108 protein-coding genes, 1 other RNA gene and 1 pseudogene (1 of these 110 running past the window's edge) are annotated in these 112,967 nt (G+C 62.9%); 42 read left to right on the forward strand and 68 right to left on the reverse strand.

Annotated elements, in window-relative coordinates:
- Nucleotides 1-92: 92 nt before the first annotated feature.
- Nucleotides 93-944, reverse strand: a complete 852-nt coding sequence (gene purU / locus M2S36_RS08150; protein WP_023662871.1) for a formyltetrahydrofolate deformylase — start codon at nt 942-944, stop codon at nt 93-95.
- A gap of 282 nt (nt 945-1,226) precedes the next feature.
- Between purU and mvaT the strand changes: the two genes are divergently transcribed.
- Nucleotides 1,227-1,604, forward strand: coding sequence for a histone-like nucleoid-structuring protein MvaT (gene mvaT / locus M2S36_RS08155; RefSeq protein ID WP_063913248.1), 378 nt, complete (start codon nt 1,227-1,229; stop codon nt 1,602-1,604).
- 84 nt (nt 1,605-1,688) lie between these two features.
- Here the strand turns inward: mvaT and sbcB are convergent, their stop codons facing one another.
- From sbcB to M2S36_RS08170, 3 genes are all read right to left on the reverse strand, one after another.
- Complete coding sequence (sbcB, locus tag M2S36_RS08160; RefSeq protein ID WP_233694145.1) at nt 1,689-3,122, reverse strand: exodeoxyribonuclease I; 1,434 nt, start codon at nt 3,120-3,122, stop codon at nt 1,689-1,691.
- A 75-nt stretch (nt 3,123-3,197) separates the two neighbouring features.
- Nucleotides 3,198-3,557: a PilZ domain-containing protein gene (locus tag M2S36_RS08165; RefSeq protein WP_207834632.1), complete on the reverse strand. Its 360-nt coding sequence runs from the start codon at nt 3,555-3,557 to the stop codon at nt 3,198-3,200.
- A 123-nt stretch (nt 3,558-3,680) separates the two neighbouring features.
- Complete coding sequence (locus M2S36_RS08170; protein WP_207834621.1) at nt 3,681-4,067, reverse strand: tetratricopeptide repeat protein; 387 nt, start codon at nt 4,065-4,067, stop codon at nt 3,681-3,683.
- A gap of 179 nt (nt 4,068-4,246) precedes the next feature.
- Between M2S36_RS08170 and pyk the strand changes: the two genes are divergently transcribed.
- Nucleotides 4,247-5,701, forward strand: a complete 1,455-nt coding sequence (gene pyk, locus M2S36_RS08175) for a pyruvate kinase (protein WP_063913252.1) — start codon at nt 4,247-4,249, stop codon at nt 5,699-5,701.
- Between the two features lie 138 nt (nt 5,702-5,839).
- On the opposite strand, the gene M2S36_RS08180 is transcribed toward pyk, so the two are convergent.
- Entirely contained in the window at nt 5,840-6,760 is a 921-nt protein-coding gene (locus M2S36_RS08180; protein WP_233694144.1) for an iron-sulfur-binding ferredoxin reductase, read from the reverse strand.
- Nucleotides 6,761-7,037: 277 nt separating this feature from the next.
- Here M2S36_RS08180 and M2S36_RS08185 point away from each other — a divergent pair, with 277 nt between their 5' ends.
- Nucleotides 7,038-8,561 (forward strand): fumarate hydratase, encoded by a 1,524-nt coding sequence (locus M2S36_RS08185; protein ID WP_025340505.1) that lies wholly within the window; start codon nt 7,038-7,040, stop codon nt 8,559-8,561.
- Nucleotides 8,562-8,680: 119 nt separating this feature from the next.
- Here M2S36_RS08185 and M2S36_RS08190 read toward each other — a convergent pair whose 3' ends face one another.
- On the reverse strand, nt 8,681-9,553 hold the full coding sequence (locus M2S36_RS08190) for a carbon-nitrogen hydrolase family protein (RefSeq protein ID WP_207834616.1): 873 nt from the start codon (nt 9,551-9,553) through the stop codon (nt 8,681-8,683).
- On the reverse strand, nt 9,550-10,140 hold the full coding sequence (locus tag M2S36_RS08195; RefSeq protein ID WP_063913256.1) for a GNAT family N-acetyltransferase: 591 nt from the start codon (nt 10,138-10,140) through the stop codon (nt 9,550-9,552). Before M2S36_RS08195 ends, M2S36_RS08190 begins: the two co-directional genes overlap by 4 nt.
- Nucleotides 10,141-10,255: 115 nt before the next feature.
- Between M2S36_RS08195 and M2S36_RS08200 the strand changes: the two genes are divergently transcribed.
- Nucleotides 10,256-10,654, forward strand: a complete 399-nt coding sequence (locus tag M2S36_RS08200) for a nuclear transport factor 2 family protein (RefSeq protein ID WP_025340507.1) — start codon at nt 10,256-10,258, stop codon at nt 10,652-10,654.
- 118 nt (nt 10,655-10,772) lie between these two features.
- On the opposite strand, the gene M2S36_RS08205 is transcribed toward M2S36_RS08200, so the two are convergent.
- The 6 genes from M2S36_RS08205 to M2S36_RS08230 form a co-directional block, all read right to left on the reverse strand.
- A complete protein-coding gene (locus M2S36_RS08205; protein WP_233687045.1) occupies nt 10,773-11,351 on the reverse strand; it encodes a DJ-1/PfpI family protein in 579 nt (192 codons plus the stop codon).
- 50 nt (nt 11,352-11,401) lie between these two features.
- Nucleotides 11,402-12,559: a phospholipase D-like domain-containing protein gene (locus M2S36_RS08210; RefSeq protein ID WP_207834614.1), complete on the reverse strand. Its 1,158-nt coding sequence runs from the start codon at nt 12,557-12,559 to the stop codon at nt 11,402-11,404.
- 1 nt (nt 12,560) lies between these two features.
- Nucleotides 12,561-13,142, reverse strand: a complete 582-nt coding sequence (locus M2S36_RS08215) for a YceI family protein (RefSeq protein WP_207834612.1) — start codon at nt 13,140-13,142, stop codon at nt 12,561-12,563.
- A 44-nt stretch (nt 13,143-13,186) separates the two neighbouring features.
- Nucleotides 13,187-13,483, reverse strand: a complete 297-nt coding sequence (locus M2S36_RS08220) for a hypothetical protein (RefSeq protein WP_063913260.1) — start codon at nt 13,481-13,483, stop codon at nt 13,187-13,189.
- Complete coding sequence (locus M2S36_RS08225; protein WP_207834610.1) at nt 13,480-14,562, reverse strand: serine hydrolase domain-containing protein; 1,083 nt, start codon at nt 14,560-14,562, stop codon at nt 13,480-13,482. Before M2S36_RS08225 ends, M2S36_RS08220 begins: the two co-directional genes overlap by 4 nt.
- Nucleotides 14,563-14,737: 175 nt before the next feature.
- The gene (locus tag M2S36_RS08230; RefSeq protein WP_241105971.1) at nt 14,738-15,625 is read right to left on the reverse strand and encodes an acyl-CoA dehydrogenase family protein; all 888 of its coding nucleotides are present in this window, start codon (nt 15,623-15,625) and stop codon (nt 14,738-14,740) included.
- A 160-nt stretch (nt 15,626-15,785) separates the two neighbouring features.
- Between M2S36_RS08230 and olsB the strand changes: the two genes are divergently transcribed.
- Nucleotides 15,786-16,541 (forward strand): L-ornithine N(alpha)-acyltransferase, encoded by a 756-nt coding sequence (gene olsB, locus M2S36_RS08235; RefSeq protein WP_207834606.1) that lies wholly within the window; start codon nt 15,786-15,788, stop codon nt 16,539-16,541.
- Complete coding sequence (locus tag M2S36_RS08240) at nt 16,541-17,329, forward strand: lysophospholipid acyltransferase family protein (protein WP_207834604.1); 789 nt, start codon at nt 16,541-16,543, stop codon at nt 17,327-17,329. The genes olsB and M2S36_RS08240 overlap by 1 nt, the downstream gene beginning before the upstream one ends.
- Before the next feature lie 122 nt (nt 17,330-17,451).
- Here the strand turns inward: M2S36_RS08240 and M2S36_RS08245 are convergent, their stop codons facing one another.
- A complete protein-coding gene (locus M2S36_RS08245) occupies nt 17,452-18,036 on the reverse strand; it encodes an acyl carrier protein phosphodiesterase (protein WP_207834602.1) in 585 nt (194 codons plus the stop codon).
- A gap of 150 nt (nt 18,037-18,186) precedes the next feature.
- Here M2S36_RS08245 and M2S36_RS08250 point away from each other — a divergent pair, with 150 nt between their 5' ends.
- Together M2S36_RS08250 and M2S36_RS08255 are read left to right on the forward strand one after the other, a co-directional pair.
- Nucleotides 18,187-18,489, forward strand: a complete 303-nt coding sequence (locus M2S36_RS08250) for an ArsR/SmtB family transcription factor (protein WP_063913266.1) — start codon at nt 18,187-18,189, stop codon at nt 18,487-18,489.
- 17 nt (nt 18,490-18,506) lie between these two features.
- The gene (locus tag M2S36_RS08255) at nt 18,507-19,556 is read left to right on the forward strand and encodes an alkene reductase (protein WP_207834600.1); all 1,050 of its coding nucleotides are present in this window, start codon (nt 18,507-18,509) and stop codon (nt 19,554-19,556) included.
- A gap of 108 nt (nt 19,557-19,664) precedes the next feature.
- Here M2S36_RS08255 and M2S36_RS08260 read toward each other — a convergent pair whose 3' ends face one another.
- From M2S36_RS08260 to M2S36_RS08270, 3 genes are all read right to left on the reverse strand, one after another.
- Nucleotides 19,665-20,534: an ATPase gene (locus tag M2S36_RS08260; protein WP_207834598.1), complete on the reverse strand. Its 870-nt coding sequence runs from the start codon at nt 20,532-20,534 to the stop codon at nt 19,665-19,667.
- A gap of 87 nt (nt 20,535-20,621) precedes the next feature.
- Complete coding sequence (locus M2S36_RS08265) at nt 20,622-21,617, reverse strand: NAD-dependent epimerase/dehydratase family protein (protein WP_207834596.1); 996 nt, start codon at nt 21,615-21,617, stop codon at nt 20,622-20,624.
- A gap of 49 nt (nt 21,618-21,666) precedes the next feature.
- Complete coding sequence (locus M2S36_RS08270) at nt 21,667-22,557, reverse strand: LysR family transcriptional regulator ArgP (protein ID WP_207834594.1); 891 nt, start codon at nt 22,555-22,557, stop codon at nt 21,667-21,669.
- 104 nt (nt 22,558-22,661) lie between these two features.
- Here M2S36_RS08270 and M2S36_RS08275 point away from each other — a divergent pair, with 104 nt between their 5' ends.
- A complete protein-coding gene (locus M2S36_RS08275; RefSeq protein ID WP_207834591.1) occupies nt 22,662-23,261 on the forward strand; it encodes a LysE/ArgO family amino acid transporter in 600 nt (199 codons plus the stop codon).
- A 274-nt stretch (nt 23,262-23,535) separates the two neighbouring features.
- Entirely contained in the window at nt 23,536-24,132 is a 597-nt protein-coding gene (locus M2S36_RS08280; protein ID WP_039612983.1) for a superoxide dismutase, read from the forward strand.
- A 118-nt stretch (nt 24,133-24,250) separates the two neighbouring features.
- On the opposite strand, the gene M2S36_RS08285 is transcribed toward M2S36_RS08280, so the two are convergent.
- Nucleotides 24,251-25,000 (reverse strand): hydroxypyruvate isomerase family protein, encoded by a 750-nt coding sequence (locus M2S36_RS08285; protein WP_054573318.1) that lies wholly within the window; start codon nt 24,998-25,000, stop codon nt 24,251-24,253.
- A 93-nt stretch (nt 25,001-25,093) separates the two neighbouring features.
- On the opposite strand from M2S36_RS08285, the gene M2S36_RS08290 reads away from it, so the two are divergent.
- From M2S36_RS08290 to M2S36_RS08340, 11 genes are all read left to right on the forward strand, one after another.
- Nucleotides 25,094-25,996 carry a GntR family transcriptional regulator gene (locus M2S36_RS08290; RefSeq protein ID WP_015271681.1) on the forward strand — a complete coding sequence of 301 codons (903 nt, stop codon included), beginning with the start codon at nt 25,094-25,096 and terminating at the stop codon, nt 25,994-25,996.
- A 212-nt stretch (nt 25,997-26,208) separates the two neighbouring features.
- Nucleotides 26,209-28,665, forward strand: coding sequence for a membrane-bound PQQ-dependent dehydrogenase, glucose/quinate/shikimate family (locus M2S36_RS08295; RefSeq protein WP_207834587.1), 2,457 nt, complete (start codon nt 26,209-26,211; stop codon nt 28,663-28,665).
- 190 nt (nt 28,666-28,855) lie between these two features.
- A complete protein-coding gene (locus M2S36_RS08300) occupies nt 28,856-29,593 on the forward strand; it encodes a TSUP family transporter (protein ID WP_043935892.1) in 738 nt (245 codons plus the stop codon).
- 29 nt (nt 29,594-29,622) lie between these two features.
- The gene (locus M2S36_RS08305; RefSeq protein WP_144171236.1) at nt 29,623-30,591 is read left to right on the forward strand and encodes a TauD/TfdA family dioxygenase; all 969 of its coding nucleotides are present in this window, start codon (nt 29,623-29,625) and stop codon (nt 30,589-30,591) included.
- 424 nt (nt 30,592-31,015) lie between these two features.
- On the forward strand, nt 31,016-33,070 hold the full coding sequence (locus M2S36_RS08310; protein WP_207834585.1) for a putative bifunctional diguanylate cyclase/phosphodiesterase: 2,055 nt from the start codon (nt 31,016-31,018) through the stop codon (nt 33,068-33,070).
- Nucleotides 33,071-33,227: 157 nt separating this feature from the next.
- Entirely contained in the window at nt 33,228-34,565 is a 1,338-nt protein-coding gene (locus M2S36_RS08315; protein ID WP_207834582.1) for an imelysin family protein, read from the forward strand.
- Between the two features lie 196 nt (nt 34,566-34,761).
- Nucleotides 34,762-36,189, forward strand: coding sequence for a di-heme oxidoreductase family protein (locus tag M2S36_RS08320; protein WP_333956978.1), 1,428 nt, complete (start codon nt 34,762-34,764; stop codon nt 36,187-36,189).
- Nucleotides 36,190-36,209: 20 nt separating this feature from the next.
- On the forward strand, nt 36,210-37,274 hold the full coding sequence (locus tag M2S36_RS08325) for an imelysin family protein (RefSeq protein WP_207834578.1): 1,065 nt from the start codon (nt 36,210-36,212) through the stop codon (nt 37,272-37,274).
- Nucleotides 37,275-37,276: 2 nt separating this feature from the next.
- On the forward strand, nt 37,277-38,374 hold the full coding sequence (locus M2S36_RS08330) for a DUF1513 domain-containing protein (RefSeq protein ID WP_207834575.1): 1,098 nt from the start codon (nt 37,277-37,279) through the stop codon (nt 38,372-38,374).
- Between the two features lie 233 nt (nt 38,375-38,607).
- Nucleotides 38,608-39,756, forward strand: coding sequence for an efflux RND transporter periplasmic adaptor subunit (locus M2S36_RS08335; RefSeq protein ID WP_207834573.1), 1,149 nt, complete (start codon nt 38,608-38,610; stop codon nt 39,754-39,756).
- A gap of 12 nt (nt 39,757-39,768) precedes the next feature.
- A complete protein-coding gene (locus tag M2S36_RS08340; RefSeq protein WP_207834571.1) occupies nt 39,769-42,813 on the forward strand; it encodes a multidrug efflux RND transporter permease subunit in 3,045 nt (1,014 codons plus the stop codon).
- A 167-nt stretch (nt 42,814-42,980) separates the two neighbouring features.
- Here M2S36_RS08340 and M2S36_RS08345 read toward each other — a convergent pair whose 3' ends face one another.
- The 5 genes from M2S36_RS08345 to colR all read right to left on the reverse strand — a co-directional run bounded on the left by M2S36_RS08345 (nt 42,981) and on the right by colR (nt 46,693).
- A complete protein-coding gene (locus tag M2S36_RS08345; protein WP_063913281.1) occupies nt 42,981-43,214 on the reverse strand; it encodes a hypothetical protein in 234 nt (77 codons plus the stop codon).
- The gene (locus M2S36_RS08350; RefSeq protein WP_063913282.1) at nt 43,211-43,912 is read right to left on the reverse strand and encodes a lipopolysaccharide kinase InaA family protein; all 702 of its coding nucleotides are present in this window, start codon (nt 43,910-43,912) and stop codon (nt 43,211-43,213) included. Before M2S36_RS08350 ends, M2S36_RS08345 begins: the two co-directional genes overlap by 4 nt.
- Nucleotides 43,913-43,918: 6 nt before the next feature.
- Nucleotides 43,919-44,602, reverse strand: a complete 684-nt coding sequence (locus M2S36_RS08355; protein WP_207834569.1) for a class I SAM-dependent methyltransferase — start codon at nt 44,600-44,602, stop codon at nt 43,919-43,921.
- 110 nt (nt 44,603-44,712) lie between these two features.
- Nucleotides 44,713-46,020, reverse strand: coding sequence for a sensor histidine kinase (locus M2S36_RS08360; RefSeq protein ID WP_241105973.1), 1,308 nt, complete (start codon nt 46,018-46,020; stop codon nt 44,713-44,715).
- A complete protein-coding gene (gene colR, locus M2S36_RS08365) occupies nt 46,010-46,693 on the reverse strand; it encodes a two-component system response regulator ColR (RefSeq protein ID WP_063913285.1) in 684 nt (227 codons plus the stop codon). Before colR ends, M2S36_RS08360 begins: the two co-directional genes overlap by 11 nt.
- Before the next feature lie 183 nt (nt 46,694-46,876).
- Here colR and M2S36_RS08370 point away from each other — a divergent pair, with 183 nt between their 5' ends.
- Both M2S36_RS08370 and M2S36_RS08375 read left to right on the forward strand, forming a co-directional pair.
- Nucleotides 46,877-47,605, forward strand: a complete 729-nt coding sequence (locus M2S36_RS08370; RefSeq protein ID WP_207834565.1) for a phosphatase PAP2 family protein — start codon at nt 46,877-46,879, stop codon at nt 47,603-47,605.
- 151 nt (nt 47,606-47,756) lie between these two features.
- Entirely contained in the window at nt 47,757-48,692 is a 936-nt protein-coding gene (locus M2S36_RS08375; RefSeq protein ID WP_233687051.1) for an RHS repeat-associated core domain-containing protein, read from the forward strand.
- Between the two features lie 80 nt (nt 48,693-48,772).
- Here M2S36_RS08375 and groL read toward each other — a convergent pair whose 3' ends face one another.
- The 5 genes from groL to M2S36_RS08400 form a co-directional block, all read right to left on the reverse strand.
- Nucleotides 48,773-50,413 carry a chaperonin GroEL gene (gene groL, locus M2S36_RS08380; protein ID WP_063913287.1) on the reverse strand — a complete coding sequence of 547 codons (1,641 nt, stop codon included), beginning with the start codon at nt 50,411-50,413 and terminating at the stop codon, nt 48,773-48,775.
- Between the two features lie 48 nt (nt 50,414-50,461).
- Nucleotides 50,462-50,755, reverse strand: coding sequence for a co-chaperone GroES (locus M2S36_RS08385; protein WP_003260750.1), 294 nt, complete (start codon nt 50,753-50,755; stop codon nt 50,462-50,464).
- 334 nt (nt 50,756-51,089) lie between these two features.
- A complete protein-coding gene (locus tag M2S36_RS08390; RefSeq protein WP_063913288.1) occupies nt 51,090-51,551 on the reverse strand; it encodes an FxsA family protein in 462 nt (153 codons plus the stop codon).
- A gap of 67 nt (nt 51,552-51,618) precedes the next feature.
- Complete coding sequence (locus tag M2S36_RS08395) at nt 51,619-52,350, reverse strand: HugZ family pyridoxamine 5'-phosphate oxidase (protein WP_063913289.1); 732 nt, start codon at nt 52,348-52,350, stop codon at nt 51,619-51,621.
- Between the two features lie 182 nt (nt 52,351-52,532).
- Complete coding sequence (locus M2S36_RS08400) at nt 52,533-53,543, reverse strand: DUF481 domain-containing protein (protein ID WP_207834555.1); 1,011 nt, start codon at nt 53,541-53,543, stop codon at nt 52,533-52,535.
- Between the two features lie 166 nt (nt 53,544-53,709).
- On the opposite strand from M2S36_RS08400, the gene M2S36_RS08405 reads away from it, so the two are divergent.
- On the forward strand, nt 53,710-54,063 hold the full coding sequence (locus M2S36_RS08405) for an MGMT family protein (RefSeq protein ID WP_085592113.1): 354 nt from the start codon (nt 53,710-53,712) through the stop codon (nt 54,061-54,063).
- A 43-nt stretch (nt 54,064-54,106) separates the two neighbouring features.
- Nucleotides 54,107-55,654, forward strand: a complete 1,548-nt coding sequence (locus M2S36_RS08410; protein WP_013974096.1) for an AmpG family muropeptide MFS transporter — start codon at nt 54,107-54,109, stop codon at nt 55,652-55,654.
- Nucleotides 55,655-55,787: 133 nt separating this feature from the next.
- On the opposite strand, the gene M2S36_RS08415 is transcribed toward M2S36_RS08410, so the two are convergent.
- The 3 genes from M2S36_RS08415 to M2S36_RS08425 all read right to left on the reverse strand — a co-directional run bounded on the left by M2S36_RS08415 (nt 55,788) and on the right by M2S36_RS08425 (nt 58,590).
- Nucleotides 55,788-57,032, reverse strand: coding sequence for an MFS transporter (locus tag M2S36_RS08415; RefSeq protein WP_207834553.1), 1,245 nt, complete (start codon nt 57,030-57,032; stop codon nt 55,788-55,790).
- Nucleotides 57,033-57,148: 116 nt separating this feature from the next.
- Entirely contained in the window at nt 57,149-57,991 is an 843-nt protein-coding gene (locus tag M2S36_RS08420; RefSeq protein WP_207834551.1) for a mechanosensitive ion channel family protein, read from the reverse strand.
- A gap of 113 nt (nt 57,992-58,104) precedes the next feature.
- On the reverse strand, nt 58,105-58,590 hold the full coding sequence (locus M2S36_RS08425; RefSeq protein ID WP_013974099.1) for a YajQ family cyclic di-GMP-binding protein: 486 nt from the start codon (nt 58,588-58,590) through the stop codon (nt 58,105-58,107).
- A gap of 100 nt (nt 58,591-58,690) precedes the next feature.
- On the opposite strand from M2S36_RS08425, the gene M2S36_RS08430 reads away from it, so the two are divergent.
- From M2S36_RS08430 to M2S36_RS08440, 3 genes are read left to right on the forward strand one after another with little or no spacing between them, the layout of a single operon-like run.
- On the forward strand, nt 58,691-59,608 hold the full coding sequence (locus tag M2S36_RS08430) for a putative 2-dehydropantoate 2-reductase (protein ID WP_207834549.1): 918 nt from the start codon (nt 58,691-58,693) through the stop codon (nt 59,606-59,608).
- Between the two features lie 37 nt (nt 59,609-59,645).
- Nucleotides 59,646-61,676: a sensor histidine kinase gene (locus M2S36_RS08435; protein WP_233687055.1), complete on the forward strand. Its 2,031-nt coding sequence runs from the start codon at nt 59,646-59,648 to the stop codon at nt 61,674-61,676.
- 1 nt (nt 61,677) lies between these two features.
- Complete coding sequence (locus M2S36_RS08440) at nt 61,678-62,244, forward strand: cob(I)yrinic acid a,c-diamide adenosyltransferase (protein ID WP_207834537.1); 567 nt, start codon at nt 61,678-61,680, stop codon at nt 62,242-62,244.
- Nucleotides 62,245-62,383: 139 nt separating this feature from the next.
- On the opposite strand, the gene M2S36_RS08445 is transcribed toward M2S36_RS08440, so the two are convergent.
- The 4 genes from M2S36_RS08445 to secA form a co-directional block, all read right to left on the reverse strand.
- Nucleotides 62,384-63,328 carry a Nudix family hydrolase gene (locus M2S36_RS08445; RefSeq protein WP_061303700.1) on the reverse strand — a complete coding sequence of 315 codons (945 nt, stop codon included), beginning with the start codon at nt 63,326-63,328 and terminating at the stop codon, nt 62,384-62,386.
- Nucleotides 63,325-63,957, reverse strand: coding sequence for a glutathione S-transferase family protein (locus tag M2S36_RS08450; RefSeq protein ID WP_207834526.1), 633 nt, complete (start codon nt 63,955-63,957; stop codon nt 63,325-63,327). The genes M2S36_RS08445 and M2S36_RS08450 overlap by 4 nt, the downstream gene beginning before the upstream one ends.
- Nucleotides 63,958-64,089: 132 nt before the next feature.
- Nucleotides 64,090-65,307 carry a bifunctional glutamate N-acetyltransferase/amino-acid acetyltransferase ArgJ gene (argJ, locus tag M2S36_RS08455; RefSeq protein WP_063913299.1) on the reverse strand — a complete coding sequence of 406 codons (1,218 nt, stop codon included), beginning with the start codon at nt 65,305-65,307 and terminating at the stop codon, nt 64,090-64,092.
- A gap of 172 nt (nt 65,308-65,479) precedes the next feature.
- Complete coding sequence (gene secA, locus M2S36_RS08460; RefSeq protein ID WP_063913300.1) at nt 65,480-68,215, reverse strand: preprotein translocase subunit SecA; 2,736 nt, start codon at nt 68,213-68,215, stop codon at nt 65,480-65,482.
- A gap of 322 nt (nt 68,216-68,537) precedes the next feature.
- Between secA and M2S36_RS08465 the strand changes: the two genes are divergently transcribed.
- On the forward strand, nt 68,538-68,993 hold the full coding sequence (locus tag M2S36_RS08465; RefSeq protein ID WP_063913301.1) for a DUF721 domain-containing protein: 456 nt from the start codon (nt 68,538-68,540) through the stop codon (nt 68,991-68,993).
- Nucleotides 68,994-69,185: 192 nt separating this feature from the next.
- On the opposite strand, the gene lpxC is transcribed toward M2S36_RS08465, so the two are convergent.
- The 18 genes from lpxC to rsmI all read right to left on the reverse strand — a co-directional run bounded on the left by lpxC (nt 69,186) and on the right by rsmI (nt 88,606).
- Nucleotides 69,186-70,097, reverse strand: coding sequence for a UDP-3-O-acyl-N-acetylglucosamine deacetylase (gene lpxC, locus M2S36_RS08470; protein WP_207834522.1), 912 nt, complete (start codon nt 70,095-70,097; stop codon nt 69,186-69,188).
- 112 nt (nt 70,098-70,209) lie between these two features.
- Nucleotides 70,210-71,406 carry a cell division protein FtsZ gene (ftsZ, locus tag M2S36_RS08475; protein ID WP_003260772.1) on the reverse strand — a complete coding sequence of 399 codons (1,197 nt, stop codon included), beginning with the start codon at nt 71,404-71,406 and terminating at the stop codon, nt 70,210-70,212.
- Between the two features lie 55 nt (nt 71,407-71,461).
- Complete coding sequence (gene ftsA, locus M2S36_RS08480) at nt 71,462-72,718, reverse strand: cell division protein FtsA (RefSeq protein WP_015271706.1); 1,257 nt, start codon at nt 72,716-72,718, stop codon at nt 71,462-71,464.
- Nucleotides 72,719-72,732: 14 nt separating this feature from the next.
- Nucleotides 72,733-73,602 carry a cell division protein FtsQ/DivIB gene (locus tag M2S36_RS08485; protein WP_012274056.1) on the reverse strand — a complete coding sequence of 290 codons (870 nt, stop codon included), beginning with the start codon at nt 73,600-73,602 and terminating at the stop codon, nt 72,733-72,735.
- A 5-nt stretch (nt 73,603-73,607) separates the two neighbouring features.
- Nucleotides 73,608-74,564, reverse strand: coding sequence for a D-alanine--D-alanine ligase (locus tag M2S36_RS08490; RefSeq protein WP_207834520.1), 957 nt, complete (start codon nt 74,562-74,564; stop codon nt 73,608-73,610).
- A complete protein-coding gene (murC, locus tag M2S36_RS08495; protein ID WP_063913305.1) occupies nt 74,561-76,009 on the reverse strand; it encodes a UDP-N-acetylmuramate--L-alanine ligase in 1,449 nt (482 codons plus the stop codon). The genes M2S36_RS08490 and murC overlap by 4 nt, the downstream gene beginning before the upstream one ends.
- Nucleotides 76,002-77,081, reverse strand: coding sequence for an undecaprenyldiphospho-muramoylpentapeptide beta-N-acetylglucosaminyltransferase (gene murG, locus M2S36_RS08500; protein ID WP_063913306.1), 1,080 nt, complete (start codon nt 77,079-77,081; stop codon nt 76,002-76,004). The genes murC and murG overlap by 8 nt, the downstream gene beginning before the upstream one ends.
- Complete coding sequence (gene ftsW, locus M2S36_RS08505) at nt 77,071-78,285, reverse strand: putative lipid II flippase FtsW (protein ID WP_063913307.1); 1,215 nt, start codon at nt 78,283-78,285, stop codon at nt 77,071-77,073. The genes murG and ftsW overlap by 11 nt, the downstream gene beginning before the upstream one ends.
- Nucleotides 78,282-79,628 (reverse strand): UDP-N-acetylmuramoyl-L-alanine--D-glutamate ligase, encoded by a 1,347-nt coding sequence (gene murD, locus M2S36_RS08510; RefSeq protein ID WP_063913445.1) that lies wholly within the window; start codon nt 79,626-79,628, stop codon nt 78,282-78,284. The genes ftsW and murD overlap by 4 nt, the downstream gene beginning before the upstream one ends.
- A gap of 6 nt (nt 79,629-79,634) precedes the next feature.
- Nucleotides 79,635-80,717 carry a phospho-N-acetylmuramoyl-pentapeptide-transferase gene (gene mraY / locus M2S36_RS08515; protein WP_063913308.1) on the reverse strand — a complete coding sequence of 361 codons (1,083 nt, stop codon included), beginning with the start codon at nt 80,715-80,717 and terminating at the stop codon, nt 79,635-79,637.
- Nucleotides 80,717-82,084, reverse strand: a complete 1,368-nt coding sequence (locus M2S36_RS08520) for a UDP-N-acetylmuramoyl-tripeptide--D-alanyl-D-alanine ligase (RefSeq protein WP_207834518.1) — start codon at nt 82,082-82,084, stop codon at nt 80,717-80,719. Before M2S36_RS08520 ends, mraY begins: the two co-directional genes overlap by 1 nt.
- Nucleotides 82,077-83,567 (reverse strand): UDP-N-acetylmuramoyl-L-alanyl-D-glutamate--2,6-diaminopimelate ligase, encoded by a 1,491-nt coding sequence (locus M2S36_RS08525; protein ID WP_333956984.1) that lies wholly within the window; start codon nt 83,565-83,567, stop codon nt 82,077-82,079. The genes M2S36_RS08520 and M2S36_RS08525 overlap by 8 nt, the downstream gene beginning before the upstream one ends.
- A complete protein-coding gene (locus M2S36_RS08530; RefSeq protein WP_172827529.1) occupies nt 83,564-85,306 on the reverse strand; it encodes a peptidoglycan D,D-transpeptidase FtsI family protein in 1,743 nt (580 codons plus the stop codon). Before M2S36_RS08530 ends, M2S36_RS08525 begins: the two co-directional genes overlap by 4 nt.
- Nucleotides 85,306-85,599 (reverse strand): cell division protein FtsL, encoded by a 294-nt coding sequence (gene ftsL / locus M2S36_RS08535; RefSeq protein WP_025340552.1) that lies wholly within the window; start codon nt 85,597-85,599, stop codon nt 85,306-85,308. The genes M2S36_RS08530 and ftsL overlap by 1 nt, the downstream gene beginning before the upstream one ends.
- The gene (rsmH, locus tag M2S36_RS08540) at nt 85,596-86,543 is read right to left on the reverse strand and encodes a 16S rRNA (cytosine(1402)-N(4))-methyltransferase RsmH (RefSeq protein WP_063913311.1); all 948 of its coding nucleotides are present in this window, start codon (nt 86,541-86,543) and stop codon (nt 85,596-85,598) included. The genes ftsL and rsmH overlap by 4 nt, the downstream gene beginning before the upstream one ends.
- On the reverse strand, nt 86,540-86,995 hold the full coding sequence (gene mraZ / locus M2S36_RS08545; protein ID WP_004575120.1) for a division/cell wall cluster transcriptional repressor MraZ: 456 nt from the start codon (nt 86,993-86,995) through the stop codon (nt 86,540-86,542). Before mraZ ends, rsmH begins: the two co-directional genes overlap by 4 nt.
- Before the next feature lie 308 nt (nt 86,996-87,303).
- Nucleotides 87,304-87,663, reverse strand: an RNA gene (rnpB, locus tag M2S36_RS08550) — RNase P RNA component class A.
- A 67-nt stretch (nt 87,664-87,730) separates the two neighbouring features.
- Nucleotides 87,731-88,606, reverse strand: coding sequence for a 16S rRNA (cytidine(1402)-2'-O)-methyltransferase (gene rsmI / locus M2S36_RS08555; protein ID WP_207834514.1), 876 nt, complete (start codon nt 88,604-88,606; stop codon nt 87,731-87,733).
- 186 nt (nt 88,607-88,792) lie between these two features.
- Here rsmI and M2S36_RS08560 point away from each other — a divergent pair, with 186 nt between their 5' ends.
- The 5 genes from M2S36_RS08560 to M2S36_RS08580 all read left to right on the forward strand — a co-directional run bounded on the left by M2S36_RS08560 (nt 88,793) and on the right by M2S36_RS08580 (nt 92,555).
- Complete coding sequence (locus M2S36_RS08560; protein ID WP_207834512.1) at nt 88,793-90,610, forward strand: penicillin-binding protein activator; 1,818 nt, start codon at nt 88,793-88,795, stop codon at nt 90,608-90,610.
- Nucleotides 90,610-90,981, forward strand: coding sequence for a YraN family protein (locus M2S36_RS08565; RefSeq protein ID WP_051098564.1), 372 nt, complete (start codon nt 90,610-90,612; stop codon nt 90,979-90,981). Before M2S36_RS08560 ends, M2S36_RS08565 begins: the two co-directional genes overlap by 1 nt.
- A gap of 86 nt (nt 90,982-91,067) precedes the next feature.
- On the forward strand, nt 91,068-91,661 hold the full coding sequence (locus tag M2S36_RS08570; protein WP_012274070.1) for a phosphoheptose isomerase: 594 nt from the start codon (nt 91,068-91,070) through the stop codon (nt 91,659-91,661).
- Nucleotides 91,658-92,236 (forward strand): BON domain-containing protein, encoded by a 579-nt coding sequence (locus tag M2S36_RS08575; protein ID WP_063913315.1) that lies wholly within the window; start codon nt 91,658-91,660, stop codon nt 92,234-92,236. Before M2S36_RS08570 ends, M2S36_RS08575 begins: the two co-directional genes overlap by 4 nt.
- Nucleotides 92,237-92,336: 100 nt before the next feature.
- Nucleotides 92,337-92,555, forward strand: coding sequence for a YgdI/YgdR family lipoprotein (locus M2S36_RS08580; RefSeq protein WP_046616516.1), 219 nt, complete (start codon nt 92,337-92,339; stop codon nt 92,553-92,555).
- A 51-nt stretch (nt 92,556-92,606) separates the two neighbouring features.
- Here M2S36_RS08580 and M2S36_RS08585 read toward each other — a convergent pair whose 3' ends face one another.
- The 7 genes from M2S36_RS08585 to rplM form a co-directional block, all read right to left on the reverse strand.
- Entirely contained in the window at nt 92,607-93,032 is a 426-nt protein-coding gene (locus tag M2S36_RS08585; RefSeq protein WP_207834508.1) for a ClpXP protease specificity-enhancing factor, read from the reverse strand.
- Nucleotides 93,033-93,042: 10 nt separating this feature from the next.
- On the reverse strand, nt 93,043-93,666 hold the full coding sequence (locus M2S36_RS08590) for a glutathione S-transferase N-terminal domain-containing protein (RefSeq protein ID WP_241105977.1): 624 nt from the start codon (nt 93,664-93,666) through the stop codon (nt 93,043-93,045).
- A gap of 117 nt (nt 93,667-93,783) precedes the next feature.
- The gene (locus tag M2S36_RS08595; protein WP_207834506.1) at nt 93,784-94,563 is read right to left on the reverse strand and encodes a cytochrome c1; all 780 of its coding nucleotides are present in this window, start codon (nt 94,561-94,563) and stop codon (nt 93,784-93,786) included.
- Nucleotides 94,563-95,774 (reverse strand): cytochrome b, encoded by a 1,212-nt coding sequence (locus M2S36_RS08600; protein WP_025340560.1) that lies wholly within the window; start codon nt 95,772-95,774, stop codon nt 94,563-94,565. Before M2S36_RS08600 ends, M2S36_RS08595 begins: the two co-directional genes overlap by 1 nt.
- Nucleotides 95,774-96,367, reverse strand: coding sequence for a ubiquinol-cytochrome c reductase iron-sulfur subunit (gene petA / locus M2S36_RS08605; protein WP_015271723.1), 594 nt, complete (start codon nt 96,365-96,367; stop codon nt 95,774-95,776). Before petA ends, M2S36_RS08600 begins: the two co-directional genes overlap by 1 nt.
- A gap of 264 nt (nt 96,368-96,631) precedes the next feature.
- Entirely contained in the window at nt 96,632-97,024 is a 393-nt protein-coding gene (rpsI, locus tag M2S36_RS08610) for a 30S ribosomal protein S9 (protein WP_003260797.1), read from the reverse strand.
- Between the two features lie 14 nt (nt 97,025-97,038).
- Nucleotides 97,039-97,467 carry a 50S ribosomal protein L13 gene (rplM, locus tag M2S36_RS08615; RefSeq protein ID WP_003260798.1) on the reverse strand — a complete coding sequence of 143 codons (429 nt, stop codon included), beginning with the start codon at nt 97,465-97,467 and terminating at the stop codon, nt 97,039-97,041.
- 256 nt (nt 97,468-97,723) lie between these two features.
- Here rplM and M2S36_RS08620 point away from each other — a divergent pair, with 256 nt between their 5' ends.
- The gene (locus M2S36_RS08620; RefSeq protein ID WP_233687058.1) at nt 97,724-98,764 is read left to right on the forward strand and encodes an NADP(H)-dependent aldo-keto reductase; all 1,041 of its coding nucleotides are present in this window, start codon (nt 97,724-97,726) and stop codon (nt 98,762-98,764) included.
- 212 nt (nt 98,765-98,976) lie between these two features.
- A complete protein-coding gene (locus M2S36_RS08625; protein ID WP_207834649.1) occupies nt 98,977-99,897 on the forward strand; it encodes a GlxA family transcriptional regulator in 921 nt (306 codons plus the stop codon).
- Nucleotides 99,898-99,930: 33 nt separating this feature from the next.
- Here M2S36_RS08625 and zapE read toward each other — a convergent pair whose 3' ends face one another.
- From zapE to M2S36_RS08640, 3 genes are all read right to left on the reverse strand, one after another.
- Nucleotides 99,931-101,025: a cell division protein ZapE gene (gene zapE / locus M2S36_RS08630; RefSeq protein WP_207834496.1), complete on the reverse strand. Its 1,095-nt coding sequence runs from the start codon at nt 101,023-101,025 to the stop codon at nt 99,931-99,933.
- A 164-nt stretch (nt 101,026-101,189) separates the two neighbouring features.
- Nucleotides 101,190-102,539 carry a tryptophan--tRNA ligase gene (locus tag M2S36_RS08635; RefSeq protein ID WP_233687059.1) on the reverse strand — a complete coding sequence of 450 codons (1,350 nt, stop codon included), beginning with the start codon at nt 102,537-102,539 and terminating at the stop codon, nt 101,190-101,192.
- A 25-nt stretch (nt 102,540-102,564) separates the two neighbouring features.
- Nucleotides 102,565-103,200 (reverse strand): alpha/beta hydrolase, encoded by a 636-nt coding sequence (locus M2S36_RS08640; protein WP_015271727.1) that lies wholly within the window; start codon nt 103,198-103,200, stop codon nt 102,565-102,567.
- Nucleotides 103,201-103,335: 135 nt separating this feature from the next.
- On the opposite strand from M2S36_RS08640, the gene M2S36_RS08645 reads away from it, so the two are divergent.
- Nucleotides 103,336-103,773: a YhcB family protein gene (locus M2S36_RS08645; protein WP_207834492.1), complete on the forward strand. Its 438-nt coding sequence runs from the start codon at nt 103,336-103,338 to the stop codon at nt 103,771-103,773.
- 264 nt (nt 103,774-104,037) lie between these two features.
- Here M2S36_RS08645 and M2S36_RS08650 read toward each other — a convergent pair.
- Nucleotides 104,038-104,175 (reverse strand): annotated as a pseudogene (locus M2S36_RS08650) (PLP-dependent transferase); the annotation flags it as partial.
- Nucleotides 104,176-104,421: 246 nt separating this feature from the next.
- Between M2S36_RS08650 and M2S36_RS08655 the strand changes: the two are divergent.
- From M2S36_RS08655 to M2S36_RS08660, 3 genes are all read left to right on the forward strand, one after another.
- Nucleotides 104,422-104,856 (forward strand): lipid II-degrading bacteriocin, encoded by a 435-nt coding sequence (locus M2S36_RS08655; protein ID WP_333956995.1) that lies wholly within the window; start codon nt 104,422-104,424, stop codon nt 104,854-104,856.
- The gene (locus tag M2S36_RS25080) at nt 104,777-105,244 is read left to right on the forward strand and encodes a lipid II-degrading bacteriocin (RefSeq protein WP_442969520.1); all 468 of its coding nucleotides are present in this window, start codon (nt 104,777-104,779) and stop codon (nt 105,242-105,244) included. Before M2S36_RS08655 ends, M2S36_RS25080 begins: the two co-directional genes overlap by 80 nt.
- Nucleotides 105,245-105,337: 93 nt before the next feature.
- Entirely contained in the window at nt 105,338-105,763 is a 426-nt protein-coding gene (locus M2S36_RS08660) for a hypothetical protein (RefSeq protein WP_207834486.1), read from the forward strand.
- Nucleotides 105,764-105,961: 198 nt separating this feature from the next.
- Here the strand turns inward: M2S36_RS08660 and M2S36_RS08665 are convergent, their stop codons facing one another.
- Entirely contained in the window at nt 105,962-107,158 is a 1,197-nt protein-coding gene (locus M2S36_RS08665; RefSeq protein ID WP_207834484.1) for a methionine gamma-lyase, read from the reverse strand.
- A gap of 127 nt (nt 107,159-107,285) precedes the next feature.
- On the opposite strand from M2S36_RS08665, the gene M2S36_RS08670 reads away from it, so the two are divergent.
- The gene (locus M2S36_RS08670; protein WP_063913325.1) at nt 107,286-107,765 is read left to right on the forward strand and encodes an Lrp/AsnC family transcriptional regulator; all 480 of its coding nucleotides are present in this window, start codon (nt 107,286-107,288) and stop codon (nt 107,763-107,765) included.
- Between the two features lie 244 nt (nt 107,766-108,009).
- Here the strand turns inward: M2S36_RS08670 and cysN are convergent, their stop codons facing one another.
- From cysN to M2S36_RS08685, 3 genes are all read right to left on the reverse strand, one after another.
- Nucleotides 108,010-109,911 (reverse strand): sulfate adenylyltransferase subunit CysN, encoded by a 1,902-nt coding sequence (cysN, locus tag M2S36_RS08675; protein ID WP_207834482.1) that lies wholly within the window; start codon nt 109,909-109,911, stop codon nt 108,010-108,012.
- A 15-nt stretch (nt 109,912-109,926) separates the two neighbouring features.
- Nucleotides 109,927-110,844: a sulfate adenylyltransferase subunit CysD gene (gene cysD / locus M2S36_RS08680; RefSeq protein WP_013974136.1), complete on the reverse strand. Its 918-nt coding sequence runs from the start codon at nt 110,842-110,844 to the stop codon at nt 109,927-109,929.
- Between the two features lie 237 nt (nt 110,845-111,081).
- Nucleotides 111,082-111,840, reverse strand: coding sequence for a Nif3-like dinuclear metal center hexameric protein (locus tag M2S36_RS08685; protein WP_063913327.1), 759 nt, complete (start codon nt 111,838-111,840; stop codon nt 111,082-111,084).
- Between the two features lie 167 nt (nt 111,841-112,007).
- On the opposite strand from M2S36_RS08685, the gene algW reads away from it, so the two are divergent.
- On the forward strand, nt 112,008-112,967 hold the 5' portion of the coding sequence (algW, locus tag M2S36_RS08690) for a Do family serine endopeptidase AlgW (RefSeq protein ID WP_207834471.1). Its footprint extends 204 nt past the window's final position; 960 of the gene's 1,164 nt are visible here — the first part of the coding sequence; it begins with the start codon at nt 112,008-112,010; the stop codon falls past the right edge of the window.

The raw sequence follows: 112,967 nt of genomic DNA on the forward strand, positions 1-112,967 counted from the left end.
ACAAATGGGGCGCACCTCACTTTGTGGGAGCGGCCTTGCGTCGCGAAAGGGCTGCGCAGCAGCCCCAGGATCTCACCGACAACCCGACTCTGTCAGTCAAACACCACAGTCTTGTTGCCATGCACCAGCACCCGGTCTTCCAGGTGGTAACGCAGGCCACGGGCCAGCACCATCTTCTCCACATCACGGCCAAAGCGGACCATGTCGTCGATGCTGTCGGCATGGCTGACACGCACCACGTCCTGCTCGATGATCGGGCCGGCGTCCAGCTCTTCGGTGACGTAGTGGCAAGTCGCGCCGATCAGCTTCACACCACGCAGGGCGGCCTGGTGATACGGCTTGGCGCCGACGAACGACGGCAGGAAGCTGTGGTGGATGTTGATCACCTTTTCAGCATAGTCCTGGCACAGTTGCGGCGGCAGGATCTGCATGTAGCGGGCCAGCACCACCACATCGGCAGCGTGCTCCTGCACCAGGCGCGACACTTCGGCAAAGGCCGGGGCCTTGTCCTTGGGGTCGACCGGTACATGGAAGAACGGAATACCGTGCCACTCGACCATGCTGCGCAGGTCGTTGTGGTTGGAAATCACGCAGGGGATCTCGCAGTCCAGCTCATCGGTGTGCCAGCGGTGCAGCAGGTCGGCCAGGCAGTGCGACTCGCGGCTGGCCATCAGCACCACGCGCTTTTTCTGCGCCGAGTCGGTAATGCGCCAGGTCATGGAGAACTCTTCGGCGATCGGCGCAAACGCCTCGCGGAAGGCTTCGATACCGAACGGCAGCGATTCGGCGCGGATTTCATGGCGCATGAAGAACCAACCGCTCTGCTCATCGGAGTGGTGGCTGGCTTCGTTGATCCAGCCATTGTACAAGGCCAGGAAATTACTGACTTTCGCCACGATGCCAACACGGTCGGGGCAGGCGATCACCAGACGATAGGTGCGCATGAATGAGACTCCAGAACTTCGCAAAGGCGATCATTCTAGCGGCCCGCCAGGAAAAACGCAGTATTGATCGCAGCGGCCGTAGCCTGTGTAGCTGTCGAGATGCACCGCCGTCACTCTCTGACAGACATGACGAAATGCCGGGTTAATTGTAAATTTTTGTTCACGCAGAGATATGTTGTCACAGCTTAATTAACAGTTAATTGCCCAACAATATGTTTACTTGCGAGTATCGCCTGTCTATTATTGCCCCACACATTTCTGAAACGCATTAAGGAACACTCCATGTCCCTGATCAACGAGTACCGCGCTACCGAAGAAGCCATCAAGGAACTTCAGGCCCGCCTGGCCAACCTGTCGCAGGATGACAAGCTGAAGAAAGAACTGGAGTTCGAAGGCAAACTGCGCACCCTGATGGGCGAGTACTCCAAGTCGCTGCGCGACGTGATTGCCCTGCTCGACCCAGATTCGAAACTGAGCAAAGCCCCTCGTGGTGCGGTCAAGACTACCGCCACCAAGCGTGCGCGCAAGGTCAAGCAATACAAGAACCCGCACAACAATGAAGTGATCGAAACCAAAGGCGGCAACCACAAGACCCTGAAAGAGTGGAAAGCCAAGTGGGGTGGCGATGTGGTTGAAAGCTGGGCAACCCTGCTGGACTGATAGTCCGCATACGCCTTTTGCTTATCGCAACGAAAACGCCGGCACATTGCCGGCGTTTTTGTTTGTCCGCGTTTTTTTCAGCGCTCAGCCAACTGCAAACTGTGCCTGCAATTGCCGGGCATGCACCTGCCAGGCCTCCAGCACACGCCGCCCCGCCTCGTCGGCGCCTTCCCAGGCCTGCTGCCGCGCCCGTTCGAAGTCGCCCAGCGTATTCGGCGCCCCCCACTGCGGGTCACTCAGGCGTTGCTGGCAGAAGCTGAACCAGCGTTGCCGCTCTTCGCCGGTCAAGGTCTCCGGGAAGTTGCGCGCCCGATAGCGGAACAACAGTTCAGGCAGGCGCGGATCATCGAACATCCAGTGCCCGCGGCCCAACTGCGCCGGTTCCAGTGCACGAACTTGCTCGCATAAGCGGCGGTCACGGTCCCCCAGAAAACCGTCATACAACTGTTGTTCCGGGTCTTCACTCGGGGTGAAGTCTTCCTTGCCGTAGATGTGTTCCAGCTTGTCTTGCCATTGCGCCTGTTGCTTGGCCAATGCTTCGCCGCGCAATTGTAACAACGTCAAGTCCAGGCCCAACCGTTGTTGATCGGCCGGGCGCAATACCGAGAGTGGCGCCAGTACCGGGCAGCGATTGATCTGCACCAGTTTGAGCGGCACGGGTAATTCACCCTCGGCCAGTTCTTCATGGCGGGTATACAAACGCTGGCGTAGAACTTCAGCACTTTCCCGTAGTAACGGTAGGGTTTCCTGATGCAGGTCGCACACAATCAGTGCATTGCGATTACGCGGGTGCCAGGCTAATGGCAATATGACACCAAGGTAATTACGTGCCGCCGAAAAGCGCCCGGATATATGCACCAGTGGCTGCAACAAACGGACCTGCTCCATCACTTTATGCTTACTGCGCAACTGGAACAGCCACTCATACAACTTGGGCTGTTTCTGCCGGATCAGGCGGGCCAGGGCGATGGTTGCCCGCACGTCGGAAAGCGCTTCGTGGGCATGCCCATGGTCGATGCCATTGGCCTTGCTCAGCAGTTCCAGACGCAGGCTGGTGCGCCCATCCTGTTGTGGCCACTCGATGCCGTCCGGGCGCAATGCATAGGCCGTGCGTACGATGTCGATCAGGTCCCAGCGGCTATTGCCGCCCTGCCATTCTCGGGCATAAGGGTCGAAAAAGTTGCGGTACAGGCTGTAGCGGGTCACTTCGTCGTCGAAGCGCAGGGTGTTGTAGCCGGCGCCGCAGGTACCTGGGAGCGCCAGTTGCGCGTGCACCCGGGTCATGAACTCGGCTTCGCACAAGCCCTGCTCGGCCAGCAGTTGCGGGGTGATGCCGGTCACCAGGCAGGCGGCCGGGTGCGGCAGGATATCGTCGGAGGGCCGGCAATAAAGGCTGATCGGCTCGTCGATTTCGTTGAGGTCGAAGTCGGTGCGCACGCCGGCCACCTGCAGCGGCCGGTCACAGCGCGGATTGATGCCGGTGGTTTCGTAGTCGTGCCAGAAAATGCTGGAGGTCACGGGGTCGTCCTGTATCGAGGTCGACCCGATTCTAGCGCGATTCCGGCACGACTCCAGCGAGCCAGAGCGCGGGGCTCAGACGGAAGCGTTGGCAGGGCGGAAACTGAAATAGTCACGCAACGAGCGGACGAATTCGTCGTACTCGCGGGGCGCCTGCAGCAGCATGAAGCCCGAATCGTAGTGGCCGGGCGTCTGGTCTTCGCGGCACCACAGGCAGCTGGCGGTGAGGTTGACGAACTGATGCCCGCCGCCGACCAGCGGCAGGCGCAATTGCAGCTCATAGTCGGGCCCTACCAGTACAGGTAGCTGGCTGATCAGCATCAGCCCGTCTTCGGAGGCGTTGCCCAGCTGGCCGATCGACTGACCGGTAAAGCGGTTGAACACCTTGAGAACACAAGGCAGCTGATGGCGTTCGATGTGGCGCTTGTTGAACATGATCGCAAGTGCAGTCCGTATCCGATGCCAGGAATACGAGGAACTGGCGGTTGTTGTAACAGCTGAGTTACAGATTAGCGCAGCGCGCGCGGCAAATCCCGTGAAATAAATCACACCTTGGTGTTAACGCCAAGGTGCGGCACTCACCGGGTGGGCCACGGCGGCTTCGGCGCCGCGCAAATGGCCGAGTTTCTCCAGGGTCTGCAGGCGTGCCTGGGCGCGATAGGCATACTCATTGCCCGGGTACTGCTGGATCAGGTACTGGTAGGTTTGCGCGGCATCCACGTACAACGCCTGGCGCTCCAGGCACTGGCCGCGCAGCAGTGACACTTCGGGGTGGATGAACGGGCGCGCACGGCTGGTGCGGTCGACCTGCGACAGCTCGAGCATGACCCGTGCGCAATCGCCACGGTCGTAGGCGCGGTAGGCGTTGTTCAGGTGGTGGTCCATGGACCAGCGGGTGCAGCCGACGGCGCTGGCCGCCAAGACTAAAACGATCAGGGCTCGCATGGGGGTCTCCTTTGATGCCAGTGTATCGGCCTTTGCCGGCAAATCTTCACACCCTTTTGCAAGGATACCCTGCCCGTTCAAATGCCACCCTGCCTTGGTCGCAGGTAGTGCAACGGAACAATGACTACAGCGCAATTGAGGAGTAGCCTTTCGCTGCGCTTCACTATAGGAGTCTGTGCATGAGCATCCGCCGTACCAAAATCGTCGCCACCCTTGGCCCCGCCAGCAACTCGCCGGAAGTGATCGAACAGCTGATCCTCGCCGGCCTGGACGTGGCACGCCTGAACTTCTCCCACGGCACTCCGGACGAGCACAAGGCCCGCGCGCGCCTGATCCGAGACATCGCCGCCAAGAACGGCCGCCATGTTGCACTGCTGGGCGACCTGCAGGGTCCGAAGATCCGCATCGCCAAGTTCGCCAACAAGCGCATCGAACTGAAGATCGGTGACAAGTTCACCTTCTCCACCGCCCACCCGCTGACCGAAGGCAACCAGGACATCGTCGGTATCGACTACCCGGACCTGGTCAAGGACTGCGGCGTTGGTGACGAATTGCTGCTCGACGATGGCCGCGTGGTCATGCGCGTCGAGACCGCCACCGCAGACGCCCTGCACTGCGTGGTGATCATCGGTGGCCCGCTGTCGGACCACAAAGGCATCAACCGTAAAGGTGGCGGCCTGACCGCGCCGGCCCTGACCGAAAAAGACAAGGCCGACATCAAGCTGGCCGCGGAAATGGACCTGGACTACCTGGCCGTGTCCTTCCCGCGTGACGCCAGCGACATGGAATACGCGCGCAAGCTGCGTGACGAAGCCGGCGGCAGCGCCTGGCTGGTGGCCAAGATCGAGCGCGCCGAAGCCGTTGCCGACGACGAGACCCTCGACAAGCTGATTGCCGCCTCCGACGCCGTGATGGTTGCCCGTGGCGACCTGGGCGTGGAAATCGGCGACGCCGAGCTGATCGCCATCCAGAAGAAGATCATCCAGCACGCCCGCCGCAACAACAAGGCGGTGATCGTGGCGACCCAGATGATGGAGTCGATGATCCAGAACCCGATGCCGACCCGCGCCGAAGTGTCCGACGTGGCCAACGCCGTGCTGGACAACACCGACGCGGTAATGCTGTCGGCTGAAAGTGCCGCCGGTGCCTACCCGATCGAAGCCGTCCAGGCCATGGCCCGCATCTGCCTGGGTGCCGAAAAGCACCCGACCAGCCAGAAGTCCAGCCACCGCCTGCACACCACCTTCGAGCGCTGCGACGAGAGCATCGCCCTGGCGGCCATGTACACCGCCAACCACTTCCCGGGCGTGAAGGCGATCATCGCGCTGACCGAGAGTGGCTACACCCCGCTGATCATGTCGCGCCTGCGTTCGCACGTGCCGATCTTCGCCCTGTCGCCGCACCGTGCTACCCAGGCGCGTGCCTCGATGTTCCGCGGCGTGTACCCGATCGCCTTCGACCCGGCCTCGCTGCCGGCCGACAAGGTGAGCCAGGCAGCGGTCGACGAACTGCTCAAGCGTGGCCTGGTGGAGCAAGGTGACTGGGTGATCCTGACCAAAGGTGACAGCTACCACACCATCGGTGGCACCAATGGCATGAAGATCCTGCATGTCGGTGATCCGCTGGTCGGTTGATCCCGCCAAGGGGCCGCGCCATGGCCCCGTTCGCGGGCACGCCCGCTCCCACAGGGTTAGCAACAAGCCTGAGGCTAGCGCTGTACCTGTGGGAGCGGGCGTGCCCGCGAATGGGCCGGCACGATCAACACAAATGCCTCAGGCATGCTCGACAAACACATCAGCAAACACCTGCCCCCGCGGCACCCCGGCAATGAACAGCCGTCGGGCAAACCGCTCGACACTCCCCGGTGCCCCGCACACCAGCGCCACCGTCTGCCGCGTTGAAGGCCGCAACCCGGCCAACGCTTCATCCAACTGCTCCACCAGTACCAACTCGACATTCACATTCGCCATTTCCCGCAACGGCTCTGCCAAGTAATGCCCGGTGCTGTCCCGCGCCACATGCAGTACCCGAATCTCGCCACGGTGCCCCTGCCGTACTGCCTCGCGCAAGATGCCCCACAGCGGAGCAAGCCCCGTTCCGGCAGCCAGCAGCCAGAGCGGCCGATCCTGCCAGTCCGGGTCGTAATGCAAAGCCCCGCCCCTGAATTCACCCAGGCGCAGCACATCACCCACCTGCAGGCCACGGACCTTGTCGCAAAAAGCACCTGGGCGCTGGCAATCGATGTGAAACTCCAGAAAGTCATCTTCCCCCGGCAGGCTGGCCAGGGAATACGGCCGCGCTACCGAACCCTTCCACAACACCACATGCTGCCCCGCCTGGTAACGCAGTGCCCGCTCGGGCCGCAGCCGCACGCGCAACACATCGCCGAACCAGTCCAGGGCACAGACCTGAGCCGGCACACCATCCTGTTGCGGGTCGAACAACGCTACATGCAGGTCCTCGACCACACGGCACTGGCAAGCCAGACGCCAGCCCAAGGCATGCTTGTCCAGCGCCATGGCCTCGGGCAGCGCATCCAGCGGTTGCCCGGCCAGGCAGTGCACCAGGCAGGCATGGCAGCTGCCGGCGCGGCAGCTGTAAGGCACATTCAGCCCGGCCTCGTTCAAGGCATCGAGCAGGTTGCTGCCGGCCGGCACCGCCCAGCGGCGCTCGCCCACGCAAAGTTCGGGCATGTTCAGCTATCTCTTCCAGCTCTTGGGTTTCCGGGGCCGCGTTGCGGCCCCCTCCCAGCATCCTATCTCTACAGCAAGGCAGCAAGAACAATGCCTGCCCCCTGCCGACCATGGTCCAGACCACTCGCAGGTGTTTCAGACGGAGAGGCACGCTATACTGCCGCGCCCTTTTGCGTCGGCCATGCTGCCGGCGCGCCTTTGCAAGGCGTTTCGACACGCTGGTCGGCACCGTCGAGCGTCTATATGAATGTTCCCGTCTTTAAGAGGAGCGCGCTGCATGACCGTGATCAAGCAAGACGACCTGATTCAGAGCGTCGCCGATGCCCTGCAATTCATCTCGTACTACCACCCCGTCGATTTCATCCAGGCCATGCACGAGGCCTATCTGCGTGAAGAGTCGCCTGCTGCGCGCGATTCCATCGCCCAGATCCTGATCAACTCGCGCATGTGCGCCACCGGCCACCGCCCGATCTGCCAGGACACCGGTATTGTCACCGTGTTCGTGCGCGTGGGCATGGACGTGCGTTGGGACGGCGCCACCCTGAGCGTCGACGACATGATCAACGAAGGTGTGCGTCGCGCCTACAACCTGCCTGAAAACGTCCTGCGCGCTTCGATCCTGGCCGACCCGGCCGGTGCCCGCAAGAACACCAAGGACAACACCCCGGCAGTGATCCACTACTCCATCGTCCCCGGCGACAAGGTCGAGGTCGATGTCGCGGCTAAGGGCGGCGGCTCGGAGAACAAGTCGAAGATGGCCATGCTCAACCCGTCCGACTCGATCGTCGACTGGGTACTGAAGACCGTCCCGACCATGGGCGCTGGCTGGTGCCCGCCTGGCATGCTCGGCATCGGCATCGGCGGTACCGCCGAGAAGGCCGCGGTGATGGCCAAGGAAGTGTTGATGGAGTCCATCGACATCCACGAACTGAAAGCCCGTGGCCCGCAGAACCGCCTGGAAGAAATCCGCCTGGAGCTGTTCGAGAAGGTCAACCAGCTGGGCATCGGCGCCCAGGGCCTGGGTGGCCTGACCACCGTGCTCGACGTCAAGATCATGGACTACCCGACCCACGCCGCTTCGCTGCCGGTGTGCATGATCCCCAACTGCGCCGCCACCCGCCACGCCCACTTCGTGCTCGATGGCTCCGGCCCGGCCGAGCTGGAAGCGCCGTCGCTGGACGCCTACCCGGAAATCGTCTGGGAAGCCGGCCCGAGCGCCCGTCGCGTCAACCTCGACGCCATCACCCCGGAAGAAGTCGCCAGCTGGAAGCCGGGCGAAACCATCCTGCTCAACGGCAAGATGCTGACCGGCCGCGATGCCGCGCACAAGCGCATGGTCGAAATGCTCAACCGCGGCGAAGAGCTGCCGGTGGACCTGAAAGGCCGCTTCATCTACTACGTCGGCCCGGTCGACCCGGTCGGTGACGAAGTGGTAGGCCCAGCCGGCCCGACCACCGCTACCCGCATGGACAAGTTCACCCGCCAGATCCTCGAACAGACCGGCCTGCTGGGCATGATCGGCAAGTCCGAGCGCGGCCCTGCCGCCATCGAAGCGATCAAGGACAACAAGGCCGTGTACCTGATGGCCGTCGGCGGCGCTGCCTACCTGGTGGCCCAGGCCATCCGCAAGTCGAAGGTCCTGGCCTTCGCCGAACTGGGCATGGAAGCGATCTACGAGTTCGAGGTCAAGGACATGCCGGTGACCGTCGCCGTGGACAGCAACGGTGAGTCGGTACACATCACTGGCCCTGCCCTGTGGCAGAGCAAGATTGCCCAGAGCCTGGCAGTCGAAGTGAAGTAAGCCTGATGTAACCGTGTCGCCTTCTTCGCGGGTAAACCCGCTCCCACAGGGACAGCGCAAGCCTGGGGCTACGCGCTACCTGTGGGAGCGGGTTCACCCGCGAAGAGGCCGCCCCTGTTCTACACAATTCGTTCGAACTGCTCCGGCCAGTCCCTGCGGGTAAAAACCTGCCCTTCCCGCCTCACCCGCCGTACTTCCTCCAGATCCACCTCACAGACCAGCCACTGACTAGTGACAGGGCTCAATTCTTCACTCAAGGCCACCACCCCATCCCCCGGCATCCCGTGATCCGGCGGTACGAACAACCCTGCCCGGCCGATATTCTCGTCCAGCGCCGGCGACCAGGGCGCCAGCCCGACCGTAGGGCTCTGCAACACCGCAAGCTGGTTCTCCAACGCCCGCGCCTGCGCGCCAATGCGCACCCGGTGGTAACCGGCCTCGGTGTCGGTACAGCTCGGCGCCAGGATCAGGTCGGCACCAGCCTCGGCCAGGCGCCGGGCCAGCATCGGGAATTCGTTGTCGTAGCAGATCAGGATCCCCATGCGCCCCAGTTCGGTTTCAAACACCTGCAGCCCCTGGCCCGCAGCTATGTCCCACTGCTCCCGCTCGAAGCGGGTCATCATCAGCTTGTCCTGGTAGCCCATTACACCCTTGGGGCCGAACAGCCAGGCACGGTTGCGGTAGCGCCCATCACTGTCCAGCACCGGTACGCTGCCCGGTTGCAGGTAGATCCCCCAGCGCCTGGCAAGGCTCTCGCACAGCGCCTTCCATGGCTCGATCAGCGGCTGGATGCCGGCGATGGAAGCCTTCAGGTCACCCCGCTGCTCGGCACTCAGCTGCCCGCTCAGCACCAGCCCGGCGTACTCCGGCAACAGCAGCAGGCGGGCCCCCGCCTCCACCGCCTCGGCGCACAGGCCTTGCAGGTGGTCGGCGTAGGCGTCCCAGGTTTCATGCAGCTCGATGGCGTACTGGCAGGCAGCCAGACGGATCATATCGGCAGTTCCTTGAGCCAGAACGACATCAGCTTGTCGGAGCTTTCCTGCTCGTCCAGGTCACGCCAGGCGTAGCTGGTGCGCAGCGACGGGTCGTGCAGGAAGCCGCGGTTCCGCCAGAAGCCGTGCAACGGCTTGTAGTCCACTGGCCGCCGCGGATGCACCCCTGGCCGCTCGACCGCGCAGAACGCGCAGTAATCGAACTCGGCCAGCTTGTGCGCGTAGGACTCGCGCTCGATGAAAAAGCGCACCCCCAGGCCCTGGCCACGGTATTCGGGCAGTACTACCGATTCACCGAAGTAGTACACGCTGGCCGGGTCACGCCCCTGGGCCAGGAACGGCTGCTGGAACTCGGGGGCGACATCCACCAGCGGCAGGCCGGTGGAGGCGCCGACCACCTTGCCGTCGTCCAGCGCCAGCACCACCAGGCTGCGCCCGGAGCGCGCATAGGTGGCCAGGTACTCGGCCTCGTACTCCGGGGTGCCGTCATAAAGGTAGGGAAACTCGCGGAACACGGTAAGGCGCAGGCGAGCGAGGTCATCGATGTAAGGCGCGATAGCGGCGCCGTGCAACAGGCGTATTTCCATGCTTGGCGGTCGTTTTGTCGATGTGGATGACGCGCTCGGCTAAGCCGGGCTTGAGGGGAAACCCTATCATCCGGAGCAACGACCCGCCTTTTCCCTCCACGACAGGTATTGTTCCATGACCGCTACCGAACTGGTAAATGCTTACTACGCCGCCTTCAACGCTGGAGACATGCCCGCCTTTCTCGCCCTGCTCAGCGAGGATGTGATCCACGACATCAACCAGGGCGAGCGGCAGATGGGCAAGGCCCGGTTTGCAGCGTTCATGGACAAGATGAACCGCTGCTACCGCGAGCGCCTGGCCGATATCGTGGTGATGCAGAACGCCGACGGCAGCCGCGCGGCGGCGGAGTTCACCGTGCATGGGGAATATCTGGCCGATGACGAAGGGTTGCCGGCGGCCAACGGGCAGACCTATGTGCTGCCGGCAGGGGCGTTCTTCTATATCCACTGTGGGAAGATTGCCCGGGTGACCAACTACTACAACCTCAATGACTGGGTCGAGCAGGTGGCCTGATCAGGGGGGATTGCCTGTACTGGCCTCTTCGCGGGCACGCCCGCTCCCACAAGGATCCCACACGACTTCAGAGCAGTGAGGTACATGTGGGAGCGGGCATGCCCGCGAAGAGGCCCTGTCAGGCTATACGGGTACCAAGCACCTTGAGGAAGGCAGCCAGCCACGCCGGATGCGCCGGCCATGCCGGTGCCGTCACCAGGTTGCCGTCCACATGCGCCTGGTCCACCGCGATATCGATGAATGTCCCACCCGCCAGGCGCACTTCCGGCGCACACGCCGGGTACGCACTGCATTCACGCCCTTCCAGCACACCGGCCGCTGCCAGCAACTGGGCACCATGGCATACCGCCGCGATCGGCTTGCCGGCCTGGTCGAACGCACGCACCAGCTCCAGCACCTTTTCATCCAGACGCAGGTACTCTGGCGCACGGCCACCCGGGATCAACAACGCGTCGTAACTCTCGGCCCGCACCCGCACAAAGTCATAATTCAAGGCAAAGTTGTGCCCCGGCTTTTCGCTGTAGGTCTGTTCGCCCTCAAAATCATGAATCGCGGTACGCACCGTCTGCCCCGCGACCTTTTCCGGGCATACCGCATGCACCGTGTGCCCGACCATGCTCAGCGCCTGGAACGGCACCATGACCTCGTAGTCTTCGACGTAGTCACCAACCAGCATGAGAATTTTCTTCGCCGTCATCGCACCCACTCCTTCGATTGCCTTGAGAAGTCACTGCACGATAGCCGGTCTCAGTCGCGACGGTCGAGCAAGTTGACCACCAACCGGTCCAGCCAACCCCACAACCGCTGCTTCACCCGGCGCCATAGCGGCCGGGCATGCCACTGCCCGAGGTCGACCACCTCGCTCAAGGCAAAATCACGCTCGAAGCTGGCCTGCACGGCCGCCGTCAGCGGCGGGTCGAGGGCCTCGATATTGGCCTCGAGGTTGAAGCGCAGGTTCCAGTGATCGAAATTGCATGAGCCGATACTGACCCAGTCGTCGATCAAAACCATCTTCAGGTGCAGGAAACACGGTTGATACTCGTAGATGCGCACCCCGGCGCGCAGCAAACGGGGGTAATAGCGGTGCCCGGCGTAACGTACCGAGGGGTGATCAGTGCGCGGACCGGTCAGCAGCAGCCGCACATCGACCCCCTTGCCGGCAGCCCGTCGCAGCGAGCGGCGCACGCTCCAGGTCGGCAGGAAGTAAGGTGTGGCCAGCCACACTCGCTGCTTGCCGCTGTTGATCGCCCGCACCAGCGAATGCAGGATGTCCTGGTGCTGGCGGGCGTCGGCATAGGCTACCCGGCCCATGCCCTGCCCCTGCGCAGGCACCTTGGGCAGGCGCGGCAGGCCAAAGCCCTCGGCGGGGCGCCAGGCGGTGCGACGGTTGTTGGCGTGCCACTGGCGGTCGAACAGCAACTGCCAGTCGTTCACCACAGGCCCCTGCATCTGCACCATCACCTCGTGCCACTCACTGGTCGCCTCGCCCGGCGTCCAGAACTCGTCGGTGACGCCCGTGCCGCCCACCACGGCCCAGCGCTCATCCACCAGCAGCAGCTTGCGGTGATCGCGGTACAGGTTGCGCAGGCCGCGCTTCCAGCGCAGGCGGTTGTACCAGCGCAGGTACACACCCGCGTCCAGCAGGCGCTGACGCAGCTTGCTGTTGAAAGCCAGCGAGCCATAGTCGTCGAACAGGCAGCGCACCCGCACGCCGCGTCGGGCGGCCTGCTCCAACGCTTCGACCACCGCATCCGCGCAGTCACCGGCCTCGACCAGGTACAGCTCCAGGTCGACCTGGATTTCGGCGCGCATGATCGCCAGGAGCATGCGCGGAAAGAACTCGGGGCCGTCGATCAGCAGTTCGAACTGGTTGCCATCCCGCCAGGGGAAGACCGGCCCCGGCATGTCAGCGGGCGGTGAAGATCAGCACCGCGCTAACCGGCACCGACGGGTTGATGGACGTGAGCCCGGCGAACTTGCGCAGGCGTTGCAGCCCGGGCAGCAGGCCGAAATCCTCGGCGCGCAGCACCAGGGGCTCAAGGGTCACCACCTGGAAGCGTCGCTCGTCCAGGCGGGTGGCCAGCAGCAAAGCGTTGTAGCTGTGCGACTGGCCATGCAGAGTCACCGTCAGCGGCAGGCGCAGCTCGATCTGGGCACCGTTGGCCAGGTCGTTGATCGGCCGCAGGTCCAGTTGCGCCTGCACCTTGGCTTCGGCAAAACGCTCGACCTCGAACAGGTCCTCGCGCATGCGTTCGTCACGCAGCGGAACGCCACTGCTCACCGAGTCCATCTCGATACTCAGCCCGGCAACGCCCTTGCGGTCGACCGTGCCATGCAGCACCAGAAAGCGGTGCACTTCGGCGGTGTTACCGTTCTTGCCGGTAATGAACGAAAGGCGCGAAGACTCGCCATCGAGGTGCCAGTTGGCGTGGGCGGGCAGGCAAAAAGCCAGCAACAAGGCGGGCAGCAGGCGGGGCAGCTTGAACATGACAGATCTCGTGAAACCAGACCGCCAACCTTACCCGCCCGCCTTCATGGCAGCAAGCGGCAGCCCTCGCGCGGGCCTTGCCAGGCGGCCTGATTGCGTCGGCCCAGGCCTTCGGCGGTGACCTGCCGCTGTTGGCTGTTTTCCTCCAGCAGGCTCAGCGGCAGCCATTGCTTCACGTAGCCTTGGCAATACGCCGGTTCGAAACCCATGACGAAGCGGCACGAGCAGTATTCCTTGGCCGAGTAGGCCGAAAGGATACCGGGGAAGTCCGCCAGGGCCTGGCGCTCGTGCCAGGCCCAGTACACCAGCCCCAGCAATACCAGCAGTACTACCCGCTTCATGCCCCCTTCCCGGCCAGCGCCACCAGTATTCGCCTGAGCATCTCGTCGTGCTGGTAGCTGCCGTCGCGGTCATCGGCGTATCGCACGATCACCAGCTTTTGCGCGGGCAGCACGTACAGCGCCTGGCCCCAGTGGCCAAGGGCTGCGTAGGTGTCGGCAGGCGCACTCGGCCAAGGCCGTGCAGCGCCGGCCAGCGGCTGGTTGAGCCACCAGTGTCCGCCGGGGTTGGCCTCGCCGGGCACTGCTTCGGCCGCGGCGAACGGCGTGCGGTTGAAGGCCACCCAGGGCCTGGGCAGCAATTGCCGATCCTGCCAGCGCCCCTCACGCTGCATCAGCAGGCCGATGCGTGCCAGGTCGCGAGCGCTGAGGTACAGGTAGGACGAGCCCACGTAGGTACCCGCCCTGTCACGCTCCCATACCGCGCTGTCGATCCCTAACGGGGTGAACAGCGCATGCCAGGGGTAGTCGGGGTACTGACTGGCATCGAGCATGCCGCGCAGCGCGGCGGCCAGCAGGTTGCTGTCGCCACTGGAGTAGAGAAACCGCTGGCCCGGGCTGGCCACCGTGTCCCGCGCTGCCGTATAGGCCGCCATGTCCTCGCGGCCACGGGTATACAGCATGGCAACCACTGATGACTTGAGCGGGGCGTACTCGTAGTCCTCCTGCCAGTCCAGGCCGCTGGCCCAATGCAGCAGGTCGGCCATGCGCACGCCAGGATGGGCCTGCATGGCCGGGTAGAAGCGGGTGACCGGGTCCTGCAGCTGGAAGCGGCCTTCGCCCTGGGCTACCCCCAGCAGCGTGGCAAGCACGCTCTTGCTGATCGACCAGGTGAGGTGGGCGGTGGCGGCGCTGGTCGGGGGGGCGTAGCGTTCGTGGAGGATGCGCCCGTCGCGGATGATCAGCAGCGCGTCGGTGCGGATGCCGCTGCGTTCGGCAGTGGTGCGTGCGGGGAAGGCGTAGGCGTCGACGGCTTGCCAGTCGAGGGGGGCAGGGTCGTTGTGCCAGTCAGGGTCAGGCCAGACCTCAGCCTTGGCAGGGGCCATGGCCATACAAAAAAACAGCAGCAGACCTTTCAGCATCCCAGTACAGGCTCGCGTTATTTGGGGCTGCCTTGCAGCCCTTCGCGGGCCCGCCCGCTCCCACAGGGATCGCACCATTCATGGAGTCAGCGACATACCTGTGGGAGCGGGCAAGCCCGCGAAGGGCCGCACAGCGGCCCCAGGAATCATCGGATCACACCAACCTACCAGGCATTCATGACAATCCCGCAGCAGCCCACGCCTTGTTCAGCCGCTTCTCCCGCGCCGCCGCCGCCAGCGCCATCACCCCTTGGTCACGCTGCCAGATCTGCGCCCAATGCGCCGCCCCCGCCGCCAACGCGGCATCGATTTCCCCCCGCAGCGCCTGGAACTGCGCAAACAACCCGCCCAGCAACAAATGGCAGCCAACGCTATCGGCACACTGCCGGCTACCCTCGGCACACCCGGCCAGCAGCCCAAGCAACTGCAGGCGCAGGGCCTGCGGCCAGGCGCACTCCTGCCCAACGCCATACAGCCAGGCCGTCAACGCCGTAAGCACATACAAGTCCTCCAGCGAACGGAACGGCTTCACATAGGCATCCCAACCATCACCGGCCAGCAACTCGCACGCAGCCTGCTCCAGCACCAGCCGCCCATGGCCCACCTCTGGCATCAGCGGCAGGGTGGGCAGCGCTTCCAGCGTCACCCCTGGCTCCCCGGGGTAGACCACCGCCAGGTTCAACTGCGGCGCCGCCCCCGTCGCCTCGCTGCGCGCCGCCACCAGCAGCCATTCCGCCTCCAGGCCCGCAGTGACGAAATCCTTGCTGCCGGTCAGCCGCAAGCCGTCCAGGCGCGTGCGCATGTCCGCCGGCCGCACGCTGCGCCGTTCGGTGGCACACAGGGCACCGAGGCTGGGTGGGGCACTGGGCCACAGCACGCGCAAGGCGGCCTGGTAGCCGACCAGGAAAGCCAGGCCCGGGGTGGCCATTGCGCGCCCACCGAGCACCGCCAGTTCGAACGGGGCAACCGGGCCAAGGCGCTCGAGCAGCACTGCGTAGGTTTCGCCCAGGGTGCCCGCCAACCCTTGGCGAAGCGGGTCGTTGAGTCGTTGCAACCAGGCCATCGGTCGGCTCCTTGCTGAGGGGCTTTCTGTTAAGACTCAGGGGGTGTCACGCAAGCATCACCAAAGATTCACAGGGGTGACACCCCGTCTACCTAGGCTGACTTTGCACAACAAAGCCGACCGGCCGCAACCCTTCATGGCTGGCTTATGGAGACTCGTAATGACTCGGATCGCTCACGCTGGCGACAACAGCACCGAACGCCGTCTGCAAGCCGAACGCCTGGTTGGCGCCGCGGCCCTGCAAGAAGCCCAGGCCCTGCGCTACAAAGTGTTCAGCGCCGAATTCAAGGCCAGGCTCAAAGGTGCCGAGCAAGGCCTGGACATGGACGACTACGACGTGCACTGCCGCCACATTGGCGTACGCGACCTGAGTACCGGCGAGCTGGTTGCCACCACCCGCCTGCTCGACCATCAGGCCGCCAGCAGCCTGGGCCGCTTCTATAGCGAAGAAGAATTCAGCCTGCACGGCCTGTTGCAGCTGCAGGGCCCGATCCTGGAGCTGGGCCGCACCTGCGTAGCCCCCGACTACCGCAACGGTGGCACCATCGCCGTGCTCTGGGGCGAACTGGCCGAAGTGCTCAACGAAGGCCGCTACAGCTACCTGATGGGCTGCGCCAGCATCCCCATGCAAGATGGCGGGGTACAGGCCCACGCGGTGATGCAGCGCCTGCGTGACCGCTACCTGTGCACCGAGCACCTGCGTGCCGAGCCAAAGAACCCGTTGCCCAACCTGGCCCTGCCACACAACGTCATCGCCGAAATGCCACCGCTGCTCAAGGCGTACATGCGCCTGGGCGCGAAGATTTGCGGCGAGCCATGCTGGGACGAAGACTTCCAGGTGGCCGACGTGTTCATCCTGCTCAAGCGCGACGAGCTGTGCCCGCGCTACGCCCGCCACTTCAAGGCAGCGGTCTGATGCCGAAGCTGCGGGTACTGGCCCGCCTGACTCGACTGCTGCTGGTACTGCTGCAGGGCATGCTGATGGCCAGCGTGATCGCCCTGGGCGAACGCCTGGGGTTCAAGGCGCCCATCGAGCGCCGCCAGCGCTGGACCTGCCTGTTCATGAAGCGCCTGGTCGCGGCCCTGCCCTTCGATGTGCGGGTGGTTGGCGAGCTGCCGCAGCGGCCGATGCTGTGGGTCAGCAACCATGTGTCCTGGACCGATATCCCCCTGCTCGGCATGCTGCTGCCGCTGTCGTTCCTGTCCAAGGCCGAGGTGCGCCACTGGCCGGTGGCCGGCTGGCTGGCGGAGAAGGCCGGCACCCTGTTCATCCGCCGTGGCGGGGGCGACAGCCAGCGCCTGCGTGAACAGATCGCCGGGCAACTGGGCCTGGCCCGGCCGCTGCTGATCTTCCCGGAAGGCACCACCACCAACGGCCGTAACCTGCGCACCTTCCATGGCCGCCTGCTGGCAGGCGCCATCGACCGCGGCGTGGCGGTGCAGCCGGTCGCCATCCAGTACCTGCGCGCTGGCCAGATCGACCCGATTGCGCCGTTCATTGGTGATGATGACCTGGTGTCGCACCTGATGCGCCTGTTCGCCCAGCCGCGTGGGGAGGTTTGCATTCAGCTGCTGCAGCCGATCGGCAGCGTGGGCAAGGAGCGAGCGGTGCTGGCGTTGCAGGCGCAGCAGGCGATTCACCTGGCGTTGTTCGGGGTTGAAGACGTTGAGCTGGCGCCACGGCGGCAGGCGCGGGCAGCCTGAATTCTTGCACTGCCAGTACCGGCCTCTTCGCGGGTAAACCCGCTCCCACAGGGATAGTGTGATCCCGAAGATAGCGCTGTACCTGTGGGAGCGGGTTCACCCGCGAAGAAGCTGGCACAGGACTAACAGCCAGACAACCGGCCAGCCGCTGCAAACACCTGCAACTGCGGATAAAACGCCCTGAAGTCCGCCAGCAATGGCTCATACAGCCGCTCCAGCTCCCCCATCACCCCAACCATCCCCTCCGGCCGCGACAAGCGCCGGGCAATGCCGTTGAACACCTGCTCCAGCGTGGCAAAATCCCCATACGCCCCCAGCCAGTCATCCGCCGCCATGAACGGCGCAATCCGCGCCAGCCGCCCCGGCAACTCGGGCTCCGCCAGCAACACCCGATAAAAGTCCCCGGTGAACTGCTCCAACGGTTGCTCGGCATAATCCCGCCAATGCCGCGCCAGGCAATGGTCGAAAAACACATCCAGAACAATGCCGGCAAAACGCCGCCGTTCCCGTGGGAAGCGCGCCAGTGCCGCCTGCACCAACGGGTGCTGGTCGGTATAGCTGTCGATATGCCGATGCAGCCGGATGGCCGCCTCCAGCGCAGGTGGGAAGCGCCCTTCCAGCGAGCCCTTGACGAAGTCGCCATACAGGCTGCCAAGCAGTTGTTGCGGCGCCGGGCCGCCGAGGTGCAGGTGTGCGAGGTAGTTCATGAGCGCAGTCTAACACCGCCGGCCAGTATATCGTTATAACGCGATATAGCGATTCGCACTCAGCTCAGAACCTCTTGGTATTTGTATATCGGGAAACCACGATTTACATTTCGCCCTATCGCGATATACCGCTACAACGAGCCTCAACCCATGCCTCTCGATCTCGACGAAATCATAAAAGCGCTGGCCCACCCGGTCAGGCGAGAAATCCTCAGCTGGCTGAAGGACCCGGCAACGCAGTTTCCCGACCAGTACCACAGCACCGAGAACGGTGTGTGTGCCGGGCAGATCGACCAACGCTGCGGCCTGTCGCAGTCGACCGTTTCCGCCCACCTGGCCACCCTGCAGCGCGCCGGGCTGATCAGCAGCCAGAAGATCGGCCAATGGCACTTCTTCAAACGTAACGAAACCACCATCCAGGCGTTTCTCGAACAACTGCGCCAAGCACTCTGAACAGGCAGGTAACCGTCATGACCACGCTTTTCGATCCGATCACCCTGGGCGACCTGCAACTGCCCAACCGCATCATCATGGCCCCGCTCACCCGCTGCCGGGCCGACGAAGGCCGCGTGCCCAATGCGCTGATGGCCGAGTACTACGTGCAGCGCGCCAGTGCCGGGCTGATTCTCAGCGAGGCGACTTCGGTCAGCGCCATGGGCGTCGGCTACCCGGATACCCCCGGTATCTGGAACGACGAGCAGGTGCGTGGCTGGAACAACGTGACCAAGGCCGTGCATGCCGCTGGCGGGCGCATCTTCCTGCAGCTGTGGCACGTTGGCCGCATCTCCCACCCCAGCTACCTGAACGGTGAACTGCCGGTGGCCCCCAGCGCGATCCAGCCCAAGGGCCATGTAAGCCTGGTGCGCCCGCTCAGCGACTACCCCACCCCGCGCGCGCTGGAAACCGAAGAAATCATCGACATCGTCGAGGCCTACCGCAGCGGCGCCGAGAATGCCAAGGCTGCCGGTTTCGATGGCGTGGAGATCCACGGTGCCAACGGTTATTTGCTCGACCAGTTCCTGCAGAGCAGCACCAACCAGCGCACCGACCACTACGGCGGCTCGCTGGAAAACCGTGCGCGCCTGCTGCTGGAAGTGACCGATGCGGCCATCGAGGTGTGGGGCGCGAACCGCGTGGGCGTGCACCTGGCGCCGCGTGCCGATGCCCATGACATGGGCGATGCCGACCGTGCCGAAACCTTTACCTACGTGGCCCGTGAGCTGGGCAAGCGGGGCATCGCCTTCATCTGCTCGCGGGAACGGGAAGCCGATGACAGCATCGGCCCGCTGATCAAAGAGGCGTTCGGTGGCCCGTACATCGTCAATGAGCGGTTTGACAAGGCCAGCGCCAATGCGGCCCTGGCCAGTGGCAAGGCCGATGCAGTGGCGTTTGGCGTGCCGTTCATCGCCAACCCTGACCTGCCGGCGCGGCTGGCGGCGGATGCGCCGCTGAACGAGGCGCGGCCGGAGACCTTCTATGGCAAGGGGGCGGTGGGGTATATCGACTATCCGCGGTTGTGATTGAGGGCCATTCGCGGGCACGCCCGCTCCCACAGGTACAGCGACAAGCTTGAAGATTGTGCTGCCCCTGTGGGAGCGGGCGTGCCCGCGAAGAAGGCTCAGGTAATCTCAGGGCCGGGCGTTGATCTGCTGCTGCAGGTTCTGGATCTGGCTCTGCAAGGTATTCAGGTTGCGGGTCGTCTGCGCCCGGAACGCATCGAACTCCTGCACCGAAGCACCACCCGCCGACGACGCAGCCGGGCGGTTGTCGATCTGGCTCTTGAGCACCAGGATGTCCTGCTCCAGGTCCTGGATGGCCGCGCTCGGGTTACCCTGCTTCTTCAGCGCCGCCACTTCGCTGCCCAGGCTCTTGAGCTGCCCGTCCAGCTTGGCGCCATCCACCTGCGCGGCCTTCAGCGCAGCAACCTGTTCGTTCAGGCCCTTGAACTGGGTATCCAGCTTGCCACCATCGACCTGACCCGAGCGCAACGCGGCCAGTTCGCCATTCACCAGCTTCAACTGCGCCTGCAACTGGCTTTGCAGCTCGGTCACGGCCTTCTGCTGTTCACGGGTATCGGCCAGCACTTGCTCCAGGCGCTTGCCCAGGTCGCCGGTCTGCCCGGCCACCCCCTTCTGCAACTGGCGCAGCTGCAGCTTCAGCGCCTCGCTGCTGGTAGTGGCGCCGGACTCGCTGGCCGCCACCTTGCCGCTGATCGCCTGCAGGCGCCCGGCCGCCTCTTCGCTGATGCGGGCAAAGCTTTCCTGGGTCGCCACCAGCTGCTGCTCCATCAGCGAGATCTGCTGGAAGCTCCACCAGCCGAGGCCCGCCAAGGCGATGAACGAGGCCCCGAGCAATGCCCACAGCGGTGCCGTGCTGGCACCGCGAGCGGCTTTCTGGCGGCTGCGCACCACGTGCGCCGGCATCAGTTCGTCATCGTCATGGGTGCCGGCCCGCAGGGTAGGCACGTCATCGTAGTCATCGTGAGCATGGTTACGCATGGATACATTCAACCGCGGTAGTCGCAAAGAGGCACGAGTATAAACCGCCAGCGCGGCGTGTTGATGTCCATTGTCGGCCCGGCGGTTTCACTGCCCCGGCGGCTGGTGCTTCCACCAGGCACAGAACTCATCCAGCGCCGTCCACAGGCTGACCTTGGGCTGGTAGTCCAGGTACTGCCGGGCGCGGCTGATATCCAGGGTGAAATCGCGGCTCATCACCTGCATCCCCAGGCGCGACAGGGTCGGTTGCGGGCGCCCAGGCCACAACATGCAGGCCGCCTCGTTCAGCGCGGCCAGGCTGTAGGCCAGGCCGTAGGAGCGGTAGCGGGTAACTTGCGGCAGCTGCATCTGGCGCATCACGTAGTTGACCACGTCCCATAGCGGCAACGGCTGGCCGTTGCTGATGTTGTAGGCCTGGCCCAGCGCCCGGTCGTCGGCGAGCAGGGCGCTGAGCAGCGCTTCGTTGAGGTTGTGCACGCTGGTGAAATCGACTTTGTTCAGGCCGTTGCCGATGATCGCCACACGCCCCTTGCGCTGCATCTGCATCAGCCGCGGGAAGATACTGGCATCGCCGGCGCCGGTGACGAAGCGCGGACGCAGCGCCAGCACCTCAAGGCCGAACTCCTGGGCACCGAACACTTTCTGCTCGGCCATGTACTTGGTCTGCCCATAGTGGTCGTGGAAGCGGCGCGGCACCTGGTCTTCACGGATATCCAGGCGCGAGCGGCCATTGAAGTAGATCGATGGCGATGACAGGTGCACCAGGCGTCGTACGTGCTCCTTCAAACAGCCCTCGACCACGTTTTCGGTGACCACCACATTGCCTTGGTAGAAGTCCTGGTAGCGCCCCCAGTTGCCCACCGCGCCAGCGCAGTGCACCACGGCCTCGACGCCCTGGCACAGGCGACGGGCCAGCTCGGCATCACCCAGGTCGCCGGGGATGAACTGGGCGCCGCGCTTGACCAGGTGCTCGACCCCTTCGGCCCGACGGCCGCTGACCCGCACGTCCAGGCCCTGCTCCAGGGCAAAGCGCGCAAAGCGCCCGCCAATGAAGCCACTCGCGCCGGTGACCAGAATTCGCATGTAAGACTCCGTCTTGCCAGATTTCAGATGCAACTGACGCCAGCCGTGGCTACAAGGGCACCAGCCATTGCCGTGCGGTGTGCCGCAGGTGGTCGGTCAGTTGCGCGAGCAGTTGCCCGCCATTGCGCCAATGATGCCAGTACAGCGGCACATCGATGGGGGTATCGCTGCAGATTTCCACCAACTGGCCGCTGGCCAGTTGCTCGCGGGCCTGCAATTCGGGCACCAGGCCCCAGCCCAGGCCGGCTTCGGTCATGCGCAGGAAGCCTTCGGACGACGGGCACAAGTGGTGCAGGAAGCCATCCGCGATGCCCAGCGATGCCAGGTAGCGGTGTTGCAGGAAGTCGTCCGGGCCGTACACGATCGCCGGGGTACGGGCCAGGCGGCTGGCAGCGAAGCCCTGCGGAAAATGCCGCGCCATGAACCCGGGGCTGGCCAGCGCCCGGTAGCGCATGGCGCCCAGTGGCAGGCTGCGCGCCCCGGCCACCGGCCGCTCGCTGCCACACAGGCAGGCCGCCACTTCGCCCGCACGCATGCGTTTCAGGCCCACTTCCTGGTCCTCCACCACCAGGTCGGTCAGCACGTTCTGCTGTGCGCAGAAATTGCCCACTGCGCCGGCCCACCAGGTGGCCAGGCTGTCGGCGTTGAGGGCGATGCGCAGGCGCTCCGGCATGCCCTCCTCGTCCAGCGCCGGCACCTGGCGCTGCAGGTCGCGTTCAAGCAGGCGCACCTGCTGCACATGGTTGAGCAACTGGCGGCCGACTTCGGTCGGGCTTGGCGGTGTGGCTCGCACCAGCACCGGCTGGCCGACCCGCGCCTCAAGCAGCTTGATGCGCTGGGAGATGGCCGACTGCGACAACCCGAGCACCTGCGCCGCGCGTTCGAAACCACCCTGTTCGATCACCGCGGCGAGGGCGGCCAGCAGCTTGTAGTCGAACATCGATTTCCCTAATGACTGATCAGCTCTATTTGTTTTTCTTATACAGCGCAGTTCATCACAATGGCCAGCATCTTTTACGGCAATTCATTTCTGGAGAGCACGCCATGTGGCAAAGCTATCTCAACGGCATGCTCGTGGCCTTCGGCCTGATCATGGCCATCGGTGCACAGAACGCCTTCGTCCTCGCCCAGAGCTTGCGCCGCGAGCATCACCTGCCGGTGGCGGCCCTGTGCATCATTTGTGACGCCATTTTGGTGGCCGCCGGGGTGTTCGGCCTGGCGACGGTGCTGGCGCACAACCCGACCTTGCTGGCGATCGCCCGCTGGGGCGGCGCGGTGTTCCTGATCTGGTACGGCGCCAAGGCTTTGCGCAGCGCCTGCTCCAGGCAGAGCCTGCAGCATCAGCAAGGCCAGGGAGCACGCTCACGCCGCGCGGTATTGCTCAGTGCCCTGGCGGTGACCCTGCTGAACCCGCACGTGTACCTCGACACGGTGTTGCTGATCGGCTCGCTGGGTGCCCAGCAGACCGCACCTGGTGCCTACGTGGCCGGTGCCGCCAGTGCCTCGCTGCTGTGGTTCTCGACCCTGGCAATCGGCGCGGCCTGGCTGGCACCGTGGCTGGCCCGGCCAGCGACCTGGCGCATGCTCGACCTGATGGTGGCGGTGATGATGTTCGCGGTGGCGGCGCAGTTGATCTTCAACTGACTCTGGGCTTGTCACAACATTTTTAGCGCCTGTGAGATCGAGCGCNNCGCTCGATCTCACAGGCGCCACAAGGGGTAAGCCGAGCACCACCGGTCGGCACGCCCCACCCGCTCTGGAACCTCTATTCCCTATCTTTGTTGCGTGGTTATGCGCCGGGCCCGGTGCTATGATCCAGCCCTTGCGTCGCAAAGAGTACAAACTCGCCGACGCTCATCGGGCCGCCCGTGATCGGCCTTGCGCAAACCGCAAACAGACCTGAATCAGGAGATCCACCATGGCTTTTGAATTGCCGCCGCTGCCGTACGCCCACGATGCCCTGCAGCCGCACATCTCCAAGGAAACCCTGGAGTATCACCACGACAAGCACCACAACACCTATGTCGTGAACCTGAACAACCTGGTCCCAGGCACCGAATTCGAAGGCAAGACCCTGGAAGAGATCGTCAAGACCTCTTCGGGCGGCATCTTCAACAACGCCGCTCAAGTCTGGAACCACACCTTCTACTGGAACTGCCTGGCACCAAACGCCGGTGGCCAGCCGACCGGTGCCCTGGCTGACGCCATCAACGCCGCTTTCGGTTCCTTCGACAAGTTCAAGGAAGAGTTCACCAAGACCTCGGTTGGCACCTTCGGTTCCGGCTGGGGCTGGCTGGTGAAGAAGGCTGACGGTTCCCTGGCCCTGGCCAGCACCATCGGCGCCGGCTGCCCGCTGACCAGCGGCGACACCCCGCTGCTGACCTGCGACGTCTGGGAACACGCCTACTACATCGACTACCGCAACCTGCGTCCCAAGTACGTCGAGGCATTCTGGAACCTGGTCAACTGGGCCTTCGTTGCCGAACAGTTCGAAGGCAAGACCTTCAAGGCCTGAATCATCCGGCCTTGAGACAGAACCCCGGCGCCACGCCGGGGCTCTTCGAAAATCCGATGCCAGTCCTCTGGTATCGGATTTTTTTTCGGGGCATGCGAGGGGCCAGAACGCCGTATTTTCAGGAAACGTACCGATCAAGCCAGCCAAGGCTATCTACAGTGGCACCCGTAGGCCGATACTCACATCCAACCCACCCTGCATACCCGCGCTGCTCCAGCGCCGCCAGCAACCCTGCAACATCCATCTGCCCCGTCCCCGGCTGATGCCGCCCCGGGCAGTCGGCCACCTGCACATGCACTGTCCGCTCAAAGAACTGCGCCAGCACATCGGCAGCATTTCCGGTCAGCAACTGTGCATGATAAAGATCAAGGATCAGCCCCATACCGGGATGCGCCTCCAGCACCCGCTGCGCCTTGCCGAAGTCGGACATGTAATACCCCGGCATTGCCTGCGTGCAGATCACCTCGATCAATGGCCGCAGCCCCTGGTCTTCAAAATACTTCACGGCATAGTCCAGGTTGCTCGCATACACCTTGTCGGCGCCATCCTCGTGGGTTACCCCGGACATCAGGTGCACATCCGCACACGCCAGTGCGCGGGCATAGCTGACGGCCTGGCGTAACCCGTCACGGAACTCGGGCTCCTTGCCCGCCACCGCGGCAATACCCTTGGAAACGCCAGCCGGCGCAGCGAACTGGACCAATGGCAACCCATATTGCGCCAGCTGATCAGCCAACAAACTCGCATCGAATTCATAGGGCGACGGGAATTCCACCGCACGAAATCCGGCGGCGGCAGCGGCTTCGATACGCTGCAGAAAAGGCAGTTCATTGAACTGGAAGCCGAGATGAGCATTGAATTTGAGCATGCGTATAGATCCATCCGTGTGTGGTATTTTCCTGCCCCCAGTCCGACCCGAATCTGCTGGATCGACTGAAGATAACCATTCGGAATACAGCCTGTGATAAAGAAAGATCTCGCCCTGCAGTTGGCCCCTCGCGTCATCGAGATGATCCGCGCCCGGTCGATGAAGGCCGGCGAGCCATTGCGCGAGCAGACCTTCGCCCAAGCCTTCGATGTCTCCCGCTCCCCCATTCGCAGGGTATTTGCCCTGCTCGCCGAGTGGAACATCGCGGTGCAGGAGCCCAATCGCGGCTACTTTCTGAAACAGGACGCCGGGCAGATCCAGGAAACCACTGTACCGCCCACCTGCGACCCATTCGAAGACTTCTACCTGCGCGTGGTGGACGACATCCTCAGCGGGGAAGTCCCTGCCGAATTCTTTGAGGCCCAATTACTGCGACGCTACTCCGTGCCCCGCGGGCAACTGCTCAAGGTCCTCAACCGGCTGGCCAGCGAAGCCATGGTCGAGCGCAAGCCCGGGCAAGGCTGGAGCCTTAACGAATTCGTACACAACGCCCAGACCCACATCCAGAGCTACCGCTTCCGCATGGCCATCGAGCCGGCCGCACTGCGCGAGCCAGGCTACAAGGTCAACCAGGCCGCATTTGCCAAAGCCCGGGAGCAACAGCAGGCCATGCTCGACGGCGAAATTCACCAGCTGTCACGTGCCCAACTGTTCGAAATTGGCGCCCAGTTTCACGAAATGATCGTGCAGTGCTCGGGCAATCTCTTCTTCATAGATGCCATACGCCGGCAAAACCAGCTCAGACGCTTCATGAGCTACAAAGCCAACGTCGACCGCAGTCGCCTGATGACGCAATGCCTGGAGCACCTGCACCTGCTCGACTTGATCGAGTCCGGTCGGCGTGAAGAAGCCGCTCAGTTTCTCTGGAAACATCTGGACGAAGTCGGCCGGCTCAAGACCCGTCAGGATGCCTTGCTGGAAAGCCAGCAGGCGTAACCCCTTCCCCCGCCTACCTTTCATTACCCGCGCGTTCAGATCAGGGAAGGCAGCTTAGACATTGCCTTCTTTTCACGCAAGATACAAAACCACCCTGAGATTCAGCGCCAGGAGTAAATTTCGCGCCACTTATTGTATTTCATTGCAAGAATAAGCAATTATGCGCGCCGCTCGGACGCACTGTGGCACCGAATCACACAGGGATGATTGCAATGAAACAAGGAACGTTGGCTAACGGGACGGGGGTCTCCAGCCTGCTGTTCGGGGTGTACACGATTCTGCTGGCCCTGCTTGGCCTGACGCTGGCCTGTCAGGGAAGCACGCTGGTCAGTGCCGGCGGCTCGCCTTACTACGCAATGATGGGTACCGCATTGCTGCTGTCAGCCGCACTCATGGGCCTGAAGAAGTCGCTCGGCATCTATCTCTACGGTGCAGCATCCCTGGCCACCTACGGCTGGGCAATCTGGGAATCCGGCTACAACGGCTGGGCCTATATCCCACGTCTGGCATGGCTGGTACTTCTCAGTGTGATCTTTCTGGCCTTCTGGCCTCTTGTCCGGCGCGACTTTGCCAAAGTCAACAAGGCACTGTATTTCAGCATCATGGGGGGGCTGCCGCTGCTGATGGCGGCCACCATCCTGACACCGCTGTTCTTCCCCAACACCGTTCACCTGGCCGACTCGCCCGCTATCACCGCGCATACACAGCAACCCTTCAGCCGCAGTACGGTGACCTCACCGGACGCCAATGTCGCCGCGTCCCACGACAAGACCAACTGGACCGCCTATGCCGGCTCCAACCTCGGCAACCACTATTCCGCTGCGGCGCAGATTACCCCAAGCAACGTTTCCGGCCTGGTCAAGGCCTGGGAGTATCATCATGGCGATGTGAAACAGCCTGGCGAAAAAACCAAGTATCTGAACGAGGCCACGCCAATCAAGGTTGGCGACTCGCTGTATACCTGCACGCCCAAGCAAATCATCATTTCGTTGAACGCCACTACCGGCAAGGAGAACTGGCGCTACGACTCGAAAGTCGACCCGGACTATTTCGCCAACGGTGGTGCCTATTGCCGTGGTGTCTCGTACTACGAAGTACCCAATGCCAGTGGCCTGTGCGCCAAACGCATCATCTGGGGCACCAACGACATCCGCCTGGGTGCAGTTGATGCGCTCACCGGGCAGGCCTGCCCAGATTTCGGCACGGCAGGCTTTGCCGACCTCAAGGACGGCCTGGGCACGTTCCGCAAAGGCTCCACCGGCATCACTTCTGCACCATTGGTAATCCGCGGTGTGGTCATTACCGGTGGCCGGGTGCTTGACTCGGATGTGCGCCCGGCGCCGTCAGGTGTGGTTCGCGCCTACGACGCAGTCAGCGGCAAACAGAAGTGGGCCTGGGACCTCGGTCGCCCCGACAGCACTGCGCCTGCCGACGCCGATGAAACCTACACGCTCAGCACGCCCAACTCATGGGCGCCGATTTCCGCCGACGACGAACTGGGGCTGGTCTACATCACCACCGGCAATGCTGCAGGCGACTTCTATGGCGGTACCCGTACCGAACAGGAAGACAAGTTCAGCTCTTCACTGGTGGCCCTGGATGCGCTCACCGGCAAGGTCAAATGGCATTTCCAGACCGTCCATCACGACCTCTGGGACTACGACCTGAGCCCACAACCGGCGCTGATCGATTTCCCCACGAGCAGCGGCCCACGCCCGGCAGTCATTCAAGCCACCAAATCAGGCCAGTTGTTCGTCCTCGACCGCGCCACCGGCGAACCGCTGGTCGATGTCGTGCAGGCTGCCGTCCCGCAAGGCACGGCCCCTGGGGACTACACCGCGGCCACGCAGCCGCTGTCACCGGGCATGCCGAGCACCATGGGCCGCCCATCGAAAACCCCGGAAGTGCTGAACGAAACCAATGCCTGGGGCCTGACGCCGTTCGATCAGTTGCAATGCCGCATCGAGTTTCGCCAGGCGCGTTACGAAGGGATCTTTACGCCACCGGTGGTCGGCCAGCAAAGCCTGATCTTCCCCGGCCATCACGGCGGCCTGAACTGGGGCGGGGTGATGGTGGACCTGCAACGAGGCCTGCTGATCATCAACAACCAGCGGCTGCCGTACATGCAGGGGCTGGTTCCACGGGAGCAGCTCGATGCGATCAATGCCAAGTCGTTCCAGGAGTCGCCGGGCAATAACCAGGGGTTCCGCGTCCAGGCCGGTCTGCCGTTCGGGGCAATCAAGGACCCATGGATGTCAGCGCTGGAACAGCCGTGCATCGCACCACCCTGGGGGTTCATCTCCGCTATCGACCTGCGCACACGTGAAGTGCGCTGGAGCCGCCCGTTCGGCACCGGCTATGACAGTGGGCCCTTGGGCATCGCCTCGAAACTGCGCTTCGAAATCGGCACTCCGAGCGACGCCACTGGCGTGGCTACAGCAGGAGGCGTGACCTTCATTGGCGCTGCCATCGACCGTTTCATGCGCGCCTACAACAGCGAAAGTGGTGAATTGCTGTGGGAGGAGCGCCTACCGGCCGGCAACCAGGCTTCGCCCCTGACCTACATGAGCGAAGGGCGGCAGTACGTTGTTGCCGTGGTCGGCGGGCATGACCGGATTCCGACCAAGCTGGGTGACAGCATCATTGCCTGGGCGCTGCCGGAGAAATAGCGCGCCCGCTGCGTAAAGGCGCTGCTCGGCACTGAAAGCCAGGCGCTGACATACCCGCTATCAACCAATCATCGACAGCCGATGGCGCGCCGTGCGCCGTCGGGTGGCTGCGTGCGCGCCACAAACAGCAACGAGCAACTGCGGTACAGAAGTGCCCGCTTGAATTCATGTCAATCAGACAGGAGTGACAATGTTTGAACTATCCGCTGGCCTATATGTTTTGGTGGGCGTCAGCTTTCTAACTTCTTTGATGACTGCCGCTATCGGCGTAGGCGGCGGGATTGGCCTATTGGCAGTCATGCCGCAGTTCCTGCCCATTTCTGCCGTTGTGCCGGTGCATGGCCTGATTCAGATGGTCAGCAACGGCAGCCGCTTCGCCTTCGATTACAAGCACGCAAAAATCGAGATTCTCCCGCGTTATGTCATCGGCTGCCTTTCAGGGGCAGCCATCGGTTACTTCTTCATTGGGCATTTCCCGGAAAAGTACCTGTCGTTGATTCTCGGCATCTTCATCCTGGCGATTACCTGGACCAAGCTGGTCGCCTCGCTCGGCTTTGTCCTGAAAAACTTTGCCATCGTTGGCTTCCTGCAAACGTTTCTATCACTGTTCGTTGCCGTCACCGGGCTTATTTCCCAGCCGATCCTGATGAGGATGAACATCAACAAGGATCAGGTCATCGTCACCCACGCCATGCAGATGAGTGTATTGCACGGCCTGAAAGTAGCTGCCTTTGTCTTTGCCGGCTTTGCCTTCATGGACTATGCCCAGTTGATCATCATCATGATCACCGCCTCCACCGCCGGTTCCTACCTGGGCGGCTTTCTTCGAAATCGAATATCGCAACGTGTTGGCGCCATCCTGCTTAAAGCCGGGGTGACGTTCTTCGGTTTGAAAATGATTGTGGACCACTTTATTCAAAACGTCTGAGCTTCATCCATTCAAACAAGGAGTTTGAAATGATCGCGCGTAAAAAGTTTGATTCCAAGGACACCCAGGGGATCTCGACTTTTCTTCATGAACATGGATATTGCGTAATCAACCCCGAGGACGATTCGCTCGAGGCCTTTCGCGCGGTGGCAGGCCGGTTCGGCCTGATCCAGTTCCATACCAAATCCGACAAGACTGGCGTGGTCGGCGGCGGCGATCCGATCAACAAGGACTGGCAAGCGTTCAGGGACGACTACCACGGCGAACTGTCGAGCGACTTCTATCCCCATACGGATGGCTCGTTCCTCAATGGCATGGCGTATATCGATGGGGTTGCCAGGAAGATTACCCCGCCCAAATACGTCATTCTGCAGTGCGTTTCCAAACCGCAGTTTGGCGGTGACAACTTCCTGGTGGATGGGCAACGCATTTATAATGACCTGCTGGTGAATCATCCCGACATCCTGAAGATCCTGATGACCAGTGGCAGTGTCACGTACTGCCGTGATGACCTGCTGTCGATCGATTGTTCTGTCTTCGAAAAGGTCAACGAGAACAAACTGCGTATTCGCTACCGCTATGACAGCACTGCGTTCAGTCCGGAATGGGCCAGTTCCGCCTTCCAATATATCCAGGATAAATATTCAACCAACCCGGACTACATCACCAACATTAGCCTGGAACCCGGCGAAATCCTGGTCATGGACAACTTGCGAGTATTGCATGCACGCCACCAGTTCACTGACGGCAACATGAAAAGAAAAGTCCGTCGGCTGTGGATTGCCGATGACACCAGCATGGTATTCAAGAATATTCTCAACCAGTCGCCGGTGCGCAGGGCCATGTTGCCGTTCCAGAAATACAATATTGCCGCCGCCGAGAACGCGCCTGCCTTCATCGATTACAGTTGCGGGATTCGGTTTCAGTCGGACATGTTCCTGACCCCGCCCTGTGCCGAACTTGAACAATGGCCGGCCAGCAGTGCCAATCGCCAATAACCCTTTCCCCGCACTACTGTAACTGCCCGATAACGCGTGCCTTCACAGTGCCTGCCTGATGGCGGATGCTGTGCTCGTCTGCATGCGTACACAGGTGGTTGCCTTTCATCGCAGGGATCCGTCCGCTTCTCCAGCGGCGAGCAAATCCCGGTCCGCTCCCACAGGCTTTACACTGTTCGAAGAATGTGCAATGCCTGGGGGACGGGCTTGCCCGCGAAGTGGCCTGCACAGTTTTCACCTGCGCCCCACCCGCAAAATGCTTGCTCAACCCGCATACCACGCTAACATCAAACCTCTGGAAGATTGATACAGCGCATTCAAGTTGCGGGGTCAGGCAACCGATACACTACTAATGGTCGGCCGATAGTGTATCGTCATCGTTGATGGCAAAATGATGCCATGCGTATGGATTAAGGAAACCCCATTGAAGCTGGAATTGCGGAACAGCTTGTCGGTCAAGTTGCTCAGGGTCGTGCTGCTGTCGGCGCTGGCGGTCGGTGTCGTGCTCAGCTGTGCGCAAATCGTCTACGACACCTACAAGACCCGCCAGGCCGTGAACAACGATGCCCAGCGCATCCTCGACATGTTCCGCGACCCCTCGACCCAGGCGGTATATAGCCTGGACCGCGAAATGGGCATGCAGGTGATGGAAGGCCTGTTCCAGGACGAATCGGTACGCATGGCGTCCATCGGTCACCCCAACGAAACCATGCTGGCAGAAAAGTCCCGCCCGCTGCAGGACACGCCCATGCGCTGGCTGACCGACCTTATCCTCGGCCAGGAACGTACCTACACCACGCAACTGGTCGGCCGCGGCCCCTACAGCGAATACTATGGCGACCTGAGCATCACCCTCGACACCTCGTCCTACGGCGAAGACTTTCTGATCAACGCCGTGATCATCTTCATTTCCGGTGTGCTGCGGGCCCTGGCCATGGGCCTGGTGCTGTACCTGGTCTACCACTGGCTGCTGACCAAACCGTTGTCGAAGATCATCGAGCACCTTACCCAGATCAACCCCGACCGCCCCAGCCAGCACCAACTGCCGCTGCTAAAGGGCCACGAGAAGAACGAACTGGGCTTGTGGGTAAACACCGCCAACCAGTTGCTGGCCTCGATCGAGCGCAATACCCACCTGCGCCATGAAGCGGAAAACAGCCTGCAACGCATGGCGCAGTACGACTTCCTCACAGGCCTGCCCAACCGCCAGCAGTTGCAGCAGCAACTGGACAAGATCCTCGTCGACGGCGGCCGCCTGCAACACCGTGTGGCGGTGCTATGCGTAGGCCTGGACGACTTCAAGGGCATCAACGAGCAGTTCAGCTACCAGGTCGGCGACCAGCTGCTGCTGGCCTTGGCCGACCGCCTGCGCGCCCACAGCGGCCGCCTGGGCGCCCTGGCACGGTTGGGCGGTGACCAGTTCGCCCTGGTACAGGCCAATATCGAGCAGCCCTACGAGGCGGCCGAACTGGCGCAGAGTATCCTCGACGACCTGGAAGTGCCGTTCGACCTCGACCACCACCAGCAGATCCGCCTACGCGCCACCATCGGCATCACCCTGTTCCCGGAAGACGGCGACAGCACCGAGAAGCTGCTGCAGAAAGCCGAACAGACCATGACCCTGGCCAAGGCCCGTTCGCGCAACCGCTACCAGTTCTACATCGCCAGCGTCGACAGCGAGATGCGCCGCCGTCGCGAGCTGGAAAAGGACCTGCGCGAAGCCCAGGCGCGCAACCAGCTGTACCTGGTGTACCAGCCACAGATCAGCTACCGCGACCACAGCGTGGTCGGTGTCGAGGCACTGCTGCGCTGGCAGCACCCGGAGCTGGGCATGGTGCCGCCAGATCAGTTCATCCCCCTCGCCGAACAGAACGGCAGCATCATCAGCATCGGCGAGTGGGTGCTCGACCAGGCCTGCCGGCAGCTGCGCGAATGGCACGACATGGGCTTCAGCGACCTGCGCATGGCGGTCAATCTGTCCACCGTACAGCTGCACCACAACGAACTGCCGCGGGTGGTCAACAACCTGCTGCAGGCCTACCGCCTGCCGCCACGCAGCCTGGAGCTGGAAGTCACCGAGACCGGCCTGATGGAAGACATCAGCACCGCCGCCCAGCACCTGCTGAGCCTGCGCCGCTCCGGAGCACTGATTGCCATCGACGACTTCGGCACCGGCTACTCGTCGCTCAGCTACCTGAAATCGCTGCCGCTGGACAAGATCAAGATCGACAAGAGCTTCGTCCAGGACCTGCTGGACGACGATGATGACGCCACCATCGTTCGCGCCATCATCCAGCTGGGCAAGAGCCTGGGGATGCAGGTGATCGCTGAAGGCGTGGAAACCGCCGAACAGGAAACCTACATCGTCGCCCAGGGCTGCCACGAAGGCCAGGGCTACCACTACAGCAAGCCGCTGTCGGCCCGTGAGCTGACCAACTTCCTCAAGCAGGCGCAGCGCAACCAGGTTTCGATGTTCTGAGCCGCCTGCCCGGTTACAGGCCGTGACCGGCATTTACCCGAATTGCACGCCCGCCCCTTTACAGCAAATGCAAATCTTTCGCATGATGTTGTGGTTTCGCGTGCCACGGCGCACGGTCCACCCCTTGGTCCAACCACACGATGCAGGAAAACCAATAATGATTCGAATGCCTCTGGCCTCCGCCAGTCTGCTGGCCATTGCCATCGCTCTCGCCGGTTGCGGTGAAGGCAAGGACGACAAGGCCGCCGCGCCGCAAGCCCAGGCACCTGCTGCCGCCAGCACCACCGCTGCAGCGCCCGGGGCTGTCGACGAAGCTGCCGGCAAAGCCGTGGTCAAGCACTACGCCGAGCTGGTCTACACCGTCTACAGCGACTCGCTGAGCACCGCCAAGGCCCTGCAGACCGCGGTCGACGCGTTCCTGGCCAAGCCCAACGACGAAACCCTGAAGGCCGCCAAGGAAGCCTGGTTCGCCTCGCGCGTTCCGTACCTGCAGACCGAAGCCTTCCGCTTTGGCAACACCATCATCGACGACTGGGAAGGCCAGGTGAACGCCTGGCCGCTGGACGAAGGCCTGATCGACTACGTCGACAAGAGCTACGAGCACGCTCTGGGCAACCCGGCGGCCAGCGCCAACATCATCGCCAACACCGAGATCCAGGTGGGCGAAGAGAAGGTCGATGTCAAGGACATCACCCCCGAGAAGCTGGCCAGCCTGAACGAACTGGGCGGCTCCGAAGCCAACGTTGCCACCGGCTACCACGCCATCGAGTTCCTGCTCTGGGGCCAGGACCTGAACGGCACCGGCCCGGGCGCTGGCAACCGCCCTGCGTCGGACTACCTGGAAGGCAAGGGCGCCACCGGCGGCCACAACGACCGCCGCCGTGCCTACCTGAAAGCAGCCACCGACCTGCTGGTCAAGGACCTCGAAGAGATGGTCGGCAACTGGGCACCCAACGTGGCAGACAACTACCGAGCCAAGCTGGAAGCCGAGCCGGTCAACGACGGCCTGCGCAAGATGCTGTTCGGCATGGGCAGCCTGTCGCTGGGCGAACTGGCTGGCGAGCGCATGAAGGTTTCGCTGGAAGCCAACTCGCCGGAAGACGAGCAGGACTGCTTCAGCGACAACACCCACTACTCGCACTTCTACGACGCCAAGGGTATCCGCAACGTCTACCTGGGCGAGTACACCCGCCCGGATGGCACCAAGGTGACCGGCCCGAGCCTGTCGTCACTGGTGGCCAAGGTCGACCCGGCCGCCGACGCCACCCTCAAGGCCGACCTCGAAGCCACCGAAGCCAAGATCCAGGTGATCGTCGACCACGCCCTCAAGGGCGAGCACTACGATCAGCTGATCGCGGCCGACAACGCTGCCGGCAACCAGATCGTACGCGACGCCATTGCCGCCCTGGTCAAGCAGACCGGTGCGATCGAGCAGGCCGCGGGCAAGCTGGGTATTGCTAACCTGAACCCGGATACCGCGGATCACGAGTTCTGATCCTGCTGTAGCGGTTCTGAAAAAGGCGGCCTTCGGGTCGCCTTTTTTGCTTGCCGGCGATTGGGCCCGACCAGGCACCCACAAACCATGGCCAACTGACACCGATTTCATCCAGCAATTGCAAATTGCTCTTATTCAAACTCCCCCACCCTGCTAAGCTTGCACGCCGGTTTTTCGCTCACGCCCAGGATTCTCGATGTCCTTGTCGCTGTCCCGACTCTCCCCCCTGCTGCTGGCCTTTGCCCTCGCCGCCTGTGACGACGCCCCGCGTTTCACCCAGGCCGAGCCCGGCGAAGCGCTGTCGGGCGGCAACGCCACCGTGCAGCGCACTGACCGCAATGCCTATTCCCTGCCCTCGGCCAACCTCTCGCCCGAGCGGCGCCTGGACTTCGCCGTCGGCAACAGTTTCTTCCGCAACCCCTGGGTAATCGCCCCGTCCACCACCACCGCACGTGACGGCCTGGGCCCGCTGTTCAACACCAATGCCTGCCAGAACTGCCACGTACGTGACGGCCGCGGCCACCCGCCAGAACCGGACGACAGCAATGCCGTATCGATGCTGGTACGCCTGTCGATCCCCGACCAGCCCTACCTGGCCAAGGTGGTGGAGCGCCTCGGCGTGGTGCCGGAACCGGTCTATGGCACCCAGCTGCAGGACATGGCCATCCCGGGCGTGACGCCAGAAGGCAAGGTGCGGGTGAGCTATACCAGCGAAAAGGTGTCGTTCAAGGACGGCCACCAGGTCGAACTGCGCAAGCCGGCCCTGCAGATCACCCAGCTTGGCTATGGCGTGATGCACCCCGACACGCGCTTTTCGGCGCGGGTGGCGCCGCCAATGATCGGCCTGGGCCTGCTCGAAGCCATCCCCGAAGCCGACCTGCTGGCCAACGAAGACCCCGACGACCGTAACCGCGACGGCATCCGCGGCCGGGCCAACCGGGTGTGGGACGACGCCCAGGGCAAGACCGTGGTCGGCCGCTTCGGCTGGAAGGCCGGGCAGCCCAACGTCAACCAGCAGAACGTGCACGCCTTTGCCGGCGACATGGGCCTGACCACCACCCTGCTGCCCAACGACGACTGCACCGCGGCGCAGGCCGACTGCCTGGCCGCGCCCAACGGCAACGGTGCCGGTGACGAGAAGGAAGTCAGCGACAACATCCTGCGCCTGGTCACCTTCTACACCCGCAACCTGGCCGTGCCGGCCCGCCGCGATGTGGGCTCGCCGCAGGTGCTGGCGGGCAAGAACCTGTTCTACCAGGCCGGCTGCCAGGGCTGCCATACGCCGCAGTTCACCACCGCCGCCAATGCCGCCGAGCCGGAGCTGGCCAACCAGCTGATCCGCCCCTACAGCGACCTGCTGTTGCATGACATGGGCCCGGGCCTGGCCGACGAGCGCACCGAGTTCGCCGCCAACGGCCAGGACTGGCGCACCCCGCCACTGTGGGGCATCGGCCTGAGCGAAACGGTCAGTGGGCACAGCCAGTTCCTGCACGACGGCCGCGCCCGCAACCTGCTCGAAGCCGTGCTCTGGCACGGAGGAGAGGCCGAGGCGGCACGCAATTTCGTACTCACTTTCAATGCCGGGCAGCGTGCCGCGTTGCTGGCGTTCCTGAACTCACTTTAAAAAGCGCATAGGAGCCGGGCATGTTCCGACCCAAACTGTTGTTCACCAGCCTCGCCGCACTCGCCCTCGGCGCCTGCTCGCCGCAGGACCCGCAAGCCGTGACCTCCGCTGCCATCGCCAAGCAGGTGATCCTGCCTACCTACAGCCGCTGGGTCGAAGCCGACCGCACGTTGGCCGCCAGCGCCCTGGCCTACTGCGAAGGCAAGGAAACCCTGGACAAGGCCCGTACCGACTTCCTCAACGCGCAAAAGGCCTGGGCCGAGCTGCAACCGCTGCTGGTCGGCCCGCTGGCCGAAGGCAACCGTGCCTGGCAGGTACAGTTCTGGCCCGACAAGAAGAACCTGGTCGGCCGCCAGGTCGAGCAGCTGGTCAACGCCGACCAGCCGGTCGATGCCGCGGCCCTGGGCAAGGCCAGCGTGGTGGTACGTGGCCTGTCGGCCTACGAGTACATCCTCTTCGACAGCAAGCCGGATATCGCCACTGCCGAGCAGAAAGCCCGCTACTGCCCGTTGCTGGTGGCCATCGCTGAACACCAGAAAGCCCTGGCCGAAGAGATCCTCAAGGGCTGGAACAGCACCGACGGCATGCTCTCGCAGATGACCAAGTTCCCCAACCAGCGCTACGCCGATTCCCACGAGGCCATCGCCGACCTGCTGCGCGCCCAGGTCACCGCCCTGGACAGCCTGAAGAAAAAGCTCGGTGCACCGATGGGCCGCCAGAGCAAGGGTATCCCGCAGCCACTGCAGGCCGAAGCCTGGCGCAGCCACAGCTCGCTCAAGAGCCTGGAGGCCAGCCTCAAGGCCGCCGAAGCGGTCTGGGTCGGGGTCGACAACCGAGGCCTGCGAGGCTTGCTGTCCAGCGATCAGAAAGCCCTGGCGGACAAGATCGACGCCGCCTACGCTGCCTCGCTCAAACTGCTGGCCGACAACCAGAAGACCTTGGGCGAGCTGCTGGCCGACGACGCCGGCCAGCAAACCCTGAACCAGATCTACGACAGCCTCAACGCCGTCCACCGCCTGCACGAAGGCGACCTGGCCAAGGCGTTGAACATCCAGCTGGGCTTCAATGCCAACGACGGTGACTGATCATGCTGCGACGCCAGGCCCTCAAACTCGGTAGCGTATTGCTCAGCGCCCTCACCCTGGGCGGCTGGAGCCTGTTCCGCAACAAAGGCAGCGAGCCCCTGCTGCTGTCGGCGCGTGACGACGGCGACGGCAAGCACTATGCGGTCGGGTTCCGCCTGGACGGCACCCCGGTGTTCAGCACCCAGGTCGCCCAACGTTGCCATGCCATCATCCATCACCCGCAACTACCGATCGCCCTGTTCGTCGCCCGCCGGCCCGGTACCGAAAGCTACCTGGTCGACCTGCGCGACGGGCGCCTGCTGCAGACCGTCACCTCGCAGCCGAACCGGCACTTCTACGGCCACGCGGTCATCCACAAAGGTGGCGAATGGCTGTATGCCACCGAGAACGACACCACCGACCCGGGGCGTGGCGTACTCGGTGTATACCGCTTCGAGGGCGAGCGCCTGGTGCATAGCGGCGAGATTCCGACCCACGGCATCGGCCCGCACGAAGTGGCCTGGCTGCCGGACGGCGAGACGCTGATCGTGGCCAATGGTGGTATCCGCACCGAAGCCGAAAGCCGGGTGGAGATGAACCTCGACGCCATGGAACCGAGCCTGGTGCTGATGCAGCGCGACGGTACCCTGCTGAGCAAGGAAACCCTGGCCCAGCAGATGAACAGCGTGCGCCACCTGGCGGTGGGCAGCGATGGCACGATCGCCGCCTGCCAACAGTTCATGGGCGATGCCGATGAAACCGCCGAACTGCTGGCAATCAAGCGCCCGGGCGAGCCGTTCAAGGCCTTCCCGGTGCCGGAGCGGCAGTTGCAGGCCATGGCCCAGTACACCGCCAGCGTGGCTATCCACAGTGAGCTGCGGCTGGTAGCGCTGACCGCGCCACGGGCCAATCGCCTGTTCATCTGGGACCTGGACAGTGGCGCGGTACGGCTGGATGCGCCAATGCCCGATTGTGCGGGGGTGGGCGCGGTGCAGGACGGTTTTGTCGTCACCTCCGGGCAGGGCCGTTGCCGGTTCTATGATTGCCGCAAGGCCGAGCTGGTCGGGCAGCCGATGAACCTGCCGTCCGGTTTCTGGGACAACCACCTGCATCTCGTCTGATTTTCGGGTTGGCTGTACTGGCCCCTTCGCGGCTAAAGCCGCTCCCACAGGAACAGCGCAACCCACTGACTGCGCGGTCCCTGTGGGAGCGGCTTTAGCCGCGAAGGGGCCCTCACAGGCATTTATCCCTCCATCCAACAAAAAACAGTCAATACTTCCCCCATTCACACGTGGGCAGGATCGCCCGTTGTCGTGTCCAAGCGAATAACAACCGCATCCAAGGAACCGGACCTATGCTGCGCCGCCGCATGCTCATCATGTTGGCCGTGGTTCTGCTGATCGTGCTGGCCCTGGGGGGCTACAAAGCCTTTTCGATCTACCAGCAGATCCAGATCTTCACTGCCCCCAAGCCGCCCATCACCGTGGCGGCCGCCTTGGCCGAACAGCGCCCGTGGCAAGAGCGCCTGCCCGCCGTCGGCAGCCTCAAGGCGCTACAGGGCGTGGAGCTGAGCCTGGAGGTGGAAGGCATCGTCAAAGCCCTGCACTTCGACTCGGGCCAGCAGGTAAAGGCCGGGCAGCTGCTGCTGCAGCTCAATGACGACCAGGAAACCGCCCTGCTCGGCACCGCCCAGGCCGACCTGGGCCTGGCCAAGGTCGATTTCGGCCGTGGCAGCCAGCTGGTCGGCGACTCGGCCATCTCCCGCGGCGAGTTTGACCGCCTCACCGCCCAGTACCGACGGAACCAGGCGGTGGTCGACCAGCTCAAGGCATCGAAGACCAAGAAAAGCATCAGCGCCCCGTTCAGCGGCACCATCGGTATTCGCCAGGTGGACGTTGGCGACTACCTGGCCGCCGGCACGGTGATCGCCACCCTGCAGGACACATCCAGCCTCTACGTCGACTTCAACGTACCGGAACAGGCTCTACCACACCTCAGCCTGGGCCAGCAGGTACTGGTGCAGGTGGCCGCCTACCCGGGCCAGACCTTCCCCGCCAGCCTCAGCGCCATCAACCCCAAGGTCGAGGAAACCACGCGCAACCTGCTGGTGCGCGCAACCATGGCCAACCCGGACGGCAAGCTGCTGCCGGGCATGTTCGCCAGCCTGCTGATTCTGCTGCCCAACCCGCAGCCACAGGTGGTAGTGCCGGAAAGCGCCATCACCTACACCCTGTATGGCAACTCGGTGTACGTCGCCACGCCGAAGAAGGACAAGGACGGCAAGCCGGAAAACGACGACAAGGGCCAGCCGCAGCTCACCGCCGAGCAGCGCACGGTGCAGACCGGCGAGCGCCGTGACGGCGTGGTGGTGGTCAGCAAGGGCCTGCAGGCGGGGGAACAGGTGGTCACCGCCGGCCAACTGAAGCTCACCCCCGGCGCCGCAATCCGCATTGGCCAGGACAAAGCCCTCAAGCCCGCACAGGGCGCGCCGGGCAAGGACTGACAGGAGGCTGGCATGGCGTTCACCGACCCGTTCATCCGCCGCCCGGTGCTGGCCAGCGTGGTCAGCCTGCTGATCCTGCTGCTGGGCTTCCAGGCCTGGAACAAGCTGCAGATCCGCCAGTACCCGCAAATGGAAAACGCCCTGATCACGGTGACCACTGCCTACCCCGGTGCCAACGCCGAGACCATCCAGGGCTATATCACCCAGCCGCTGCAGCAAAGCCTGGCCAGCGCCGAAGGCATCGACTACATGACCTCGGTGAGCCGGCAGAACTTCTCGATCATTTCCATCTACGCACGTATCGGCGCTGACAGCGACCGGTTGTTCACCGAGCTGCTGGCCAAGGCCAACGAAGTGCGCAACAAGCTGCCCCAGGACTCGGAAGACCCGGTACTGAGCAAGGAAGCCGCCGATGCCTCGGCGCTGATGTACATCAGTTTCTACAGCAAGGAGATGAGCAACCCGCAAATCACCGACTACCTGTCGCGGGTGATCCAGCCCAAGCTGGCCACCCTGCCGGGCATGGCCGAAGCGGAGATCCTCGGCAACCAGGTGTTCGCCATGCGCATCTGGATCGACCCGGTGAAACTGGCAGGCTTCGGCCTGTCGGCCACCGACGTGACCAATGCCGTACGCCGCTACAACTTCCTCTCCGCGGCCGGTGAGGTAAAGGGCGAATACGTGGTCACCAGCATCAACGCCAGCACCGAACTGAAGTCGGCCGAGGCGTTCGCCGCGCTACCGGTCAAGACCAGTGGCGACAGCCGCGTGTTGCTGGGCGATGTGGCGCGGGTCGAGATGGGTGCGGAAAACTACGACACGGTCAGCTCGTTCGACGGCACCCCATCGGTGTACATCGGCATCAAGGCTACACCGGCCGCCAACCCGCTGGACGTCATCAAGGAAGTCCGGCGTATCATGCCCGAGCTGGAAAGCCAGCTGCCCTCGGCGCTGAAGGTATCGATCGCCTACGACGCCACGCTGTTCATCCAGGCCTCCATCGACGAAGTGATCAAGACCCTCGGCGAAGCGGTACTGATCGTCATCGTGGTGGTGTTCCTGTTCCTCGGTGCCCTGCGCTCGGTGCTGATCCCGGTGGTGACCATCCCGCTGTCGATGATCGGTGTGCTGTTCTTCATGCAGATGATGGGCTACTCGCTCAACCTGCTGACCCTGCTGGCCATGGTGCTGGCCATCGGCCTGGTGGTGGACGATGCGATTGTCGTGGTGGAGAACATCCACCGGCACATGGAAGAAGGCAAATCGCCGTTCGACGCCGCCCTTGAAGGCGCCCGGGAAATCGCCATGCCGGTGGTGTCCATGACCATTACCCTGGCGGCAGTGTATGCGCCGATCGGCTTCCTTACCGGGCTCACCGGCGCACTGTTCAAGGAGTTTGCCCTGACCTTGGCCGGTGCAGTGATCATCTCCGGCATCGTTGCCCTCACCCTGTCGCCGATGATGTGTGCCCTGCTGCTGCGCCAGGAGCAGAACCCCAGCGGCCTGGCCCATCGCCTGGACGTGCTGTTCGAACGCCTGAAGGTGCGCTACCAGCGCCTGCTGCACGCTACCCTCGACAGCCGGCCGGTGGTGCTGGTGTTCGCCGTGATCATCCTGTGCCTGATCCCGGTGCTGCTGAAGTTCACCCAGAACGAACTGGCGCCCAACGAGGACCAGGGGGTGATCTTCATGATGAGCAGCTCGCCGCAGCCGGCCAACCTTGATTACCTCAACGCCTACACCGACCAATTCACTCCGCTGTTCAAGGCTTTCCCGGAGTATTACTCGTCATTCCAGATCAACGGCTTCAATGGCGTGCAGACCGGCATCGGCGGCTTCCTGCTCAAGCCCTGGAACGAGCGCGAGCGCACGCAGATGGAACTGCTGCCGCTGGTGCAGAGCAAGCTTGAGGAAATCAGCGGCCTGCAGATCTTCGGCTTCAACCTGCCGTCGCTGCCCGGCACCGGCGAGGGCCTGCCATTCCAGTTCGTGATCAACAGCGCTGGCGACTACCCGGCACTGCTGGATGTGGCTCAGCGCATCAAGGCCCGCGCCCAGGAGTCCGGCAAGTTCGCCTTCCTCGACATCGACCTGGCCTTCGACAAACCCGAGGTGGTGGTGGACATCGACCGGGCCAAGGCGGCGCAGATGGGGGTGTCGATGGACACCTTGGGCGGCACCCTGGCGACCTTGCTGGGCGAAGCGGAAATCAACCGTTTCACCCTCGAAGGCCGCAGCTACAAGGTGATTGCCCAGGTCGAGCGGCCGTACCGCGATAACCCCGGCTGGCTGAACAACTACTACGTGAAGAACGACCAGGGCCAGTTGCTGCCGCTATCGACCCTGATCACCCTCACCGACCGCGCCCGCCCGCGCCAGCTCAACCAGTTCCAGCAGCTGAATTCGGCGATCATCCAGGGCGTGCCCATGGTCAGCCTGGGCGAGGCACTGCAGACCGTGCAGGGCATCGCCCGCGAAGAGGCTCCGGAAGGCTTCGCCTTCGACTATGCCGGCGTGGCCCGCCAGTACGTGCAGGAAGGCAGTGCGCTGTGGGTGACCTTCGGCCTGGCGTTGGCAATCATCTTCCTGGTGCTGGCGGCGCAATTCGAAAGCTTCCGCGACCCGCTGGTGATTCTGGTGACCGTGCCGTTGTCGATCTGTGGCGCGCTGCTGCCGCTGTTCCTCGGCGTATCGAGCATGAACATCTACACCCAGGTCGGGCTGGTGACGCTGATCGGGCTGATCAGCAAGCACGGCATCCTGATTGTCGAGTTTGCCAACCAGTTGCGTGAGGAACGCGGCCTGAGCGTGCGCGAAGCGATCGAGGAAGCCGCGGCGATTCGCCTGCGACCAGTGCTGATGACCACGGCGGCGATGGTGTTCGGCATGGTGCCGCTGATCCTGGCGACCGGGGCGGGGGCGGTCAGCCGTTTTGACATCGGCACGGTGATTGCCACCGGGATGTCGATTGGCACGCTGTTCACCCTGTTTGTGTTGCCTTGTATCTACACGTTGCTGGCGCACAAAGAGGTGGCCAGACAGACATCGGTTGCCTGAACCGGCCTCTTCGCGGGTAAACCCGCTCCCACAGGTACGGCACCGGTATCCGAAATTGGTGCAGTACCTGTGGGAGCGGGTTTACCCGCGAAGAGGCCGGCAATGCAGAAGCAAAAATGCCAGAGGCCCCGCAATCGCGAGGCCTCTGGCATCCATCTACACCGGGTTCAACCGAACGGCCGCAACCCCTGGCGCATGCCGAACAGGAATAGCAGCAGGTCCTGATCCGGCGCGACCTCGGCCTGTTGCTGCGGTTTCACTTCCCGCGGCAACGCGCACTGGTCAGCCGTCTCGGCCTTGCTGAACACTGTCGGCCTCGGCTCTTCCCAGGCGGCCACCGCCACGGTGGTCACCGCCAGGCCAGCTACCAGGAATAAAGCTCGAGCTATTTCTAGTTTCATTGCCCTAACCCTTTGACAGCGCTGCCAAACGCCATCTGGTAAAAGTAGAGCAGGGTTTGCCATTCTGCGTCATTGATCGACGAATGGCGGCGCAGCTGGCGCAGGTCATTGCCCGCCGCGCGCTGGCAGCTGATACGTCGCCGACACTTTTCCAGGTCCAGCAGCGCGACTTCGACCCGAGCCTGCTCACCCTCGCCAATTACCTTGATGAACACGTGCTTGCCATACAGGCAGCCGTGCTGCCAGTGCCCCAGGTGCATCCGCGCCAGGTTGTCCGCCAGGTCCTTGAGCATGCGCTCATGCACCACCTGCGGGTAACGCTCGCGGGCACCTTCGGCATGCCAGGTGTCGAGCTCGACGAAACCGTCGAGTGCTTCGCTCACCAGCAGCGCACGCCACTGGTGGTCGGCATCACGCTCGGCGCCACAGAAGACGATGCGCGGTACGCGCACGCCCAGTTGCTCGAAGCTGTTCAGCGCATCGAGTTCACGCAATACGGTTGGCCGACCGAAAGGGTGCAGCAGGCTCCGGTAGATATGCCCGACCTGGCGCTTGGCATACAGCAGCTTGCCATTGCCATCGTTGAGGCGTTGCACACCACTCTCGCCACCACGGCGCTGGTTAGGCTCCTCGACCCACTCGCCCTGCTGGCGCCAGTAAAAATCGAACCGCGACTCCCCTTTCTGGGCTACAGCCATCAAACACTACCCCTTACGCAATACATAGACCCGCCACATGGCATAGAACGGCAGGAAGTCGAGGCGTTCCTGGATTCTGAAGCCGGCGGCTCGGAATTCTTCTTCGACCGTTTCGGCCGGTAACACAAATCGGTTCTGGTAATTGTCCTGGTCGCCCTTCCTGGCGCTGCGACGCTGTTCCAGCTTCTTCCGGCGCCAGGCTTTGAAATTACCGTCCACCCACAATGACAGGATCACACTATCACGGCTAACCCGTTGAAATTCCGAAAGAATGGTTTTTCTGTGGGCCGCTTCGCCAATGTGGTGGAACAGGCGCATGCAGAAAATGCTGTCCACCGAGTTGTCTGGCAAGTCGATGGCAAACGCCGATGTCTGCAAAGGACGTACCCGCGCCACCACCTCTGGCGGTTGCGCGGTACAGGCTGTCTCGATCATCGCTTCGGAGTTGTCGGCGCCGATGATCACCCGGTTGGGCTTTTCTGCCAGCAACGGCCAGAAGCGGCCGGCACCGCATGGCAGGTCGAGGACCAGGCCAGGCTCACCCGCCAATGCCAGGGCGCGACGCGCCAGCTGCTCATCTCGCTTGTGGGAAAGGCGACGCGCCAGGCCATCCTGGTGCTTGAGAAAGTACTCGCGCGCATGTTCTTTGTCGTACTTCTCGGAAAATTCAAGCTTGATGGGGCTACGCATTGGGCATCTCCTGACTCCATTCCGCCCACATTAGGTAAGCAAGCGTAGGAATCAGGTCATGCCGATGTGAAAAAAATGTTGAGCCCCGCATGACCTGTTACAACAGATTACTAGACCAAAGCCTCCGGGTCGCCCTTGGCCGCAGTATTGCTCAGGTCCACCCTGAAACGGCAGCCGTGCGGCAAGGTCGATGTCAGGGTGACACGCCAGCCCTGGTCGTCACAGATCCGCTGCACCAGCGACAGGCCCAGGCCCAGGCCCTCGCCGCGCCGCTCATCGCCGCGCACGAACGGCCGGAACATCGCCTCGCGCTGTTCTTCCGGGATACCCACGCCACTGTCCTCTACGCTGAAACCGTTGGCTTCCAGGCTCAGGCGGATGTAGCCGCTGTCGGTGTAATGCGCAGCATTGCGCAGCAAGTTGCCCATCACCGACTGCAGGAAGGTGGCGTTGTACAGCACCGGGCTGGCACTGACGCGGCCATCGAAATACAGGGCCAGGCCTTTCTGCTCGATGGTGTCGCGCCAGACCCCGACGAGTTCGTCGGCCACTTCCCGCAGGGTGGCCCGTGAAGCCACCGCGCCCTCGTCGCGCTGTGCCCGGGCCAGCATCAGAAAGGTCTTGACCAGTTCACGCATTTCTTCCGTGGCACGCGCCACACGTTCCACCTGGCTGCGCGAGCGGGCGTCCAGCGTCGGGTTCTCCATCAGCAGTTCGCACGAAGTGGCCAGCACCATCAAGGGCGTGCGCAGTTCGTGGCTGACGTCGCTGGTGAACAACCGTTCGCGGGTCAGCGCATCGCGCAGGCGGCCCAGGGTATCGTCGAAGGCTACCGCCAGCTGGCCGACTTCGTCCGCGGCATAGTCCGGCGCCAGCGGCGGGGCCAGGCCCAGCAACTGGTCGCGGTGACGAACCTGGCGCGCCAGGCGGATCACCGGCGCCATCACCCGACGCGCCACCAGCCAGCCGAGGATGACCGCCAGCACCAGGCTGAGCACGAAGCCCACCACCACTACCGCGAACAGCACGCGCTCGCGCTCTTCGAAGTCGCTCTGGTCCTGCAGCAGCACATAACGGCGGCCATCGACGATCTCGACCATGGCGTGGTACGACAGCTGGTCGCGGAATACCTCGTGGAAGCCGCGGTCGAGATGACGCAGGTCCTTGGGCAGCTCGAAGTCGTCACGCCCGCCACTGAAGTAGAACAACTGGTCGGGGCGTGGCCGGTGGCTCCAGTCGCTGACGCTGTCCATGCGCAGCAGGCGCTGCAGGTCACCGCCCAGCACCGAGGAAATCAGCCGCTCTTCGACCAGGTGCACGGTGCCGACGATGCCGAAGGCGAAGGCCCCGGCCACTAACGCGCTCATCAGGGCAAAGGCGATGATGATGCGCTGGGCAAGGCTTTGCTTAAACTCCATCACGGCCCTCGGCGAGGCGATAGCCGACGCCATGGACGGTATGCAGCAGCGGTTTTTCGAACGGCTTGTCGATCACCTGGCGCAGTTGGTGCACGTGGCTGCGCAGGCTGTCGCTGTCGGGGCAATCATCGCCCCACAGGGCTTCCTCCAGCACTTCGCGGCGCAATACGTGCGGGCTTTTCTGCATCAGCACCGCCAGCAGCTTGAGGCCGACCGGGTTGAGCTTGAGCAGGCGGCCCTGGCGGCTGACTTCAAGGGTGTCGAGGTCATAGCTGAGGTCGGCCACCTGCAGGGTGCGGCGCCCGCCACCCTGGGCTCGGCGCAGCACAGCTTCGATGCGGGCTGCCAGCTCCGACAGGGCGAAGGGCTTGAGCAGGTAGTCGTCGGCACCGGAGCGGAAGCCTTGCAGGCGGTCGTCCAGTTGGTCGCGGGCGGTGAGCATGATCACCGGCGTGTCACGGCGGGCGTCTTCGCGCAGGCGCTTGCACAGGGTATAGCCGTCGATGCCGGGCAGCATGATGTCGAGCACGATCAGGTCGTAGTGCTCGGTGGCAGCCAGGTGCAGGCCGGACAGGCCATCCTGGGCGCAGTCGACGGTGTAGCCTTTCATGCCCAGGTAATCGGCCAGGTTGGCCAGGATATCGCGGTTGTCTTCAACCAAAAGAATGCGCATCGGTTTCTCCTGTGCGGCGCTTCTCGCTGTGGTGCGCGGCAGGCGCAGCTTAAGGCCTATGCCTGCAGGGTGCCAGCCCCAGGGATAATTCACCGCACTTGACGGTTTTTTCACTGATCCTTCACGGACACAGGATAGCGGGCGGTCGACAATGCCCGATCTTTTTCGCGCCCTGGAGCCGTCATGCAGCAACCAACCCGCCCTCGCCCGATCAATTTCTGGCTGTACCTTGGGCTCCCCCTGGCGACCGCGCTGGGCTTGATCCTGCTGGAACTGACCTCGATCGACATGGACATTGCCAACCTGTTCTTCGACCCTGCTGCCGGGCAGTTCATCGGCCGCCACAGTTATTTGCTGGAGAACATCCTGCATGACCGGGTCAAGCAAGTGGTGATCCTGCTGGGCGTGCTGTCGCTACTGACCTTTGCCGCCAGCTTCTTCGTGAAGCGCCTGTTCGGCTGGCGCCGTGAACTGGGCTGCCTGGTGCTGGCACTGGGCCTGTCCACGGCGTTTGTCACGCCGCTGAAAAAGGTCACCCAGGTGCAGTGCCCGTGGAGCCTGACCCAGTTTGGCGGCACCGAGACCTACAGCAAGCTGCTGGAACCGCGACCGGCAACCGAAAAGCCCGGGCTGTGCTGGCCGGGCGGGCATGCGGCGACCGGGTTCTGCCTGTTTGGCTTGTTCTTCATGCTGCGTGACCGCAAGCCGCGGCTGGCGCGGGTGGCATTTGCAGTGGCGCTGATAGCCGGCTCAGTGCTGTCGGTTGGCAGGATGATGCAAGGGGCGCACTTCCTTTCGCATAACGTGTGGACGGCGGTGTTCTGCTGGTTGATCGGGTTGGGGTCGTATTACCTGGTTCTGTATCGTCGGGGAATGGCTGAGGTACCTGCCGCTGAGCGTAGCGTCGCCTGACCCAGGGGCCGCTTTGCGGCCTACTCACAGTTGCAGGTGCAAAACGGCGCAGCGCTCCTGGCATTAAGCCTTACCTGACATTTTTACCAGTGTCTTCGACTCAAGTTATCGGCCACACTTTCCAGGCCAGATGAGAAGAGCTTGAAATTCGATGACTACTCGATGCAATTTCTTTTACCTCAGCAGCCAATTAAGTGTAGAGCTGTCCGAAACGCAGTCGCGCTACGCATTTCAAGCAAGTCATCACTTGCTGGCCCAGCTTCATTCAACGGCAAGCAATGCGGCACTGCTCACCACTGACACTCAAAATACAGTGCAGCACTGGCATCTCACAGGCAGTACGCTGCAATTCGTCCATAGCGTCTATGGACATTGCAGCGATGCCTCAGCAGCATTGCTTTTTCTCAGCTTCAGCGGGCAGCATCTCGACATCCCCACCAATGCCTACCTCTTGGGATCAGGCTATAGGGCTTATAGTCCGACGAAAATGCGGTTTCACTCACCGGATACCTTGAGCCCGTTCGGCGCAGGTGGGCTCAATGCTTACGCTTACTGTGCAGGGGACCCAATCAATGCCTCTGACCCCAGCGGACATTCACGGCTACGAAGGTCCAACTCAGTACCAACCCTGCACGCCCAACCTAAATTGCGAAGACTCTCCATGCCAGAACTACAGGGTGTACCTGCAGGGCTAGAAAAAATTTCGCACCTGCCGCCCATGGACAAGATTCTTTCACATCTGGGTAATAAGGATCTCATAAACCTTTCCCAAACATCCAAAGCGCTCGCGAACACCATCGGCGCCCGCTCTTTGCATAGGGCTAAACAGCTTTCCGATTCAATGGAGATTCTCGCTGCAGCTGAAGGTAATCGGGAGGGTATTCTGCCAAAACATGCTTTAGAAATGGCCGCTGAGCGCTACCCTGATTACAAACCTGGAGCCAAGGATCTCATGAAGGTATGGCAGACCTCTAGAGAGGCAGACAGTTATCAGGGAACTTCAACCACGACCTCCGTGTTTGTTGGTCCCCGCGGAATCCTCGGCATCCGGCAAGGACATCAAAAGCATTACCTATCGCCCATCTGACTTTGACATTAACCTTGAAAGCAAAAAGCCCCGGCTCTCACGAGCCGGGGCTTTCTGATGGTGCAGGGGGTAAGGCTGGCTTACATCATGCCGCCCATGCCACCCATGCCGCCCATGTCAGGCATGCCAGCAGCTGGCTTGTCTTCCGGCAGGTCGGCAACCATGGCTTCGGTGGTGATCATCAGACCGCCGATCGAAGCAGCAGCTTGCAGCGCCGAACGGGTGACCTTGGCTGGGTCCAGGATGCCCATCTCGATCATGTCGCCGTATTCGCCGGTGGCAGCGTTGTAACCGAAGTTACCCGAACCTTGCTTGACCTTGTCAGCGACAACGCTTGGCTCGTCGCCGGCGTTGGCAGTGATCTGGCGCAGCGGCGCTTCAACGGCGCGACGCAGCAGGGCGATACCGACGTTCTGGTCTTCGTTGTCGCCTTTGAGGTTGGCAATGGCAGCCAGGGAGCGAACCAGGGCCACACCACCGCCAGGCACCACGCCTTCTTCAACGGCTGCACGGGTAGCGTGCAGGGCGTCTTCAACGCGGGCTTTCTTCTCTTTCATTTCAACTTCGGTGCCGGCACCCACCTTGATCACGGCAACACCGCCAGCCAGCTTGGCCAGACGCTCTTGCAGCTTCTCACGGTCGTAGTCCGAGGAAGTCTCTTCGATCTGGGCACGGATCTGCTTGACGCGTGCTTCGATCTCGCCGTCGGCGCCAGCGCCGTCGATGATGGTGGTGTTTTCCTTGGACAGGATGACGCGCTTGGCGTTACCCAGGTGCTCCAGGGTAGCGGTTTCCAGGGACAGGCCGATTTCTTCGGAGATGACCTGGCCGCCAGTCAGGACGGCGATGTCCTGCAGCATGGCCTTGCGACGGTCGCCGAAGCCTGGGGCCTTGACCGCTGCAACCTTGACGATGCCGCGCATGTTGTTGACTACCAGGGTAGCCAGGGCTTCGCCTTCAACGTCTTCGGCAACGATCAGCAGTGGGCGGCCGGCCTTGGCAACGGCTTCCAGAACTGGCAGCAGCTCGCGGATGTTGGAGATCTTCTTGTCGACCAGCAGCAGCAGCGGGCCTTCCAGCTCGGCAACCATGGTGTCCGGCTTGTTGACGAAGTACGGCGACAGGTAGCCACGGTCGAACTGCATGCCCTCTACAACGGACAGTTCGTTTTCCAGGCCCGAGCCTTCTTCAACGGTGATCACGCCTTCTTTACCGACTTTTTCCATGGCTTCGGCGATGATCTCACCGATGGAGTTGTCGGAGTTGGCGGAGATGGTACCTACCTGGGCGATGGCCTTGGAGTCGGCGCATGGCTTGGACAGGTTCTTCAGCTCGGCGACAACGGCAGCGGTGGCCTTGTCGATGCCGCGCTTCAGGTCCATCGGGTTCATGCCGGCAGCGACGGCTTTCAGGCCTTCGTTGACGATGGCCTGAGCCAGAACGGTAGCGGTGGTGGTGCCGTCACCGGCAGCGTCGTTGGCCTTGGAAGCAACTTCCTTGACCAGCTGGGCGCCCATGTTTTCGAAAGCGTCTTTCAGCTCGATTTCTTTGGCGACGGATACGCCGTCCTTGGTGATGGTCGGCGCGCCGAAGCTCTTGGCCAACACTACGTTGCGGCCTTTCGGGCCCAGGGTAGCTTTTACCGCGTCAGCCAGAACGTTGACACCAACCAGCATTTTTTTACGAGCGGAATCGCCGAATTTTACGTCTTTAGCAGCCATGATCGTTTAATCCTTGGAATTCTTTGGAGTAACGGGAAGTCGGGGAAATCAGCCTTCGATAACGGCGAGAATTTCGTTCTCGGCCATGACCAGCAGGTCTTCGCCATCGACTTTCACGGTGTTGCTGCCCGAGTAAGGGCCGAAAACCACTTTGTCACCCACTTTCACGGCCAGCGCACGCACTTCGCCGTTGTCCAGGATGCGACCGGTGCCGACGGCGACAACTTCGCCGCGGTTTGGTTTTTCAGCGGCCGAACCTGGCAGGACGATACCGCCAGCGGTTTTCGATTCTTCTTCGCTGCGACGGATGACTACGCGGTCATGCAGAGGACGAAGCTTCATTGTCGATCTCTCCCAAATAGTGGTTTTCATCGGCCGGTGTCGACACCGGCGGGTTGATGCTGTCCGGCGTTGCCGGGGGTGGCCCGCAATGGGCGAACCACCTGAGTTATGCCTGGTGTTGCCACCAGAAACCTTGCGGTGACCACTACATGAGGCCGCCATATTCAATTACAAGGCTTGTTTCAGAAAATTTTTCACTAGCGTCTTTGGCCCCGTAAAAAGCTGGGGCCGCTTCGCGCCCCTTTCGCGACACAAGGCCGCTCCCACAGGAGGTATGCGTCCCCTGCCGGAGCGGCCTTGCGTCGGGAAAGGGGCGCGAAGCGGCCCCCGGTTGTTACTTGTCGCGGCGCTCGTACTCGCCTTCGATCACGTTCGGACGGTGCCCGCCATCACGCGGCTGTGCCTGGAACGGGTCGTCCTGGAAGGCGCGCTGGCGCATGGCCTGGGCCTCGGCACGCTCGCGCATCTTGCGCGCAGCCAGGTGACGGGTGAATGGCAGCAGGCACAGCAGGCCCAGCACGTCGCTGATGAAACCTGGCAGCAACAGCAGGCCACCACCAACAGCCAGCATCATGCCCTGGAACATGTCCTCGGCGGGCAGTTCGCCGCGCTGCAGGCTTTCACGGGCGCGCAATGCGGTGGCCAGCCCGGCCACCCGCATCACCAGCACACCCAGGGCGGAGCCGGCGATGATCAGCAGCAGCGCCGGGAAAAAACCGATGGCGGCACTGACCTTCACGAAGACGAACAGCTCCAGCACGGGAAACAGGAGAAACAACAATAGAAAAGCACGCATCAAAGCATTCCTCGTTGGAAGAGAACCTTCCTGTAAGACCAACAGATGGATGCGTGCGCTCGGCTTTTCAACCCTCGACTTCCGTCGCAACCGGCCACTGGTCGGCGCGGGCCAGTAAAACCAGGGCTTCGCGGACTTGTGTCGGTGTGTTGCAAGTACTGGGGAAAGGTAACCAGTGCACCGCCTGACCAATACGCAGGTGCATGCCTTCGCTGTCCACCCCGACCATTTGCGCCGGCGCATGGCGTGGCAAATCGGTCAGCTCCACATAATGGGCGATGGCGTTGGCGTGGTCATTGTTCATGTGCTCGACCATGCTTGCCTCGGCCTTGCCGGCGAACGGGTTGGCCAGGGTCACCTGGTCGAGCCAGTGGATCGCGCCGAAGCCGCCGATGTAGCGGTGGCGCACCGGCTGTAGCACCCAGAAGTCGAAGTCGTGGGCCTTGTGGTAGTTGGCTGCGTCCGGGAAATAGCGGTAGTAACGCTCGGCGGCGGCCTCGATGGCGGCCTCCTCCACCAGCTTGTGTGCCTCGGCCATCACCGTCAGGCGCCCCACGGCCTGTACGTCCTCGGCTTCGCGCTCACCTACCAGCAGCGAGCACTTGGGGTCTTTCTGCAGGTTGTGGGTGTGCTGGGCGATGCGGCTGATCAGGATCAGCGGGTTGCCCTGGGCGTCCAGGCAGTACGGCACGACCGAGCCGAAGGGGTAGCCGGGCATCGACTTGGAATGGGTCGAGAGCACGCCGCGGTATTCCTTGAGCAGCAGCTCCCGGGCGGGACGGATGGCGTTGGTACTCACTTGGGGGCGGCTCCTGGCGGCAGACTGGATGGGGACAAGATAAGCATTATCAGATCCAGTGCCAATGGGGCTGCTTTGCAGCCCATCGCGACACAAGGCCGCTCCCACATGGACCGATGTACATCTTGCCTTTGTGGGAGCGGCCTTGTGTGGCGAAAGGGGCGCAACGCGCCCCCGGCGGTTTACCAGGTAACGCCGAAGCCTGCGGTATAGCGGGTCTTGTCCAGGTCACTGTCCCGCGTACCGGTGATGATGTCCTTCTCCGCCTTGAGGTTGAGCGAGGCCCACTCGGTGACCTTGTAGCGCAGGCCAACCTCGGCATCCAGTGCATAATCGGCCACGCCACCCAGCGGTTTGGCGAACTCGCCGTTGGTGAACAGCTGCACGTTCTTGCCGATCAGGTAGCGGGTGTAGTCCCACTTCACCGCCGCAGAATAGAAGTTGTCCTTGGCGCCATCCTGGTATTCGAAGTCGGTGCGGTTGATCAGCGAACCCAGCGAGAACGCGCCCAGTTCGTCGTCCCAGAACTGGTAACCCGGGCCGGTACCCACGGTGCGCTGGCGGGCCAGGTCTTCGATGCGGTCGCGCTTGTACTCCATGCGCCCCTGCCAGAACCACTTCTCGGTGAGGAAGCGGTCCAGGGCATACTCGGCACTCCAGTTGTCGGTGGTGGTGACGTCGTCCTTGGTCTCGCGGTTGTATTCGCCTTCGGCGTTGTGCCGCCAGCGGCCATGGCGGGCGCTGGTCTTGAAACCGACGTCGTAGTCGTCGGTGTCGTTCTCGGCGCGCTTGTAGTCCAGCGCCACGTCAACGTTGCCCTTCCACACGAAGTCCTCGACCAGCGGCTTGGGCTTCATGATCTGCTCGATGCTGGCCAGCTCCACGGTCTTCGGCGCATCGCCATTGGCCAGGGTCACCTTGCCGGGCTCGGCGGCCTTCAGCGACTTGGCCCGCTCACCGCTGTAGGCGTCCTGCTTGACCAGCATTTCCTGGTCGCTCTGCAGGGTCTGGACCTCTTTCCAGTCCAGGGCGATGGAACCGCCATAGGGGGTTTCCAGCAGCAGCTTGCCGCCGTCGAAGACTTTGATCTTGCCGCTGAGCCGATCACCGTTCTTCATCCACACGGTGTCGGCGAACACCGGGGAGGCGCACAGGGAAACAGCAAGCAGGCACAACAAGGATCTAGAATACATAAGCGGGCTATTGTTTGCAGACTACGGGTTCGATTTGACGAAAAAAGCCGGGCATTATCCAGATAACGACGACCAGAGCAAGGACAGACCGGGAGCATGCCGTTGAGTTCAACTCTCATTTGCCAGACCGCCGGTCCGGTTTCATCTGCAGCCCAGGGAGGGCCTGATGTCTGATGGATATGAACACGCCCTCGACTCCGCCGAGGGCCGACGGACGGCGCTGTATTCGGTACTCGGCCAAGTGCCGGCCGGCAAGGTGGTCAGCTATGGCCAGCTGGCCGAGCTGGCGGGGCTTGGGCGGGCGGCACGCTGGGTCGGGCGCACCCTTGGGCAACTGCCCGCGGACACCCGTCTGCCCTGGCACCGGGTGCTCGGCGCAGGCGGCCGGCTGAGCCTGGCACTGGGTACCCCGTCGGGGGATGAACAACGGGCGCGGCTGCGCGCGGAGGGTGTAAATGTAACCAACAATCGTGTGGATATGACGCGCCATGGCTGGCGCCCGATGGAGCACAGCGGTTAGAGTGCGCGCTTTGTTTTCGCAAACTTGAGGCAGATGTTGGCCCATGCCCCGTAAAACCTGGCGCGCTGCGCTTGCTGCCTATGCCAGCCCGTCAACCTTGGTACTTTTGCTGCTCGGCTTCGCCGCCGGTCTGCCCTACATGCTGGTGTTCTCCACCCTTTCGGTGTGGTTGCGCGAAGCGGGCGTGGCCCGCGAGACCATTGGTTACGCCAGCCTGATCGGCCTGGCCTACGCCTTCAAGTGGGTGTGGTCACCGCTGCTCGACCAATGGCGCCTGCCGCTGCTCGGCAGCCTGGGGCGCCGGCGTTCGTGGCTGCTGCTGTCGCAGGCGCTGGTGGTGATCGGGCTGGTCGGCATGAGCCTGTGCGACCCGCAGCAGCACCTGTCATGGCTGATCGCCCTGGCGGTACTGGTGGCCTTCGCTTCGGCCACCCAGGACATCGCCGTCGATGCCTACCGCCTGGAAATCGCCGACGACCAGCGCCAGGCCGCGCTCGCCGCCAGCTACATGGCCGGCTACCGGGTGGCGGCCCTGCTGGCCACGGCTGGTGCACTGTTCTTCGCCGAGTGGTTCGGCTCCACCGGTTTCAGCTACCTGCACAAGGCCTGGGCCGGCACCTACGTCATGTTCGCGGTGATGATGCTGCCCGCCGTATTCACCACCCTGATCATGCGCGAGCCACCCGTGCCCATGCGTACCCAGCTGTCGGCAGCGCGCTATGGGCTGGTGCACCAACTGGCCTCGGTGTTCGTGCTGATCATCCTGCTGGTGTCAGTACCGGCCAGCTTCACCCAGATGTTCAATACCGGCTGGTCCAGCGTCATCTCCGGTGATGCCACGCCACTGGACCTGCTGCTGGAAGACCGCGCCTTCCTGCGCCTGATCCTCTATGTGCTGCTGACCTGGGCGTGCCTGTCGAGCCTGGGCCGTCGCGGCCTGGCCCCGGTGCTGACCCCGGTCAACGACTTCATCGCCCGCTACCGCTGGCAGGCCTTGCTGTTGCTCGGCCTGATCGCCACCTATCGCATGTCGGACACGGTCATGGGCGTGATGGCCAACGTGTTCTACATCGACATGGGCTTCACCAAGGACCAGATCGCCAGCGTCAGCAAGATCTTCGGCCTGATCATGACTTTGGTCGGCGCCGGGGTTGGCGGCCTGCTGATCGTGCGCTTCGGCATCATGCCCATCCTGTTCATCGGCGGTGCGGCCTCGGCGGGCACCAACATCCTGTTCCTGATGCTGGCCGACATGGGCCCGAACCTGCAAATGCTGGTGGTAACCATCTCGCTGGACAACTTCAGCTCCGGCCTGGCCACTTCGGCTTTCGTCGCTTACCTGTCGAGCCTGACCAACCTGAAGTTCTCGGCTACCCAGTATGCGTTGCTCAGCTCGATCATGCTGCTGTTGCCGAGGCTGATCGGGGGGTATTCAGGGGTCATGGTGGAGAAGTTCGGTTACCACGACTTCTTCCTGATCACTGCCCTGCTGGGCGTGCCGACGTTGATCCTGATTGCCCTGCAATGGCGCCAGGAAGCCGGGCCGGGCAAGCCGGTGGCTGAGGAAGGTTCGGCGGCCGAGCGGCCCTGACAGATTTGTATTGCCTGTACCGGCCTCTTCGCGGGCTTGCCCGCTCCCACAGGTAAAGCACTGCCCTTGAGAGCTGTGCAGTCCCTGTGGGAGCGGGCAAGCCCGCGAAGAGGCCGGTACAGGTAATCAAAGATTATTGAGTGACAGCCCCTTCCCCAGGCCGCCCACCCACCACGAACCACAGCGGCCACAGCGCCAAGGCCCCCGCCACACCCGCCGCCAGGGCAAAGTGCAGCAAGCTGGCCCCGGCACCAATCATCGCCAGCACCGCCCCACCCAGCCCCAGCAAGGCAATGGTGATCATCCCCAGCATGGCCGAGACCAGGCCTTTGCTCTGCTCGCTGGCGAACAGCGTCATGCGATACAGCACCGCGTTGGCCACGCCCAACCCCAGCGCGTACAGCGACATGCCCGCCACCACGCTGGTCACGCTTGGCCAGTACCAGGTCGCCAGCAGCATCAGGCACAGGCCGGCCAGGTAAGGCCACAACGCACCGCGCACCAGCGCCGGCAGCGGATAGCGGTCGGCGATGCGGTTGATGATCAGGTTGCCAAGGATCAGTCCGCCAAACACCGGCAACTGCCACAAGGCGTACGCCATGGTGCTCAACCCCTCGTCGTGGATCAGCAGCACCGGTGACAGGCCAATCCAGCCAATCAGCGGCAAACCGACCAGGCCCAGGGCTGCGCTGCCAGCGACAAAGCGACGGTTGGCCAGCAACTGGCCGTAACCGGCCAGCAGCGGCAGCAGGTGGATCGGCGTGAACGCCAGGCGCGAGCCGTCACGGCGCTCCACGCCCAGGGTTTCCGGCATCAGCCGGTACAGCAACAGCCAGGCCACGACCGCGCCGATGGCAAAGGCCACGAACAGCCAGCGCCAGTCCAGCCACTGCAGCAGCAAGGTGCCCACCAGCGGCCCGAGCAGTGGCGAGAGCAAGGCGATATTGGCCAGCAGGGCCATCATGCGCACGGCGTCCGCCTCACTGAAGGCTTCGTTCAGGGCCGGGTAGCTGACCGTGACCACAAAGCCCAGGCCGATACCCTGCAGCAGGCGCAGCACGTTGAACAGGCCGATGTCGTGGACCCAGAAGGAGGCCAGGCAGGCCGCGCCGAAGAACGCGCAACCGGTCAGCAGCAACGGGCGCCGGCCATAGCGGTCGGCCAGCGGGCCGATCAGCCATTGCAGCACCACGCCGCCCAGCAGGTACAGGTTGAGGGCGTGGGGAATGTATTCGGGGCTGGCGTTCAGGTCGCCGACCACCACCGGCATGGCCGGCATGACGGCATCGCTGGCCAGGTAGGTGAGCAGCTCGAACAGGGCCAGGGTCAGGCCGAACAGCAAGGCGCGCAGGGGGGTGATGTACAGCAGTGGTTTCATGATGGCGTATCGGGTGTGGCAGGTGGGGTCAGGCTATATGCCAGAAATCCCGGGGTATTGCTGTGAACAAGTGTAAAAAAGCCGGGGCCGCTTTGTGCCCCGGCTTCAGCGCGGTATTACTGCGCTGCAGTCTCCTGCACCACGCGAATCACCCGCTGCGGGAACGGAATGTCGATCCCTTCGGCCTTCAACCGGTCACGCGCATGCTCGTTGAGCATGAACATCACATCCCAGTAATCGGCGGTCTTGGTCCACAAGCGCAACGACACGGTGATCGAGCTGTCGCCCAGGGTCGCGACCACCGCCTGCGGCGCCGGGTCGGACAGCACACGCGGGTCCTGCGCCAGCTCCAGCAACACGTTGCGGGCCTTCTGCAGGTCGGCCTCATAGTCCACGCCCACGTCGAACACCACCTTGCGCGTCGGCTGGCGGTTGGTGTTGGTGATGATGCCGTTGGACAGGCTGCCGTTGGGCATGATCACGGTCTTGTTGTCACCGGTACGCACCACGGTGTGGAAGATCTGGATGCTGTCGACGGTACCGGCCACGCCTTGCGCCTCGATCCAGTCACCGATGCGGAACGGGCGGAATAGCAGGATCAGCACACCACCGGCGAAGTTTGCCAGGCTGCCCTGCAACGCCAGACCGATGGCCAGCGTGGCACCACCAATCGCGGCCACGAACGAAGTGGTCTCAATGCCGATCATCGAGGCAACGCTGATCGCCAGCATGACCTTGAGGATGATGTTAGCCAGGGTGCGGATGAAGCCCTGCAGTGCCGGGTCTTGTACGCGCAAACCCACCAGCCTGGCGAGTCGATCACTGACCACGTTGGTAAGCCACCAGCCGATCGCCAAGGTCAGCAGTGCCAGCAGCAGGCGGCTGCCGTATTCCATGATCAAGGGGACCCAGGTCTGCGATTGGCGGACCAGCTGATCGACTTCAGCGCTCAAATCCATATTCATCTCCTGATGCCGAGCGGCATGTACACGTATAGCAGGCCGCCGTCGGTTCGGCGGCCATGGCCCCCATGGACATCATTACGCCATCGGGGTTCCGGACAACCCTGCGATCAGTCGCGGAAGTTGTTGAACTGCAGCGGCATGTCGAATTCCTTGGTACGCAGCAGGGCAATGGCTTCCTGCAGGTCGTCACGCTTTTTACCGGTAACGCGCACCTGCTCGCCCTGGATCGCGGCCTGCACTTTCAGCTTGGCATCCTTGATGGTGGCGACGATCTTCTTCGCCAGGTCCTTGTCGATGCCTTCGCGGAACTTGGCTTCCTGCTTCTTTTCCTTGCCCGAGGCGTACGGGTCCTTGGTTTCCAGGCACTTCACGTCGATCTTGCGCTTGACCAGCGCCAGGCGCAGGATTTCCAGCATCGCTTCGAGCTGGAACTCTTCCTCGGCGGTGAGCATCACGGTCTGCTCTTTGTCCTTGAACTCGAAGGTACCCTTGCCCTTGAGGTCGTAGCGGCGGTCCAGATCCTTGATGGCGTTGTCGACCGCGTTCTGCACTTCGTGCTTGTCCAGTTCCGATACCACGTCGAACGAAGGCATGGTTGTTCTCCCAAAATAAAAGCGCGCTCAGGCTGAAGATGGAGCGCGCTGGGTTTGACGGTTAAAATGCGGGCTCATTATAACGGGTTGCGAAACGCATATGAGCAGCACCTGGCATATTCTCGGCGCCGGCAGCCTGGGCAGCCTATGGGCTTGCCGCCTGGCGCGCGCGGGCAAGGCAGTGCGCCTGATCCTGCGTGACGGGCAACGGCTGCAGGCCTACCAGCAGGCCGGCGGCCTGACCCTGGTCGAACAGGACCAGCCCCGCCACTTCGCCATCCCCGCCGAAACCGCGCAGGCACCCGGCCCGATCCATCGCCTGCTGGTGGCCTGCAAGGCCTACGACGCCGCCCCGGCTATCGCCGGCGTGGCACCGCGTCTGGCCGAGGGCGCCGAAGTGCTACTGCTGCAGAACGGCCTGGGCAGCCAGGACGAAGTCGCCGACCTGGTGCCGCGCACGCGCTGCATCTTCGCCTCCAGTACCGAAGGGGCGTTTCGCGAGGGTGACTGGCAGGTACGCTTTGCCGGCCACGGCTTCAACTGGCTGGGTGACCCACGCAACCCGACGATCCCGGCCTGGTTCGACGACCTGCACCAGGCGGGTATCCCCGCCGAGTGGACGCTGGACATCCTCACCCGCCTGTGGCGCAAGCTGGCGCTCAACTGTGCCATCAACCCGCTGACCGTACTGCACGACTGCCAGAACGGCGGGCTGCTGGGGCACCTGGGTGAAGTGGATGCCCTGTGCGGCGAGCTGGCCCAACTGCTGCGCCGCTGTGGCCAGCCAGAAGCGGCAGACGGGCTGGACGAAGAAGTACAGCGGGTGATCCTCGCCACCGCGGCCAACTACTCTTCCATGTACCAGGATGTACGCGCAGGCCGACGCACCGAGGTGCACTACCTGCTTGGCCACGCCTGTCGCGCCGCCGGCCGCCATGGCCTGCAGCTGCCAGAGCTGGAACGCCTGCTGCAGCGCCTGGTCGATAACCTGCGCGTGCGTGGTTTGCCCTGCGACTGACGCGGCCCTTTAAACGGATACGGATATTGCCTAGCCCATGACCTTGCGCCAACGCCTGGAAAACCTCCCGGTCGGGCAGAAACTGCTGGCGGCCCTGCTGGTGTTGCTGGTGACCATCTTGCTGGTGGCCAACCTCACTTTCATCAGCGCCGCCTACTGGATTACCCAGGAAAGCATGGCACCGCAGGCACTGCACACCATCGGCCGGCTGGTGGCCAACCCGCAGCTGGCGGCACGCGCCGGCGATGCGCCGGACACCGCCAGCGCCCTGCTCAAGGAACTGGACAGCTATACGCCGCTGCGCGCCGCCGCTGTCTATGGAGGCGATGGCCGCATACTGGCGCAGTTGCAGCACGGCGAGCCGCTGGCCCTGCCCAGGCGTTTTCGCGACATTGACGGCTGGCGCCTGATGGAGTTTCGCAGCACCCAGCTGATCCGCATGCCACGTGACGCCAACCCGCCAGCGCACCTGCTGCTGGTGGCCAGCAGCGAATTGCCCACAGCCTTCTACACCGGCACTCTCAGCGCCAGCCTGGGCATCCTGGTGTTCAGCATCCTGCTGTGGATCGTCATTGCCCGGCAAATCAAACGCCTGATCACCCAGCCGATCAACCAGCTCGAAGAGCTCAGCCGCCAGGTCACCCGCGAAGAGAGCTATGCCCTGCGTGCGCAGCGCGGCAACGACGACGAAATCGGCAGCCTGGCCGAAGCGTTCAACACCATGCTCTCGCGCATCGAGGCCCGCGAACAGCAACTCAAGCGCACCCGCGACGAGTTCCAGGAGGCCTATGACCAGGCCCAGGGCCTGGCCGAGGAAACCCGCCACACCAACCGCAAACTGGAGCTGGAAGTCCAGGTGCGCAGCAAGATCGAGAAAAAACTCACCGGTTTCCAGAACTACCTCAACAGCATCATCGACTCGATGCCCTCGGCGCTGATCGCCCTCGACGAACAGCTCTACGTGACCCAGTGGAACCACGAAGCCACGGTGCTTTCCGGCACGCCACTGGACGAAGCGCTGAACCAGCCGATCTTCATCGCCTTCGAACCGCTCAAGCCGTTCCTGCCGCAGTTGAAGGAAACCGTGGAGAAACACCGCGTTGCGAAGATCGAGCGGGTCACCTGGCCCAAAGGCGACGACCTGCGCCACTACGCCCTGACCTTCTACCCGCTGACCGGTGGCGGCGGCCGTGGCGTGGTCATCCGCATCGACGACATCACCCAGCGCCTGTCGCTGGAAGAAATGATGGTGCAATCGGAGAAGATGCTTTCGGTCGGTGGCCTGGCCGCCGGCATGGCCCACGAGATCAACAACCCGCTAGGCGCGATCCTGCACAACGTGCAGAACATCCGCCGGCGCCTGTCACCAGAGCTGCCGCGCAACCAGGAGCAGGCCGAGGAACTGGGCATCGACCTGCCCACGGTCAACCGCTACCTGGAGAGCCGCGAAGTGCCGCAATTGCTCGACGGCATCCAGCAGGCCGGTGCCCGGGCGGCAAAGATCGTCACCCACATGCTCAGTTTCAGCCGACGCAGCAATCGCCAGCTGGCACCGTGCGACCTGCCGGCGCTGATCGACCAGGCGGTGGAGATTGCCAGCAACGACTTCGACCTGGCCATCGGCTTCGACTTCAAGGGCCAGGCCATCGTGCGCCAGTTCGACCCCGAACTGGGGCCGGTGCCATGCACCGCCAACGAACTGGAGCAGGTGCTGCTCAACCTGCTGAAAAACGCCGCCCAGGCCATCCACCAGCGGCCGCAGCCGAGCGAGCCCGGGCGCATCATCCTGCGTACCCGCTTGAACCCGCCATGGGCGGAAATCCAGGTCGAGGACAACGGCGTCGGCATGCCCGAGGGGGTGCGCAAGCGCACTTTCGAACCGTTCTTCACCACCAAGGAAATCGGCCAGGGCACCGGCCTGGGCCTGTCGGTCTCGTACTTCATCATCACCAACAACCACAAGGGGCAGATGGAAGTACAGTCCACGCCCGGCCAGGGCACCTGCTTCACCCTGCGCCTGCCCCTCGGCCAGCCGGCAACGGCGGCGCCGGCCAAAACGGAGAAGTGACATGGGCTACCGCCTGTCGAAGATCTACACCCGCACCGGCGACAAAGGCGAAACAGGCCTGGGCGACGGACGCCGGGTGCCCAAGGACCACCCACGGATCGAGGCCATTGGCGAGGTGGACAGCCTGAACAGCCAGTTGGGTTTGCTACTGGCGGGGCTGGCCGAACAAGGGCTGGATGAAGTGAGCGCGGTGTTGGCGCCGTGTCAGCACCGCTTGTTCGACCTGGGTGGTGAGTTGGCGATGCCCAGTTACCAGGCGTTGAACCAGGCGGAGGTGGAACGGCTGGAGGCGGCGATCGATGTGTGGAACGAAGAGCTGGGGCCGTTGAAGAACTTCATTTTGCCCAGTGGTTCGGCGCTGGTGGCACAGGCACATGTGTGCCGCAGCCTGGCGCGCAGTGCGGAGCGGCGGTGTCAACAGTTGAATGCGCTGGAGCCGTTGGCGGGGGTTGGGTTGGCGTATATCAACCGGCTTTCGGACCTGCTGTTTGTGGCGGCGCGGATCATTGGGCGGCGGCAAGGGGTAGCAGAGGTTTTGTGGCAGCCTGCACCAAAGCCGGAGGTTTGAGATTGCCGGGGCTGCTGTGCAGCCCTTCGCGGGCTTGCCCGCTCCCACAGGTACGGCACAGGTTTCAGGGCTTGTGAGTTTCCTGTGGGAGCGGGCAAGCCCGCGAATGGGCCGCAAAGCGGCCCGAATTACAGGCGACTCAGATCTCAGGCCAGAACGCCCGGATCCCGGCAACACCCTGCGCCCCCGCTTCCCAAGCCTGCTCGCGCTCACCCGGCCCTACCCCACCCAGCAGGTAGACCGGCTTGTTGAAGCCGGCGATCAACCGCTGCGCCTCATCCCACCCCAACGGCACCGCCTCGGGGTGAGTCCGGGTCGCCTGGACAGGCGACAGGGTGACAAAGTCCACGCCCATCTGCTCCGCCAGCGCCAACTCTTCAGCACTGTGACAGGACGCCGCCAGCCAGCGCTCCTTGGGGAACGGCCGGCCGTTGGCGGCATACTTGCGCAGTTGTGCAGCCGTCAGGTGCCAACCCGCGGCAGGAAAATCGCCCAACCACTCCAGCGGCCCCTTGAGCATCAGCTGCGCCTTGCCCGCGCACAGGCCGACCGCATCCACCGCCACATCGCGGTACTTGGGGTCGTACATGTCCGGGGCACGCAACTGGATCAGGCGAATGCCGCTGGCCACCGCCTTCTGGATGCCCTTGAGCATCTGCGGCACTTCCAGGCCATCAGGGGTGATCAGGTACTGGTCCGGCAGGCGCGCGGCCGCAACGATCGGTTTATTGGCCTCGGGGAATTCGTACTGGGGCAAATCGCGCGGGGCAACCCACTCCAGCGGTTGGCCCTCGGCACCATGCGGCTCGCCAGTGAACGCCTCGACTTCACGCACGTCCAGCAGCACCTGCTTGTCCGGGTAGTCGTGGCTGACCTTGATCAGCGCGCGCGAACGGCTCACCTCGATGCCCAGCTCCTCGCGCAGCTCGCGGGCCAGCGCTGCCTCGACACCTTCACCCTCTTCCACCTTGCCGCCCGGGAATTCCCACAGGCCGCCCTGGTGCTGGGTATCGGCACGGCGTGCGATCAGAATGCGGCCGTCAGTACCACGAATGACGGCGGCTACAACATGAATCCGTTTCACCCTTCACGCTCCGCCAGGCCAGCCTGCTGCCAGGCCTGGAAGGCCGGCCACTGGTAAATGGTTTCGATATAGGCAGCCGCCTGCGCAGGCACTTCCACGCGGTAGGTGCGCAGGCGCACGGCCACCGGGGCGAAGAAGGCATCGGCCAGGCTCGGCTTGCCGAACAGGAACGGGCCGCTGTCCTTGGCCGCCAGGCGGCATTCCGACCACAGTGCAACGATACGGTCGATATCGATTTGAACCTCCAGCGGCACGCTGTCCAGCGCCTGGTCGCGCGACAGGTCGAACGGCATCGCGCCGCGCAGGGCGAAGAAGCCACTGTGCATCTGCGCGCAGGCCGAACGGGCCTGGGCCCGGGCCGCCACGTCGGCAGGCCACAGCTGGGCGTCGGGGTGGCGTTCGTTGAGGTATTCGGCAATGGCCAGCGAGTCGGCGATCACACCGTGCCCGGTCTTGAGCAGCGGTACCTTGCCGGTGGCAGAGAAGGCGAGGATGCGCTGACGGGTGTCAGGCTGGTTGAGTTTGATCAGGGTTTCTTCGTAGGGCACGCCAGCCAGCTCGAGAGCCAGGGCGCCACGCAGCGACCAGGAGGAATACAGCTTGTCGCCGATGATCAGGTGATAGCTCATGGTTCGGCTCCATCGTTTGGGAATTTTGGGGCTGCTCTGCAGCCCCTCTCGCGACACAAGGCCGCTCCCACATGAAGCGGTGTACGCAGGAGCCTTGTGTCGCGAAAGGGCCGCAAAGCGGCCCCAATTACATCAGGTACGGTACTCGGCGTTGATCTTCACGTACTCGTGGGACAGGTCGGTGGTCCAGATGGTTTCGCTGCACTGGCCACGGCCCAGCTCGATACGGATGGTGATCTCTTCCTGGGCCATTACCTTGGCACCCTGGTCTTCGGTGTAGCTCGGGCTGCGGCCGCCTTTGCTGGCAATGCACACGCTGTCCAGGTACACATCGATCAGGCTCACATCCAGCTCTGGTACGCCGGCACGGCCAACGGCAGCGAGGATGCGGCCCCAGTTCGGGTCGGAAGCGAACAGCGCGGTCTTGATCAGTGGCGAGTGGGCCACGGCATAGCCGACGTCCAGGCACTCCTGGTGGTTGCCACCGCCGTTGACCTGCACGGTCACGAACTTGGTAGCGCCTTCGCCATCACGGACGATGGCCTGGGCCACTTCCATGCACACTTCAAACACCGCCTTCTTCAGCGCTTCGAACAGTGCGCCGCTGGCTTCGGTGACTTCCGGCAGATTGGCCTTGCCGGTGGCGATCAGCATGCAGCAGTCGTTGGTCGAGGTGTCGCCATCGATGGTGATACGGTTGAACGACTTGTTGGCGCCGTCCAGCATCAGGTCCTTGAGCACCTTTGGTGCCACCTTGGCGTCGGTGGCGATGTAGCCGAGCATGGTGGCCATGTTCGGACGGATCATGCCTGCCCCCTTGCTGATGCCGGTGACGGTAACGGTCACGCCATCGTGCTGGAACTGGCGGCTGGCACCCTTGGGCAGGGTGTCGGTGGTCATGATGCCGGTGGCAGCTTCGGCCCAGTGGTTTTCCGACAGGTTGTCGAGGGCGGCCTGCAGCGCGCCTTCGATCTTCTCGACCGGCAGCGGCTCGCCGATTACACCGGTGGAGAACGGCAGTACCGACTCGGCCGGTACACCGGCCAGTTCGGCCAGCTTGGCGCACGTACGTTCGGCGGCGGCCAGGCCTGGCGCGCCGGTGCCGGCGTTGGCGTTACCGGTGTTGGTCAGCAGGTAGCGCACGGTGCCCTGTACACGCTGCTTGGACAGGATCACCGGCGCCGCGCAGAAGGCGTTGAGGGTGAACACGCCAGCCACGCTGGAGCCTTCGGCACAGCGCATGACCACCACATCCTTGCGCCCCGGGCGCTTGATGCCGGCAGAAGCGATGCCGAGTTCAAAACCCGGAACCGGGTGCAGGGTGGGCAAAGGACCAAGACCAACAGCCATTAGAGCGCTCCTAGAAAATACGGTTGATATCGAAAAGCGGGGCCGCTTCACGCCCCATCGCGACACAAGGCCGCTCCCACATAGGACGGCGCAGCGTTGCGGCTGTGCGCTATCCCTGTGGGAGCGGCCTTGTGTCGCGACAGGGCCGCAACGCGGCCCCATTCAGGTCAGATCACTCGATCTGCCCGTGGCAATGCTTGAACTTCTTGCCCGAGCCACACCAGCACGGCTCGTTGCGGCCCAGCTTTTGTTCGTTGCGCACCGGTGCAGAGGCGACGGCCACTTCGGCGCCCTCCTCGCTCAGTTGCTCGCTTTCCAGGCCCGGAGCAGCGGCATGCTGGAACTGCATGCGGCTGGCCAGTTCCTCGGCCTCGCGGCGCAGGCGGGCTTCCTCTTCGACCGGGTCTTCGCGGCGTACCTGAACGTGCGACAGCACACGGATGGTGTCGCGCTTGATCGACTCGAGCAGCTCCTGGAACAGGCTGAAGGATTCGCGCTTGTACTCCTGCTTCGGGTTTTTCTGCGCATATCCACGCAGGTGAATACCGTGACGCAGGTGGTCCATGGTCGACAGGTGGTCTTTCCACAGGTCGTCCAGCACGCGCAGCAGGATCTGCTTCTCGAAGGTACGCAGGGCTTCGATACCGGCCTGGTCTTCCTTCTCGGTGTACGCGCTGGTGATTTCGTTCAGCAGCTTCTCGCGCAGGGTCTCTTCGTAGAGGTGATCGTCCTCGTCGAGCCACTGCTGGATCGGCAGCTTCATGGCGAAATCGCTGGCCAGCGAAGCTTCCAGGCCGGCCACGTCCCACTGCTCGGGCAGCGACTGCGGCGGAATGTGCTGGCTGATGGTAGCGTCCAGTACTTCCTTGCGGAATTCGACGATGGTGTCGCCGATGTTCTCGGCGGCCAGCAGGCTGTTGCGCATGTGGTAGATCACCTTGCGCTGCTCGTTGGCCACGTCGTCGTATTCCAGCAACTGCTTGCGGATGTCGAAGTTGCGGCCTTCGACCTTGCGCTGGGCCTTCTCGATGGCGTTGGTGACCATGCGATGCTCGATGGCCTCGCCCGACTGCATGCCCAGCGCCTTCATGAAGTTCTTCACCCGGTCAGAGGCGAAGATACGCATCAGGCTGTCTTCCAGCGACAGGTAGAAGCGGCTGGAACCCGGGTCGCCCTGACGGCCGGAACGGCCACGCAGCTGGTTGTCGATACGGCGCGATTCGTGGCGCTCGGAAGCGATCACGTGCAGGCCACCCGACTCGATCACTTGCTGGTGGCGCTTCTGCCAGTCGGCCTTGATCTGGGCGATCTGCTCGGCGGTGGGGTTTTCCAGGGCGGCCACTTCGGCTTCCCAGTTACCGCCCAGCAGGATGTCGGTACCACGACCGGCCATGTTGGTGGCGATGGTCAGGGCACCTGGCGCACCGGCTTGCGCGATGATCTCCGCTTCCTTCTCGTGGTACTTGGCGTTGAGCACCTTGTGGTCGATACCTTCCTTCTTCAGGAGGTTGGACATGTGCTCGGAGGTTTCGATGGTCGCAGTACCCACCAGCACCGGGCGGCCCTGGGTCATGCTTTCCTTGATGTCGGCGATGATCGCGGCGTATTTCTCGTCGGCGGTCAGGTACACCAGGTCGTTGAAGTCCTTGCGCGCCAGCGGCTTGTTCGGCGGAATGACCATCACGTTGAGGGCGTAGATCTGGGCGAACTCGAACGCTTCGGTATCGGCGGTACCGGTCATGCCGGACAGCTTGGTGTACAGGCGGAAGTAGTTCTGGAAGGTGGTCGAAGCCAGGGTCTGGCTCTCGGCCTGGATGTTCAGGTTTTCTTTCGCTTCGATGGCCTGGTGCAGGCCTTCGGACAGGCGACGGCCGGGCATGGTACGGCCGGTGTGTTCGTCGATCAGCAGGACCTGGCCGTCCTGGACAATGTACTCGACGTTGCGGTGGAACAGCTTGTGCGCGCGCAGGCCGGCGTAGACGTGGGTCAGCAGGCTCAGGTTGTGCGCCGAGTACAGGCTCTCGCCCTCGGCCAGCAGGCCCGACTGGGTGAGCATTTCCTCGATGTACTGGTGACCGGCTTCGTTCAGCTCGACCTGGCGGCTCTTCTCGTCGATGGTGAAGTGGCCTTCCTGGGTGACCTGGCCTTCCACTTCCTCGATGTGCTGCTTCAGGCGCGGGATCAGGCGGTTGATCTCGATGTACAGCTTGGAGCTGTCCTCGGCCTGGCCGGAGATGATCAGCGGGGTACGCGCTTCGTCGATGAGGATGGAGTCGACTTCGTCGATCACGGCGAAGTTCAGTTCACGCTGGAACTTCTCCTCCTGGCTGAACGCCATGTTGTCGCGCAGGTAGTCGAAACCGAATTCGTTGTTGGTGCCGTAGGTGATGTCGGACGCGTAGGCAGCGCGCTTTTCTTCCGGCGGCTGGAAGGCCGAGACGATGCCGACCGACAGGCCGAGGAACTCGTACAGCGGGCGCATCCAGTTGGCGTCGCGGCGGGCCAGGTAGTCGTTGACGGTGACCACGTGCACGCCCTTGCCGGACAGTGCGTTGAGGTACACGGCCAGGGTACCGACCAAGGTCTTGCCTTCACCGGTACGCATTTCTGCGATCATGCCCTCGTGCAGGGTCATGCCACCGATCAGCTGCACGTCGAAGTGGCGCATGCCCATCACGCGCTTGCCGGCCTCACGGGCCACGGCGAAGGCTTCAGGCAGCAACTGGTCCAGTGTCTCGCCTTTGGCCAGGCGCTCCTTGAACTCTGCGGTCTTGCCCCGCAGTTGCTCGTCGGAGAGGGCCACCATCTTCTCTTCGAGAGCATTGACGATGTTCACCGTCTTGAGCATGCGTTTGACTTCACGCTCGTTCTTGCTTCCAAAAAGTTTCTTTAACAAAGGCGCAAACATATCGGCAGGATCTTCCACACGTAGGGATGGAGGGCGGCCCCATGAGTCGCCCGTGCAGCCCTTAGGCCGCATGCGAACGAGCATTCTACCCGGAAACGATGGTGAAGAAAGTGGTGGATTGCCACGATGCTTGTACAGCGTTTTGGCGGGGGCTTGTTTTAGATAGGGGCATTTTCCCTGAGTTCAAGGTTCGGGAAGATGAAACGTATCGAGAATGAGTCTTGTCTGTTGTTAACTGTGGGAGCGGGTTCATCCGCGAAGAGGCCGGGGTCAGGCTATAGAGGTGTTAGACTGCGGACCATGTAACCTCATGCGTACTCCCATGGCCTACAAACCCTCCCCCGCCCAGCCGCCCTCCGCCCTGCTCCGCCAGGTGCGCCCGCTGCGCCTGCTGCTGAACCAGGCCGAACGCCTGGAACACCTGCAGCGCCTGCTGGAAAGCCAGCTGCAACCGGCCGCCCGCGAGCACTGCCATGTGGCGTCGTGGCGCGATGGCACATTGTTGCTGGTGGTAACCGACGGCCACTGGGCCACTCGTCTGCGCTATCAGCAAAAACGCTTGCTGGCGGCATTACAGGCGATGGAAGCATTCGGCAACCTCAGGCGTATCCTGTACAAGGTGCAGCCGCCGCTGGTGCCGGCCAAGCGTGGTGGCCATGCCGCAGAGCTGTCGAACAACGCGGCCGAGAGCCTGCGCGATACCGCCGAGGGCATCAACGACCCCAAGCTGCGCGCGGCACTGGAAAGGCTGGCAGCTCATGCCCAGGACAAGCGCTGACACCTTCGGGACTGCTGCGCAGTCCATTCGCGGGCACGCCCGCTCTCATAGAACTGCACATAACTCATTGAATTAGCGGGGACTCTGTGGGAGCGGGCGTGCCCGCGAATGGCCGGACCTGCCGGGCAAAATGCGTCAGCCATAAAAAAGGCCACCCGAAGGTGGCCTTAATGAACTAGAGAGTGTTCGAACTTACACGGCCGCAACAGGGCGCATGTACGAGATCGGTGCCGTGCTGGCATCTTCGAAAGTGACCACTTCCCAGGCGTCTTTTTCGGCAATCAGCTTGCGCAGCAGCTGGTTGTTCAGCGCGTGTCCGGACTTGTAGCCCTTGAACTCGCCGATCAGGCTGTTGCCCAGCAGATAAAGGTCGCCAATGGCGTCGAGGATCTTGTGCTTGACGAATTCGTCATCGGAACGAAGGCCGTCTTCGTTGAGCACACCGGTCTCGTCGACCACGATGGCGTTCTCGACACTGCCACCCAACGCAAGGTTGTGCTTGCGCAGGTACTCGATGTCACGCATGAAGCCGAAGGTACGCGCGCGGCTGACTTCCTTCACGAACGAGGTGCTGGAGAAGTCGACGACCGCACTCTGGGTCTGGCCCTTGAGGACCGGGTGATCGAAGTCGATCTCGAAGCTCACCTTGAAGCCGTCGAAAGGCAGGAACGTGGCGCGCTTGTCGCCCTCTTCCACGGTTACCTCACGCAGGATGCGGATGAACTTCTTGGCTGCGTCCTGTTCTTCCAGGCCGGCAGACTGAATCAGGAATACAAAGGGTCCGGCGCTGCCATCCATGATCGGCACTTCCGAGGCGGAGAGCTCGACGTAGGCGTTATCGATGCCCAGGCCCGCCATGGCGGAGAGCAGGTGCTCGACCGTATCGACCTTGACGTCACCGTTGACCAGCGTCGTCGACATGGTTGTCTCGCCGACGTTGGCCGCGCGCGCCGGGATTTCGACCACAGGGTCGAGGTCGGCGCGGCGGAAGACGATGCCGGTGTCAACAGGTGCAGGCTTGAGGGTCAGGTAAACCTTCTCCCCGGAGTGCAGACCGACACCTGTGGCACGGATGGTATTCTTCAGGGTGCGTTGTTTAATCATGGCATTGGCCGCTTCAGCGCAAATTGCGAACAGGTATCAACAAAGGCTGGGGATGATAACAGACCCAACCTTTGATGAATACCAATCACCTTTATACCCCTGATAAATTCCATTAATCAGCCTGACGACGCAGGAATGCCGGGATATCAAGGTAGTCCAGGTCATCCTGAGGGTTCAGTTTAGCGGCTGCAGCAGCCCCTGCATGGGCCTGGTTGCGCATTACGGTCGGGCGCTCCAGGTCACGGTAGTTGACCGCAGGCTGCTCCTGGCGAACCGGCGCCGGGTTGGATGCCTCGTACACCTGCTGGGCAGTCTGCAGGGTGTTGTCGACCACCTTCACAGGCTTCTCGATGCGCGCGCCAAGGCCAGTGGCCACTACGGTCACGTGCAGCTCGTCACGCATGTCCGGGTCGATCACGGTACCGACCTTGACCATGGCGTGGTCGGAGGCGAAGGCTTCGATGATGCTACCCACGTCGGAGTACTCGCCCAGCGACAGGTCCGGGCCTGCGGTGATGTTCACCAGGATACCGCGGGCGCCCTGCAGGTTGACGTCTTCCAGCAGCGGGTTGCGAATTGCTGCCTCGGTGGCTTCACGCGCACGGTTCGGGCCGCTGGCACAGCCAGTACCCATCATGGCCATGCCCATTTCACCCATCACGGTACGCACGTCGGCGAAGTCGACGTTGATCATGCCCGGGCGCTTGATGATATCGGAGATACCACGCACGGCACCGGCCAGTACGTCGTCAGCCTTGGCGAAGGCGGACAGCAGGCTGGCATCCTTGCCCAGGATGGTCAGCAGCTTCTCGTTGGGGATGGTAATCAACGAGTCGACGCTTTCAGCCAGCATGCGGATGCCTTCATCGGCAATCTGCATGCGCTTGCGGCCTTCGAACGGGAACGGACGGGTCACCACGGCAACGGTGAGAATGCCCATTTCCTTGGCCACTTCGGCGATGATCGGCGCTGCACCGGTACCGGTACCGCCGCCCATGCCAGTGGTGATGAACACCATGTTGGTGCCCTGCAGCACTTCAGCGATGCGCTCACGGTCTTCCAGCGCGGCCTGGCGGCCGACTTCCGGGTTGGCACCGGCACCCAGGCCTTTGGTCACGCCAGTGCCCAATTGCAGGATGGTGCGCGCGCCGATGTTTTTCAGCGCCTGGGCATCGGTGTTGGCGCAGATGAATTCCACGCCTTCGATGCTGCTCTTGACCATGTGATTGACGGCGTTGCCACCACCACCACCAACGCCGATCACCTTGATGACCGGGCTTTGCGGGACGTTGTCTACGAGCTCGAACATTTTCCCTCTCCTTACAGTTCTCTAGTTGTCGCGCCTACCACTACTGCTTTGAAACTTAGAAGTTGCCCTGGACCCAGCGCTTGAAGCGTTCAAGCACTGGAGCCTTCGGTTCATCGCCATAGCTGTTGTTGCTGCTGTTACCGGTCAAGGGCAGGTCTTCGGTCTGCTTCTGCAGGCCGTAGGTGAGCAAGCCCACGCCGGTGGAATAGATCGGGTTGCGAACCACGTCGCTAAGCCCCCGAACGCTGTGCGGTACGCCCAGGCGTACCGGCATGTGGAAGATTTCCTCGGCCAGTTCCACGGCGCCTTCCATCTTCGCGGTGCCGCCGGTCAGGACGATGCCGGCCGGCACCAGGTCCTCGTAGCCGCTGCGGCGCAATTCGGCCTGGATCAAGGTGAAGAGCTCGTCGTAACGTGGCTCCACCACCTCGGCCAGGGCCTGACGCGACAGCTCGCGCGGTGGGCGATCACCCACGCTCGGCACCTTGATGGTCTCGCCGGCGCCAGCCAGTTTGGCCAGGGCGCAGGCGTAGCGGATCTTGATTTCTTCGGCGTACTGGGTCGGGGTACGCAGGGCCATGGCGATATCGTTGGTCACCTGGTCGCCGGCAATCGGGATCACCGCGGTGTGACGGATCGCGCCCTCGGTGAAGATGGCGATGTCGGTGGTGCCACCACCAATGTCCACCAGGCACACGCCCAGTTCTTTTTCATCGTCGGTCAGCACCGAGTAGGCCGAGGCCAGCTGTTCGAGGATGATGTCGTCGATTTCCAGGCCGCAGCGGCGGACGCACTTCTCGATGTTCTGCGCCGCGTTGACCGCGCAGGTGACCACGTGGACCTTGGCTTCCAGACGTACGCCCGACATGCCCAGCGGCTCGCGCACGCCTTCCTGGTTGTCGATCACGTAGTCCTGCGGCAGGGTGTGCAGCACGCGCTGGTCGGCCGGGATGGCCACGGCCTGGGCGGCGTCGAGTACGCGCTCCAGGTCGGCCAGGCTGACCTCGCGGTCGCGGATGGCGACGATGCCGTGGGAGTTCAGGCTGCGGATGTGGTTGCCGGCCACGCCGACGAAGGCCGAGTGGATGCGGCAGCCGGCCATCAGCTGCGCCTCTTCCACGGCGCGCTGGATCGACTGCACGGTGGACTCGATGTTCACCACCACGCCTTTTTTCAGGCCACGGGAGGGATGGGTACCGATCCCGACGATCTCCAGGGTACCGTCCTCGCCCACTTCGCCCACCAGCGCTACCACCTTGGAGGTGCCGATGTCCAGCCCGACGATCATTTTGCCGCTATGCGCGTTTGCCATGGTCCTGCCTCTCTCTAATTCTTCGCAACGGCGGGTTGGGCCGTCGTCGGTGCAATCGGTTCCCGCCAACCAACGGCAAGTCCGTTGGAATAACGCAGATCAATGCGGGCGATAGTGGTGATCTGGTCTTTGAGTGTTTTGTCGTATATGGCAATGAAACGGCGCATTTTCTCCACCAGATGGTCGCGCCCCAGCAGCAGCTCGATGCCCGGCCCGGCGCTGCTCGCGCCGGTGGTCAGGAACCAGCTGCCTCGCTCGCGCAGCTCCAGGCGAGCGATGGAAAAGCCCAGGGGGCGCAGCATCTGGCTCAATACCTGATACTGCTGCATGACTTGTTGCTGAGCACGCTGCGGCCCGGCCAGCTGCGGCAGATGCTCGTAGTTGGCCAGCTCGCGCGGGGTGAAGGCCTGGCCCTGGTTGTTGAGCAAGGCTTCGTCACCCCAGCGTGCCACCGGCAACTGTTCTTCCAGGCGGATCACCACCTCGTCGGGCCATACCCGGCGCACTTCGGCATGGGCAATCCACGGCATCTGTTCGAGCTCGGCGCGCATCGCCGGCAGGTCGACGCTGAAGAAGCTCGCCGCCACGTAGGGCGCGATACGCTGCTGCACCGACTGCTGGCTGATGTAGCTGAGGTCACCCTGCACGTCGATCTTGGTGATCGGCCGGTCGGCGTATGGCATCAGGCGAATGGCGCCCTCATAGGCGCCAAACCCGGCCGCCACCAGCAGCACCGGCCACAGCAGGCGCTTGAGCCCCCCCAGGCTTGGCCGCGGCAGGCGCGCCGATACGGGCTCGTCGGCCACCAGCCGACTGGCACCACGCGGCACCGGCTTGCTACGGCCGGTAACGGGTTGCTGCTGACGTATCATCGCGCCTTGCATGGTTGTTAACCTCGCGTCGCCACGCTTTCGGCCAGGATTGCCAGCACCAGTTGCTGGAAGTCCAGGCCGGCCGCGCGGGCCGCCATGGGCACCAGGCTATGATCGGTCATGCCGGGTGCGGTGTTGACTTCGAGCAGCCAGAACCGGCCCTGCTCGTCCTGCATCACGTCCAGCCGCCCCCAGCCTTCGATGCCGATGGCATCGCAGGCGCGCGCGGTCAGGTCGATCAGTTCCTGTTCCTTGACGCTGTCCAGGCCGCACGGAATGCGGTACTGGGTATCGTTGGCGATGTACTTGGCGTCGTAGTCGTAGAACACGTGCGGCGTACCCAGGGCGATCGGTGGCAGCACCTGGCCACGCAATACCGCGACGGTGAACTCCGGCCCGTGGATCCACTGCTCCACCAGTACCTGGGAATCGTATCTGGCAGCATCCTGCCAGGCGGCGACCAGTTCCTGGGCGCTGTTCACCTTGGCCATGCCGATGCTGGAACCTTCATGGGCCGGTTTGACGATAAGCGGGAAGCCCAGTTCCGTAGCGGCCTGCAAACAATCGCTTTCGCTCGCCAGCACGGCGTGGCGCGGGGTCGGAATGCCCAGGCTCTGCCACACCTGCTTGGTACGCAGCTTGTCCATGGCCAGTGCCGAGGCAAGGATGCCACTGCCGGTGTACGGGATGCCCAGGCACTCGAGCAGGCCTTGCATGCTGCCGTCTTCACCGCCACGGCCGTGGAGGATGATGAAGGCGCGGTCGATCTTCTCGCTTTGCAGGCGGTCGAGCAGGTCGTCACCCACGTCGATGGCGACCACGTCGACACCGGCGGTAGTCAGCGCGTCGATCACCGCAGCGCCGGATTTGAGCGACACTTCACGCTCGGCACTCTTGCCGCCGTACAGCACGGCAACACGGCCGAACGCCTTGACGTCCAGGGTCGAGTGCAGCTTTTCGTAGGCGCTGGTCATTTCGACTTCTCCTGCTTGGCGCCAGCGAACAGCGGGCTTTTCATCAATTGCGGGGCCAGGCCGCCGACATCACCGGCACCCTGGCAGATCAGGATGTCGCCAGCACGCAGCAGTGGCTTGACCAGTGGCGCCAGGTCGACGCCACGTTCGATGTAGATCGGGTCCAGCTTGCCGCGCTGGCGGATGCTGTGGCACAGCTGGCGGCTGTCGGCACCGGGGATCGGCTCTTCGCCAGCCGGGTAGACTTCCATCAGCAGCAGCACGTTGGCATCGCCCAGCACCTGGACGAAATCGTCGTACAGGTCGCGGGTACGGCTGTAGCGGTGCGGCTGGTAGACGATCACCAGGCGGCGGCTCGGCCAGCCACCGCGCACGGCCTTGATCACCGCAGCCACTTCGGTCGGGTGGTGGCCATAGTCGTCGACCAGCATCACGCTGCCGCCTTCGACCGGCAGTTCGCCATACACCTGGAAGCGGCGGCCGACGCCCTGGAAGCCGGACAGGCCCTGGACGATGGCCTCGTCAGTGATGCCTTCGTCGGTGGCGATGGCGATGGTGGCCAAGGCGTTGAGCACGTTGTGGTTGCCGGGCATGTTCACCGACACCTCCAGCGGCTCGCGGTCACGGCGCAGCACGGTGAAGTGGGTCTGCATGCCCTTCTGGCGCACGTTGATGGCGCGGATGTCGGCCTCGTCGCTGAAGCCATAGGTCACGGTCGGGCGCTTGACCTGTGGCAGGATCTCGCGCACTACCGGGTCGTCCAGGCACATCACGGCCAGGCCGTAGAACGGCAGGTTGTGCAGGAACTCGACGAAGGTTTTCTTCAGTTTGTTGAAGTCACCTTCGTAGGTCGCCATGTGGTCGGCGTCGATGTTGGTGACCACGGCCACCATCGGCTGCAGGTGCAGGAAGCTGGCATCGCTCTCGTCCGCTTCGGCAATCAGGTAGCGGCTGGTGCCGAGCTGGGCATTGGTGCCGGCAGCGGTCAGGCGGCCGCCGATGACGAAGGTCGGGTCCAGGCCGCCGGCAGCGAACACCGAAGCCAGCAGGCTGGTGGTGGTGGTCTTGCCGTGGGTACCGGCAACGGCCACGCCATGGCGGTAGCGCATCAGCTCGGCGAGCATCTCGGCACGCGGCACCACCGGAATGCGCCGCTCCAGGGCGGTGGCGACTTCCGGGTTGGCCGGGTTGATGGCGCTGGACACCACCAGCACATCGGCGGTGGCGGCGTTCTCGGCGCGGTGGCCGACGAAGATCTCGGCACCGAACGATTCCAGGCGCTCGGTGACCGGCGAGGCCTTCAGGTCGGAACCGGACACTTCATAGCCCAGGTTCAGCAACACTTCGGCAATGCCGCACATGCCCACGCCGCCGATACCGACGAAGTGAATACGGCGGATACGGCCCATCTTCGGCTGGGGCATGGCTTTCTGGCTCTCAACCATGGGCCACCTCCAGGCAGATATCGACCACGGTGCTGGTTGCGGCAGGTTTGGCCAGGCGCCGTGCGGTGCCTGCCATGACGTTGAGTTTCTCGGGTTGCATCAGCACCTCGTTCAGGCGTTCAGCGAGCTGCGCTGCGCCAGTTGTCGCTTGTGGCATCAGGAAGGCAGCACCTTCCCGGGCCAGATATTGGGCGTTGTGGGTCTGGTGGTCGTCGATCGCGTGGGGCAATGGCACCAGCACCGAAGGCAGGCCTGCTGCCGCCAGCTCGCTGACGGTCAGGGCACCGGCCCGGCACACCACCATGTCGGCCCAGCCATAGGCTTGGGCCATGTCCTTGATGAAGGGCTCTACCTGCGCCTCGACACCCGCCTCGTGATAACGCTCGGCGGTGATCGGCGCGTGTTGCTTGCCAGCCTGGTGGAACACCTCTGGCCGCAGCGCGGCGGGCACCTCGGACAGGGCCTTAGGCAACAATTTGTTCAATGGTTCCGCGCCCAGGCTGCCACCGAGCACCAACAGGCGTGCACGGCGCTCGGTCAGGGGCGCGCGATGCGCGTCCATGAACAGCTCCGGGCGCACCGGGTTGCCGGTGGTGCGACGTTTGTCGCTGGCCTCGAAGGTGTTCGGGAAAGCTTCGCAAACCCGTGCCGAGAGTGGCACCAGCAACCGGTTGGCAGTGCCGGCGCGGGCGTTCTGCTCATGGATCACCAGCGGTACGCCGCACAGGCGTGCGGCGACGCCGCCCGGGCCGGTCACATAGCCACCGAAGCCGACCACGCATACCGGCTTGAGCTCACGCACGATACGCCGCGCCTGCAGCACGGCCTTGACCAGGGTGAACGGCGCCTTGAGCAACGACAGCTTGCTCTTGCCGCGCAGGCCACTGACCTGGATCAGGTGCAACGGCAGGCCAGCCTGGGGCACCAGTTCATTCTCGATGCCACGCGGGGTGCCCAGCCAGTGCACGCTGTAACCACGTGCCTGGAACTCACGGGCGCAGGCCAGGGCCGGGAACACGTGGCCCCCGGTGCCGCCCGCCATGATCAGTACATTCTTGCCGTCAGCGGCCATGATTGGTCTCCTCGGCAAAATCGCTTTCGCTGAACTCGTGTTCCTCACTGCCCAGGTGCGTGCGGCTTTCCCACTCGATACGCAGCAACAGGCCCACGCAGGCACAGCAGATCACCAGCGAGCTGCCCCCGTAGCTGAGGAACGGCAGGGTCAGGCCCTTGGTCGGCAGCAGGCCGACGTTCACACCGATGTTGATCAGGAACTGGCCGATCCACAGGAACGCCAGCCCGAAGGCGACATAAGCGGCAAAGAACTGCTTGGCTTTTTCAGCCCACAGGCCGATGTACAGGGCACGCACGGTCACGAACACGAAGAGCGCGATGGTCAGCAGCGAGCCGACCACGCCGAGTTCTTCGGCCAGTACCGAGAACACGAAGTCGGTGTGCGCTTCAGGCAGGTAGAACTGCTTCTGCACGCTGTTGCCCAGGCCAACGCCCAGCCACTCGCCACGGCCGAAGGCAATCAGCGCCTGGGTCAGCTGGTAGCCCGAGCCGAACTGGTCGGACCACGGGTCGGTAAAGGTAATCAGGCGCGCCATGCGGTAAGGCTGCGCCTGTACCAGGACGAACACCGCGACCACCGCCAGCACCACCATCAGGCTGAAGCGGAACAGCCCCACACCGCCCAGGAACAGCATGGCCGCCGCCGCGCCCATCATCACCACGGTGGCACCGAAGTCCGGCTCCATCAGCAGCAGGGCCGCCATGGGCAGCAGCACGATGAACGGTTTGAAGAAGCCCATCCAGGTTTCGCGTACCTCGGTCTGCCGGCGTACAAGGTAGCCGGCCAGGTAAATGACCACGAACACCTTGGCGATTTCCGAGGGCTGCACGTTGAAGAAGCTGAAGCCGATCCAGCGCATGGAGCCGTTCACTTCGCGGCCGATACCCGGCACCAGCACCAGCACCAGCAGGCCGAAGGCCCCCAGCAGCATCATGAAGCCCATGCGCTGCCAGGTGGCGATCGGCACCAGCATGGTGGCGCCACAGGCGACCAGGCCGAGGAACACGTACACCAGGTGGCGGAACATGTGGTAAAGCGGGTTGCCCGACTGCACCGCAGCCACTTCCGAGGACGCCGAGGTGATCATCACCAGGCCCAGGCCCAGCAATGCCAGGCAGCCAGCGAGCATCGCAAAGTCCAGGTCGATGCCACGGCCGCTGATCAGCGGCGACGGATAGGGCTTGAGGATGCCGAAGATCATGCAAGGCCTCCCGCTGCCTGGGCGAACAGGCGCCCGCGTTCTTCGAAGTTCCTGAACATGTCGAGGCTGGCGCACGCCGGCGACAGCAGCACGGCATCACCCGCCTGGGCCAGTTCGGCGCATTGCTGCACGGCATCGTCGAGGGTTTTCACGCGGACCAGTTGCACACCATCGCCAAGGGCTTCGGCCAGGCGCTCGGCATCACGGCCAAGCAGTACCACAGCACGGCAGAAGCGCTGGACCGGCTCGCGCAGCGCAGCGAAGTCGGCGCCCTTGCCATCGCCACCGGCGATCAGCACCAGCTTGCCTTCGATATCGGCACCCAGGCCCTCGATGGCGGCCAGGGCAGCACCGACGTTGGTGGCCTTGGAATCGTCGTACCAGTTCACGCCGTTGCGCTCGCGCACCCACTGGCAGCGATGGGCCAGGCCACCGAACTCGCGCAGGGCTTCGAGCATCGGCTCGAACGGCAGGCCGGCAGCATGCCCCAGGGCCAACGCCGCCAAGGCATTGCTCTGGTTGTGGGCACCACGAATCTTCAGTTCGCGCACCGGCATCAGCGCCTGGAACTCGAATGCCAGGTATTTCTCGCCGTCCACTTCGCGCAGGCCAAAGGCCTTGAAGTCTGGCTGGTTGAGGCCGAAGGTCCAGCATGGGCGGCCTTCGACCGGCAGTGGGCGGCTCAGGGCGTCCTGACGATTGACGACAACCTGTTTGGCGCCACGGAAGATCCGGTGCTTGGCCAGGTGGTAGGCCGGCAGGCCGCTGTAGCGGTCCATGTGGTCTTCGCTGATGTTCAGCACCGTGGCCACTTCGGCGTTGAGCTGGTCAGTGGTTTCCAGCTGGAAGCTGGACAGTTCCAGCACGTACAGCTCGACATCATCGGCCAGCAAGTCCAGCGCCGGGGTACCGAGGTTGCCGCCCACCGCCACGCGCTTGCCGGCCTTGGCGGCCATTTCGCCAACCAGGGTGGTGACGGTGCTCTTGGCGTTGGAGCCGCTGATGGCAATGATCGGGGCCTTGGCGTAGCGGGCGAACAGTTCGATGTCACCGGACAGCTTCACGCCACGCGCGGCCGCCTGCTGCAGGGCCGGGGTGGCCAGGGCCAGGCCGGGGCTTACGTACAGCTCGTTGGCGCGGCACAGGAAGTCCACGTCCAGCTCACCACAGCGCACTTCCACCTGCGGGTAATCACGGCGCAGGGTGTCCAGTTCCGGCGGTTGCTCGCGGGTGTCGGCGACCGCAAAGGCAACGCCCCGGCTCGCCAGGAAGCGAACCAGGGACATGCCGCTCTTGCCGAGGCCGACAACGATGCGGAATTGGTCGGAAGCGATCAAAGACACGCTCATCTACCTCAGTTTCAGGGTTGCAAGGCCGATCAGCACCAGGATCACGGTGATGATCCAGAAGCGGACGATCACCCGTGGCTCTGGCCAGCCCTTGAGTTCAAAGTGGTGGTGGATCGGCGCCATGCGGAACACGCGCTTGCCGGTCAGCTTGAAGGATGCAACCTGGATCACCACCGACAGGGTTTCCATGACGAACACGCCGCCCATGATGAACAGCACGATTTCCTGGCGAACGATCACGGCGATGGTGCCCAGCGCGGCGCCCAACGCCAGTGCGCCGACGTCACCCATGAACACCTGCGCCGGGTAGGTGTTGAACCACAGGAAGCCCAGGCCGGCACCGATCAGCGCGCCGCAGAACACGATCAGCTCGCCCGAGCCCGGCACATAGGGGATCAGCAGGTATTCGGCGAACTTCACGTTGCCCGACAGGTAGCAGAAGATGCCCAGGGCACCACCGACCATCACCGTCGGCATGATCGCCAGGCCGTCGAGGCCGTCGGTAAGGTTGACCGCGTTGCTCGAGCCGACAATGACGAAGTAGGTCAGCACGACGAAGCCGATGCCCAGCGGAATGGTGACATCCTTTACGAACGGCAGGATCAGCGTGGTTTCGACGCTGGTCGGTGCGGTCTTGTACAGGAAGATGGCGGCTGCCAGGCCGAACACCGACTGCCAGAAGTACTTCCAGCGGCTTGGCAGGCCGCGCGAGTTCTTTTCGATCACCTTGCGGTAGTCGTCGACCCAGCCGATGGCACCGAATGCCAGGGTAACGATCAGCACCACCCACACGTAGCGGTTGGTCAGGTCGGCCCACAGCAGGGTGCTGACGGCGATGGCGGACAGGATCAGCGCCCCGCCCATGGTCGGGGTGCCGGACTTGGACAGGTGCGATTGCGGGCCGTCGTTACGCACGGCCTGGCCGATCTGGCGGATTTGCAGGGTACGGATCATCCACGGCCCCAGCCACAGCGCCAGGGACAACGCGGTCAGCACACCCAGAATCCCGCGCAGGGACAGGTACTGGAAGACCGCGAAGCCTTTGTGGAACTGTTGCAGATACTCGGCCAACAGCAGCAGCATTAATGTTTCTCCCCGCTGGCACCGCACAATGCCGCCACGACGTTTTCCATCGCAGCGCTGCGCGAGCCCTTGATCAAGATAGTGGTGTCGCTGGCATTCTCGGCGCCAACCGCGTCGATCAGTTCAGCTTGAGTAGCGAAATGGTGGCCATTGGCGCCGAACGCCTTGACCGCGTGTGTCATGTTGGTGCCCACCGCGTACAGGGCGTCTACCTTGCCACGCGCGTAGTCACCCACCTGACGGTGGCCTTCCTCCGCCCATTGCCCCAGTTCGCCGATATCCCCAAGCACCAGGATGGTGCGTCCGGAAAAGCCGGCGAGTATATCAATGGCTGCGCACATGGAGGTGGGATTTGCGTTGTAACTGTCGTCGATCACCCGCACGCCGTTCGGCGCGATCTGCGCCACGGTACGGCCCTTGACCGGTTGCACGGCAGCCAGGCCGGCGGCGATGCCGCTCAGGCTCAGACCAACGGCATGGGCAGCGGCGGCGGCGGCCAGGGCGTTGCTGACGTTATGCGTACCCAGCAGGTTCAACTGCACCGGCACCTTGCCATCAGGCCCATGCAGGGTGAACGACGGGCAGCCACGGGCATCACGGCCGATGTCACTGGCATGGAAGTCAGCCTGCGGGTTGTCCAGGGCAAAGCTGAGGATGCGGTGGTTGCCGGCACGTTTGCGCCAGATATCGAAGGCCTTGTCGGCCAGATTGAGGATGGCAGTGCCGCCCTCGCCCAGGCCTTCGAGAATCTCGCCCTTGGCTTCGACGATCTTTTCCGGGCCGCCGAACTCGCCAACGTGGGCGGTACCGGCGTTGTTGATGATGACCACCTGAGGCCGGGTCAGGCCGACGGTGTAGCGGATCTCGCCAATGCGCGAGGCGCCCAGCTCGATCACCGCGGCGCTGTGCTCTGGGGCGATCTCCAGCAGGGTCAGTGGCGCACCGAGGTCGTTGTTCAGGTTGCCGCGGGTGGCGTGCACCAGGCCACGGGTACGCAGGATGCTGGCGAGCATCTCCTTGACCGTGGTCTTGCCGCTGGAACCGGTGATGGCCACCACCGGCTTGTCGAAGGCAGCACGGTTCAGCGCGCCAAGCTGGCCGAGGGCCAGGCGGCAATCGGCCACCAACAGCTGCGGCAGGTCGACATCGGCCACTTCACGCTCGACCAGGGCCGCGACAGCGCCCTTGGCTTTTACATCGGCCAGGTAGTCGTGGCCATCGAAGCGCGGGCCGGCCAGGGCAACGAACAGCTGCCCGGCGCCAACACTGCGGCTGTCGATGCTGACGCCGGTGAACGTGGCGTCGGCACCGACTTGTTGACCACTCAGTGCTGTGGTCAGCTGGCTGAGTGACATCGGCTTAAGCATGTGGAGCCTCCCAGGCTGCAAGTGCCTTTTCGGCCTCGGTCAGATCGGAGAAGTCATGGCGCTCGCCATTGATCTCCTGGTAATCCTCGTGCCCCTTGCCGGCCAGCACGATCACATCGTTGGCAGCGGCGGTAGCGATCAGATACGCGATGGCTTCGCCACGACCGGCAACGAACTCGACTTCGGCAGGCTTGGTGAAGCCCGGGCGGATGTCGTCAAAGATGCGCAGCGGGTCTTCAGTACGCGGGTTGTCGTCGGTGACCAGCACGCGGTCAGCCAGGCGCTCGGCCACTTCGGCCATCAGCGGGCGCTTGCCGCGGTCACGGTCGCCGCCGCAGCCGAACAGGCACAGCAACTTGCCGTGGGCGTGCGGGCGCAGGGCTTCGAGTACTTTTTCCAGGGCGTCCGGGGTGTGTGCGTAGTCGACCACCACCAGCGGCTTGTCACCGCCTCCCAGGCGCTGCATGCGGCCGACCGGCCCCTGCAGCTGCGGGGTGACCTTGAGGATTTCATCCAGCGCATAGTCCAGCGCCAGCAGGGTCGCCACGGCGGCGAGCATGTTGCTCAGGTTGAAGCGGCCCAGCAACTGGCTACGCAGGGTACGTTCACCCTGGGCGGTGACCAGGGTGGCGCGCACGCCATCGTCATTGAACACGGCCTCACGGCAGAACAGCGAGGCCTCCGGGTTCTCCAGGCTATAGCTGAGCAACCGGGTCTCGATATGGTCGGCACTCGGGCGGCGGGCAAAGTCCGCGGCCAGGCGACGGCCAAAGTCATCATCCAGGTTGACCACCTGGCAACGCAGGCCCGGCCAGGCGAACAACTTGGCCTTGGCGGCCTCGTAGGCCTCCATGCTGCCGTGGTAGTCCAGATGGTCGCGGGACAGGTTGGTCATGACCGCGATGTCGAACTCCAGCGCGGCGACACGCCCCTGCTCCAGGGCATGGGAGGAAACCTCCATGGCCACGGCCTTGGCGCCGCCTTTCCTGAGGTCGTTGAGGGTCGACTGCACGGCGATCGGGTCGGGCGTGGTCAGGCGGCCACTCTGCAGCTCACCATAGAAGCCGGTACCCAGGGTGCCGATCAGGCCACAACGCTGGCCAAGCACGTCCAGCGCCTGGGCCACCAGCTGGGTGACGCTGGTCTTGCCGTTGGTGCCGGTCACGCCCACCAGGTTCAGCTGGCGGCTCGGCTCGCCATAGAAGCGACCTGCGATATCCGAAAGCTGGGCGATCAGGCCCTTGACCGGGATCAGCGGCACATCGGTGATTGGCAACACGCTCGCGCCCTGTTCTTCATAGGCCACGGCGGCAGCGCCACGGGCCAGGGCATCGGCGATATGCTCGCGGCCATCGACCTTGGCACCCGGCACGGCCAGGAACAGGTCGCCCGGGCGCACGTTGCGACTGTCCAGGGTCAGTTCACGGATCAGCGGGTCACGGCTGGCGTGAGCGAAAAGCTTGCTCAATGGCATTGTCATCATCCACGCCCTCCCTTGGCGGTTGCTGCTGCATTGACTTGCGATTGTTCGACGGGGGCTGGTGGCGGCAGGTTGTCTGGCGGCACGTTCATCAGGCGCAGCGTGCCGGACATGACCTTGCTGAACACCGGTGCCGAAACCAGGCCACCGAAGTAGCCGCCCTTGCCCGGCTCGTCGATGACCACGACGATGGCGTAGCGAGGGTCGCTCATCGGCCCGAAGCCGGCGAACAGCGAGCGGTAGGCGTTTTCGGTGTAGCCCTTGGACCCCACGGTGGCCTTGCGCGCGGTACCGGACTTGCCGGCCACGTGGTAGAACGGCACCTGGGCGCGGAACACGCCGCGCGGAGCTTCGATCACCTGCTGCAGCATGCCCTGGACGGTCTCGGCGGTTTCCTTCGGAATGGCCTGCACGGCTTCCGGGGCCTTGTCGACCTTGAGGATCGACAGCGGCACCATCTTGCCGTCGTTGGCCAGCGCCGCGTAGGCATGCACCAGCTGCAGGGCGGTCACCGACACGCCGTAGCCATAGGACAGGGTCGCGGTCTCGGCCTTGCGCCACTCGCGGTGGTTTGGCAGGTTGCCGACGCGCTCGCCGGGGAAGCCAAGGCCGGTGTACTGGCCCAGGCCGACCTGGGACATGACCCGGTAGATGGCCTCGCCACCGATGTCGAAGGCGATCTTGCTCATGCCGACGTTACTGGAGTTGATCAGGATGCCGGTCAGGTCGAGGATCGGGCCCTCGCTCTTGGACACGTCCTTGATGGTGTAGCGGCCGATCTGCAGGCTGCCGGGGTACACCTCGACCTTGTCGGTCGGCTTCCAGCGGCCACTCTGCAGCGCCGCGCTCATGGAGATCGGCTTGACCGTGGAGCCTGGCTCGAACACGTCGATGATCGCGCGGTTGCGCATGGCGGCCGGGAACATGCTGCGGCGGTTGTTGGGGTTGTAGGTCGGCTGGTTGACCATGGCCAGAACCTCACCGGTCTTGACGTCCATGATCACCAGGCTGCCGGCCTTGGCGTCCTGTTCGGCAATGGCGTTGCGCAGTTCGCGGGTGGCCAGGTACTGCAGGCGCAGGTCTATCGACAACGCCAAGGTCTTCCCTGCCTTGGCGTTCTTGGTTACCTGAATGTCCTTGATCAGCCGGCCGCGCCGGTCCTTGATCACCTGCCGCTTGCCGGGTACACCGGCCAGCCACTCGTCATAGGCCAGTTCCACCCCTTCGCGACCGTGGTCATCGAGGTCGGTAAAGCCGACCATGTGCGCGGTGACATCACCGGCCGGGTAGAAGCGGCGGAATTCTTCCAGGCCGTATACACCCGGCACTTTCAGGTCGAGCACATGCTGGCCCTGCTCCGGGGTCAGGCCGCGGACCAGGTAGATGAACTCTTTGCTGGCCTGTTGGGTCAGGCGCTCGGTCAGTTGCTGCGGGTTCTGCCCCAGCGCGGCGGCCAGCTGTGGCCAGCGGTCTTTGGAGGCCTGCATTTCCTTGGGGTTGGCCCACAGGGTGGTGACCGGGGTGCTGACTGCCAGCGGTTCGCCGTTACGGTCGGTGATCAGCCCACGGTGCGCCGGGATAGGGATGTGACGCAGGCTGCGCGCATCGCCCTGGCCCTTGAGGAAGTCACGGTCGACCACCTGCAGGTCGATGATGCGCCAGCAAATGGCACCGACCATCAGCGCCAGCAAGCCGATCACCACGCGGAAGCGCCACGGGTAGAGTGCACCTTCGAGCTTCATCATGGCGCCACCATCCGTACTTCGTCAGCCGAAGGTACGCGCATCTTCAGTTGCTCGGAGGCCAGGTTTTCGATGCGGCTGGCGGCGGTCCAGGTGCTTTGTTCGAGGATCAGCCGGCCCCACTCGGCCTGGGCCTTGTCGCGCTCGTTCAACTCGCCGTACAGGGTATTGAGCAACTGACGGTTCCAGTGCGCGCTGTAGGACACGGCGATGGCCGAAATCAGCACGGCAACGAACAGCAGAAGCATCAGGAAGCTTCCGCCTGGCAAGGGTTTGGCAAACAGCCTGCTCACCGCAGTTTCTCCGCCACGCGCATCACGGCGCTACGCGACCGTGGGTTGGCCTTGAGCTCGGCTTCGGAGGCGAACTGGGCCTTGCCGATGAGCTTGATTTTCGGCTCGAAGACCTTGTGCTGAACCGGCAGGTTGCGCGGCAGGTTGTCGGCCTCTCCCTTGGCCAGCTTGCGCATGAACAGTTTGACGATGCGGTCTTCCAGCGAGTGGAAGCTGATCACCGCCAGGCGGCCCCCAACTTCCAGCGCATCGATCGCGGCCTCGAGGCCCGCCTCGAGGTCACCCAGTTCGTTGTTGACGTGAATGCGCAGGCCCTGGAAGGCGCGGGTCGCCGGGTTCTTGCCCTTCTCCCAGGCCGGGTTGGCCACCTTCAGCACCTCGGCGAGGTCACCGGTGCGGGTGAACGGTTGCTGTTCGCGGCGCTGCACCACGGCGCGAGCCATGCGCTTGGCGAAGCGCTCTTCGCCGTATTCCTTGAACACGCGGGCAATTTCTTCTTCAGGTGCAGTGGCGATGAACTCGGCGGCACTGATGCCCTGGTCCGGGTTCATGCGCATGTCCAGCGGGCCATCATTGAGGAAGCTGAAGCCCCGCTCAGGGTCATCCAGCTGCGGCGAGGAAACGCCCAGGTCCAGCAATACGCCGCTGACCTTGCCATCCAGGCCGCGCTCGGCCACTTCCGCGCCCAGCTCGGCAAAGCTGCGCTGCACAATGACAAAGCGGCCGTCTTCGGCCGCCAGCGCTTGCCCCGTGGCAATCGCCTGTGGATCTTTGTCGAAACCCAGCAGCCGCCCTTGCGGCCCGAGCTTGCTGAGAATCAACCGGCTGTGCCCGCCACGGCCAAAGGTGCCGTCCAGATAGCAACCGTCGGCGCGCAGGGCCAATGCCTCGACAGCTTCGTCGAGCAGGACGGTAATGTGGTTGAAGCCGCTATCTATGGTCACAGGATCAGGTCACGCAATTCGTCGGGCATGGCGCCCGGTTGTTGAATAGCTGCAAGGTCAGCTGCCGAAACCGCGTTCCAGGCATCCTCATCCCACAGCTGGAATTTGTTCAGTTGCCCCACCAGCATCGCCTTCTTGTCGAGCTTGGCGTACTCACGCAGACGGGGCGGCACCAGGAAACGCCCACTGCCATCGAGCTCCAGGTCAACCGCATTACCGATCAGCAAACGCTGCAGGCGGCGGTTTTCCTCACGCAACGATGGCAAGGCACGCAACTTGGCTTCTATCTGTTCCCACTCATCGAGGGGATAAACACACAAGCAGGGGTCAACGGCGTCGATGGTCACGATCAGCTGACCATTGCAACGCGAATCGAGCTCGTCACGGTACCGGCTCGGCATGGCGAGACGGCCCTTGGCATCGAGGCTGACGGCGTTGGCTCCGCGGAACACGGCTGCGATTCCCCACAATGTTAGCTTTTTTGTGCCAGAAAACCCACTTCATCCCACTTTCTGCCACTTGCGCACACTATAGGAATCCGCCCGCAGCACCGTCAAGGCACGTTCGGAAGGAAAAGCCTTACAGGACCGAGATTTAGCGCAATAAGGGAATGCGGAAGGATTACCAAGGAGAAAAAAACACGAGAAAAATCAAACCCACGCAAGCAGGTGGAGTTCGAAGTTAAAGTGATTTATCAAGAGTAAGATTTTTTCGGTATTACCAACGGGCATCTGCTATCGAATCAAGCAGGGAAGGAAAGGTGGAGAGTCGATCTGTAAGCCGGGTTTTGTCGAGGACAGTCATTCCTCTACGACGGCCATCGCTGGACGCCTCTAGCAACCTACCCGGTTCCGACGCGGGCCACGCCTGATGGAACCCTATTTGGTCTTGCTCCGAGTGGGGTTTACCTAGCCACGAACTGTTGCCAGCCGTGCGGTGCGCTCTTACCGCACCTTTTCACCCTTACCGGCACCGAAGTGCTTAGGCGGTTATTTTCTGTGGCACTTTCCGTAGGCTCGCGCCTCCCAGGCGTTACCTGGCACTCTGCCCTATGGAGCCCGGACTTTCCTCCCCCTGCTATTGCGGAACAAAAGCAGGCAGCGACTGTCCGATCGACTCTCCACCGCCAAGATTAACGGCACGCGCGCCCAAGGACAAGCAATACCGGCATTTATATCAATTAGCCACTACTCGGTTTTCTGCTTTTCCAGGGCAAGTTGATACAGCAGGTTCTTGCGCACCCCGGTAATTTCCGCGGCCAGCGCCGCCGCCCGCTTGAGCGGGAGCTCGGCCAGCAGCAGGTCGAGCACCCGCCGCGCCTCGGCACTGATCGCCTGCTCGCCCTCCGGCGCACTCCAGCCACCGACCAGCACCACGCACTCACCGCGCTGCTGGTTGCTGTCGCCGGCAACGAATGCGCGCAGTTCGGCCAGGGGCAGGCCCTTGAGGGTCTCGAAGGTCTTGGTCAGCTCTCGCGCCAACAGCGCCGGGCGCTCGCCACCGAATACCGCCTCCATGTCTTCAAGGCACTCCAGGATACGGTGCGGGGCCTCATAGAAGATCAGCGTGCGCGGTTCCTCCTTTACCTGCTCCAGGCGCGCCCGACGCCCCGCCGCCTTGGCCGGCAGGAAGCCTTCGAAGATGAAGCGGTCCGACGGCAGGCCGGCCGCCGACAGTGCGGCGATCAGCGCGCAGGCGCCCGGCACCGGCACCACGTTCACCCCTGCAGCCCGCGCCTGACGCACCAGGTGGTAGCCCGGATCGGAAATCAGCGGCGTGCCTGCATCGGAAACCAACGCCACATTCTCACCCGCCAGCAACTTGGCAAGAAAACGCCCGCCCTCGTCACGCTCGTTGTGCTCATGGCAGGCCGCCAGCGGCGTGTCGATGCCGAAGTGCTGCAGCAGGCGGATCGAATGACGGGTATCTTCCGCCGCGATCAGGGCCACGTCCGCCAGCACCTTCAGCGCCCGAGCGCTCATGTCGTCGAGGTTACCGATGGGGGTTGCGACCACGTACAGCGTCCCCACGGTGGATTTCGAAGCCCCTGCCACATCAGTCACTGCGCACACCTGTCGTTCGGATCAAAGGCGCCATTGTAGCCCGAGCGCCTGCAACAGGGCGCAAAGAAACTCGCCGACGACCGATGGCAGGCCACCTATAGCGAAGGATCGACACGGCGACATCGCGCCCCGGCCAGCGCTTGGGTACAATTGCCGGCCACCTTGATCGAGTAACAGGACCTTTACATGATCGCTTGCCTGCGGCTGTTCACAGCCCTCTGCCTTGCCGCCCTGCTGGCAGCCTGTGCCAGCTCGCCCTCATCCAGCCTGGGCGAACTGCCACGCACCCCGGACGCCAGCATCGAGCAACTGCTCGAAAAGGCAGCTTCCAGCAAGTCCGCGGAAGACGCCGCCCTGCTGCGCCTGAGCGCAGCCGACCTGGCCTACAAGCAGAAGGACTTCCCACGCGCCGCACGCATCCTTGAGCAGGTGCCGCTGGACACGCTCAAGCCGGCCCAGCAAGTGTTCGCCAGCACCCTCGGTGCCGAGCTGGCCATGAGCCGCAACCAGCCCAAGGCTGCACTGACCGCCCTGGCTCACCCCAGCCTGCAACGCGTCGCCGAACTGCCAGAACAACAACAGGCGCGCACCTACAGCGTGCACGCAGCCGCCCTCGAAGCCGATGGCCAGGCCCTGGCCGCCGCGCAACAGCGCGTACTGCTGGCCCCGCTGCTCAGCGGCCAGGCCGCCAGCGCCAACAATGACGCCATCTGGGCCCTGGTCGCCTCGCTGCCGGCAGAGCAACTGCAGCAGCCAGGCAACGACCAGACCCTGGCCGGCTGGACCAGCCTGGCCTTCGCGGTAAAAAGCGCCGGCACCCTGGAGCAGCAGCAAGCGGCTATCGAAGCCTGGGTCAAGCAGCACCCGGACCACCCGGCCGCCCAGCAACTGCCGCTGGCGCTGACCAAGCTCAAGGAGCTGGCCAGCCAGCCGCTGACCAAGATTGCCCTGCTGCTGCCCCAGGAAGGCCCGCTGGCCGGTGTTGCCCGCGCCTTGCGTGACGGCTTCATGGCTGCGCACTTCCAGGCCCAGCAAGCCGGCCAGCAGGCGCCAGCCGTGCAGGTATTCGACAGCTCGCGCATCGGCTCGCTCGACGACTTCTATCGCCAGGCCCAGGCCGCTGGCGTACAGCTGGTCATTGGCCCGCTGGAAAAACCGCTGGTCAAGCAACTGGCTGCCAAGCCACAACTGCCGATCACTACCCTGGCCCTGAACTACGCCGACGCCGGCCAGAAGGCTCCGCCGCAGCTGTTCCAGTTCGGCCTGGCTGCCGAAGACGAAGCCCGTGAAGTGGCACGCCGCGCCCGCGCCGATGGCATGGTCCGCGCCGTAGCCCTGGTGCCGAGCGGCGAATGGGGCGACCGCGTGCTTGCCGCCTTCCGCCAGGACTGGGAGGGCAACGGTGGCACCCTGCTCGCCGCCGAGCGCATCGCCCAGCCGGTCGCCCTGGCCCAGCAGATTGCCGACCTGTTCCAACTGCGCCAGAGCGAGGGCCGCGCCAAGAGCCTGCAGAGCACGGTAGGCGGCAGCATCGCCGCACAGCCGTCGCGCCGCCAGGACATCGACTTCATCTTCCTCGCCTCGACCCCGCAACAGGCCCAGCAGATCAAGCCGACCTTGAACTTCCAGTACGCCGGTGACGTACCGGTCTACGCCACCTCGAACCTGTACAGCGCCAGTGGTGACGTCAACCAGTACAACGACATGAACGGCATCCGCTTCTGCGAAACGCCGTGGCTGCTCGACACCAGCAACAGCCTGCGCCAGCAGGTCGTGCAGCAGTGGCCGCAAGCCGCCGGCAGCCTGGGCCGCCTGTATGCCATGGGCATCGATGCCTACAGCCTGGCGCCACGCCTGGGCCAGCTGAAAGCGCTGCCGGACAACCGCGTACTGGGCCTTTCGGGCAGCCTGAGCATGAACGCCAACCAGCGCGTCGAACGCCAGTTGCCCTGGGCCGAGTTCTCCGGCGGCCAGGTCCAGCGCCTGCCTGACACCCCTCGCTGATGGCAGCAGCGTCGCCCACCCGCGCCGGGCAGGCAGCAGAAACCCAGGCCCTTGAGTACCTTCAAGGGCAGGGTCTGCAACTGCTGGCGCGCAACTGGCGATGCAAAGGTGGAGAGCTTGATCTGGTCATGCTCGACGCCGATACAGTAGTATTCGTCGAAGTCCGCTACCGGTTGCACGCGGGCTTCGGTGGCGCCCTCGGCAGTATCGACGGGCGCAAGCAGAAACGGTTGGTGCTCGCCGCCAGCCTGTTCCTGCAGAAGGAGCCCCACTGGGGCAACCACCCCTGCCGCTTCGACGTAGTCGCCCTGCAGGGCAGCCACCATGCAGGCAGACCGCTTCAATGGCTGAAAAATGCCTTCGAATGCTGAACCCACTCCGATTTTTTTGCTCTATGTTTCGCGGGCTGGTCGTTGTTGCGCGTAGCAAAGGCCACCGCCCCATTTAAGGTCACCAGATGGACATGCAATCCCGAATTCGCCGGCTGTTCCAGGCCAGCATCGATACCAAGCAACAGGCAATGGACATCCTGGCACCGCACATCGAGCAGGCCAGCCTGGTCATGGTCAACGCGCTGCTCAACGAGGGCAAGATGCTCGCCTGCGGCAACGGCGGCTCGGCCGGCGATGCCCAGCATTTTTCCTCGGAGCTGCTCAACCGCTTCGAGCGCGAACGCCCGAGCCTGCCGGCCATCGCGCTGACCACCGACAGCTCGACCCTGACCTCGATCGCCAACGACTACAGCTACAACGAAGTCTTTTCCAAGCAGATCCGCGCCCTGGGCCAGCCCGGCGACGTTCTGCTGGCGATTTCCACCAGCGGCAACTCGGCCAACGTCATCCAGGCGATCCAGGCCGCACATGACCGCGAAATGATTGTCGTAGCATTGACTGGCCGTGACGGCGGCGGCATGGCTTCGCTGCTGCTGCCCGAAGACGTGGAAATCCGCGTACCTTCGACGGTTACCGCACGCATCCAGGAAGTCCACCTGCTGGCGATCCACTGCCTGTGTGATCTGATCGACAGCCAACTGTTCGGGAGTGAAGAATGACCCCTATGCGCCTCGGCCTGATGGCCCTGACCCTGTGCCTGAGCGTCACTGGTTGCAGCTCGGTACTGACCTCTACCCGCAATTCGCCGATCGAAGATGATCGCGGCACGCGCACCATCGGCAGCAAGATCGACGATTCGCTGATCGAAACCAAGGCCTCGGTCAATATCGCCAAGGCCAGCCCTGACCTGGACAAAGGTTCGCACATCGTTGTCAGCAGCTACAACGGCATCGTCCTGCTGGCCGGCCAGACCCCACGTGCCGACCTCAAGAGCCTCGCCGAGCAGACCGCCAGCCAGGTGCAGCGGGTCAAGAAAGTGCACAACGAACTGCAGGTGATGCAGCCCTCTTCCATCCTGGCGCGCAACAACGACGCCTGGTTGACCACCAAGATCAAGGCCCAGATGCTGACCGACAATGCCGTCCCCAGCTCGCGCATCAAGGTGATTACCGAGAACGGCATCGTCTACCTGCTCGGCCTGGTGACCCAGCAGGAGGCCAACTCGGCCACTGCCGTGGTACAGGGTGTGTCGGGCGTGCAGAAGATCGTCAAGCTGTTCGAGTACATCGACTGATTCACTGATTGCCTGTGCTGGCCTCTTCGCGGGCAAACCGCGAAGAGGCCAGCACAGGCAACAACACTGCCCCACCTTTCGTAAACCCAGGAAACACCGCATGAAAAAGCTTCTGCTGCCCGCCCTGCTGTTCGGCACTTTCGCCACCCTGGCCGGCTGCTCCACCCCAAGCCTGATCACCCTCAACGATGGCCGTGAAATCCAGGCCGTCGACGCACCGAAGTTCGACCGCGACGCCGGCTTCTACGAGTTCCAGCAACTCGACGGCAAGCGCACCCGCATCAACAAGGACCAGGTACGCACCATCAGCGACCTGTAACCCAAAGTTGGCGGCAAAGAAAAAGGCGATCCGGTTGGATCGCCTTTTTTGTCACTTGACCACTTTCAGGCTTGGTCGCCCAGTCGGACGCGGCGGCTGGCCGCCCCCTTCCGGCGGGCCATCGTCATCCGGCTGTACATCATCGTCCTCAAGGTCGTCGCCATCCGGCGACTCCAGTTCGAAGACCATACCCTGGCCATTTTCGCGGGCGTAGATGCCCAGGATGGCGCCAACCGGCACGAACAGCGAGTGAGCCACGCCGCCGAAACGGCCCTCGAAGCTGACCGCATCGTTGTCCATGTGCAGGCTGCGCACGGCGCTTGGCGAGATATTCAAGACGATCTGGCCATCACTGGCGAAACCGTCCGGCACCTGGACTTTCGGGAACTCGGCATTGACCAGCATATGGGGCGTGCAATCGTTGTCGACGATCCACTCGTACAGTGCTCGAACCAGATAGGGGCGACTGGAGTTCATCAACGGCTCCTTAAAGCTTGCGCATTTCACGTTCTACGGAGGACAGGCTCGCCTGGAAAGGCTCGCGGGCGAACTGCCGCTCCATGTAATCCAGCAGCGGCTTGGCTTGCCGCGGCAACTCGATTCCCAACACCGGCAAACGCCAGAGTATGGGCAGTAGACAACAATCGACCAGGCTTTGCTCCTCGCTCATGAAACAGGCGAACTCGCCGAACAATGGCGAGACCCCGGTCAGGCTTTCGCGCAAGGCCTTGCGCGCCTCGGCACGAGCAGCCTCGCTGCTACGCGGGTCGAGCACGGTATCGGCCAGGGCACACCAGTCGCGCTGGATACGGTGCATCAGCAAACGGCTGTTGCCGCGCGCAACGGGGTACACCGGCATCAACGGCGGATGCGGGTAACGCTCCTCGAGGTATTCCATCACCACGGTCGATTCATACAACGCCAGGTCACGATCGACCAGGGTCGGCACGCTGCCGTAAGGGTTCACCTCGACCAGCTTGGGTGGCAGGCGACCAGGGTCGACATCGATGACCTGCACGCTGACGCCCTTCTCGGCGAGCACAAGGCGTACCCGATGAGAATAGTGATCAGCGGGGTCGGAATAGCAGGCTAACCTGTTGGTTGCGCCCATGTAGCGGCTCCTCGCACGGGATGCTTGTGAAACTGTAAATGAAAACGCGCCCGTGGTGACCTGGCAGATCTGCCAAGCCACCACGGGCGCGTTCAACAACCAGAAACTACTGCGTGATCAGTGCACGTCCTTCCAGTATTCACGCTTGAGCAAGTAGGCGAATACGAAGAAGAAAGCCAGGTACAGCAACACGTAGGTACCGATGCGCTGGCTTTCCAGTTTGACCGGGTTGGCCGAATAGGCCAGGAAGGTCACCAGGTTCTTGACCTTCTCGTCGAACTGCTCGGTCGTCAGGGTACCGGAATTCGGCGTAATGGTCAGCTGGTCGCAGGCTTCATGGGTTATCGGGGTGCCGGTCAACGGGTCGAATTGCTTCTTGCCATCGATCACGGTCTGCACCTGCTTGCAACCAACATGCTGGTTGCCCTGCAGGCCAACCAGTACGTTGGGCATGCCGACGTTCGGGAACACCTTGTTGTTCACCCCGTAAGGCCGCGACGGGTCCTCGTAGAAGCTGCGCAGGTAGGTGTACAGCCAGTCGGTGCCACGCACCCGGGCAACCAGGGTCAGGTCGGGCGGTGCCGCACCGAACCAGGTCTTGGCGTCACTGGGCTTCATGCCGATCTGCATGTGGTCACCGATCTTTGCCCCCGTGAACACCAGCTTCTCCAGCATCAGCTCGTGCGGGATGCCCAGGTCATCGGCCACCCGCTCGTAACGCTGGAACTTGGCACTGTGGCAACCCATGCAATAGTTGGCAAAGGTACGCGCACCGTCCTGCATGGCGGCCTTGTCACTCAGGTCGATGTCGACCTTGTCCAGCTCCAGGCCGGGTTCGGCCGCGAAGGAAAAGGCAGGCATCACTGCCAGCAAAAATACTGCAATCAACTTTTTCATCAGCCAGTCACCCTTTCCGGAACCGGTTTGGTCTTCTCGAGCCTTGTGTAGAACGGCATCAGCAGGAAGTAGGCGAAGTACAACACCGTGCACACCTGCGACAGCAAGGTACGCCCAGGTGTCGGCGCCAGTACGCCCAGCACGCCGAGGATGACGAAGGCCACGCAGAACACCAGCAGGAAGAGCTTGCTGATCCAGCCCTTGTAGCGCATTGAACGCACCGGGCTGCGGTCGAGCCAGGGCAGCACGAACAGCACGGCAATCGCCGCACCCATGGCGATAACACCCATCAGCTTGTCAGGTACCGCACGCAAGATCGCGTAGAACGGTGTGAAGTACCACACAGGCGCAATGTGCTCTGGAGTCTTGAAGGCGTTGGCCTGCTCGAAGTTCGGTTTTTCCAGGAAGTAACCGCCCATTTCCGGGAAGAAGAACACCACGGCGCAGAACACGAACAGGAACACCACCACGCCGACAATGTCCTTGACGGTGTAGTACGGGTGGAACGGGATACCGTCCAGCGGGATACCGTTTTCGTCCTTTTTCTTCTTGATGTCGACGCCATCGGGGTTGTTCGAACCCACTTCGTGAAGGGCAAGGATGTGCAGCACCACCAGGCCGAGAATCACGATTGGCAGGGCGACCACGTGCAGGGCGAAGAAGCGGTTCAGGGTGATGCCCGAGATCAGGTAGTCACCGCGGATCCACTGGGTAAGGTCGCCACCGATCACCGGGATGGCACCGAACAGCGAGATGATCACCTGGGCACCCCAGTACGACATCTGCCCCCACGGCAGCAGGTAGCCCATGAACGCTTCGGCCATCAGCGCCAGGTAGATCAGCATGCCGAACAGCCATACCAGTTCACGCGGCTTCTGGTAGGAGCCGTAGAGCAGGCCTCGGAACATGTGCAGGTAGACCACGATGAAGAACGCCGATGCACCGGTGGAGTGCAGGTAGCGCAGGATCCAGCCGTATTCCACGTCACGCATGATGTACTCGACCGAGGCGAACGCCTCTTCCGCCGAGGGCGTGAAGCTCATGGTCAGCCACACACCGGTGACGATCTGGTTGACCAGCACCAGCAGCGCCAGGGAGCCGAAGAAGTACAGGAAGTTGAAGTTCTTGGGCGCGTAATACTTGCTCAGGTGGTCTTCCCACATCTTGGTGGCGGGGAAGCGAGCATCAATCCAGTCCATGAACTTGCTCATCATGCGTTCTCCTGGTCAACGCCGATGACGACGATCTCGTCCGACTCGTAAGAGTGCGGTGGCACGGGCAGGTTGAGAGGCGCCGGCTGCGACTTGTAGACACGGCCAGCCAGGTCGTAGTGGGAGCCGTGGCACGGGCAGAAATAGCCACCGACCCATTTCGGGCCGAGGTCGGCGGGTGCGACTTCCGGGCGGAAGGTAGGCGAGCAGCCCAGGTGCGTGCACAGGCCGACGAGGATGAGGATTTCCGGTTTGATCGAACGAACCTGCGGATCGACGTAGGTCGGCTGCACCGAGGCCTTGGACTCGGGGTCAGCCAGATCACCGACGACTTTTTTCAGGTTGCCGAGAATCTCGTCCGTTCGCCGCACGATGAACACAGGCTGGCCACGCCACTCGGCCACCATCTGCTGCCCGGCCTCGACCTTGGCGATATTGACCTTCACCGGTGCACCCGCGGCTTTCGCCTTGGCACTGGGAAACCATGACCCCACGAACGGTACCGCAGCCCCCACTGCCCCCGCCGCCCCGACTACGGATGTCGCGGCTACGAGGAAGCGGCGCCGGCCTGCGTTGACGCCGTCATTGCTCATTCAGTCCTCTCCCATCAGCTTGCTTGGCCTGTTGAACCAGACCCTGTACTTAGGTTGTGTCAATGGCGCTAAAAATTGGCCGCCATGGTAAGAAACAAATCCACACACTGACAAGGTGATTACCCCAACCAGGGGCGACTACCCGTGCTTTGCTTGATCTGCGTCTATGCGACAAGTGGTCACTGACATGCTGACAGGTTAGTTCAAGACATAAAAAAAGCCCGGTTCCAAGGAACCGGGCTTTTTTCGACTGCCGAAGCGGTATTAACGCTTGGAGTACTGAGGACGCTTACGCGCTTTACGCAGACCCACTTTCTTACGCTCGACTTCACGAGCGTCGCGGGTGACGTAGCCAGCACGACGCAGAGCGCCACGCAGGGTTTCGTCGTATTCCATCAGAGCGCGGGTGATACCGTGACGGATCGCACCGGCTTGACCGCTGACACCACCACCGGAAACGGTGACGTAGATGTCGAACTTCTCAACGGTTTCGGTCAGCTCGAGCGGCTGACGAACAACCATGCGAGCGGTTTCGCGACCGAAGAACACGTCCAGAGAACGGTTGTTGATGGAAATGTTACCAGTACCCGGACGCAGGAATACGCGAGCGGTTGCGGTCTTGCGACGGCCAGTGCCGTAGTTTTGAGTCGCCGACATAATGAACTATCCCGTTAGATCTTCAGTTCTTGAGGCTGCTGAGCAGTGTGTGGGTGAGCAGCACCCGCGTACACTTTCAGCTTGCGGTACATGTCGCGACCCAGCGGGTTCTTCGGCAGCATGCCTTTGACCGCAGTTTCGATAACACGCTCAGGGGCCTTGGCGATCAACTTCTCGAAGTTGATTTCCTTGATGCCGCCCGGGAAACCGGAGTGGGAGTAGTACATCTTGTCGGAAGACTTGGCACCAGTCACACGAACCTGTTCAGCGTTGATAACGACGATGTAGTCGCCGGTGTCAACGTGAGGGGTGTATTCTGGTTTGTGTTTGCCACGCAGACGGCTAGCGATTTCGGTAGCCAGACGACCCAGGGTCTGGCCAGCGGCGTCGACTACGAACCACTCGCGCTTTACTGTTTCCGGTTTAGCAGTAAAAGTTTTCATTCTCTAAAGCCTCAGAGGCCGCCCAGCGAAAAATAGACGGCGAATCTTACTGGATAGTGCACAGCTTGCCAAGGGCAAGCGCGCAGCCGAACGCTGACGCTTTGGGGGCTCGGGTCAGGCACGCCAATGTTCGACGGGGTTCTTCCTGCGTGGTGGTGCATCACTTCCGCCACACGGAGAGGTGCCGAATTATCCAGATTGCGCGAAAAATTTCAACCTGCTTTGATGAGCTTCTTTGCCAAGGAGTGTCTACCCGATGGAATACCGCCAGCTCGGCCGTACCGACCTCACCGTCAGCGCCCTGTGCCTGGGCACCATGACCTGGGGCGAACAGAACGTCCAGGCCGAGGCCTTCGAGCAGATTGCCCGGGCCAAGGCCGCGGGGGTCAACTTCATCGACACCGCCGAGATGTACCCGGTGCCGCCCCGCCCCGAAACCTATGCCGCCACCGAGCGCATCATCGGCAACTGGTTCCGTGACAATGGCGATCGCGACGACTGGGTGCTGGCCAGCAAGGTCGCCGGCCCCGGCAACGGCATCAGCCACATCCGCGACGGCCAGCTCAAGCATAACCGCCAGCACATCGTCGCGGCGCTGGACGAGAGCCTCAAGCGCCTGCAGACCGACCGCATCGACCTGTACCAGCTGCACTGGCCCGAGCGCAGCACCAACTTCTTCGGCAAGCTGGGCTACCAGCACCTGCCACAGGACCACTTCACCCCGTTGGAAGAAACCCTCGAAGTGCTCGACGAGCAGGTGCGCGCGGGCAAGATCCGCCACATCGGCCTGTCCAACGAAACGCCGTGGGGCACCATGAAGTTCCTGCAACTGGCCGAAAGCCGCGGCTGGCCACGGGCGGTATCGATCCAGAACCCGTACAACCTGCTCAACCGCAGCTTCGAAGTGGGCCTGGCGGAAGTGGCCATCCGCGAACAGTGCGGCCTGCTGGCCTATTCGCCGCTGGCGTTCGGCATGCTTTCCGGCAAATACGAGAACGGCGCACGCCCGGAAAACGCACGCCTGACCCTGTTCAGCCGCTTTGCCCGCTACTCCAACCCACAGACCGTGGCGGCCTGCAGCCGCTATGTGCAACTGGCCCGCGAACATGGCCTGGACCCGGCGCAGATGGCCCTGGCGTTCGTCACCCGGCAGCCGTTCGTGACCAGCAACATCATTGGTGCGACCAGCCTCGAGCAGCTGGACAGCAACCTGGCCAGCCTCGAGCTGAGCCTGAGTGATGAACTGCTGGCGGCGATCGAGGCGATTCACCAAGAGCAGCCGAACCCGGCGCCTTGAGCCGACCCTGTACCGGTTTCTTCGCGGGCGAGCCCGCGAAGAAACACGCGCAGTCCGGCAGGCTAGACACAATCGCCAAAAAATAAGACGATCCAGCCGGTGATTGACCACTCTACCCTATAAGAACAATGACAATGATGTTTACCCACCCCCCCGCGTCGCTGCGGCGCGTCAGCATCCTGGCCATTGACAAGGTGTTCGCTTCGACCTTGATGCAGGCCAAGGACTTCTTCCACCTCGCCAGCTTGCGCTACGGCAAACAGCTGGGCCTGGGCCTGCAGCCCATGTTCGAGATCCGCCTGGTGAGCCCGGACGGCCAGCCCGTGGACAGCTTCAGTCATGTGCAACTGCCGGTCGACGGCGGCCTGGACGACGCCGATGTGATCATCCTCCCGGCTTTCTGGGACGACTTCGACAACCTGCTGCAACGTTATCCACAGGTGCTGCCGTGGCTGCGTGAACAGCATGCCCGCGGCGCGGTGCTGTGCGCCGAGGCCAGTGGCGTGTTCTGGCTGGCCGAGTCCGGCCTGCTCGACGGCAAGGAAGCGACCACCTACTGGCGCTTCTTCACCAGCTTTGCCGAACGCTTCCCGAAGATCCGCCTGAACCAGGACAAGCACCTGACCGACGCCGACAATATCTATTGTGCTGGCGGCGCCACTTCAGCCTGCGACCTGTACATCTACCTGATCGAACGCTTCTGCGGCGCCAACGTGGCCCGCGCCGTGTCCCGCGACATCCTCTACGAAGTACAGCGCAACTACACCCCCGGGCGCATGGGCTTTGGCGGGCAGAAGCTGCACCAGGACCTGATCATCCTGCAGATCCAGCATTGGCTGGAGGAACACTTCGCCGACAAGTTCCGCTTCGAGGACGTGGCTCGCAACCACGGCATGAGCATTCGCAACTTCATGCGCCGCTTCCAGGGCGCGACGGGGGACAAACCGCTGCACTACCTGCAACGGTTGAGGATCGAGACGGCCAAGGGGTTGCTGTCGAGCACGCGCAAGAGCATCAAGACCATCAGTTACGAGGTCGGCTATGACGATGCCAGTTTCTTTGCGCGGCTGTTCCGCCAGCACACCGAGTTGTCGCCGAACCAGTATCGGCAGCAGTTCATGCAGGAGGCTTGAGGCCTTCCGGGGCTGCTTTGCAGCCCCGGATTCTCAGGGCTTGTGCGCCCGCGCCAGGAACTCGTGCGACTGCATCTCCAGCAAGCGGCTCAGGGTGCGCTGGAACTCGAAGGCCAAGCGCCCGCCGGTATACAGGTCCTTGAGCTCCACCTCGGCCGAGATGATCAGCTTGACGTTGCGGTCGTAGAACTCGTCCACCATGTTGATGAAGCGGCGGGCGATGTCGTCGGTGGTGACGCCCATCTGCTCCACGTTGCTCAACAGCACGGCATGGAAGATCTTGCCCAGTTCGATGTAGTCGTTCTGGCTACGAGGGCCGTCGCACAGCGCGCGGAAGTCGAACCAGGCCACGTCGTCACAGGTCAGCAGGGCCTGGATCGGGCGATTCTCGATCATCAGCACGTCGTTCTCGACCGCCTGGGTGCACTCAGGAGTCAAGGCCTTGAAGCTGGCGCGCAGGCTCTGGTGCGCCGCCTCATCGAGCGGGTAGTGGTACAGTTCGGCCTGCTCGAGGTGACGCAGACGATAGTCGACCCCGCTGTCGACGTTCACCACGTCGGTGTACTGCTTGATCATGGCGATGGCCGGCAGGAAGCGCGCGCGCTGCAGGCCGTCCTTGTACAGGCCGTCGGGCACGATGTTGGAGGTAGCCACCAGCGATACGCCGTTCTTGAACAACTCTTCCATCAGGGTGCCGAGGATCATCGCGTCGGTAATGTCCGACACGAAGAATTCGTCGAAGCAGATCACCTTGGCTTCTTCGCTGAAGCGCCTGGCGATGATGGTCAGCGGGTTCTTCTCGCCCTTGAGGGTTTTCATTTCCTCGTGCACACGCTTCATGAAGCGGTGGAAGTGCGTGCGCATCTTCTGCTTGAACGGCAGCGCCTCGAAAAAGGTATCGACCAGGTAGGTCTTGCCGCGCCCTACCCCACCCCAGAAGTACAGGCCCTTGACCGGGGTCTGCTCCTTCTTGCCGAACAGCTTGCCGAACACGCCCGGCTTGTTGTTCTGCGCGTGTACCAGGTCGTCGTACAGGCGCTGCAGGTGACGCACCGCAGTTTCCTGCGCCGCGTCATGGAAGAAGTCGGGACGTTTCAGATCTGCTTGATATCGTTCTAGGGGCGTCATGATTCGTTAGCGAGGCAACAAAAAACGGGCCGTCACTGTAGCGACAGGCCCGCTTAATGGCAATGCGACTTGCGTCAATATGCCTCATCCAGACCAACTAAGTGCTGGATGGCACCGGCTTTGCCGGTGTTCGCGGGCAAACCCGCTCCTACAGGCGAAATGCCTCAGTCCTGTTGTGGCTGAAGCGCTGCACGCAGGCTTTGAATGGCTGCATCACGGGCTTCGGCGCTGTCGAACTGCGGCCCGTCGGCAACCTGTTCGCCGTTCAGCCACAGGCCAAAGCCCAGGCCTTCGACGCGCACATCCGCCTCGCCACCCTGCTGCAACTGCTTGCTCACGGCGCCGGCGCTCTTGCCGTCGGCGAAGCTGCGCGACAGCAGCAGTTGTTCACCGTCGGCGGCCAGCAGACGGAAGCGGAAGCTGCCGTCGTCGTCACGGAAGCTGACAAAACGTGCACTCTTGGCGGCCTTCTTCTTCACTTCGGTGCTGGCCTGCACGCTGCTGCGGAACGAACGCAGGCCAACGGCCTCGCGCAACTGCTCGAGGAACGGCGTGGCGATCTTGCGGGCCTTGGCGGCGCCGGCCAGCAGGATGTCTTCCAGGTCCGCCGGGCGGGCGATCAGCTGGTGGTAGTACTCGCGCTTCTCGGCCAGCTGGCCATCCAGCAGCTGGAACAGCCGCTGCTTGGCTTCACCCCAGCCCAGGCCCTGCAGCAGCTCTTCACGGAACTCGGCGCACTGCGCCGGCGTCGAGAAGGCCTGGAACAGGGTGAACAGGTGCGCGTTGTCCGGGTCTTTCGCTTCGCCAGGCGCACGCGAGTCGGTGACAATGCGCGAGATGGCGTCCTTCATGTCCTTGGCGCTGGTGAACAGCGGGATGGTGTTGTCGTAGCTCTTGGACATCTTGCGCCCGTCCAGGCCCGGTAGGGTCGCCACGCTCTCCTCGATCACCGCTTCCGGCAGGGCGAAGAAGTCCTTGCCCTGGCCGAACAGGTGATTGAAGCGCTGGCCGATGTCGCGGGCCATTTCCACGTGCTGGATCTGGTCACGGCCGACCGGCACCTTGTTGGCGTTGAACATCAGGATGTCCGCGGCCATCAGCACCGGGTAGCTGTACAGGCCCATGGTCACGCCGGCATCCGGGTCTTCGCCGTTTTCCAGGTTCTTGTCCACCGAAGCCTTGTAGGCATGCGCGCGATTGAGCAGCCCCTTGGCGCTGACGCAGGTCAGCAGCCAGGTCAGCTCGGGGATTTCCGGGATGTCGGACTGGCGGTAGAAGGTCACCTTGTCCGGGTCGAGGCCACCGGCCAGCCAGGTGGCGGCGATTTCCAGGCGCGAACGCTGGATGCGCAGCGGGTCGTCGCACTTGATCAGGGCGTGGTAGTCGGCCAGGAAGTAGAACGAGTCGACACCGGGCTGCTGGCTGGCACGGATCGCCGGGCGAATGGCGCCGGCGTAGTTGCCCAGGTGCGGAGTGCCGGTGGTGGTGATACCGGTAAGAATGCGCGTGGTCATGGGTGTTCGCTTATTCAGGCTTGGCTCAGTTCGAAAGGCGCGGCAGCAGCAGATCCTTCAGATCGGTCAGCTTGCCATGGAAGAAGTGTCCGCATTCTGCCACTTTCAGCAGCTCATGGGGGCGCGACAGGCTGTCGGACCAATCGTAAACCAGCTGCGGCGCGACGACTTCGTCGGCGTCCGGCTGCACCACGGTGATCGGGCAGCGCTGCGGCAGCGGGAACTCCGCCGTCAGGCGCATGACCGCCGGGGCGATCATGAACAGCTGTTGCAGCTCTACTCCGGCAGCTTCCAGGCGGCCGGCCAGGCTGGTGGCGACGAAGCCGCCGAACGAGAAACCCATCAGCACCAGCGGCAGGCCCAGGTGCTTTTCGCGCAACCAGGCCGCAGCGGCCTCGGCATCGGCCACTTCGCCAGCGCCCATGTCATGACTGCCGGCGCTCTGCCCGACGCCACGGTAGTTGAAACGCAGGGTCACATAGCCGGCGTCACGGGCGGTGCGCTGCAGGGTCGAGACCACCTTGTTGAGCATGGTGCCGCCCTGGACCGGGTTGGGGTGGCAGATCAGCACCACGCCACGGGCATTGGCCACGTCCAGGTACAAGGCTTCCAGCTGGCCACTGGGGCCATCGATGAACAAGGGGGTTTCGCGGACAAGCAAGGCACTACTCCGTGACCTCGGGAGGGGTCGATTCGTCTAGGTGAGGAATTCTGTTCTGATTTGCGATCGCTCGCGGTATACAGCGCAGGTCTGAGCCGTTAACGTAAAGCAAAGCCGTTTATAGAGGAAGGACTCGTGGAACTCTCGCTCCTTGTTTGGTTGTTGCCGACCCTGGCCCTGGTCATCGGCGTGGTAGTCGGTTTCGTCGTCGCTCGCCTGCTGCCCAATGCCGCGCCGAGCAGCACCCAGCGTCAGCTGGATGACATCCAGAAGCGTTTCGACAGCTACCAGAACGAAGTGGTCACCCACTTCAATAGCACCGCCGTGCTGGTCAAGAAACTGACCCAGAGCTACCAGGACGTCCAGGACCACCTGGCCGAAGGCGCCAACAGCCTGGCCCTTGATGACGTCACGCGCCAGCGCCTGCTGGCCGCCCTGCACTCCGAAGGCAGCCAGGGCCCACGCGACCGCCTGACCCCACCGAAGGACACCGCCGAAGTGCCACGCGACTACGCGCCGAAAGCGCCGAACGCGCCGGGCATGCTCGACGAGAGCTACGGGCTCAAGCGTTGATCTGCCGAACATGACAAAGGCCTCGCAAGAGGCCTTTTTTGTGGGCTGGATTCACTGGCCTCTTCGCGGGCACGCCCGCTCCCACAGGTACGCCACCGCATCCGAAATCTGCGCAATGCCTGTGGGAGATTGCCCAGCCCTTGGCCTGCACTGTCGCGTAGATAACTTGCGAGCAATCCGCTCCCACAGGGCCCCTGCTAACTCAATGAGTTATGGGCAGTTCTATGAAAGGGGCGTGCCCGCGAAGAGGACCGCCCAGGCAACCTAGCTGCAAGCCTTTAACGCCTGCTCGACATCCGCCAGCAGGTCCTCCACATCTTCCAACCCCACCGACAAGCGCACCAGCCCCTCCGATATCCCGTGATGCGCCCGCTCCTTCGCAGTATGGCTGGAGTGCGTAATGCATCGCCCAGCTTGCCTTGATGCGCCCAAGCAGCAAGATCCTACAAATCATCAGGTGTGGTCCTACACCCTGTTTGGCCGCTCTTCTGACATACAAAAAAGTCGTCATTAGGCACACTATAAAAACATTCAGAACGGCCTATGGCATAAGAATATTGAAACACCCTCTCATGTCCATTCGCGTAACCAAGAGCGCTCGCAGGGCTTCCCTACTGAAATTTTCAATAACCCACTCAGAGATGACATATGGGTATTGAACTTCCGGCTTTGTATATCTATCCAAATAATTACGGCACAAGTCGTCCTAATGGCTTACAAACACCACACCCCGCAGCCATGATAGGTCGTGCCATTGAGGAGCGTAGCGCTGGCTATGCACAAGGCCACTGGAGGGAAATGCTAAACCTGCATCTTCCTAAAATGCAGTACACCCGTCCCATCGCTTTTACGCTTGACGGTTTCCTGATTCGTGAACTCAAAGCTGGGTCTGGTGCAGACGCAATAATGCTGGCCAATTCGAGCATCAGTATTCCAGATGCTTGGAACAAAGCATTTGAGTACACCAAAGCAAATCTTGATACTGCCCCCTTAGCTCAACCTATTGAATTTTCTGGGGGGGGGGTGGTTCACTCCGTTCAGAGCAATTGCACACTGGCTTTTAGGGAAAGGGCAGCAGGCTAAAGTCAACATAAACAATATAGGCATCGCACCCGAATTGCATAAAATCCCTCAACTACAGGCAACATTCGCTAGAGCAAGCGCAGGCACTAGTCGGATTGATGTCACCTTCCCATATAACACAGGCATGGATAGTAATATATCACGCATCTACCTAGGTTCTATTACCCTACGAGTTATTGGCGACCTGAATAAGGGTAGTGACGGAAAGCTCATTTTCGTCGGTGTGGTTCGCGCCTATTCGGATAAATATGATGCAAATGCGAGCAGCCACCGCGGCGGCTTCGACGAGAAAGCCACGACACTGCTTCGTGAAGTTGGGCGCGTTGCAAATGCACAAGACTACGAAATTCTAATTGAAGGCGACCTACCGCTAAACATAGCAAATTAATGGGAGGCCGCGACAACGAAGCGCAGCACGGGCGACACCATTGAATTGGCTTTTATTCTATACTATCTTAGCCCACTGACTTCAAGGTGGATTATGAATATCTCGAAAACGCTCTGTACAGCCACGGCCTCAGCCTTGAACGTAATTGCAACAGCACTATTGTTTAGCGCTTCGGAAGCTGCGCTCGAAAACCCTGGTGACCCGTATGACACTTCAGGCATACCCGCGTTATCGATGTATATAGTACTGCTAATAATTTCTACCACATTTTCAGTATTTTTCATGCTTGGAGGAACGATAGCAAACAAGCTGCTCACTGGCAAACTACCCAAGGCCATCAGACTTTTTCTTGAATTTATCCCAACTTTCGCGACAGCAACTCTTGGTATTTTTGTTTCCTTCGCTTACACCGACAACACAATATCGATGAACATGACTGCGCTTATTTATTTCCTATCAGCCGGATTCTCACTTGCTGCTGCGATTTTTCTTCAAAAGAAACCCAGGAAGCGGACCTGACTATCAGGTTCTCGGCTGCAACAGTGGCGGCCTGATCATCAGGAACCGTATGCTCTACGACATTGACGATACGCCGTTGTTTGCTCTCTCTTCGGGCGACCACACCATTGACATCAGCTTTGCACCACCTAACTAGCTTGATGTCAGCATCCAGTGATGCCGTAACGGTTTTTGCCGCGAAGAGAGAGCTTCGGCAATTTACCTACACGCGTCCAGCGCCTGCTCGACATCCGCCAGCAGGTCCTCCACATCTTCCAACCCCACCGACAAGCGCACCAGCCCCTCCGATATCCCGTGATGCGCCCGCTCCTGCGGCGTATAGCTGGAATGGGTCATGCTCGCCGGGTGCTGCGCCAGCGACTCGGCATCGCCCAGGCTCACCGCCCGGGCAAACAGTTGCAGGGCATTCATGAACCTGCGCCCGGCCTCGATACCGCCCTTGAGCTCGAAGGCGATCATCCCGCCCGGCAAACGCATCTGCCGCTGCGCCAGCTCGTACTGGGCAAACGTCGGCAACCCCGGGTAGTGAATCAGCTCCACCTGCGGCTGCCGAGCCAGAAACTCCGCCACCTGCTGGGCATTGGCGCAATGTCGGTCCATGCGCAGGGCCAAGGTCTTGATCCCGCGCATCAGCAGCGCTGCGTCGTGGGGTGACAGGACCGCCCCGGTCATATCCTTCAACCCTTCCAGGCGGATACGGTCAATCAGCGCCTTGCGTCCCACCACCAGGCCGGCAGTGATATCACCGTGGCCACTGAGGTACTTGGTCGCCGAATGCACCACCAGGTCCGCTCCCAGCTCCAGCGGCCGCTGCAGGTAGGGCGTGCAGTAGGTGTTGTCGACCACCACATGTACATCATGCCCGCGCACCGCCTCGGCCACCGCGGCGATATCCACCAGTTGCATGTTGGGGTTGGCCGGCGTTTCGAAGTAGATCATTCGTGTTTTGCTGTTGATCGCCGACTTCAGGGCCTTGGCATCGTTCAGGTCGACATGGCGGATTTTCACGCCGAATTCGCCAATGCCATGGTGCAGGAAGGCAAAGGTGCAGCCGTACAGCGTGCGCCCGACGATCAGCTCGTCACCGGGCCGCAGCAGGGTCCAGATCGTCGAGGTAATGGCCCCCATGCCCGACGCCAATGCCAGCCCCGCCTCGCCGCCCTCCAGCGAGGCCATGCGCTGTTCCAGCAGGGCCAGGGTCGGGTTGGAGATGCGGCTGTAGAAATGGCCGGGCTCCTCCCCTGCGAAGCACGCAGCGCCGTATTCCACGGTGGGGAAGGCATAGGTAGCGGTCTGGTACACCGGCGGCACCAGGGCGCCGCCGTGGGAAAGCGGGTCGTAGCCATGGTGAATGGCCCGTGTGGAAAAACCGGTGTTGTTATGGGAGTCGCGCATCGCAACAGCCTCTTGTGGTTTGTTATAAGCTTATGCCACCGAGCTGCCCGATTTTTTCCAAAATTACCCACGCATCCGCGTGCTTGCTGGAACAAAAACAATAATTACCGGATCAGGAGGGCAAAACATGCCTTCAAGCCTCGACCGCACCGACCGCGCCCTGCTCGCCGCCCTGCAGGACAACGCCCGCCTCACCGTTGCCGAACTGGCCGACAAGGTGGCACTGACCACCTCGCCCTGCTGGCGACGGGTCAAGCTGCTGGAGGACAACGGCTACATCACCGGCTACCAGGCCATCCTCTCGCCCAAGTCGCTGGGGTTTGGCGTGACCGCGTTCGTCAGCATCATGATGGACTCGCACACCAAGGACATGGCACTGGCATTCGAGCAGCGGTTGATGGAGATTCCTGAGATCGTTGCCTGCCACAACATTTCCGGGAGGTATGATTTTCTGCTGGAGATCCTGGCGCGGGACCTGGAGTCGTTCGGCGAATTCACCCGCGAAGTGCTGCAGCGGTTGCCGGGGGTGAAGGAGATCTATTCGAGTTTTTCCTACAAGGCGGTGAAGGAACGGCGGGTGATACCGGTGTCGGAGAAACATATCTGAACGGCATGCGCGATCCAATTGGGGGCAACTGCCTTGCTCAAAATCGAGAAGCTTGCGCAGTCCCTGTGGGAGCGGCTTCAGCCGCGAACACCGGCAAAGCCGGTGCCATCCACCGCGCCGCCTGCTTCGCGGGTGAACCCGCTCCCACAGGTACAGCGTGAGCCCGAAACATGCGCTGTATCTGCGGGAAAGAGGAATAAAAAACCCCGCCGAAGCGGGGTTTTTCTTTCAGGCAGCCTGGCGCTTAGATCGCGCCACGCTGACGCAACACGTCCAGCACCTGCTTCACGCCCTCTTCCACGCTGGTGGCCTGGGTGTCGATCACCAGGTCCGCGTCCAACGGCACATCGTACGGGAAGCTTTCGCCCGGGATGTTGTCGCCACCAGCCGCGTACAGGCCTTGCGGGTCACGCTCGCGGCAGGCCAGCGGCGAGGCCTGGACGTAAACGGTCACCAGGCGCTCCTTTCCGATCAACGCCTTGGCCTGCTCACGGCCCTCGGCATCCGGGGCCACGAACGCAGCCAGGGTCAGCAGACCGGCTTCGTTGAACTGGCGCGCCACATGGGCGGCGCGGCGCCAGTTCTCGGTACGGCCGGCGCGGTCCTGCGGCAGGCCCTTGTTCAGGTCGTGGCGCAGGTTCTGGCCGTCGAGCACGTACACCGCTCGGCCCATGTCGAACAGCTTGCGCTCCACGGCGTAGGCCAGGGTGCTCTTGCCTGCGCCGGACAGGCCGCTGAACAGCACGGTGGCTGGCTGCTGGCCGAAGCGCAGGGCGCGCTCTTCGGTGGCCACATGGCACAGCTTGCCATGATGGCCGGTGCTGCCGTGCGGCAGCACTGGCGGGGCGATGATCATGCCGGCGCCGACAGTGCCGTTGGTCAGGCGGTCGATGACGATGAACGCACCGGTGGTGCGGTTGCTGTCGTAACCGTCCAGGGCGATCGAGGCGTCCAGGGACACCTTGACGCGGCCGATCTCGTTCAGTTGCAGTGCGCTGGCAGCGCCCTGCTCCAGGGTGTTCACATCGACCTTGTGGGTGATGCTGGCAATCGAGCCCGGCACATAGCTGGTAGCGCGCTTTATGTCGTATTTCTTGCCCGGGAGCATCGGCTCCTCGGCCATCCACACCAGCATGGCGTCAAACTGGTCGGTGACCGGCGGGACGTTGTCGGCATGCACCAGCAGGTCGCCACGGGAGATGTCGATCTCGTCTTCCATGGTCAGGGTCACGGCCTGGCCAGGGCCTGCGTTTTCCAGCTCACCTTCGTAGGTGACGATGGACTTGACGCGGCTGCTCTTGCCCGACGGCAGCACGACGATTTCGTCACCCTTGTGCACCACGCCGCTGGCAATGGTACCGGCGAAGCCACGGAAGTTCAGGTTGGGGCGGTTGACGTACTGCACCGGGAAGCGCAGGTCGGTGAAGTTGCGGTCGGCCGACACTTCGACGGTTTCGAGGATTTCCATCAGCGTCGGGCCGGCGTACCACGGCGAACGCTCGCTGGGGTTGACCACGTTGTCACCCTTGAGCGCCGACATCGGCACGAAGTGCAGGCTGCTCGGGGTCAGGTTGATGGCGTCGGCGAACTTCAGGTAGTCGGACTTGATCGACTCGAAGACGTCCTGATCGAAGCCTTTGAGGTCCATCTTGTTGACCGCGACCACGATGTGCTTGATGCCCAGCAACGAAGCAATGTAGCTGTGGCGGCGGGTCTGGGTCTGCACGCCGTAGCGGGCGTCGACCAGGATGATCGCCAGGTCGCAGGTGGACGCGCCGGTGGCCATGTTGCGGGTGTACTGCTCATGGCCCGGGGTATCGGCAATGATGAACTTGCGCTTGGCGGTGGAGAAGTAGCGGTAGGCGACATCAATGGTGATGCCCTGCTCGCGCTCGGCCTGCAGGCCGTCGACCAGCAGTGCCAGGTCGACTTCCTCACCGGTGGTGCCGACTTTCTTCGAATCACGGGTGATGGCCTCGAGGTGGTCCTCGTAGATCATCTTCGAGTCGTGCAGCAGACGCCCGATCAGGGTGCTCTTGCCGTCGTCGACGTTGCCGCAGGTCAGGAAGCGCAGCAGTTCCTTGCGCTCGTGCTGGGCCAGGTAGGCGAGGATGTCCTCGCTGATCAGATCAGATTGGTGCGACATGGAGTAACCCTGAAATTAGAAGTAGCCTTGGCGTTTCTTGTCTTCCATGGAACCGGCGCCATCGTGGTCGATGACACGGCCCTGGCGTTCGGACGTACGGGTCAGGAGCATTTCCTGAATGATGTCCGTCAGGGTCTCGGCTTCCGACTCGACAGCGCCCGTCAGCGGGTAGCAGCCGAGGGTACGGAAACGCACCTTCTTCTTGACGATGCGCGCTTTCTCTTCATCGGTGAGATGTTCGAGGATGCGCTCGTCGTCGATCATGATCAGGGTGCCGTTCTTCTCGATGACCTCACGCTCGGCGGCGAAGTACAGCGGCACGATCGGGATACCTTCGAGGTAGATGTACTGCCAGATGTCCAGCTCGGTCCAGTTCGACAGCGGGAAGACACGGATCGACTCGCCCTTGTTGACCTTGCCGTTGTACACGTTCCACAGTTCCGGGCGCTGGTTCTTCGGGTCCCAGCGGTGCTTGCTGTCACGGAACGAGTACACGCGCTCCTTGGCCCGCGACTTCTCTTCGTCGCGGCGCGCGCCACCGAAGGCGGCGTCGAAACCATGCTTGTCCAGCGCCTGCTTCAGGCCCTGGGTCTTCATGATGTCGGTGTGCTTGGAGCTGCCATGGGTGAACGGGTTGATGCCCTGCGCCACACCCTCGGGGTTGACGTGGGTGATCAGCTCCAGGCCCATTTCCTCGACCATCTTGTCGCGGAAGCTGTACATCTCCTGGAATTTCCACTGGGTGTCGACGTGCATCACCGGGAACGGCAGCTTGCCCGGGAAGAAGGCCTTGCGCGCCAGGTGCAGCATCACGGCGGAATCCTTGCCGATCGAGTACAGCATCACCGGGTTGTCGAACTCGGCGGCCACCTCGCGGATGATGTGGATGCTCTCCGCCTCCAGCTGTTTCAAGTGCGTCAGTTTGTCGACCATGGCTACTCACGAAAAACGATCTTATGGACGGCCTGCGGGCCGTGTTCGAGCGAGCCACTTTATCACAGCGGCTGCTTCTATTTAGGAGGCCGGCTAGATCGAAAAAGTCTAACGATATGACTGGGGGTTTGGGCTGGAATTGGGCCGCTCTGCGGCCTTTCGCGGGCACGCCCGCTCCCACAGGTGCAGCGCGTACTTGTGGGAGCGGGCGCACCCGCGAAGAAGGCGACGCCGATGTCAGATCGGGTTCGGGCAATCGATGAACAGGTGCTCCACGGCAAACCGCCGCGCCAGGTAATCACCCAGCGCCTGCACCCCATAGCGCTCGGTGGCATGGTGCCCGGCGGCAATGAAGCTGACACCATTCTCGCGGGCACTATGATAGGTCTGCTCCGACGCCTCGCCCGTCAGGTACAGGTCTACCCCGGCCGCGATCGCCGTGTCGATGTAGCCCTGCCCGCCCCCGGTGCACCAGCCGACCCGACTGATCATCTGCTCGCCTTCGACCAGCAACGGCTCACGCCCCAGCACCTCCCGCACCCGCCGGGCAAAGTCGCGCGCGGTCACTGGCTCGGCCAGCGAGCCGACCAGCCCGACCACCTTGGGGTTTTCCGGGTCCAGCGGCCCTTCGACGGTGATGTCCAGCTGCCGCGCCAGTTGCACGTTGTTGCCCACATCCGGGTGCACGTCCAGCGGCAGGTGGAAGGCCAGCAGACTGATGTCGTTGTTCAACAGGGTCTTCAGCCGGCGCTGCCGGATGCCGGTGACGCACGGGTTCTCACCCTTCCAGAAGTAGCCATGGTGCACCAGCACCAGGTCGGCCTGGGCCTCGACCGCCGCATCCAGCAACGCCTGGCTGGCGGTAACACCGCTGACGATGCGGCTGACCTGCGGCCGGCCTTCTACCTGCAAACCGTTGGGGCAATAATCCTGGATCTTCGCGCTGCCCAGGTAACGCTCGGCTTCCTCGACCAGGGTGTTCAGAGCGACAGCCATGAAAATCTCCTCGAAATCTGCGTTTTTCTCGGGCACAACGCCCATGCAACGCCCGTATAATGCCGGCCATTATGAGCCGTCGCCGGCACTGGGGGAACCGGTGTATGATCGCGCGCGCTCATGCCCCACCGCGCGGCCACCGTACCCGCTCTTTCCAGGATTCATTCATGTTCAAGGCTTTGCGTTACTTTGGCTGGCCCCTGCTTACCGGCCTACTGATCGCCATGCTGATCATCCAGCGCTTCCCGGAATGGGTCGGCCTGCCCAGCCAGGACGTCAACCTGCAGCAGGCACCGCAGACCTCGCGGATCATGCAAGGCCCGGTGTCCTACGCCGATGCCGTGACCCTGGCCGCCCCGGCGGTGGTCAACCTGTACACCACCAAGGTGGTGAACAAGAGCGCCCACCCGCTGTTCGAAGACCCGCAGTTCCGCCGTTTCTTCGGTGACAACCTGCCCAAGCAGCGCCGCTGGGAATCGAGCCTGGGCTCGGCGGTGATCATGAGCCCCGAGGGCTACCTGCTGACCAACAACCACGTCACCAGTGGCGCCGACCAGATCGTCGTCGCCCTGAAGGATGGCCGCGAAACCTTGGCCCGGGTGATTGGTAGCGACCCGGAAACCGACCTGGCGGTGCTGAAGATCGACCTGAAGAGCCTGCCAGCAATCACCATCGGCCGCTCCGACAACATTCACATCGGCGACGTGTCGCTGGCCATCGGCAACCCGTTCGGCGTCGGCCAGACCGTGACCATGGGCATCATCAGCGCCACCGGCCGCAACCAGCTGGGCCTGAACAACTACGAAGACTTCATCCAGACCGACGCGGCGATCAACCCGGGCAACTCCGGGGGTGCGCTGGTGGATGCCAACGGCAACCTGATCGGCATCAACACCGCGATCTTCTCCAAATCCGGTGGTTCGCAGGGCATCGGTTTTGCCATCCCGGTAAAACTGGCGCTGGAGGTGATGAAGTCGATCGTCGAGCACGGCCAGGTCATCCGTGGCTGGCTGGGCATCGAGGTACAGCCGCTGAGCCAGGAACTGGCCGAGTCGTTCGGCATGAAGGACCGCCCGGGCATCGTGGTGGCGGGAATCTTCCGCGAGGGGCCGGCGGCGAAGGCCGGG

Origin of the sequence: Pseudomonas sp. SF2 (genome assembly GCF_036858055.1) — a bacterium.
Taxonomy (GTDB): domain Bacteria; phylum Pseudomonadota; class Gammaproteobacteria; order Pseudomonadales; family Pseudomonadaceae; genus Aquipseudomonas.

Coding starts and splice junctions, on each gene's coding strand:
- mraY (WP_063913308.1), bottom strand. CDS start 80,717: ATGCTGCTGCTGTTGGCCGAGTATCTGCAACAGTTCCACAAAGGCTTC.
- M2S36_RS08565 (WP_051098564.1), top strand. CDS start 90,610: ATGGCAGCAGCGTCGCCCACCCGCGCCGGGCAGGCAGCAGAAACCCAG.
- cysD (WP_013974136.1), bottom strand. CDS start 110,844: ATGGTCGACAAACTGACGCACTTGAAACAGCTGGAGGCGGAGAGCATC.
- M2S36_RS08435 (WP_233687055.1), top strand. CDS start 59,646: ATGACCTTGCGCCAACGCCTGGAAAACCTCCCGGTCGGGCAGAAACTG.
- M2S36_RS08200 (WP_025340507.1), top strand. CDS start 10,256: ATGACCGCTACCGAACTGGTAAATGCTTACTACGCCGCCTTCAACGCT.
- M2S36_RS08345 (WP_063913281.1), bottom strand. CDS start 43,214: ATGAAACTAGAAATAGCTCGAGCTTTATTCCTGGTAGCTGGCCTGGCG.
- M2S36_RS08415 (WP_207834553.1), bottom strand. CDS start 57,032: ATGAAACCACTGCTGTACATCACCCCCCTGCGCGCCTTGCTGTTCGGC.
- colR (WP_063913285.1), bottom strand. CDS start 46,693: ATGCGCATTCTTTTGGTTGAAGACAACCGCGATATCCTGGCCAACCTG.
- M2S36_RS08340 (WP_207834571.1), top strand. CDS start 39,769: ATGGCGTTCACCGACCCGTTCATCCGCCGCCCGGTGCTGGCCAGCGTG.
- M2S36_RS08260 (WP_207834598.1), bottom strand. CDS start 20,534: ATGCGTAACCATGCTCACGATGACTACGATGACGTGCCTACCCTGCGG.
- M2S36_RS08170 (WP_207834621.1), bottom strand. CDS start 4,067: ATGCGAGCCCTGATCGTTTTAGTCTTGGCGGCCAGCGCCGTCGGCTGC.
- M2S36_RS08305 (WP_144171236.1), top strand. CDS start 29,623: ATGATCGCGCGTAAAAAGTTTGATTCCAAGGACACCCAGGGGATCTCG.
- M2S36_RS08255 (WP_207834600.1), top strand. CDS start 18,507: ATGACCACGCTTTTCGATCCGATCACCCTGGGCGACCTGCAACTGCCC.
- zapE (WP_207834496.1), bottom strand. CDS start 101,025: ATGACGCCCCTAGAACGATATCAAGCAGATCTGAAACGTCCCGACTTC.
- M2S36_RS08265 (WP_207834596.1), bottom strand. CDS start 21,617: ATGCGAATTCTGGTCACCGGCGCGAGTGGCTTCATTGGCGGGCGCTTT.
- secA (WP_063913300.1), bottom strand. CDS start 68,215: ATGTTTGCGCCTTTGTTAAAGAAACTTTTTGGAAGCAAGAACGAGCGT.
- ftsZ (WP_003260772.1), bottom strand. CDS start 71,406: ATGTTCGAGCTCGTAGACAACGTCCCGCAAAGCCCGGTCATCAAGGTG.
- M2S36_RS08245 (WP_207834602.1), bottom strand. CDS start 18,036: ATGAACTACCTCGCACACCTGCACCTCGGCGGCCCGGCGCCGCAACAA.
- M2S36_RS08420 (WP_207834551.1), bottom strand. CDS start 57,991: ATGGATTTGAGCGCTGAAGTCGATCAGCTGGTCCGCCAATCGCAGACC.
- M2S36_RS08320 (WP_333956978.1), top strand. CDS start 34,762: ATGTCCTTGTCGCTGTCCCGACTCTCCCCCCTGCTGCTGGCCTTTGCC.
- M2S36_RS08355 (WP_207834569.1), bottom strand. CDS start 44,602: ATGCGTAGCCCCATCAAGCTTGAATTTTCCGAGAAGTACGACAAAGAA.
- petA (WP_015271723.1), bottom strand. CDS start 96,367: ATGAGCAATGACGGCGTCAACGCAGGCCGGCGCCGCTTCCTCGTAGCC.
- M2S36_RS08410 (WP_013974096.1), top strand. CDS start 54,107: ATGCCCCGTAAAACCTGGCGCGCTGCGCTTGCTGCCTATGCCAGCCCG.
- M2S36_RS08600 (WP_025340560.1), bottom strand. CDS start 95,774: ATGAGCAAGTTCATGGACTGGATTGATGCTCGCTTCCCCGCCACCAAG.
- murC (WP_063913305.1), bottom strand. CDS start 76,009: ATGGTTGAGAGCCAGAAAGCCATGCCCCAGCCGAAGATGGGCCGTATC.
- ftsA (WP_015271706.1), bottom strand. CDS start 72,718: ATGGCAAACGCGCATAGCGGCAAAATGATCGTCGGGCTGGACATCGGC.
- M2S36_RS08205 (WP_233687045.1), bottom strand. CDS start 11,351: ATGACGGCGAAGAAAATTCTCATGCTGGTTGGTGACTACGTCGAAGAC.
- M2S36_RS08195 (WP_063913256.1), bottom strand. CDS start 10,140: ATGGAAATACGCCTGTTGCACGGCGCCGCTATCGCGCCTTACATCGAT.
- M2S36_RS08190 (WP_207834616.1), bottom strand. CDS start 9,553: ATGATCCGTCTGGCTGCCTGCCAGTACGCCATCGAGCTGCATGAAACC.
- rplM (WP_003260798.1), bottom strand. CDS start 97,467: ATGAAAACTTTTACTGCTAAACCGGAAACAGTAAAGCGCGAGTGGTTC.
- M2S36_RS08270 (WP_207834594.1), bottom strand. CDS start 22,557: ATGTTCGACTACAAGCTGCTGGCCGCCCTCGCCGCGGTGATCGAACAG.
- M2S36_RS08430 (WP_207834549.1), top strand. CDS start 58,691: ATGAGCAGCACCTGGCATATTCTCGGCGCCGGCAGCCTGGGCAGCCTA.
- M2S36_RS08685 (WP_063913327.1), bottom strand. CDS start 111,840: ATGGCTGTCGCTCTGAACACCCTGGTCGAGGAAGCCGAGCGTTACCTG.
- rpsI (WP_003260797.1), bottom strand. CDS start 97,024: ATGTCGGCGACTCAAAACTACGGCACTGGCCGTCGCAAGACCGCAACC.
- M2S36_RS08390 (WP_063913288.1), bottom strand. CDS start 51,551: ATGCGTGCTTTTCTATTGTTGTTTCTCCTGTTTCCCGTGCTGGAGCTG.
- M2S36_RS08225 (WP_207834610.1), bottom strand. CDS start 14,562: ATGCTGAAAGGTCTGCTGCTGTTTTTTTGTATGGCCATGGCCCCTGCC.
- M2S36_RS08180 (WP_233694144.1), bottom strand. CDS start 6,760: ATGCCCGAACTTTGCGTGGGCGAGCGCCGCTGGGCGGTGCCGGCCGGC.
- M2S36_RS08490 (WP_207834520.1), bottom strand. CDS start 74,564: ATGACCAGCGCCTACGAAAAGCTGCACTCGACCCTGGACGTCAAGGCG.
- M2S36_RS08315 (WP_207834582.1), top strand. CDS start 33,228: ATGATTCGAATGCCTCTGGCCTCCGCCAGTCTGCTGGCCATTGCCATC.
- M2S36_RS08580 (WP_046616516.1), top strand. CDS start 92,337: ATGAAAAAGCTTCTGCTGCCCGCCCTGCTGTTCGGCACTTTCGCCACC.
- M2S36_RS08165 (WP_207834632.1), bottom strand. CDS start 3,557: ATGTTCAACAAGCGCCACATCGAACGCCATCAGCTGCCTTGTGTTCTC.
- M2S36_RS08660 (WP_207834486.1), top strand. CDS start 105,338: ATGAATATCTCGAAAACGCTCTGTACAGCCACGGCCTCAGCCTTGAAC.
- purU (WP_023662871.1), bottom strand. CDS start 944: ATGCGCACCTATCGTCTGGTGATCGCCTGCCCCGACCGTGTTGGCATC.
- M2S36_RS08655 (WP_333956995.1), top strand. CDS start 104,422: ATGGGTATTGAACTTCCGGCTTTGTATATCTATCCAAATAATTACGGC.
- groL (WP_063913287.1), bottom strand. CDS start 50,413: ATGGCTGCTAAAGACGTAAAATTCGGCGATTCCGCTCGTAAAAAAATG.
- M2S36_RS08450 (WP_207834526.1), bottom strand. CDS start 63,957: ATGAGCTATCACCTGATCATCGGCGACAAGCTGTATTCCTCCTGGTCG.
- M2S36_RS08525 (WP_333956984.1), bottom strand. CDS start 83,567: ATGATGACAATGCCATTGAGCAAGCTTTTCGCTCACGCCAGCCGTGAC.
- olsB (WP_207834606.1), top strand. CDS start 15,786: ATGACTCGGATCGCTCACGCTGGCGACAACAGCACCGAACGCCGTCTG.
- M2S36_RS08220 (WP_063913260.1), bottom strand. CDS start 13,483: ATGAAGCGGGTAGTACTGCTGGTATTGCTGGGGCTGGTGTACTGGGCC.
- M2S36_RS08465 (WP_063913301.1), top strand. CDS start 68,538: ATGGCCTACAAACCCTCCCCCGCCCAGCCGCCCTCCGCCCTGCTCCGC.
- mvaT (WP_063913248.1), top strand. CDS start 1,227: ATGTCCCTGATCAACGAGTACCGCGCTACCGAAGAAGCCATCAAGGAA.
- M2S36_RS08620 (WP_233687058.1), top strand. CDS start 97,724: ATGGAATACCGCCAGCTCGGCCGTACCGACCTCACCGTCAGCGCCCTG.
- pyk (WP_063913252.1), top strand. CDS start 4,247: ATGAGCATCCGCCGTACCAAAATCGTCGCCACCCTTGGCCCCGCCAGC.
- M2S36_RS08240 (WP_207834604.1), top strand. CDS start 16,541: ATGCCGAAGCTGCGGGTACTGGCCCGCCTGACTCGACTGCTGCTGGTA.
- M2S36_RS08405 (WP_085592113.1), top strand. CDS start 53,710: ATGTCTGATGGATATGAACACGCCCTCGACTCCGCCGAGGGCCGACGG.
- M2S36_RS08385 (WP_003260750.1), bottom strand. CDS start 50,755: ATGAAGCTTCGTCCTCTGCATGACCGCGTAGTCATCCGTCGCAGCGAA.
- M2S36_RS08670 (WP_063913325.1), top strand. CDS start 107,286: ATGCCTTCAAGCCTCGACCGCACCGACCGCGCCCTGCTCGCCGCCCTG.
- M2S36_RS08185 (WP_025340505.1), top strand. CDS start 7,038: ATGACCGTGATCAAGCAAGACGACCTGATTCAGAGCGTCGCCGATGCC.
- M2S36_RS08335 (WP_207834573.1), top strand. CDS start 38,608: ATGCTGCGCCGCCGCATGCTCATCATGTTGGCCGTGGTTCTGCTGATC.
- murG (WP_063913306.1), bottom strand. CDS start 77,081: ATGGCCGCTGACGGCAAGAATGTACTGATCATGGCGGGCGGCACCGGG.
- M2S36_RS08425 (WP_013974099.1), bottom strand. CDS start 58,590: ATGCCTTCGTTCGACGTGGTATCGGAACTGGACAAGCACGAAGTGCAG.
- M2S36_RS08485 (WP_012274056.1), bottom strand. CDS start 73,602: ATGCAAGGCGCGATGATACGTCAGCAGCAACCCGTTACCGGCCGTAGC.
- M2S36_RS08330 (WP_207834575.1), top strand. CDS start 37,277: ATGCTGCGACGCCAGGCCCTCAAACTCGGTAGCGTATTGCTCAGCGCC.
- M2S36_RS08210 (WP_207834614.1), bottom strand. CDS start 12,559: ATGCCGGGGCCGGTCTTCCCCTGGCGGGATGGCAACCAGTTCGAACTG.
- M2S36_RS08275 (WP_207834591.1), top strand. CDS start 22,662: ATGTGGCAAAGCTATCTCAACGGCATGCTCGTGGCCTTCGGCCTGATC.
- M2S36_RS08285 (WP_054573318.1), bottom strand. CDS start 25,000: ATGCTCAAATTCAATGCTCATCTCGGCTTCCAGTTCAATGAACTGCCT.
- M2S36_RS08250 (WP_063913266.1), top strand. CDS start 18,187: ATGCCTCTCGATCTCGACGAAATCATAAAAGCGCTGGCCCACCCGGTC.
- M2S36_RS08570 (WP_012274070.1), top strand. CDS start 91,068: ATGGACATGCAATCCCGAATTCGCCGGCTGTTCCAGGCCAGCATCGAT.
- M2S36_RS08295 (WP_207834587.1), top strand. CDS start 26,209: ATGAAACAAGGAACGTTGGCTAACGGGACGGGGGTCTCCAGCCTGCTG.
- M2S36_RS08360 (WP_241105973.1), bottom strand. CDS start 46,020: ATGGAGTTTAAGCAAAGCCTTGCCCAGCGCATCATCATCGCCTTTGCC.
- M2S36_RS08350 (WP_063913282.1), bottom strand. CDS start 43,912: ATGGCTGTAGCCCAGAAAGGGGAGTCGCGGTTCGATTTTTACTGGCGC.
- M2S36_RS08590 (WP_241105977.1), bottom strand. CDS start 93,666: ATGGGCGCAACCAACAGGTTAGCCTGCTATTCCGACCCCGCTGATCAC.
- ftsW (WP_063913307.1), bottom strand. CDS start 78,285: ATGATCTTCGGCATCCTCAAGCCCTATCCGTCGCCGCTGATCAGCGGC.
- M2S36_RS08230 (WP_241105971.1), bottom strand. CDS start 15,625: ATGGCCTGGTTGCAACGACTCAACGACCCGCTTCGCCAAGGGTTGGCG.
- argJ (WP_063913299.1), bottom strand. CDS start 65,307: ATGGCTGTTGGTCTTGGTCCTTTGCCCACCCTGCACCCGGTTCCGGGT.
- M2S36_RS08400 (WP_207834555.1), bottom strand. CDS start 53,543: ATGTATTCTAGATCCTTGTTGTGCCTGCTTGCTGTTTCCCTGTGCGCC.
- M2S36_RS08370 (WP_207834565.1), top strand. CDS start 46,877: ATGCAGCAACCAACCCGCCCTCGCCCGATCAATTTCTGGCTGTACCTT.
- M2S36_RS08520 (WP_207834518.1), bottom strand. CDS start 82,084: ATGCTTAAGCCGATGTCACTCAGCCAGCTGACCACAGCACTGAGTGGT.
- M2S36_RS08280 (WP_039612983.1), top strand. CDS start 23,536: ATGGCTTTTGAATTGCCGCCGCTGCCGTACGCCCACGATGCCCTGCAG.
- M2S36_RS08575 (WP_063913315.1), top strand. CDS start 91,658: ATGACCCCTATGCGCCTCGGCCTGATGGCCCTGACCCTGTGCCTGAGC.
- M2S36_RS08665 (WP_207834484.1), bottom strand. CDS start 107,158: ATGCGCGACTCCCATAACAACACCGGTTTTTCCACACGGGCCATTCAC.
- M2S36_RS08595 (WP_207834506.1), bottom strand. CDS start 94,563: ATGAAAAAGTTGATTGCAGTATTTTTGCTGGCAGTGATGCCTGCCTTT.
- M2S36_RS08300 (WP_043935892.1), top strand. CDS start 28,856: ATGTTTGAACTATCCGCTGGCCTATATGTTTTGGTGGGCGTCAGCTTT.
- M2S36_RS08440 (WP_207834537.1), top strand. CDS start 61,678: ATGGGCTACCGCCTGTCGAAGATCTACACCCGCACCGGCGACAAAGGC.
- lpxC (WP_207834522.1), bottom strand. CDS start 70,097: ATGATTAAACAACGCACCCTGAAGAATACCATCCGTGCCACAGGTGTC.
- M2S36_RS08325 (WP_207834578.1), top strand. CDS start 36,210: ATGTTCCGACCCAAACTGTTGTTCACCAGCCTCGCCGCACTCGCCCTC.
- M2S36_RS08375 (WP_233687051.1), top strand. CDS start 47,757: ATGACTACTCGATGCAATTTCTTTTACCTCAGCAGCCAATTAAGTGTA.
- M2S36_RS08560 (WP_207834512.1), top strand. CDS start 88,793: ATGATCGCTTGCCTGCGGCTGTTCACAGCCCTCTGCCTTGCCGCCCTG.
- M2S36_RS08635 (WP_233687059.1), bottom strand. CDS start 102,539: ATGACCACGCGCATTCTTACCGGTATCACCACCACCGGCACTCCGCAC.
- M2S36_RS08585 (WP_207834508.1), bottom strand. CDS start 93,032: ATGAACTCCAGTCGCCCCTATCTGGTTCGAGCACTGTACGAGTGGATC.
- cysN (WP_207834482.1), bottom strand. CDS start 109,911: ATGTCGCACCAATCTGATCTGATCAGCGAGGACATCCTCGCCTACCTG.
- M2S36_RS08530 (WP_172827529.1), bottom strand. CDS start 85,306: ATGAAGCTCGAAGGTGCACTCTACCCGTGGCGCTTCCGCGTGGTGATC.
- M2S36_RS08625 (WP_207834649.1), top strand. CDS start 98,977: ATGCAGGCCAAGGACTTCTTCCACCTCGCCAGCTTGCGCTACGGCAAA.
- M2S36_RS08215 (WP_207834612.1), bottom strand. CDS start 13,142: ATGTTCAAGCTGCCCCGCCTGCTGCCCGCCTTGTTGCTGGCTTTTTGC.